We start from the raw sequence: 115,343 nt of genomic DNA on the forward strand, positions 1-115,343 counted from the left end.
GTTGCCCTTAATGTCGGATGGCCAATCAGAGAAACGTTCGCCTCGGTAATCCTGTTCCTCTAATTGATAGCTTTGAATGAGAGAGCCCATGGCACCATCCAGGATCAGAATTCGCTGGCCGATGGCTTCTTTGAGTTGTGCAATGCGCTTGTCACGACTGGTCATATTGGTCTCTCTAAATACGGAATAGGTTTTCAGGGTGCAATGAAAGCCTAAAAGCGCGCGGATTTCAAGCTATATCAAAATATTTTGATATAGTTTTGCGTGCCGTGAAAAAGAATATTAGCAAAATCGAAATGATTGCGGATTCATCCTGAGTGAAGTGTTTTTTTGTTAGCCGCTTTGATCGACTTCGGTTCTTTACATGAATTGCCATTTGGTGACCCTATTTAGTTGCTGATGGTCTCGCGCTAACCTGTTCTTAAGCGCTTTTTACAAGAGCGGACCGCAGCAAAACCTGGTATCAATCACCAGATGAAGGGCTTGATTTTATGGATACGGCACCCCATAAACCTGACTAAATTAGTCAGGTATTTTTAATCGGTGGAAAATCCGTTAGAATCACCGCAAATTTGTGGATCAATCATTCCGGAGTTTCGGATGGACATACAACTGAACATAACAGAATCGGCACAGACCTATCTGGCCGGTTTATTGGAAAAACAGGGCACAGCTGGCATGTCGGTGCGCATGTTCGTGACGCAGCCAGGAACGAAGTATGCTGAGACTTGCTTAGCTTACTGTCGACCGGGTGAAGAAAAAGATAATGATGAATTGGTTGAGTTAAGCCATATTCGGGTCTATCTCGAAAAAAACAGTTTGCCTTACCTGGACGAAGCCGAAGTGGATTACGCCAAAGACCGCATGGGTGGTCAGCTGACCATCAAGGCGCCGAACGCAAAAATGCCAAAGGTGAATAAAGACAGCCCGTTGGAAGAGCAGATCAACTACATTCTGTTTACCGAGATTAACCCTGGTTTGGCCGCCCATGGTGGCGATGTCACGTTGGAAGAACTGACCGATGATCAAGTGGCAGTACTGAAATTTGGTGGCGGTTGTCAGGGGTGTTCTGCTGTCGATATGACGTTGAAAGATGGTGTTGAGAAAACCTTGTTAGAGCGGTTGCCGCAGTTAAAGGGTGTGCGAGATGTTACAGACCATACAGTGACCGATAACGCCTATTTTCAATAGCTAACTCGTTTCACTTTTTTACATGAGACCGGGTATCCCCCGGTTTTTTTGTGCCCACATTTCTTGATGGGCGCACCGGTTGGTTGATTCAGCCTCAGCAGGAGTTTTCGCAGATTGCGGATAGTCTTCATTTGATCGTTAAATGGGTTCAATGCAAGGTTATTCGTGCCAAATATTCACTAGTTGGCTAATAATTCATCGTTTCGATTGCGGGAAAGGGGGTTTTCTTTAGAATCCGCCCACTTCAACTGTGACTGATTTCAAAGTTTGTATGCGAATAATAATTGTTCTGACTCTGATGTTCACCAGTCTTGCCTATGCGCAAACCTATAGGAATGGTGTTTCTGCCTACGACCAGCTCAACAAAGAATATTACATTGGGGCTCTGTATTTGCCAGAGCAGCAACAGGACCGCGCCCAGATTTTAGCTGACACGCGTCCACAGAAAATGGTGTTGAAAGTTACAGCCAGTCGTTGGAGTCCTCGCAAATTCGAACAGCTGTGGCGTCAGGATCTGGCTTTAAACAATAATCTGGGTGCCGATGCAAATCTGACCAATCAGTTAATCGAGTTTACTCGCTTTCCAAAAGAAAACCTGACGACCGGCGATGAACTGGTGTTCAGTTATACATCCAAGTCCGGTACGGAAGTATTGCTCAATAAAGAGGTGATTTTTCAATCGCAAGGTAAAAAACTGTTTAACGCTTTATTGCGAACGTGGATTGGCGATGTTCCGAATTCTCAGATTTTTCAAAGCCAGATTTTAAGTCTGGAAGGGTCTCTTGCCACTGCACCAGACGTTATTCAACGGTTTGAGAGCAGTGCTATACCGGTAGCACGTCAGCAATTGGTCACAAATTGGAAAAGTGTAGAGACCCAAGCCCGTCTCGCTTTGGCGAAGGCTGAGCAGGAACTGAAAATCCAACTTCAGCGTGAAGCGGAAGCTGAGAAAAAGGCGGAAGAAGCGCGCAAGAAAGCGGAAGCTGAGAAGAAGCAGCGTGAAGAAGAACGCAAAAAAGCGTTGGCTTTAGCCGAACAGCGCAAGAAAGAAGCAGAACAGGCGAAGTCCGGCAATACCGATGAACAAGCTGTTGCGGCGGCCCTGGCGGCCCAAAAAGCGGCTGAGGAAAAGGCTGCTGCACTGGCCAAGGCCCAGAAAGAACAAGAAGAAGCTCAACGTCAGGCTGAACTGGCGCGTTTAACCAAACAATACGCGCAGGAACTCTATCAGTGGGGGGTGGTACGCGATGTTTACAAGCGCGTTTCGTATCCGGAATGGGCACGGCAGTTTAATCAGGAAGGTATTGTGACGATTGAATTTATCGTCGGTAACCAAGGGCAGTTGCTGGGAGTGACATCGATCTCTCCGGCCGACAGTGGTTTGCTGGGCCAGGAATTGAAAGACGCGGTCACCCGCGCGGCACCGTTCAATGCGTTTCCGGTGCAGCTTAACGACAAACAATTGCGCGTCGTATTGGATTATGAGTTCACGTTGGAGGAGCGTGTCGCACAGGTACCACCAGAACCAAAAGCACCGGAAGGTGTAGACATTAACGGTGAATTAACGTCGGTTCAGAAAGCGGTGCAATGGGCGAAATACAAAGATCAGGTCATCGCCCAGATCGAATCGAGCATTGAGTATCCGTTTTGGGCCAAAGACTTGAAGCAGGAGGGTACAGTCGCTGCTGAGATTACTGTTTTGGCAGACGGATCAGTTAAGTCGGTGAAAATAACCAAACGTACCCGGCATTCAATATTAAATCAGGAAGTAGAACTTGCAGTTGATCGAATAGGAAGTTTTGGGGCGTTCCCCGATTGGATAGAGGATCAATCCATCACACTGGAAATAGAACATACTTTCAAACTATAACCAAAAAATGTTTTATTGGAGCAACGCATGAAATTATTGCACTGGACTGTGGTGGCTATTTGCGCCGGTCCCTTAGCGGCACACGCATTTGAAACGCGGCTGAATGGGTTCATTTCTGTTGGCGGCGGCATGACCTTGTCCGAAGGGCAGGAATATGTAACGGACCCGGTTAACTTCGGTCAGTACACCAACGAGTTGAGTATTAAGCCAGACACAATGGTTGCGATTCAGACCAGTTCGCAAGTTAATGATCGTTTGTCAGCAACGGCACAGTTAGTTGGTTTTGCTGGTGCAAAGCAATTTGTAAAATTTGCAAATGCAGACATTACCGTCGATCGTGGATTTGATGTTAATTTCGAATGGGCTTATGTGAATTATGAACTGTTGGATTCAGTCGATTTAAAAGTCGGTCGGATTCGCATGCCAGTATTTTACTATTCGAGCTCACTAGATTTGGGTTATTCATATAACTGGATTCGCCCACCAGCCGAAGTATATAACCTATTCACCACTAGCTTGGAAGGAATGAGTGTCGATTACGATATTTCGATTGGAGATTGGTATGGTACGGCGACGGGTTATTACGGCGAAACCAGTGGTGTTGATCCAGAAACCCAATCGATTGTTGAGTTTGAAAGCATTTTGGGCGGCATAATAGCATTGGAGCGGGGGAGTCTGACATTACGTGGTTCCTATTCTGTCGATGACAACGTTTCTATTGTTCGTACATTTTATAATCCTCTCGTGGCAGGGTATGTTACTCAAGAATTCGAACTTCCCCTTACGTTTGCATCCGGTTCTGCCATTTATGATAACGGTACGGTTATGTTAGGGAGTGAGGTTACCTCGACAAAATTCAAAAACAATCTTAACAATGATGAATCTGCCTGGTATGTGACCGGAGGCGTTCGTTTGGGGTCATTTACTCCGCACGTTACCTATTCCTCATTCAAGCAAAAGTCTACTGCTGCGGACACTTCATTGGTTTTTATACCTGGTCAAGCAGGTATTAAAGTATCTGATTACCCGCAGGATATCAGTGCAATAACGGCAGGAGTTCGTTGGGACTTCGACATTGCTGCTGCTATTAAGGTTGAGTACACCAATCGAACCGATAATACCGCAGAGCCGGCGATACTTGAGGGGCTGTGGTCTCCATTTGGTGATGCACAGGTTCTTTCTGTATCTGTTGATGTTGTTTTTTAAGGAGTCGATGACATGAGAAAAAATATGATTATTAAAAGAGTCATCGCGACCACACTTTTTTGTTTGTCCTTGATAGGATTGGCATCCGCCGATTTGTTGGTCATTGTTCACCCAGAGAACACCAATACGATTGACGCGAGATTTGTCAAAAACCTGTATCTGGGCAAGGAAAATCAGTTTGACAATGGTGACGATGCTGAAGCGTTGATGTTGGATGACAACAATGAGTTAACTGAGTTATTTCTGAAAGAAATTGTAAATCAGAAACCAGTTCAATTTAAGCGACTCTGGTCCAAGGCGTTGTTCACTGGAAAAGGAACGCCGCCGCAAGTTCTGGCCAGCAGCGCTGACGTTCTGCGTTTGGTCATGAGTAACCCAACCATGGTCGGGTACATCGACTCTGAAGCGTATACCAATGACGTTCGTGCGGTTCTGCGCATTAAAACGAAGTAAACCTACTCAAGTCGTCGAACGCCAGTTCGACGACTTCTTGATACTAATTTCCTTTCAACAATTGCCAAGCCTCTTGAATGGCGCGAAACCGTTCTTCTTCACCCCCCTTGTCCGGATGATGTTGTTGTACCAATTGACGGTAGCGTTTACGTTGTTCATCTTTTGATTCATGCCCGGTGAGCCCCAGCGTCGCTAAGGCGTCAGGTTGATGTTGGTATGCTGCCATGGCCTGCCAGAATCCGCTGAGCAACTCGTCGACACTGTGTTTGCTTTCTTTATTCAGGTTATTCAGATCCAGGTAGTAATCGCGAACGGTATCATGCAGTGACAGTTGATTGCGGTCGAACGAGTGTGTCGGTCGTTTGCAGATGTTTATGCTGTCTATAACCAGTTGCCACTGGCCGGATTCGCTGTATTGCTGTTGTAAGACATAGAGGCAGTGGCGCAGAAAAAAATGATGTTGGAACAGCAGGAGGGTGTCGGATAAATCCGGTTTCGGGTAAAGGTCTTGATGTCGCGTGTCCAGCTCAACAATCAGATCATACTCGCGAATACCGTCCGGGTATTCGCTGAGCAATGAATCCAACGTCGCAATGAGCCGTTGGTCCGTATTGACCGATCTCAAACCCTTGCCAGCTCCATGACCATTACATGACTTTGCTTGGCTTTAATCAGGCGACTGTCTTCAGACACATTTGCGGTTTCCACACAAAACATTTTTTTGTATTCATCGGCGTGAAAGTGACTGAGTGTTTTGGCTTTTTCGACCCAGGGATTCCAGATAACCAAGGAGCGACTGCCCAGACGGGACAGTTTGATATTGTCTTCGCCCAGACCAGAGAGGCCGAGTGGTCCACCAGCTTCCGCCACCACCCAATCTGTTTCACGGTCAAAACGAAAGTCGCTGGGTACATAATGGTTTGAGTTGGTCAGTTTATCGAGATAACAGGCGCCCGCAATGCCATGTAACCGGACGTCGTTAATATTCTGGCAGCGAAAATAGGTATGCAATGCCTGACTGATCAGAAAGGGAGTTTCGCCCAGGTTCGCCGTCGTTAATGAAACCAGTAAGGTTTCGCCAATACTGGCTAACAGTTCAACACGTGCTACACGAGGGAAGTCAGGGTCGGAGCCATCTGTTTCGAGCCAGAATTTAATTTCTGTCCGATCGTCCGTGTCGGCCACAATGTCATAGGCCCAAACTTTATCGCGCACAAAACCATGCGCCGGGGCTGAAGCGTTGTGAGAATGCGCACCAAACCAAGGCCAGCAAACCGGAATGCCACCGCGTATTGGCTGACCTTCAACAAAGGTTTCAGCGTCAGACACAAAAAGCAAATTTGTGGAATCAACAGGTGTGTATTCAAACAGATGTGCGCCCTGAAGGGCAATGGTTGCACTGGCACTGCGGTTCTGAATGCGCAATACATCGAGTTCGTTCAATGTACTGAGGGTGACTTGGGGGCTGATGTGTTGTTCGGTCATAAGGTAGCTAAATATTGTGTTATGGATTCATGAGCCCTAGTTTGCCATTGTGCGGGCAAAACATACACTGGCATGGGTTCGCCGGGAATGCGAAATTGGGCTGGTAGGTGGTTGTTGCCGTCGGTTTCCGGTTTATTGCGCAACCAGTCAGCTTTTTTCAGTGCTTGCCAGTTCAGGTCGGTGAATGCATCCGGCGCGATTCGCCAGTAAGACAATTCCGCTTCCGGGTTTAACTGCCAGGGCGTGCCTGCAATGACTGACCCGGAAATTTTTTCAGAAGGCTGATGTTCTGCAACGTACAAGCGACCGGGCATCCAGAGTGCGTGTCGATCGGGGTAGGGTAAGCCGGAAGGCCAGCATTCCAGCTCACGGGCTATTTGAGGCAGTTGCAATTGATGGTGGTACAACCGGTTCAATTTCTGATGAAAAAAATCCTTTAAACCAGCCCCGACCCAAGCTAGCTCGGGTGTATTGATCTCAGGTACCTGAAGGTAAAATTTGAGCGCCAATTCAAGGTGGATGATTTCATCGGTACGTGTGTCCTTGACCAGTAAATCCAATTCGCCAAGCGTGGTTTTATCGTCTCGGATGACGTGGTTTTCAGCCAGTATTTGAAAATCCGGGTGGGTCGCAAATAAGATGCCAACCAGTGTTTCAAAATAATGCCCTAATTTGCCCTGATAGGCCTTCGTTAAAGCTGCGATATCTAAGCTAATCGATTGAAAATCAAGCGTTTTTAATCTTTCTGGCGACCATAACAGGGGGTGTTCAGCGAGCAGTGAAGGGGCGTTTACAATCCAGTGCAGGTCTTTGTGGATTGCCTGCTTAAGCAGGTGTTCGTTCATGGGCATTCCTCTGATATGCTTACCCTCATGCCCGCAATTTATAATCAGGCTTAAATATGACCACCACGACGCTCGCCGAGAATTTCAACCAGATTGGCATTATCGGCCGGCTTGAGAGCCGAAGTGTTGAGCAATCTGTGCTGCGTTTACTGCAGTTATTGCAACAGCATAACAAACAATACTGCATTGAACAGTCTCTGGCGGATGCCATGGATGTGCTCGATTGCCCTGCGAGAGATCGTCAGTCACTGGGGCAGTGGGCCGATCTGATCGTTGTCGTCGGTGGTGATGGCACCTTTTTGGGAGCGGCCCGAGATGTCGCTCGCTATGAGGTTCCGATGCTGGGTATTAACCGCGGCCGTTTGGGTTTTCTCACTGACATTATGCCATCGGAAATGGAAACCGGATTGGCAGATGTTTTTCGCGGTGAATTTCAACTGGAAGATCGTTTTTTGCTGCAGGCAAAGATTATTCGCAACGGAGATGTCGTTGCTCAGGATTGCGCGTTGAATGATGTTGTCTTGCATCCCGGTCAATCAATCCGAATGATTGAGTTCGACTTATTTATAGATGATCAGTTTGTCTACAGTCAAAAATCTGATGGTCTGATCGTGTCGACACCTACTGGGTCCACCGCCTATGCACTTAGTGCCGGTGGTCCTCTAATGCACCCAAACATGCATGCGCTGGTTTTAGTGCCTATGTTCCCGCACAGTCTCAATAACCGGCCGATTGTGGTGGGTGCTCAGGCGCAACTCTGCATTCGTATCGGTCATAAAAATACCTTGCCACCACACGTCAGTCTGGATGCCCAGAATCACCTGGAGCTGGCGCACGGCGATGAGCTGCATATCAGTAAGTACCCGCAAACAGTCAAGCTTATCCATTTAAAAGGGCACAACTATTTTGAAACCTGCCGGACCAAGCTCGGCTGGGGAAACCGCATAGAAAATTTGGAACGGGAATCTGACCAATGAATTTTGATGAGTTAGCCAAGAACATGACGCCCGATATTTACAGTCGGCTGCGTGAATCGATTGAATTGGGACGATGGCCGACAGGACAGGCGTTGACGCAAGAACAAAAAAAACTGTGTCTGGAGGCCGTGATTAAATACGAAATAAGCAATGACATTGCCATGGAGCAGCGCACGGGCTACATCGCTGACGGCTGCAAATCGACAACGGAAACCATTCCCTCAGTTACAGTAACTGATGAGGCAAGTTCATGAAAACCATGGATCTGTTTGCATCCGAGCATGACCATAGCAATGAAATTACCGGTGTCGTCCGGAAAATGACCACCCAATGGTTAAGTGGTCAGCCGGTGCAATATCGGTTGCCCATCGGCACTCAGAGCATCGATTTAAATGCCAGATTAGGTCAGCCGATACGGTTACAGCATACCGGTCAAATTTTTTGTTTGCATTGCGGGGAGCTGACCAATAAGAGTTTTGGGCAAGGCTATTGTTACAAGCATTTTATGGCACTGGCGCAAAACGATGCCTGCATCATGTCTCCGGAATTATGCCACTACGATCAGGGCACTTGCCGAGAACCGGCTTGGGGCGAATCGAGCTGTATGCAAACGCATTACGTATACTTGTCTAATGCCAGTTCGTTAAAAGTGGGTATTACCCGGGGTGGCCAAATCCCCACTCGCTGGGTTGATCAGGGGGCGACACAGGCATTAACGATTGCCCGCGTTTCTACCCGGCAACTCGCTGGTTTTGTCGAAGTTGTATTCAAGAAGCATGTTGCGGACAAAACCAATTGGCGCACCATGTTAAAGGGCTCCGCCGACGTATTGCACATGGCGCATGAACGTGACCGTCTGTTTGCGTTAGCCAAGGATGACCTGGATACACTGGTATCTAAGCACGGGCTAGTCGCCATTCAACTGTTAACCCACGGAGATGTCTTTAATCTGGAATTCCCGGTGACCCAGTACCCGGAAAAAGTGGCCAGCTTTAATTTTGATAAAGACCCGACGGTTGAAGGTGTGTTGTTAGGAATGAAAGGACAGTATCTCATTCTGGATACGGGTGTCATCAATGTCCGTCGTTTTGGCGGCTACGAACTCAGTGTTGGTTAGTCAACAGAGCGTCAGCCCATCAATTATTAATAACATTACTCACAATAATAAAAATTACTTTTGGAAAATCTCATGAGAACAGAAACACCGGTAACTATTCGCCTGAAAGACTATAAACAACCCGATTATTGGATTCGACACGCCGAGCTAACAATCCGCATATTTGATCACTTTACCCAAGTCGAGTCACACCTGACCATTGAGCAAAACGGCACTGGGCATTTGCCTCCGTTGGTTCTTGATGGTGTCGAGCAGGATATTAAAGAAATCGAACTCGACGGTGAGTTGGTGGAAAATTTTTCCTACGAAAATGACCGGCTTACGGTTCAACCGGTAAAAAGCCACTTTGTGTTTAAAGCGGTCACGCACATAAACCCGAATGAAAACACATCACTGGAAGGCTTGTATAAGTCTGGCACGATGTACTGTACCCAATGTGAAGCCGAAGGTTTCCGTAAAATTACGTTCTATCTGGACCGCCCGGATGTGATGGCAACCTTTACAACGCGGCTTGAAGCAGACAAAGCGCTTTACCCCGTGTTGTTGTCGAACGGAAACCCTATCGATCAGGGGGATTTAGGTGATAACCGTCATTTTGCCGTTTGGGATGACCCGTTTGTTAAACCTGCCTATCTGTTCGCCGCAGTGGCGGGTGATTTAGCGCGTCAGGACGATACATTCGTGACCCAAAGTGGGCGAGAAGTGTCCTTACGAATCTTTGCAGAACACCACAATGCGCACAAAACACAGTTTGCATTAGAATCGCTGAAGCGATCCATGAAGTGGGATGAAGAGCGTTTCGGTCGCGAATATGATCTGGATATTTTCATGATTGTGGCCAGCGACTTTTTCAACATGGGTGCCATGGAAAACAAAGGGCTGAATATTTTCAACAGTGCCGCAGTGTTGGCCTCTGAAGAAACGTCCAGCGATGATCGGTTTGATCGAATTGAAGCCATTGTGGCGCATGAATACTTTCACAACTGGAGTGGTAACCGTGTCACTTGTCGGGATTGGTTTCAGCTGTCGTTAAAAGAAGGCTTTACGGTGTATCGTGACGCGGAATTCACATCCGACATGCATGATCGTACCGTTAAGCGTATAAAAGATGTTATGTTTCTCAAGAACCATCAGTTTCCGGAAGACGGTGGTCCCAGTGCACATCCAGTGCAACCGCAGGAATACATTGAGATCAATAATTTCTATACAGTCACGGTTTATGAAAAGGGCGCTGAAGTTGTTGGCATGCTGCATACCTTGGTCGGGGATAAACTGTTCCGAAAAGGCAGCGATCTCTATTTTGAACGATTTGACGGGATGGCCGTCACGACCGATGATTTTGTCGCCTGCATGACAGAAGTCAGCGGTCAGGATTTTACGCAATTTAAACGTTGGTATACACAGGCTGGCACACCAACGGTTCGCGTGACCGAGCACTACGATGCGGAAAATCAACAGTACAAACTTGCCTTCCAACAGCATTGCAAGCCAACGCCAGGTCAGACAGAGAAGCTTCCCTTTGTTATTCCCGTACGCATGGCGCTGCTCAATTCTGAGGGGCAAGACATGCCGATAACCTGCGACGGCGAGTTTAATGAGCAAACGCAAGTGCTGACGTTGCGTGAAACAACCACCGAAGTGGTTTTCAGCAACGTATCGGAAAAACCCGTTGCGAGTTTGTTTCGCGACTTTTCCGCCCCGGTTCGTGTTCATTTCGAACAGTCACAGGAAGATCGCTTGCTACTGGCTTTACGAGATGGCAATGCATTCAATCGCTTTGATGCTGTGCAGAATATCTACCTGAAAGAAATGTTGGCACTGTTGAATCAACCGGAACAGGGCGTATCTGAAGTCATAGATCAAATTGTAAAAGCCAGTATAGAAGATGCTGACCTGTCTAATGCGATGAAGTCCGTGATGCTGACCTTGCCTTCGTATCAACTGTTGATGGATAACGTGGACGTAGTCGATCCTCAGCGGTTAATTGCCGCGCGTGAAACTTTGAAAAAACATCTTGCGGTCCAGTTTGCTGAGCAATGGGCGGCGATGACTCAGTCGCTCGCGAGTGCGGATGATTATCAGTTCAATGCCGAAGAAGCAGGGCGCCGTGAGTTGCAGGGCTTGGCTTTGAGTTATTGGGTGAATAGCGGTTCTGACGATGCCTTGTCCTATGCCGAAGCTCTGTACCGGGCGGCCCACAATCAAACTGACCGATTAAACGGTCTCAGGGCAGTCTTAGAGTCGGATGAGACGGAGCGCCAACAGGCATTGTTAGGGCACTTCTATCGGCATTGGCATAATGATACCCAGATGATTGAAACCTGGTTGTCGATGCAGGCAACAGCCGATGGGGTCACTGTAGAGCAGTTGCATAGTCTGATGGAACACGAAGCGTTTGATATCAAAAATCCCAATAAGGTTCGCAGTGTCGTTGGTGGCTTTGCGATGAATTTTAAATCATTTCATGACGAACAGGGGGCAGGGTATCAGTTTGTGGCGGATATGATTGTGAAGTTAAATGCCATTAACCCACAGATCGCCGCTCGCTTTGTCAAAGTGCTGGAGAGCTGGCGTAAATTCACCCCTATGCGCAGCGAACAGATGCAAGCTGCATTGACGTCCATCCTTGCTGCGTCGGATCTATCGCCCGATGTATTGGAGTTGACTCAAAAAGCACTGGCCTGATCCGTCAGACCAAAACCGGTTTCCTGGCCCGCTTCGGTAGGCTAAAAACCGGTTGGCTCGTTGTATTGTTGGAACTATTAGGGTCACGTTGCGGTTTAGGTTTATAAGGCGACTTTGTCTGACCACGCCCAGCCGCATAGTTCGGTCTGGTTGCCGTTGCTTATGTTTGGAGCCTTATTGCTGATAGGCTCCATTTGATTGACTTGATGCACGTCAAGTCACTGGTTTTTGTGACCTTTATCACTGTAGAAGGATGTCGGACTGGTCAATACTGGTCTGAAAATTAAACTAAAAAAATGGAGACAGGTATGTCGAATCCCACCATGAACTCATTTCTAGATATTTTTGCTGCCCCCAATAACGTGTTTGATCGAATTCGCGAAAAAACTCTGTCGGCTTGGTTGCCGTTGGTGATTATCCTTGTGGCGACGATTGCTGTCTTTGGCTGGTATTTTATGACCGTTGATATGTTTCAATTTATGGAAACATCCATGAAAATGTCCGGTCAGGCCCCAACCAATGAAGAGCTTGATACTGTCATGCAGGGAGAGGGCGTTATTCGTATCATCTCCGTTGCGTCGGCCGGTATTGGCTCCTTGGTTGTCTACTTGATTCTGGCGTTATTTTTCTTTCTTGCCGCGACGTTGATTGCTGAAGAGAAATTTTCCTTTGGTCAATTTCTTTCTATAGTTTCCTGGGGAAGCTTACCCGGGTTAATCACCGTATTAAGCGCCGCTATTACTTACGCATTGGCTAGCGATTTTATTTATGTTACCTCACTGGATATGACTTCTTTGGCCAGTTTGTTGGGCATGCAGATGGATGCACCGAATTATGATGTGGCCTCGGGGATGTCGTTGGGCAGTATCTGGAGTTATGTGCTGTATGGCATGGGGTTTATCCGCTTAACCCGCTGTAGCATTACGACGGGGGTCATTGTTGCCATTATCCCTCCCGCTCTGCAATACGGTTTGATCTATTTACTGTAAGGGGGTGCTATGAAAAAACTACTGTTGGTGCTGGTAATCGTGGCTGCGGTTGTTGCGCTGAGTGTTGTTAACCGGCAACAAGGTGAAACTGCCGTTGAAACCGTGCAGGTCTTTGATGTCATTGAGCAACCCATTGAGTCTACTGTGTTGGCAACCGGTAAGTTGACCTATGGCGATGAACGTCGAGTTCGTTCCGAAGTGAATGCGCGAGTCTTGCTGGTGGATGTCGAAGAAGGGGAGCGTGTTTCCAAAGGTCAGGTGTTGGTCACGCTAAATCGTGAAGATTTTGAAACGGAAGTCAATAACCAGAAGACCAACGTGAATTTGCGTCGCATTGATATCGAGCGTGCGAAATTGCAAATTGAAAGTCTCGCTATACAGAAAGACCGGCAATTGAAATTGTTTGAGCAAAAGGCTGCTCAGGCCACAACGCTGGAAGATCTGCAGAATCAGATTGATCTGGCCAATGTGAACCTGAAAATGCAACAGCAGTTGCTGGAGCAAAGTGAATACAATTTGCAGCAGGCGCAAAATCGCTTGGCAAAAACCGTCATTAAGTCTCCAGTCGATGGATTGGTCAGTGCGCTGGATATCAAAGAAGGCGAAATGGCGATCGCCGGTGGTGCCGATGTACCCTTGTTGACATTGGTGGATCCGAGCCAGATTTATTCTGAGGTTGACGTGGATGAGGCTGATATCGGCAATGTCGAGATCGGGCAACCGGTAAGAGTGTTCGCTGTTGCCTATTTGGATACGCCTTTACAAGGAAAGGTCACCAACATCGCGACCAGTGCCCGTCAGGTTCCTGGCAAAAACTCTCTGGTATTTCCCGTGGAAGTGGAAATAGCCGCACAGAACGAGGTAGTGCTGCGGCCGGGAATGAGTACCCGTGCCGAAATACTGAACCGAACTGAAAGTAGTTATCCATTGGTACCTATCGAGGCCATTCAGGATGGTGGTGTCGGCGCCGAAGACACGTATCAGGTGTTTGTTGTGGCCGATGGCGTCGCCAAACTGGTGGAAGTGACCCTTGGGCCGCAGGATGATCGCTTTCAAGCCGTGCTGACCGGTTTAAGCGAGGGTGATCAGGTTATTACGGGTCCTTATCGGATTCTTCGTACTCTCCAGGACGGGGATAGTGTAGCGGTGGAAGCGAGCGATGACGACTCCAGTTCTGATTAGTCTGAAGGGGATCAGCCGAACCTATCGCATGGGTGGTGAAACATTGCATGCATTGGACGGCGTTGATCTTGATATTTTGACAAACGATTATGTGGCCATCATTGGTTCCAGTGGGTCCGGTAAATCGACGATGATGAACATCATGGGCTGTCTGGATACGCCCAGCGCCGGTCAGTATACCTTAGACGGTGAAGCAGTCAGTGAGATGACTGGCAAGCAGTTAGCTTCTGTCAGAAACCGGAAAATCGGCTTCATTTTTCAGAGCTTCAATTTATTGCCACGGGTCGACGCTTTACACAATGTGATGCAGCCATTGGTGTACCAACAGGTGAGTTACCGAAAACGGAAAAAACGCGCTGAAGAAATGTTGGAACGGGTTGGTTTGGCCGGCCGAATGGGACACCAACCCAACGAATTGTCGGGTGGCCAGCGGCAACGGGTGGCTATTGCCAGAGCTCTGGTCACTGCGCCTTCCATTTTATTGGCTGATGAACCAACCGGAAACCTGGACAGCGCAACGACCGTCGATATTCTGAATTTGTTTGATGAGTTACATCGTGAAGGGCAGACCATCATCATGGTTACCCATGAGCCGGATATCGCTGATCGATGTCATCGGCAAGTACGGTTGAAAGACGGTCAGGTGATTGAAGATGTTCGCTCAGGTCAGCCGACCAACAGCAGCTTATAGGTATCGCTATGTTTATTTTTCTGGAAGCCTTTCGCTCCGCAATGCGCGCCATATCCGCCAGCAAAATGCGCAGTTTTTTAACTTCGCTGGGCATTATCATTGGCGTCGCCAGTATTATTGCCGTTGTGTCGTTGGTTCAGGGTCTTGAGGACTCCATTACCAGTCAGTTTGAAGGCTATGGTTCCAATTCGCTGTTCATTCAACAGCGACGTGACAATTACGGTCGACTGATCGGGGATTTAACCGACGACGATCTGATTAAATTGAGGGGCATCGATGGTATCGCAGCCATCTCGCCGCAAACCTTTGTATTTGAATACAATGGCGTTCATTACGAAGGGACTCAGCACTCGGCGGACGTTGTCGGAGTCATGCCGGATTTCTCTGAAATGGATAACTCTTATCCTGAAATTGGCCGTTTTATTAATACAGCCGACGCCAACAGTCGCAAAAAAGTGGCGGTCATCGGCCCAAAAGTTCGTGACGAATTGGGCATGCCGGAAAACCCCATAGGCGAATTTATTCAATACGGTCCACATTGGTTGAAAGTGATCGGCGTGCTTGAGAGCAAAGGCCAGATGATGGGGCAAGATCTGGATAATTACGTTTATATTCCCTATCCAACTGCTGTAGGCATTATGGGCTATCAGGCTCAGCCATTTGTCATTTTTGTGGCCCGGGTAGCTGATGTTGACCGCATTGACGCCATTACCGAACGGGTACGTTCAACATTGCGACGAAATCACGGCTTGCGCGCGGACGACGAAAACGACTTCAACATTCAAAGTTCCGATCAGGTCTTGCAATCGATCGGTCAGATTACGCAGATCATAACCTGGGTCTTTGGTGGCATTGTGGGGATCAGTCTGTTGGTCGGCGGTATCGGAATCATGAATATTATGCTGGTCTCCGTCACTGAACGTACAAGGGAAGTGGGCATTTGTAAGGCATTGGGTGCGACGAGAGCGGACATATTGCTGCAATTTCTACTGGAGGCAGTCATTATCAGTCTGATTGGTGGTGTTGTCGGGTTAGCGCTCGGTTACGGACTTGGCGCAGGCGTTGCCAACTTGATACCTAATTTTCCACCTTCGGAAGTACCCTTTTGGGCCATTATGTTGGCACTTGGTTTTTCGTCCGGCGTGGGCATCGTCTTTGGGATTCTGCCAGCGGCAAAAGCGGCGCGGCTCGACCCGATTGATGCATTACGTTACGAGTAAGGCGACTTCAGTGTCCTGAGTCAGAGGTTCGCTTGAATGTCGCGCCCGAAGGGAGCTCATGGAAAACACGATTACGGCGTTGCTCTTCTTGAAAAGATCTCGATATTCTCTACAAAGAGCGCCTTGTACTATCGCTTACCATGAGCTCTGAAACGCTACGAACTTCCGACTCATGGCACTAGTGTGAGTCGCTTTTCAATACACCCAAAATCAAGCTTGCGAATCCCGGTAAATTCATTATATTAGTTAAATCTAATTTAAAGGGTGCTGGGTTATGCTCAAACCAAAACATGTGCGCTTAATTCAATCAATATTGATGTCTGTTCTGATGGTGACCATCATGACCGCGGTGATTACCGCTGCGAATACGGGGATCGATAGCCAGTTTTTAAGCCGATGGCTTCACGCTTGGATGGTGGCATGGCCCATTGCGTTTGCCGTTATTTTAATCTTTGGTGTGAAAGTACAGAAACTATCGATGACCCTTTGCGGTGCAGTGCCGCCAAAACCGACAGATCGATAGGCGGGTTACCGTTCAGATAACCCTGTTGTTTAGCTGGCTAAACGCTTAATGAGATACTCCGAAATACTGCATTTTTCGGCTTCGGCCTTTTTGATGAGTATTTGTGCGACCCGCTCATCCAGTTGAATCGGAATTTGTCGCGGAGCAACCTTTGGATCTGTTTTGGCTTTTTGTTGGGCTTTGTCTTTTTTGAACTCTGTCAAAGCCCGTTTGATTTCTTCTTTTCTACTTTTTGGTAAAAAATAATCCGTCCAATCGACAAAATCGCGATGATCTTTTATTCGTTTCATGGCGCGAACAGCATCGTCTCGAACGTCACCCCAGTTATGAATACGGGTGTTCATATAGGCCAGTATCCATTGTTCATCGACGGTTAATTGCATGGTCATACCCTTACGTGTTGAATGGCTCTAGTGTCTTGAGTTAGAAGTTCGCATGTATTCAGCGCGCCATTCATGTTCTATAGCTAGGTGTGTCTCGCAGTCAATGGTTGTTCCATTGGCAAGAGACAGAAAGATGCTAGAGAGCTTGAATGTCGTGCCCGAAGGGTGCTCATGGGAAACACTATAACGGCGTTGCTCTTTTTGAAAAGATCTCGATATTCTCTACAAAGAGCGCCTTGTACCTGCGCTTCCCATTAGCTCTGCATCTATTCGAACTTCCGACTCAGGTCACTAGTATCTGCCTGTTTAAGCGGCAAGCAATAGGGCTTAACAGCTGTTTGATCGAAAGTGAGATCTGCTTCCGCGGTTCTTTGTAAAAATGTGATCAAGTCTCTGTTTCCAGTGTGCGTTAGGTTTACTTCATCAAGCCTCTTTCCTTGATAGTTTTTCACTACAGATCGAATAGAATTAATAAATAAGTCATTATGTTTATTTAATCGGGGTTTGGCGTATGCTTTGTATGCATTTCGAAGAAAAGGAGGATGCAGATGAATATTGAACATACCAACATGACGGTTCGGAACATTGACGCAACAACCCGATTTTTGCGCGCGGTTTACCCAGATATAAAGATCAGAGGCAAGGGACCTCGTCAAAACGGGGGCATTTGGCAGCATGTAGGGACGCAAACCCAATACATCGCCCTGCAGCAGGACCAAGAACCTTCCGTGTCAACCCGACGGGATTATTACGATCTGGGTATAAATCACGTCGGCTTTGTTGTTGAAGACCTGGCTGTCATTACTGAGCGCCTGCTGGCCTTGGGATACCGCAAAAATGACATGGGTGTTGAAAATGAGGGTCGACATTCGGAGTACTTTGTCGATGAGTCAGGAATCGAGTGGGAGCTGGTGGAGTATAAATCCGACGACCCATCCGTTCGAAATAATTACACACAATAGGAGGATCGGTAATGACATTACACTTGCGCAGAGATATCGGGTTATCAGGCTACTCAGATAGACAGACCGCGCGTTGTCCACACCGGCGTCAGTCGATTTACGATTGGTTACTGAAGCATTTGCGCGTAATTCATGAGGCTATGGTTTGGCGACGGACACCGACAATGTCTTGTTGATAGCATTGGACAGGGGGCAAGCCCCTGTCCGCCAGGTTACAGTTATCCGGGGTTGACCGGGTGTGCCCACAAATCGTATTCGTCAGCGTCTTCTACTTCTACGGTTAGAATATCACCGGGTTTCAGGTGTGTCTGATTGTCGAGAAAGACCTGGCCGTCGATGTCTGGAGCGTCGGCTTTCGAACGCGCCACAGCGCCTTCTTCGACCACTTCATCGACAATCACTTCAATCTGAGTGCCTACTTTTGCCTGTAACCGGGCCGCGCTGATTCGTTGCTGGACTTCCATGAATCGATCATAGCGCTCTTGCTTCACCGCTTCGTCTACATGGTTTGGTAGTTCAGCGGATTTTGCACCGTCAACATTGGAGTATTTGAATGCGCCCACTCGATCCAATTGAGCTTCTTCCATGAAATCCAGAAGCATCTGGAAATCATCTTCCGTTTCCCCTGGAAAGCCCACGATAAAGGTCGATCTCAGCGTAATATCCGGACAGATTTCACGCCATTTATGAATGCGGTGCAGTACTTTCTCGGCATGGGCTGGACGTTTCATCGCTTTCAAAACCGAAGGGCTGGCGTGTTGGAACGGAATATCCAGATAAGGCAATATTTTGTTTTCTGCCATCAGCGGAATAATCTCGTCCACATGCGGGTAGGGGTAGACGTAATGCATTCGTACCCAGGCGTCCATTTGGCCTAACTCTTCACACATTTCTTTCATGCGGGTTTTAATGGTCCGACCTTTCCACATGTCTTCACGATATTTGGTATCGACACCGTACGCACTGGTGTCCTGTGAAATAATCAGCAATTCTTTGGTGCCATTCTTCACCAGGTTCTCAGCTTCAGTCAGTACTTGGCTGATAGGGCGACTGACCAGATCACCACGAAATGAAGGAATAATGCAGAAAGTGCAGCGGTGATTGCAGCCTTCGGATATTTTTAAGTACGCATAATGTTTTGGCGTCAGCTTAATACCGGTATTGGGCACCAACGAGGTATACGGGTCGTGTCGGGGTGGTACAACGTCGTGAACCTGTTTGACGACAGCCTCATAGGCATGCGGCCCGGTCACCGACAAAACGTTGGGGTGCACTTCTCGGATGTCGTTTTCTTTGGCACCCAGACAACCGGTGACCAAAACTTTGCCATTTTCAGCCAATGCTTCACCAATGGTGTCGAGAGATTCCTGCACCGCAGAGTCAATGAAGCCGCAGGTATTGACGATAACGACATCGGCGTTCTCATAACTGGGGACGATGTTGTAACCCTCTGACCGCAGCTGCGTAATGATACGTTCGGAGTCGACGGTGTTTTTCGGGCAACCGAGGCTGATGAAGCCTACGTTTCCAGGGGCATCGAGCGTATGGCCGTCCGATACGTCAAAGATGTTGATGATGTTATCCTGGCTCATAGGGACCTCGGTTATTTTCAGGGTGCGCTATTGTAGCGATTCAAACCCTAAGCTCAACTTTTATACGCAGCTCTTCAGTTTAGTCACTGGTTCCGTGGGCGTGCTCGCGAAATTGACCCGGTGTCACACCGTACCAGCGTTTAAAAGCCCGTTGGAACGCATTTGGGTTGCTAAAACCCAGTAAATAAGCGACTTCGCCCAGCGTGTATTGGCGGTCTTTCAAATAAATACTGGCCAGAGCCTGTCGTGTCTGGTCGAGTAGGGCAGTGAATCCGGTGTTTTCCTGCTTGAGCTTGCGGCGCAGAGTCCATACCGGTAGGTCCAGGCGATTCGCCACTTCCTCAAGACTCAGGTTATCACTTTGCAGCAATGGTGTTATTTCGTGCATCACGCGCTCTTGCAAGCTCAGCTGTTGGCGTGCGGTTGCCAGTTGCGCGTCACACACCTCTCGGACTTCCAGATAAGCAACCGGGTTGTGCAGAATCGGTCTGCCCAGCAAATCCTGTGTTTTATAAACAAGTGCGTTTCGCGGCTGATTGAATTTAACAGGACATTGAAAAAACGACTCATAGTGATTGGCATAGGCCGGAGGCGGAAACTCGATTTGCACCGCCATCGGCCGCAGTGGTTGTGCACTGAGTTGCTGCACCAATTTGTGTTCAATCGCCAGCGCCATGTCGACAATAAAGTAGTTGAAATCGTTGTAAGGGCTAATTGAGTAAAACTCAGCCACACTGACGTTTTTTTCTTGGTAAAAGGAGGATTGGCCGCGCACATTCTTACTGCTGAGTGACTCGTATGTCACGATATCAGACAGGCCCTGCAACACGGAATTGGCACTGGCAGCACTGAAGCCCGTCATGCCCATCAGTGAAAGACGAGCCTGTTCCGCCATCTGCAGCCCAAGAGTTGGGCATTGCCCCAAATGAATCAAGGTGTGGCCCAACCGCATGAATTTGGGAATACTGATTCGGGCATTCGGTTGGCGAAGCAGTTGGTTGGTCAATCCGAACTGATGTTCAGTCTCAGAAGTGTCCAAACCCTGGTTTTCGGCTGTATCGAGCATCAGGTTGACGTAACGGACGGAGATATCGCCAAGTGTGATTGTCATTTTCGGGTAGTTAATTGTTATTTAAAGGTATTGTTGCATTGTAGCCATACGTCTACTGTTAGCAACAAATAACATAAACAACGAATTGGAAACCTTTATGTCTTCGCAACCGTATCCTCACCTGTTATCGCCACTAGACCTTGGTTTTACCCAATTGCGCAACCGCGTATTGATGGGGTCAATGCACACCGGCTTGGAAGAGCGCCCTCAGGGGTTCGAACGTCAGGCGGCCTATTTTAAAGCACGCGCCGAAGGTGGCGTTGGTTTGATCGTCACCGGGGGTATTGGTCCTAACACGGAAGGTGTTGGTGTGCAGGGTGGTGCCATTCTGGTCAACGAGGAGCAGGTTGCGCAGCACAAGATCGTTACGGATGCCGTACATGAAGTAGACGGTGCAAAGATCTGTATGCAGATATTGCACACGGGGCGTTATGCCTATAACCCAACGTTAGTTGCCCCGTCGGCCATTCAGGCACCAATTAACCCATTCAAACCCAAAGAACTCGACGCTGAAGGCATCGAAAAGCAAATAAACGACTTCGTCACCTGTGCCAGCCTGGCTCAGAAAGCGGGTTATGACGGTGTTGAGATCATGGGGTCAGAAGGTTACTTCCTGAATCAATTCATTTGTAAGCGTACGAATCATCGCACGGATGAATGGGGCGGCAGTTATGAAAACCGGATTCGCTTGCCAATTGAAGTTGTACGTCGTGTCCGCGAAGCCGTCGGTGATCAGTTCATCATAATTTATCGACTGTCGATGCTTGACCTGGTTGAAGAGGGCAGCACCTGGCAGGAAGTCGTGCAATTGGGTAAAGCGATCGAACAGGCGGGTGCGACATTGATCAATACCGGTATTGGTTGGCATGAAGCCCGGGTGCCGACTATTGCGACCTGCGTGCCGCGCGCGACCTTCGTGAAGATAACACAGCGAATGAAACAGGAATTGTCGGTACCGCTGATTACCACGAACCGGATTAATTCACCGGAAGTGGGCGAAGATATCATTGCTTCAGGCACTGCCGATATGGTGTCCATGGCCCGTCCGATGTTGGCAGATGCAGATTTTGTCAAAAAAGCGATGGCCGACAAGGCCGACGAAATCAACACCTGTATTGCCTGTAATCAGGCTTGTCTGGATCACGTATTTTCCGGTGGTGAAGTATCCTGTTTGGTGAACCCTTACGCCTGTAACGAAACCCGATTAATTAAAACGGCGACGGCTGAGCCGAAGCGAGTGGCTGTTGTCGGCGCCGGTCCGGCGGGCTTGGCTTTCGCCACAACCGCAGCGGAAAGAGGCCATCAGGTTGTCTTGTTTGATGCGGCGGATAAGATTGGCGGTCAGTTCAACATTGCCAAACAGATCCCCGGCAAAGAAGAGTTTTATGAAACGCTGCGGTATTTCGAATCACAATTGAAGAAGTTCAACATCGAAGTTTGTTTAAACCAGCGGGTGAGCGCTGATCAGTTGCGCGAACAAGGTTTTGAACATGTCATATTGGCAACCGGTATTGTCCCTCGTGATCTGGACATTCCCGGTGTTGATCACCCGAAAGTATTGAACTATCTGGATGTGCTACGCGATAAAAAATCCGTTGGTAAAAAAGTCGCAATCATTGGCGCCGGAGGCATTGGTTTCGACACCGCCGAATATCTGGTTCACGACAAACCCGATCAAGCTCAAAGCGCGGAAGAATTTCTCGCGGAATGGGGTGTGGATATCAGCGTTTCTTCACCGGGTGGTTTGGCAAAGCCTGCACCTGTCGCTGCACTGCGCGACGTGGTGTTGCTACAGCGTAAAACGTCAAAGGTTGGTGCCGGATTGGGTAAAACCACCGGTTGGATTCACCGTACTGCCTTGAAACATAAAGGCGTCCGTATGGTCAGTGGTGTCAGCTACGACCAGATTTCCGATGCTGGTTTGCACATCACCGTTGGAGGTGAAGCTCAGGTGCTGGACGTGGACAACGTTATTGTCTGCGCGGGACAGGAGCCACAACGGGAACTGTTTGATGCTTTGCAAGCTGCCAATATTAACGTGCAGTTAATTGGTGGTGCAGATGTCGCTGCTGAGTTGGACGCCAAACGCGCCATTAAGCAAGGTACGGAACTGGCTCTGGCGTTTTAATCGATCCCGTCCAAAGTTACCTCTTGATACAACTCTCGGAACTGCGCAGCAGCGTGGTCTGCCGAGAGTTGACATATCCACAACCCAATTCTTTCAAACCCTCCGATAGCCTGGATAACCGGAAAAAATTCAACATACAAGCGGTTGTCGGGACCGGTATGAATAGCCATGTTATACGATACCTCTTTGCCCAACTCCGGCATCAGTAAATGCAGCGTTTTAATCACCTTCTGCATCGCCACGGCAACGTCATGTACTTCTTTATTTGTGAGTTGATGGAGGTGTTGGGCGTTGGTATCAGGCAACACAATGATGTTAAACGGCCTGCGCATAAAGTAAGGCACGATAATTTTGACATTACCTTCCTGAGCGATCGTGAGGTGTTCCGGATTTTCCCGCCAAAGATATTCGTTAAAAGTGATTTTGTGGCGCTCAAAGAAACGACAATTGTTAAAAGTGCGTTGCGGCATGATGTTGGAAAATGCAATTTGTTGATGCCCGTGTGTGAGGCTGGCTCCGGCTGCAGGACCGTAATTTTTAATGATCGAGACATAACCGTGTATGCCATTTTTTTCACAACTTAATGGCATATAGCCGCCGGAATGTCGTAATACTTTTTCTTCAAGAATGGCGAGGCGTTGCAAGGTGATCATCGAATCCGCCAACGGGATGTTGTGCCAATCCCGATCGTGTAGTGACGATGTCCATTGCAGTAAATGGAATCCAAAAGCAATCCTTCCCTGGTGGCCGGGGTCTGGCATCAGTGCGCTTTTTGTCGTGGTCTCCGGTGCCAGGTTTTTTGGATAAAGGACTGGGTACATATTTTGACTGATGAACGTAAACCCATGACTTTGCGCTGCAAAATCCACCACATTGGTTAGTTGATTGGCACAGATAGGGCAAGTGGCCGGTGTGGGTTTCGTGGTTGTATCGGCATGTTCGTCGCGCCGTAGTGAACGGTGTTCTGCATAAATAATCATGGAACCGTCTCTTGGGTCCAACTGGCAAAGGTCTGTTGACGTTCTGCCTTTGACGTGGTGGTCGGCGACCAGAAAATCGAGGAGGCTTTTGAAACTGTGCTGGCTTAGATCGGGTCGAGTCGCTAAGTCGCCAGCGCGTAATTCCATGTCCATATCAGACTCATATAGCACCATATTCAGATAACCAAAGCGTAGTTCAGTTTCGGTCATTCAGCCTTATGTTTATCGGTGTTCGAGTCAGTTGCCGTTTGTTGGGTCACGTTGCAACACAAATACAATGTGGACACTGTTTTGTAACGAGTTGTAACTATGCTTAGGTTTGCTGAGGGACGTGAGATGTCTCAAATGTTATTGAAACAAGCCGCAGGGGAGTAGCCATAGCGTTTTGTGTGCTGACTTTTTTAGAGCCATGTCTAAATTTTTACAATCAGGTTCGAATGCTAAAACCTGAGCCTGCTAAGCTTGGCAGTTAGTTGATGTACGTCAACTGGGATTTTTGTCTCCAGACATTGAGTCGTCTAACCTGATTACCTTCAGGGTTGTTTATCTGCAGTTACTGGAACGCATGGTCTGATGGTATTGCGTAGGCAACTTGTCGTTCAGACCAGCCAATAAAACGTCTAAAAACCGATACATTGCACAATGTTACAACCGAGGATGCTATGAAGGATTTGCTGATAACCCGCTCACATCTGACTGCCAACGGTCGGTATGTTGGCGACATTGATTTGTCGTCCTTTAACGGGAACTTAAAGCTCAGTGATGGGTTAGGGGATGTGTATTTCGCATCCATAAACGTGACAGGGTCTGTTGTCGTTGGGCGGCATTGTACCTTGCGAGTGAAAGAAAACCTGTGTGCCGGAAACTTTATTCACGCCGAAGAAAATATCGTCGTTGAAGGCGACATCAGCGCTGGACTGTTTATTAAAACCGGTGTGCGTTTGAGGGCTGGTGGCGATATACGCGCAGTGCTTGATATTCAGGGGGACTGGGGGATTTATGCCGGAGGCTTACTCAAAGCGGGTTCGGACATCATGTCTCGCGGATTAATTGAAACCGGCGGCGCCATCGAAGCGGGTGCCACTTTAGCGTCGGGCAGCGATGTGATGGCTGGCGACTACATCACCACCGGGTTGTGCATTCGGGTATTCCGTAATGTAAACGCTGGCGGTATCGTCAGGGCGGGAAAAGAGTTGTGTGTCGGTGGACGACTTGATTCTGAACTGAACAGGCAAGCCTCTTTGGTCGGGTGAGGCCGCGCATTGTCATTCCTGATGAGCAAATACAGCCTTCGACTTCGAAGGCCGTATTTTTAGTATCAGGCATATCCTTCTGGTTGACCCAGCATGCCACGGGTCACCAAAACAATCCCCTTTTCTGACACTCTGAATCCATTGGCTTTGTCCTGTTCTAAATCGTAGCCGATAGTCGTGTTGTCCGGCACGTGACAGCCTCGGTCAATAATGGCATTTTTGATTTTACAGTGTCGACCAACGGTGACCTTTGGCAGAATGACAGTGCTGTCAATATGGGTGTAGGAATGTAAGAAGACTTCCGAAAACAGCAGCGAGCGATTGATGTGTGCGCCGGAAATAATACAGCCGCCAGACACCATGGAATCAACCGCCATGCCGCGTCTGTCATCTTCATTGAAGACAAATTTTGCCGGTGGTAATTGTGCCTGATATGTCCATACCGGCCATTCTGGGTCGTATATGTCCAGGGCTGGCGTCGTCGACACCAATTCCATGTTCGCTTCCCAAAATGAATCCAGCGTACCCACATCTCGCCAATAAGCCCGTTCACCGGTATTCAGGTCGCGGAATGGGTAAGCGTGCACATGATGATCGTCCACAATTTTTGGAATGATATCGTTGCCGAAATCATGCGAAGTACCTTCGGTCTGCGCATTTTTCTGCAATTGTTCAAACAGAAATTCTGTGTTGAAAATATAGTTACCCATGGAGGCCAGGGTTAAATCTTCCTGCCCTGGAATGGGTGAGGGATGTTCGGGTTTTTCTTCAAAACCGATAATACGATTGTTTTCATCTACCTTCATAACCCCGAATGCACCAGCGGCTTCTTCAATAGGGACTTCGAGACAAGAAACCGTCATTTGCGCGCCGCTTTCTACATGGGCAACGAGCATTGCACCGTAATCCATTTTGTAAATGTGATCGCCGGAAAGGATCAAAACATACTTGGGTTGTTCGGCGCGGATAATGTCGAGATTTTGATAGATGGCATCGGCCGTGCCTAAATACCAATCTTCGGAATAACGCTGTGAGGCCGGTAGGATTTCAACGTATTCGCCCAATTCTTTTTTGAAGTGACTCCAGCCTGAAACCAGATGCCGTACCAGCGAGTGAGCTTTGTACTGAGTAAGAACGCCGACTCGGCGAATCCCGGAATTGATGCAGTTGGACAGCGGGAAATCAATAATCCTGTATTTACCACCGAAATAGAGCGCAGGCTTGGCTCGCCAATCGGTGAGTTCTTTCAGTCGTGAGCCACGACCGCCTGCCAAAACCAAGGCAAGGGTGTCTTTTGTTAAACGACTGACGTAGCGGGGGTTCTGATCTTTCATGGTGTCGTCCTTTTTTTACAGATAGACTTTTTTATTGTCGACAACGGTACGGTGGTTTGCGAAACGTTGTGCTAGTTGATTGGTATGGTCGACTAAACATTCGTTACCAGGTTCTGTCACAGACGATCAGTCAGGAGCAGGTATCTGTAACAAATACACCGAAAGCCGCCGATTGTATACCGTCCCCTGAGCTTAGTTTATTTTGCTCTGGCGTACCTTGTGTTTTGTTTAAATTAACGTGATTTAACACAATCTTTTTCAGATCAACGCGGTTTGCTGATGACGATTTGACCAATACCGCTGATAAGTATCAGCGCCACACCACCTAATTGCATCCAGGACAGGGCTTCCGAAAACAGAATCCATCCGAAAAGAATGACCGACACCGGTTCGAGATAGGTGATGGTTCCATAGACCGGCGTGGGCAGTTTTTCCAGTGCAGCGATCGCTGCGTAAATGGCAATGAACCCGGGGAGAAAACCAATCAGCAGTACCCAACCCAGTTGTTCGATCGGCACGCTGGCGTTGCCGGGCGTCAGATACAAAAATGGTGAGACGCAAAGCGCACCCACCAGCAGCTGCCAAAAGGTCCGGCTAGAGGAAGGGGTCCCACCGGAAATATAGCGGTTTTGTATGATGAACGCGGCATAGAACAGCATTGCGAGGGCAGCGTATAACAGCCCGCTGTTTAATTCCCGTTGGAGATTGGCGGAGCGGAAGTCCTGCATTAAAACGAATCCGCATAACGCCAGTATCATCGCGACCATTTGCAGCCGGGACACGGTTTCGCCAAAAAATACACGGTTGAACAAAGTGGCAGCGATTGGCGCGAGATAGACAATGAGAATGGCGTTCGCCATCAGGGTTCGGTTCATCGCTTCGATATAACAAATGATAAATCCCGCCAAATACGCACCGGTCAATGCAATGCCTTTGCGGTCAGCTGCGATACTTCGAAATGATCCACCTCGATAGGCGATCCATAGTGCCATAAATCCAGCGCCTAAGAACAAACGGTAAAAGGTCACCACGACGGCGGGCAGTTCGGTTATGCGCGAGAAGACACCAATGGTCGCCATCGATACGGCAGCCACGATGGCAAATAAGATCGCCAATTGTTGAGATGGATTGTTTGCGGGCGCGGAAGACAACTCATGATTTCCTAATGTGAGGCAGCAGCTCCTCAGTCTAAAGATGTCCTGGTTCAGTCTCAATGGCTGTTCACGTCAGAGAGGGGGGCACCGTTGCTCAGGTTTGCCCAGCGTACTGACATTTTCTGAGCACCGTTCTGGAACTTCATAAAACATAGAGCTCTAATTAGATTTTTTCTGGAATGTCTTAATTTCTTATCAAAACTGTTATTTTAAGCCGAATTTATCGCTTCGGAAATGGCAATTTAGGCACTTTTGGGTGGATGTTTGGTCGACATTCCCAGAAAACCCAACATAAGTATTCTTTAGACTTGAAAGTATTTTTTAAGGGCGGTAGGGTAAAAAGGCATATGACGTTTAAAAACTGAATTCAACTGAACGCAGGGAGAGAGTGAGTGACAAACGTAAATGACGATCGGTTTGTAGTATTTGACCGAGTACAAAAAAGTTACGACGGTCGCAACCTTGTTGTGAAAGATTTGAATTTGGAAATCGCGAAAGGCGAATTTCTGACCATGCTTGGACCTTCCGGCTCCGGCAAAACGACCTGTCTGATGATGTTAGCCGGTTTCGAAACCGCGACACATGGCGACATCCTGCTCGATGGTCAACCCATCAATAACATACCGCCATACAAACGTGGGATCGGTATGGTTTTTCAGAATTACGCGTTATTCCCACATATGACCGTTGCTGAAAATCTGGCATTTCCGCTGGAAGTTCGGCGAATGGGTAAGTCTGATCGGGAATCGAAAGTTGCCCGGGCGCTGGATATGGTGCAAATGGACGAATTTGCCAATCGTCGTCCCGCTCAGTTATCGGGTGGTCAGCAACAGCGCATCGCTCTGGCGCGTGCACTGGTTTTTGAGCCTGAGCTGGTGTTGATGGATGAACCGCTGGGTGCGCTCGACAAACAATTGCGTGAACACATGCAATACGAAATCAAACATTTGCACGATCGGTTGGGGGTGACGGTGGTGTATGTCACCCATGATCAATCGGAAGCGTTGACCATGTCAGACCGCGTTGCCGTGTTTGACGATGGTCGGATTCAGCAGTTGGCGTCGCCGGAAGAGCTGTACGAACGACCGGAAAATTCCTTCGTTGCACAGTTTATCGGTGAGAACAATCGGCTCATGGGCACTGTTGATCGTCTCGATGGCGGCAGCAGCCTGGTGACGTTGGACAGCGGCGAACAAAGCAGTGCGTTGGCCGTGAATTGTGGTGAAGCGGGCGCTCGCACCTTGTTGTCCATCCGACCTGAACGGGTCCGTATCGGCGACCAGGCCAGCGAGAACGTCACCAAAGCTAAGGTGTTGGAGTTGATATACCTGGGTGACCATATCCGTTGCCGCATGCAGGTGCACGGCGATGATCAGTTCATTGCCAAAATCCCAAACTCTCCAGAAAGCCAGCGGGTGCATATCGGGCAAGAACTCAATATTGGATGGGCTGCCAAAGATTGCCGTGCGCTCGACGTCGGCTGAGCCGCTTATTCACTCATTTTCAATAAGAAGTCCGCTTTTATTAACCCCAATTGGAGCGGTTATTCATTAATAACGATGGGGCAACAGAAGAGAGGAAACTATGAAACTGTCAAAATCTCTGCTTGTCGGCGGTGTTGTAAGTTTATTTGCAGCAACCGCTGTTTTAGCACAGGACTTAACAATTGTATCTTGGGGGGGCGCTTATTCCGCCTCGCAACAAAAGGCGTATCACGACCCGTACATGGCTAAAAACCCGGATGTGAATATCATCAACGATGAGAGTTCAGCCGAAGCCGTCGCAAAACTGCGCGCCATGAATGAAGCCGGCAATGTCACCTGGGATTTGGTCGACGTTGTGGCGTCGGATGCTTTGCGTCTGTGTGATGAAGGTTTGGCCATGGAGGTCGATCACGACAAAGTCTTGGCAAAAGCACCCGACGGTACCGATGCATCGGATGACTTTGGGGATTTGATCGTCTCCGAATGTTTCATTCCACAAATTGTTTATTCGACGACTGTCGGTTATCGAACCGATGCGGTTGGTGATAATCCACCAACGGATATCTGTGCGCTGTTTGATACCAAAACCTTCCCAGGTAAGCGTGCGTTGGAAAAACGTCCGATCAACAACATGGAGTGGGCGTTATTGTGTGATGGCGTCGCCAAAGATGACGTTTACGACGTGCTGGAAACACCAGCCGGTCAAGAACGTGCGTTGGCCAAGCTGGATACCATTAAGGATGACGTAATCTGGTGGTCTGCTGGTGCCGATACTCCACAGTTACTGGCGGATGGCGAAGTTGTTATGGGCTCAACTTACAACGGCCGATTGTTCTCTCTGATCGAAGAGCAAGATCAACCGGTAGCAATGTTGTGGGATGCGCAGGTGTTTGACCTCGACGGTTGGATTATCCCAGCAGGTCTGCCTGAAGATCGTAAGAAAGCCGTGATGGATTATCTGTACTTCGCCACAGACACTCAGCGTCTTGCGGATCAGGCAAAATACATTTCATACGGTCCGGCACGAGCCAGTTCCGCACCGCTGGTTGGCAAGCATGCCGAATTGGGTATCGAAATGGCGCCACATATGCCTACCGATCCAAAAAATGCGCAAAACACATTCTTATACAACTATGAGTTCTGGGCAGATTACCGTGATGATATCGACGCGAAATTTCAGGCGTGGTTAGTCCGTAACTGAGCGTAGCGATGGTGTGGCGCGCCAAAGGCGCGCCGTTTCTTTTTATAAATAAGTGAAGTGACGCAGATATGAACGAATCTGATGCAAACGCGATTCCACTCGCGGCCGATGGTCGGCCACTGGAACAAAGCCTGCAGCGTGCGTTGCGACGCCAAAAACTCCGAGCCCTGATGCTTATTGCACCGCTATTAGCGTTTGTGATGTTGACCTTTATTGCGCCGATTGCAGACATGCTGTATCGCTCGGTAGATAACCGAATTGTCTCGGAAACCCTGCCCAGAACCGTTGCCGCGCTGAGCAGCTGGGATGAAGCCCAGGCTGAATTGCCGGATCGAGACGTATTTGATGCGCTGTATTTCGATTTGTTCTTTGCGGCAGAATATAAAATTCATACGCGTCTTGGTTCGAGGCTGAATTATCAGCAGACGGGCGTGTCCTCTTTGTTTCGTAAAACGGGTCGGCGTGTTGATCGCTTCGATACCGATGAAATCACTGAGCAATTTATTGCGTTAAATCCGCAATGGGAAAACCCAGAATTCTGGGTGAGTCTGAGTCGGGATAAGCAATTTGCTCAGCAACTGCCGACGACTGCATCCGTATGGCAAGACTGGCTGAAATTGTTGGCACATGACGAAAAATCGGTTGCGGAAGAACAGCCGGAAGACTTACTTTACTATGCGCTATATCTCGATTTGAGTCAGATTGAAGCAGGGCAACAATCCCCTGGCTTTGATTGGTGGGCAGGCACGACAGCGGCCGTGAAAAACTTTACGCCGGTGGACATGGTGGCGCAGTTCGAGAAAACAGATGAAGACTGGTTGTCGATGGATGTTTGGGGTGTTCTGAAACGCTTTTCGCCGACGGTGACCGAAGGTTATTTTCTCAATGCGTTAGATATGCAAAAGACCGCAGAGGGGATTCAATCCCAACCGGAAAGCTTGCAGATTTATAAAATTTTGTTTGTCCGAACCATGGTGATGTCCTTGGTCATTATGGGTTCCTGTATTTTACTGGCGTACCCGGTAGCGTACCTGTTATCCAATCTCCCCATGCGCAAAGCAAATTTGATTTTAATACTGGTATTGTTGCCTTTCTGGACGTCGTTGCTGGTGCGAACTTCGGCCTGGAAGGTTCTGTTGCAGCAGCAGGGTGTAATCAACGATCTGTTGGTTTGGATTGGCCTGGTCGATGACGCCAATCGTCTGGTGATGATGAACAATCAATTTGGCACCATTATCGCGATGACGCACATTTTATTGCCGTTCATGATTTTGCCAATGTATTCCGTTATGCGCACCATTCCGCCAAGTTATGTGCGTGCGGCAAAATCGTTAGGCGCTACCAATTGGACTGCGTTCTGGCGAGTGTATTTTCCGCAGTCTGTTCCAGGTATCGGGGCTGGTTCAATTCTCGTGTTTATTATGTCCATCGGGTATTACATCACTCCGGCCATTGTTGGTGGGACGCAAGGGATCTTTATTTCCAATCGTATTGCATACCATATTTCCAGCTCACTCAATTGGGGCTTGGCATCGGCTTTAGGCGCGATCCTGCTCATTTTGGTGTTGGTTCTGTACTGGCTTTACGACAAATACGTCGGCATCGACAACTTAAAACTGGGGTAATCGATATGATCCATTTACCATCCTATGCATCGACCGGTGAACGCATTTGGTTCTACAGTTTTAAGGTGATCTGCGGGTTGATTTTCTTTTTTCTGATTGCGCCTATTGTGATCATCATTCCGTTGTCATTCAACGCGCAGGATTTCTTTACCTTTACCAAAGAGATGCTGGCATTTGACCCGGCCGGTTACTCGCTGAAACACTACCGGGATTTCTTTACCAACAGTGACTGGACCAGTGCGATATATAATTCCGTCCGGATTGCACCGATGGCGACCATCCTGTCCGTGGGGCTTGGAACACTGGCGGCCATCGGTTTAAGTCAACCACACGTGCCGTTTAAACGGCTGATCACCGCGATACTAATTTCACCCATGATTGTACCGTTGGTGATCTCTGCCGCTGGTATGTACTTCTTTTTCAGTCGTATCGGGTTACAAGGCACCTATTGGGGTGTGGTGTTGGCGCACGCTGTTTTAGGCATCCCATTTGTCATCATTACGGTCACGGCCACGCTAGTAGGTTTCGATAAATCCCTGACCCGTGCAGCGGCCAACCTTGGCGCCAATCCGATCGTCACTTTCTGGCGTGTGCAAATGCCGCTGATTTTGCCAGGCGTAATTTCAGGTGGTCTGTTTGCGTTTATCACCTCGTTTGATGAAGTGGTGGTGGTTCTGTTTGTCGGTTCTTCCGCGCAAAAAACGTTACCTTGGCAGATGTTTACCGGATTGCGAGAACAAATAAGCCCAACCATTCTGGCTGTCGCTACGGTCTTGGTGGCGTTATCTATTTTGCTGTTGACTGTCGTTGAATTGCTGCGGCGACGTACTGAAAGGATACGTGGTGTCAGTCCGGGATAAGTGGCGTGGAAGAAGCTCTGCATCAGCAGAGCTTCTTTGGTTATTAAGGTTGGTATTGCACGCTCAGATCATATATTGAAGCGCTCGAACTGTAGCCGCGCACCATGACATACATAGAGGAATCGGTGCCTCCCGCCGTGATGTCACAGGTTTCTGCACTGCCATTTTTATACGGTCGGCAATCGTAGCTGCTGGTTGTAGGTGCAGAGCCAAACTTAACATACAGATCAGCATCATTCGTTCCCGTCATGGCTGCGACAACCTTACTGCTGGGTTGAATGGCAAACGGACCGTATTGGATCTCTTGATTCCGGGTAACAGAGTCACTGAAATTTTCGGTGACCGGTACATCGGGATCTCCACCATCGTCGGGTTTCGCTGGTGTGTAAGTCGCACTGACCGAGACCGTCGAAACGGCGCTGCTGTAACCTCTGACCATGATATAGACATCACTGTCATTGCCGTTTACGCTCACCGAGCAGGTTTCGTTGCTGCCGTTCTTATAAGGTCGACAGTCGTAGCTTGAAGTTGTTGGTGGCGCACCCACGCGAACATAGAGGTCCGCATCGTTGGTGCCTGTCATGCTGATGCTAACCATTGTGTTTGCTTTAACAGACAACGGACCAAACGATTGCTCCTGATTACGGGATACCGAGCCGTTGAAAATGTCAGTCACTTCGTCGGATGGATCTGGATCGGGTGGGGGCGTGTCACTCATGTTGCCTTTCGCTAACTCCGCCACATACGCTGCAGCTAGTTTGCCAAACTTCAGGGCATGAAAAGCGTTGTTGCCGCTCTTATCGAGAGTGTCATTTACCGAATGTATGTAAGGGTTGGCACCATTAAAGGTGGCTTCGAACGGAAACGAAGCGGGATAGCCCTGGTTCGTCCAGCTGGCGTGATCCGAACAGGCGTAACCACAAGTCGACCGAGCGACGGTAAGTTCAGCTTGATAGGTGGTGACCAGCTGTTCAACAAAGTTGTTCTGAGCGGCATTGGTGTAGTCGTCGATCAGATAAATATCGTTACTGGAACCTTGATAGTTGGTCATGTCCAGTTGCAGAACTCCAACAACATTTTTGCCCGTCGCTTTGTAGTTTTCCGCGATCGCTTTTGAACCGCGCAGTCCCACTTCCTCGGCGGCGTAGCCAATGAGGGTTAGTGTTCTGTTTGGTTTGAAGTCGGTCGTGGTAATGGCATTGATGAGTTCGGTCAAGGTACCAATACCGGAAGCATCGTCGTCGGCACCTGGCGCACGGGTATTTTCGCCCATCCCGCCGCTGATAATGGAGTCGAGGTGTGCACCGATCACCACGACTTCATCGGGCAGTGTGCGACCCTGTATGGTCATGACCACCGACGGCTGTGCCCAGCTATGGTTGAAAAGGGTGACGCTGATATCGTTTCTTCCCGCTGCTTTTTGCTGCCAATTGCTTTTGAGCCAGTTGGCCGCGTCCACGCCATGGGATGTGGTGTAGTACCGATTGGTGAAGTTAGCTAATGAACTGATCGTGCTGCGAATGCCCGATTCTGTCATCGCACCTTGCAGGTCTGACACAACCACCGGGTTATCGATACTGTAACTGACCAGCGTAGCCGGCTCTGCTAACGTGAACGTATTCAACACGCTTGCTTGTGCCGCTTCAAGAGAATCGTGCGCGATGAAGCCGCCACATCGGTTGTGGTTTTCGTGCATCAGGTGTGAGATCGAAGATAAATCTGATTCTCTCACTTTGAGCACGGTGACACCGTTATTCTGAGCCACCAAAGGTTGTTCTATGGTTTTGCCCAGAAGCGTCGGATGGTACTTCTTAATACTTTCATAGCCATCCGTGCCGATCGTGATCCAGACATCATCAGCAAGCGCCATGGGTGTGATGCACGCAGCGGTTAACGCCAGTGCGGGTATGATTGATCTCATGCATTTCTCCATTATTTTTATATCGTTTTGGTAAAACGAGGGTTGGAGTGAAAAGCTCAGTAATGAGCTGGGATTATGATCCTGGAGAGTCAACAACAAACATCTGATTCATCAGGTGGTTAATGATCAACGCGGTTAAAACAGGTTTGCTGTCAACGCTGAACAAAGTGTACCGCCGAAAAGTTGGTCGAACGATTAGAAGGTACTCTGAACACACTAAATGAATTTATCTGCAGAACCAGAGTGGTGGATGCATCTACACCTGTTTCGTTCATTTTTTTAGACGCGCATCTCGATTTTTCGGCTCGTAATACATTATTGCCTGTTCGTTTAATGTGGGATATTCACGACTGCATCGCCACAATCATGTGCGTCGACCCAGTCCGCTTAGTAATGGTTTTTGATGGCTGAACTAGGGTGTTGGCATGGTGTAAAGTTGTTAACGGGTGTCGGTATCAAATAAAGTTTAATCAAAAAAACAAAGTTGCCTAAAAAACAATAGAGTTTGATATTTCCAAGCCTTATGGATTTGGAGACACGAATAAGTGAAAGTATGCCAAGACATAACAACAGGCAGCTTCAACCATATAAGCGGTCATTAGCTCTGTACATTGAAACAGACCGGTAAGATGCATTATCAGAAGTATGGCTTAAGTAGGAATAATTCCCGCTTAAGCCTAGAGCAGACATAAAAAGTGTCTTTATCGTTACAATAAATCCAGCGGGCTCTTCACACCGTTCATGTCAGTCATGATGATATGGGTGTAAATCATTGTTGTATTTAGATCCTTATGTCCCATCAATTGCTGGATGGTTCTGATATCTGTTCCTGACTTTAACAAATGAGTCGCAAATGAGTGTCTCAAGGTATGGCAGGTTACCCGTTTGGTTATTTGAGCTTGTTCTGCCGCTTTCTTCACGGCCTTTTGCAATGTAGACGTTGAGCAGTGCCACCTCATCTTCCGGCCACTTTTCTTCTCGATATTGATCACGCCAGAGCTAAACAAAAACTGCCACTGAATACATTGTGCTGCCTTGGGTGACTTCCGTTCGAAAGTTCATGGTAAATGGACATATCCAGCGCCTTGAAGAGTATCTTAAATGTGCAGTACTTTACGGTGAATCATTACAGATTGAAGTGGACCCAGCAGAGGCTCCGGAATGGGAACTACACGTGCTTTAGGCCCCTTTCCATTGCGGACAGTGATTGATTTCATCGCTAAATCGACATCTTTCATTCGTAAAGTGACACACTCATTAACCCGTAGGCCTGCCCCATATAAGAGGCTGGCCATGACTCGCAGTTTTCCGTGAATATTATTCAGAAGATCAGTGACTTCAACTCGAGAAAACACTGTAGGAATGTTTTTGAAGCGTCGGCTGGATCGTAAGAAATCGATGTCGCCCAGGTCTATTTTCAAAACATGCCGATAGAGATACACAAGGGCATTAAGAGCTTGAGCCTGGGTTGACGGTGAGACTTGTTTTCGAGTCGCCAGATGAGTAAGAAACTGAGTGAGATCATCTACCCCTAGGTATTTTGGATGCTGTTTGTTATGGAAGTAGATGTATTGCTTAGTCCAGTGAAGATAGGTCTGAATGGTATTGGGGCTGTAATGATTGCGAGCGAGAATATCTCTCATTTGAGGTAGTAATCGGGTCTTTCGGTCCACATTTTCCATAATCCGTGACCTCCATGGTCATTTAAGTGATCGTTTTATAGGCAAATCTCCGAGAAAGAAGTTTGGTAGCTCGTGATTTACGGACCGATGGGTCCGCTTTATCAAGAAGATATGATATGAACAGCGGTTGCTAAGCTGTTGATTTTAAGCAATATTAGGTCAAATTATTAAAAAACATAAATAGTGATATACGGACCCGTCTTTTGCAGTTGGGTCCGTATATCACACTGTTAGAGTTCAGCACCATGAAGAAATTGGCCTTAATTATGAGTTTACTTTCTATGTTCAGTTTCGCTAAAGCTGCGGAATATTCTGAGGGCCAAGTCTGGTCTTATAAAACAAGAATTGGTGAAGAGAAATCAACGGTTCAAATTAATAAAATTGAGGCAAATGAAAGGTTAGGAAAAATCTATCACATTAGTCTCAACAAAGTTAAAGTTAAGAACCCTCATATAGCTGGCGGCTTTTCAAGTGAGCTACCTCATTTTCCGGTCTCTGAAGAAACTTTAAAGAAAAGCCTTCTTAAACTCGTCGGTAGCGCTGCTCCAAATCCAGACTATATAGAAGGCTACAATACTTGGAAATCTGCTTTTGACGCAGGAGAGGCTGGTATATTTACTATATCCGTAGCTGAGATCGTTGGGTTTATTGAAGATACAATTAATAATTGAGAACAAACTCTAACAAAGCAATTAAAAATCGCCCACAAAAAGCGTGGGCTGGACTCGCTAACGCTCGCCTTTTATTTCGGCGTTAGGAATCATATTTACATGCGTATTTTGTTTTATGTACTAATTATTTTCGTTATGTCCTCGTGCGCAATGCCGTTTATTGAAGGTACTTGGCGTTACTATGAAGGCGAGAAATATGGTTTCGTAATTGGCGATTCGAAGGAGTCGACATTCAAAAAGATAAAGCTCAATTTTTCGAATAGGGATAGTCTGTTAATTATTCGAGACTATACAGAGACTGGTGAAACCAACAGATTAGAGTCCTTTGAGTTAAGTGAATGTAGAGGGCCCGCGACTCAACGAAGTTGCTATTATCGACTCAAAGTAGATGAGCTTTCTGTATTAGCATCACCTATTTCTGATTTTGACCGATGGGAAATTGAATTTCCTGCGGAGTGGGTAAACAGCATCCACCTCATTTTTGAAAATGGTATGTTAAAAGAAATTATACGGGATCGTTGGCTGTACGAGCGGCCTTGATTCCTAACAATCACAGGCAGTCGACGCGAAAAACCCCGCGCAACTGCTGCAGGCGTTAAATGCCGCAAGGAATCTGAGTGCTTTCTAAGAATTTTCTAAGTGAGAACTATGATAGTCAAGAGTACTCATCAGAGTATGAAGCTGGCTACTATCACGACCAGTCTTACTTGCAGTTAGTTTTACCTTTGTCAGAAATCTACGTTGACTCGGAACATAAACACCTTGTTATAGGAAGTGCTGGGGCTGATGGTATTGAGTTTTGCTTGCGGCAAAAAAGTACTGGAGTGTGGGCATACTATCCAAATGAAGGTGTATTTGAGAAAGTGGCTGAAAATATAAATGAACTTGTTAAGGGATGGGCTAGTGGCTCCATCAAAGTCTAGGCATTTAACAAAGAGTTGTAAGAACAAGCCCGCCTTTTTAACCTGCTATCGCAGGCGGGCTTTGGACTCGCTGAAGCTCGCCCTTAAACAAAAACGTTATGTGTCAAAGCTAACCAACGGGTTTTAAAAGTGGAATGGATTAACTGGAACCAGCTAAAAGAAAATGAAAAATGTTTTTTCATGGATGATGAAATTCCAAGACTGCATAATGAACATAAAAATCGAATATTTACTTGCACAGGGAAAAATGCGAGGGAGTTCCGCGCTGATGCACTCTCAAAAATACCCGAATATTCATATTTAGTTTCTAGCCCTAATAGAAAAGAGGTCTCACTATCAATTATTGATGCTTGGGGAGACCCCGAAAAAGAGCAAGAAGTAAGAAGTTGGCTTTATGGTTTGGGTATTCCATACTCAAAAGAAGTGTATCTACTATATGACAATCAAGTTGTAAGAACTGAGTGGAAAATTTTAGTCAAATACTGGGATTGTTTCGCTAACAATGTCGGAATGGTGATGGTAGTTGTGGATTCAAGCTGGAGCTGGGCCTGTGAATTCCATCATGAAGATGTAATATCCTTCTATGATTACAGTAAAAACACATAACAAAGTTGTCAACGCGGACTCCATTTCCGTTGCTTTTAATATGTGCTTAAATAGCACATATTAAAAGCAACTACAATTCGCCGGTTACAACGGCGTTATGAATCTTTCGTAGGGAACGGATGAACTACTTACTACTATCAATATTGCTTCATCTACCACTTGTCATTGCGATAGTTGTAGGCTCTTACGTTCTATTGAAAAGTAATAGAGTTAAGTCGCGTGGATTTGTTGTGGCGGCCGTTTCTTACTTGATTGCTACTATCTTGGCGATTCCATTATCTGAAGCAGTCACAGTATATTTTGGTCCGAGTATCATGGCCGTGTCAGTACTTACATTGTGTATGAGCTTTATTACTGCTTTGGCATTTGGTTATATGTTCTACAGCTTCCAAAAGGCTAGCAATTCATAACAAGCCAAGGCTACTCAGGCCAAAACATCGCTCCGCGGCTGGCCTTGGACTCAAACACGCTGCGCGCGTTTTCGCCGTAGCTTAGGGGCGTTATAAATACTGAATATGAGCAATTTTACAGTAGTAGATATTTCCGGTTCTGCTGATTTAAGACGGTTTCTAAAGTCTTTAGAGCGAAATTGTACAGCTGATTGTTGTAAAGCTGCTGCGTTTGAGGTTAATGCTGAAAACATTAAGCAATGGCGAGATAATGAAGCTACAAACTGCGATGCTATAATTTATCAAGAGTTATTCGACTTAAAGCAATTAGATCTGGAAAATTATAATTTTGTAAAACTTAATATCCGTAGCTTGGAGTCAGACTGGAGTTCTCATGAATTTTGCGAGTTTGTCGACCTATTGCTTAATAAACTTCATAAAGTAATTTGCAAATAATTTATAACAATCAAAGGCTGCGGATTTGCAACCGCAACTTTAAGCGTTAGCTGTCTGGAGAGACAATGATCATCCAAAAGGATAAGCGTAGAGAAAAGCTGATTGAATATGGCGTAATTCCAGCCTTTCTCGATGCGATCGATAATACCGGCGAATATCAAGATTTGGAATTTATCGTTAAGTACCCTGATGGTGCTTATTGGTACCTTGAAGATATCTACCCTAGTTACAGTATTTTCAAGGGTTATGATGTCACGCCAATCTACGAAGGTGGAAATGGCGATACATTTTATGTGCTTCTATCAAATAATGAAGAGGCGCGGTTCGTTCATTTCGAGCTAGAGAATGACGAAATCTATAACGATTATGGAAGTGATTTTTGGTTAATGTTTGTTGATTTCTTAATTGGATACTATGAATTCGCTGATGAATCCAGTATTGATGCATTAACAGAAAGCGGTCTTAAAATGGGGTTTCCAAAATCTGCTGATCTTTTCAGTTCATTAGAATCTGCAGATAAAAATGGGCTCAGGAATACGTTTGATCTTGATAAGAAATGGCGCGAGGAAAATGTACATAAATTCCTATAAGTCACAGCTAACAAGTAAAGCCAGCAACGCCCCTGCGGGGCTGGACCTCCGTTTCGGCGCTTCGCGCCTACACTGCGGCCGCTGCTTTAGGCGTTAGGTAGCTATGAGATACGTATTCCTTGATCTAGACAACACACTTACTGATAGAAAAGCCACTGTCAGTGCTTACGCCGAATATTTTTTTACGGAATATAACGACTCATTAGATCCAGATGTTTCGAAAGAGTATTTGAAAGAGGCATTTAATGGCCTGGATAGAGGTGGGTACGAAACTCACGAAGTGAGAAGTCAGCTTATTAGTGAATTAGGGATATGGAAATGCACTGTTTCAGCCGATGAATTGTCTAAACACTGGCAGAGTTGGGTTCCAAACAATTCGTTACCTATGATTGGCTTATATCAATGTCTTACCGAATTGATTGAAATGAGTTTTAAACTCTGTCTCGTTAGCAACGGACAAAGCAAGAACCAAAGGGAAAAAATTAAGAAACTTGCTTTAGATGAATATTTCGAAAAAATTGTTATCTCTGAGGAAGTAGGGTTTAAAAAGCCTGATATTCAAATTTTTCAGAAGGCCTTATGCGAAATGGGGTGTAATGCAGATGAAGCTTTCTTTGTTGGTGACCACCCGTTAAATGACTATATGGGAAGTATCGAAGCTGGTTTATTTGGTATCTGGTACGAAGGTGCACACCAATGGCCAGATGACTATCCTAAGCCAGTAAGCATAAAGACTTTAAATGAGTTGTGCCCATTGGTCCGCAACTTAACAATCTAAGGCAAGGGTCGCAAAAAAGCCGCGCCCATGCATTAAGCGTTCTGTGTCACAAAGGAGTCACTACAATCGATTGTTCATTTAGGAAATGGGAGGGCACTACTGATTTAGATTTGGTTTGTACCAAATTACTAGATAACGCCAACATGGATGTTAATTTCACTGACCATCCATTCACTATTGAGCTTGTTTTCTACGTGATTGGTTCTGATATCAAGGTGAGGTTTACCTGTTCAGAAATCGAAGGCCTTAACTTAGAAAAAGATTGGAATGATGGGCCTCTTTATGTGGCATTAGAGGCAAATGTTAAGTCACCAACATTGGTCAGAGATCCGGATCAGCCTGATCACGAGTTCTCGTGCATTGATCATTCAGAGTACTTGTGGGAAATTAGTGTATTACCAGAAGCAAACCTTAATATCAAATGCCTTTCGTTTGATTGGAGCCTAGAGAAAATATCAGATGAAGAGTTATCCTGGCTCAATGCCAGTTAAACACAGAACAATCACAGGCAAGCGACGCTAAAATCCGCGCGCCTGCTGCAAACGTTATGAGTCAAGGTGGTGAATTTGGATTGGCCTACCAACGAAGACTGCTATCAAGCAATGAAAGCATTTGCGATGTATTACATGGAAGGTGAGCAGTTGGATAACTGGCTAAGTGTTATAGAAGATGGTCTTAATACTGGACGCTTTCCTCCAGGTAGGGTTTCTTACATGAGATTGATCAAGTAATTAAATCATCATCAAAGCCGACTATGTCCAATAGAGCAGAGCTGTATCAGTTGATTTGTACCGTATGCATATAGAAACTCATAACGAGCACATCAAAAATCGCCCACAAAAGGCGTGGGCTGGTCTCGCTGACGCTCGCCTTTTACGTGGGCGTTGAAATGTCTGCTTTAAGGTAATCCCCTCACACTCAACCTGAAGTTAAACCGTCTGCTTTGTGATGTTTTCGGTTATTAATCTGGATACCCACTTTAGTCCGCTTACCTGAAAAACTGATTGAGCCAATGATGCACAACATTAAAATATCAAACTATATTTTCGTAGGGTCGTACACTTAAGCGAACTCAGATTTAAAGAAAGATCAAACTTTGTTTTATGTATGTACGATATGTGGCCAATTCAGGCCTTGTTTTCAATCAAACTCTATTTAGAGCCGACAACGGGAGAATTTGTTGGGCTACTTCAAGTCATCGCGGCCCTATAAAATATTTTAGGAAATGCGCAGATCTTCGCTCAGAATTGTAAACTCAAGGACGACATTAACCTGTTCATGGGGTTACGTCATGGGCACCGAGGTATCGGACCGCCATGCCTTATAACCTTAAGTTTGCAGCAGCGACTTAGGGCATGTATGGATGCCCTAAGCCTGATAGAAGACTGCAGTGCCTTAAAATGATTTGTACGGCAGGAATTTTCCGGACAAAGTGACGTTGACCCGGTCGCCTTTGGGGTCTTCCTCTCGCTCAACATCGAACGTGAAATCAATCGCACTCATAATGCCATCGCCAAATTCTTCATGAATGAGTTCTTTGATGGTTGTCCCAAAAACATTCACCACTTCATACCAGCGGTATATTAACGGATCCGTCGGTACTGCGGTTGGCAGTGAGCCTTTGTATGGAGAAATCTGTAGCCAGGCGATTGCCTCATTGGGTAGGGAAAAAATTTCTCCCACCAACTCGGCTTGCACTTTGTTAAACGTCATTTGGCCCAGGCAAGCCGCAGTGGTCCATTCTTTTGACTGGCCAACTTTCTCGGCCACTTCTTTCCAGGTAACACCTTTTTGAACCTTGGCGGATACAATCAATTGTGTAACATCTTCTCGGCTGTGAATCATGGGTAGTCCTTCCTTCTATTGATCTGTGGGTATGTGATTTTTCTGCGTTCGAAACCAGTCGTTTTTTTAGTTATATAATAAATAAACGACAATACAGGACAGCACGAACGAAACGCCTTGCCAGAAGGCAGTCGGGTTTCGCTCTATTAGGGGTCTCTTTGTTTTGTTTATAAAATATTTGTTCGGGTGTCGTAAGTCGTAAATGAACTCGGCACTGTCTTCGTAACGGCTCAGTGGGTTCGTGTGCACGGCCTTTCGAATCGCTTCATCTATCCAGGAAGGGATGGCAAGTTCGTCGTTTAAGACACTTTGGTATGCCAATTTGCGTTGTGCTGATAGTGTGCGTGCGCCGGGGACCTTGGTGCCGTATGGGTATTTACCACTGAGCAAAAAATAGGTGATAACGCCCAGTGAAAAGAGGTCTGATCGAGTGGAGCCGACTTCGCCCAGAAAGTATTCTGGCGCGGCATAGAGCGCAGTACCTAACAATTGATCTTGCTGGCTTAATGGTGTCCGTTCGGCCACACCAGCGACATAGGTTGAGCCAAAGTCGATAATTTTAATGTTGTTGTGACTGTCAATCATGATGTTTTCTGGTTTCAGATCCTGGTGCAGCATGTCCATCCGGTGAAAGCTGCGTAGCCCTTTCGATAATTGCTCAATAATCTGACGAACGGTTTCCAACGAAGGGCGTGGGTTATCTCGATGCCATTGCGCCAATGTCTGGCCTTCAATGTATTCCGAGACGGTGTAAATGTAATTTCGATCACGTTCCACCTTACCAGCGGCCAGCACGTATGGACTTTTAATCCGACGGGCAATCCACTCTTCCATCAGAAAACGTTCCAGATAAGCGGGATCTGCAGATAAATCTACACTGGGCGTTTTCAGTACCACTAATTCGTCGGTGTCGGCATCCTGTGCCAGATAGACATGGCTACGGGCGCTATTATGGAGCGTTCTTAAAATTCGGTAGCCATCGAAAATCTGTCCGGCATCAATCGAAGGTGGCAATGGTAAGGAATCCAATAAGGTTTGAACTTCACTGGGTTCGTCAACGGGTAATGCCTCCACTTGCACAATCTGAATACTCAGATTATCGGTGCTGCCGGCATCGAAGGCCGTCTTGGCAATTGTCTGAGCGGCTGCTTCCAGATTGTTTTTGTGCTCAGCAATAATCTGAAGTATGGTCTCGGGTTGAACGAACTCATAAATACCATCGGTGCATAGAACGAAGGTGTCATCGCAGTTTAACTGTATTTCGAGGCTGTCAACGTCGCAATCTGGTTGGATGCCGAGTGCTCGGCTCAGATAACTCTGCTGTTGCGAGGTCCAATAGCGATGATCGTTAGTGAGTTGCTCTAAAGCCCCATTCGCGATCCGATAGACTCGGGCGTCGCCAATATGGACGATCTCAGCAAGGTGCGCTTTCAAAATCAACGCTGAAAAGGTACACACGTAACCACGGTCTTTGTCATAACGGTAAGGGCTTTGCTGTGTTAGCGTGTAAAGCTGATTATTGATCGACTGCATGGCGGTCAACGCTGAGTGTTTTAACGACCAGGCATCGGACGTGCAATAGTAATCATCGATGAATGACTGCACGGCATTTTCACTGGCAATCTGGCTGACTGAGCTGCTGCTGATGCCGTCGGCAATGGCAAAAACTATGCCTTTCTGACGTCGCAGATTGCCGTTTGGTATCTTATAACCAAGTGCATCCTGGTTGATGTCTTTTCGACCCTTGTCGCTGTAGAAACCTGTGTTAACCGTTAATTGTTGCGTCATGGTTGCTCGGCCTGAGTTGCCCGGCTTGAAGCCGGGCAGGGCTGTTAGGGTTGCAATACACGCTTGGGTGCAGTTTTAATATGTGTGCTGTAAAGTGTTAGGCCAGTGAATGCCAGTCCGCCGATAAGGTTGCCCAGCACCGTTGGAATTTCGTTCCAAATGAAGTAATCCATGACTGAAAAGTCGCCACCAAGAATGATGCCAGACGGAAACAGGAACATGTTAACGACGGAATGCTCAAATCCCATGAAAAAGAACAACATGATTGGCATCCACATCGCGATTACTTTGCCCGGTACGGTCGTGGAAATCATCGCGCCCACGACACCCATGGATACCATCCAGTTACACAGCATGCCCCGGATGAAAATAGTGAGCCAACCGTTAATTCCGTGCGCTGCGTAGCCCAACGTACGTGACTCCCCAACGCCAGCAATCTTCTCGCCGACGGCTCCTGGGTCTGTGGTGAAACCATAGGTGAACACGAATGCCATCATAAACGCGACTGTCAGTGCGCCAGCGAAGTTACCCAGAAAAACCAATCCCCAGTTTCGCAATACGCCGTTGACGGTGACGCCAGGTCGTTTGTCCAGCAGAGCTAGCGGTGCAAGTACAAAGACGCCCGTCAGTAAATCAAACCCCATCAAATAAAGCATGCAGAATCCAACCGGAAACAAAATTGCACCGATGAGGAACACGCCGGTTTGTACAGCGATGGTGACCGCGAAGGCAGCGGCTAATGCCAGAATAGCGCCAGCCATAAAAGCGCGAATTAACGTATCACGGGTAGACATGTAAACTTTCGATTCACCAGCATCTACCATTTTTGTGACGAATTCCGAAGGTAGTATATACGACATAATCGTTCTCTCTTTCCTGAAGGTTCCGTTGTTTCACTTGTTCCTTTTCTCAACGTCGATAAGCGTTAAGAACCACTTTTTGACAGGCAATAAAAAACGGCGACTCGCCAGCCCACTCAGTGAGTTGTCGAGGACGCCGTTGTCCTGGTTTCGCAATTAAAAAGTGGGAACGTTTAAGTGCCCGAGTTGAGATTTGCAAATCATGTGCCATTCGTCACTTTCGGCGCATTAGCATAGTAATTGGCGAATAGAGACGCGATTTGACGTCAGTAGCGGGCGGGTTTTCGCTACTTTGCGGAGCAAAACATGAAACAGTTGCACTCAAATGGTTCGGGATTCTATCCATTGCCCGGAGGACGCTTGTTACCTGCAGAGCTTGTCTCGATATTCTCCAATTTCTGCTACCACCGAGTTTAATTGAGTTTGTTCAGAGAGGCGTCAGAGTAAAATAATGAGAATGATTATCTGCGTAGTGGTGGGTTTTTCGCTATGCTGAGGTTTGGTGGTCATGAACTTGGCCAGAAAAGAACTGAACCCTATACACAACAATAATCGGGGACGATGTGAATTCAATTATTTCTATTCAGAATCTGTCGAAGGTCTATGACAATGGCTATAAGGCATTAAACCAAGTGTCGTTGCAGATAAGAGAAGCTGAGATATTAGCTTTGTTGGGGCCGAACGGGGCCGGTAAAACGACATTGATAAGTACAATTTGCGGGATCGTCAATCCTACCAGTGGCTCTGTATTGGTAGCAGGATATGACATTATTCGCGATTACCGTAAAACGCGCAGTCTTATCGGCCTGGTCCCACAGGAGCTGCATACCGAGGCTTTTGAAACGGTATGGGCGACAGTCAGCTTCAGTCGCGGTTTGTTTGGGTTGCCACCGAACGCGGCTTATATAGAGCGAGTCTTGCGTGATCTCTCTTTATGGGACAAGCGGGATACGAAGATCATGCAGCTGTCTGGTGGTATGAAACGACGTTTGCTGATCGCAAAGGCATTGTCTCATGAGCCCAGGGTGCTGTTCCTTGACGAACCGACCGCGGGGGTCGATGTCGAATTGCGCAAAGATATGTGGCAGGTGGTAGAGCGTTTGCGTCAAAGTGGCGTCACAATCATTTTAACTACGCACTATATAGAAGAAGCCGAAGAAATTGCGGATCGGATCGCTATTATCAATGGCGGTGAAATTAAGTTGGTCGAGAACAAAGATGAGCTTATGCGTAAACTGGGTAAAAAGCAGATGACGTTAGACTTGAAACAACCCATGGCTAAGTTACCTGAATGGTTAAGTGAATTCAGCCTATCGCTACAGAATGACGGTACCCAGCTGGTATATCAGTACGATGCGACGCATTCGCACACGGGTATCGCGAGTTTGATGCAGTTGTTGTCGGACCATGGAGTTCAGTTTAAAGATCTGGCAACGCACCAGAGTTCACTGGAAGATATTTTTGTCGACCTGATCAAGGAGGCATCATGAACATTCATTCGATCAAAGCGATTTACAACTTTGAAATGGCGCGGACCCGACGCACGGTGTTACAAAGCATTGTTTCGCCCGTTATATCGACGTCTCTTTATTTTGTTGTGTTTGGTGCGGCCATTGGTTCACGCATTACTTCGGTAGAAGGGGTTAGTTATGGGGCCTTCATTGTCCCCGGTTTAATGATACTGTCGCTTATGACACAAAGCATTTCTAATGCGTCCTTTGGTATCTATTTCCCCAAGTTCACCGGAACTATTTATGAGTTGTTGTCAGCTCCCGTTTCTTATTTCGAAATAATGCTCGGCTATGTTGGTGCGGCGGCAACTAAGTCACTGATAGTGGGCAGTATTATTTTGATCACCGCGGCTTTTTTTGTTGATCTTCAAATCATGCATCCGTTCTGGATGGTATGGTTCCTGTTAATGACGGCGATCACGTTCAGTCTGTTCGGTTTTATAATTGGTATCTGGGCCGACAACTTTGAGAAACTGCAATTGATCCCTCTGTTGATTGTCACACCTTTGGTGTTTTTGGGCGGAAGCTTTTATTCAATTTCGATGCTGCCTGATCTATGGCAAAAAATCACCCTGCTTAACCCCGTACTCTACTTAATCAGTGGCTTTCGCTGGAGTTTTTATGGCGTATCAGACGTCAGTGTTAGCGTTAGTCTGATCATGATTACCGGATTTTTGGTTGGCTGTTCCGCTATAATTTGGTGGATATTCAAAACCGGTTATCAAATAAAACAATAAAATCACGAGGCGTGCTATGACCATACTTCAGCAATCCGTCGGTTATCCTGTATCCCGAATGTCTGCCAAGCATTATAAGGCGTTGGCGTTAATGAATGCCGAGCTGATTCAGGACGAAGGGCACGCCAATACCATGACTTTAACGGAATTGGAGCAACGCATAATCTCTTGGCTCGATGGTGGGGAATACGGGTGCCACGCAGTATTGCATCGTAACTTGCCAGTTTCTTATTGTATTTGGCGGGAAGAGGAATCGCATTTATATGTACGTCAGATCTTCACTCTTCGCCAATATCGAAAGCGGGGGCTTGCCACCAAGATGATCGAATTCTTACAGCACAACGTCGCCAACGGAAAGCCGATTCGATTGGAAGTGCTCGCAAAGAATAAGCAAGCGGCGAAGTTCTATCAGAAATTGGGCTTTGAATTGTACAGTCATACTTTTCAGCGCTAAAAAAAGGAGCCAGTGGCTCCTTATTCATCGAAGATCGGGTGATCAGTCGATATAGTGCACAGACATGGTGTTTGTCGTGTCAAACAATGCGCCTGCGACAACCAAAATTGCATCGCCAGGTTTCGCCAGGTTGTATTCAACCGCTTTTTCTTTAGCTTTTTCGTAGATGCAGTCGCTGTTTTCAAAAGGTTCAACGATCGAAGTCGTCACACCCTTGGTCAGACACAAGTGCTGCGCTGTCTTGGCATTGCGGGTCAGTGCCAGAATCTGAGCTTTCGGGAAGTATTTACGGACAGACTTCACGGATTTGCCGTTTTGCGTGCCAACCACTATCAATTGTGTATCCAGATCTTGAGCTGTGTGTACCGCTGCTTTACAGATCGACTCGGTGACTCGCAGTGAACCTGTTTCAACCGGTAGAGGGCGATCGATTTGTTTCATGGCATCGTCTGTGCGTTCACAGATTTGGGCCATAATCGCAACGGTCTCTGCTGGGTATTTGCCCTTGGCGGATTCGCCAGACAACATGACCGCATCGGTACCGTCCAGAATTGCGTTGGCAACGTCGCCAGCTTCGGCGCGGGTTGGGCGTGGATTTTTGATCATCGAATCCAGCATTTGGGTCGCAGTGATCACCGGCTTACGTGCCAGAATACACTTTTTGATCATCATTTTTTGTGCAAAAATGACTTCCTCAACCGCAATTTCAACACCCAGGTCGCCACGGGCAACCATGATGCCGTCGGAGGCTTCCAGAATTGCATCGAAGTTATCTACGCCTTCCTGATTTTCGATTTTAGAAATGATTTTGATGTGTTCGCCACCATTTGCTTCCAGCAGTTCACGGATTTCGACCACATCTGATGCTTTGCGGATAAACGACGCCGCAACAAAATCGACGTCCTGGCTTGCACCCCAAACGATGTCGGCGCGGTCTTTTTCAGACAGAGCAGGCAACTTAACGCTAACGCCCGGTAGGTTGACCCCTTTCTTATTGCCCAGTTCACCGGTATTTTCAACTTTACAGATGACATCGTTGCCGCTGATTTCAGTCACGGTCAGTTGAATAAGACCGTCGTCCAGCAACACGGTATTGCCGACGCTGAGGTCTTTGGCAAAGTCTTCGTAGGTAACAGCAACACGAGTGTTGTCACCCACAACGGTTTGATCGGTTGTTAACGTGAAGGATTGGCCGGCTTCCAGCAACACATCGCCATCGGCAAGGTTCATGGTGCGGATTTCAGGACCTTTGGTGTCCAGTAAAATCGCGACTTTCTTGCTCAATTCTTTAGAGACTTCACGAACATTGTTGATTCGCGCACCGTGCTCTTCGTAATCACCGTGAGAAAAGTTTAAACGCATGACATTCATGCCCGCTTGAACGAGCTTGGTCAGCATTTCTTTTGACTCTGAAGCAGGTCCGATCGTACAAACAATTTTGGTCTTTCGCATATTGGGAGGCCCCTCGAAATGTGCTGGTTTATCCATAGTATGGATCATTACTCAATAATCGTGCCGCACACTACCATATTTTTCGGATTTTTCACTATTCCAGATCAATATTTTGGTAAAACTACTACTTTATTCTAAAAGGAGTAGTTGTTGGTATTTTCGCTTAAGTTCTGTTAAGTGGCTGATAAAGTGCTATAAAGTCTGTGAATTGTGCGAAAATCATCTCCGGTGTGCGGGATTTTTCTGGAATCCACTGATTCATTGACAGGGTTCCAATTCCCCTTATTGTAATTTAATTACATTCTTTTACCACAGGATTATGTCAATCAAGAATTCGAGGTTTTTGGGCGTTTACAACCGTCCACCCATAGATCGGACACATCTCAGCCGCAATGCCATACGTCCGATATGGTAACTAGTCTTTAATTGTTTTAAGGTGAATCCTGTTGAGGCCGCCGTCATAATCAAGAGAAAAGCTTTATGAAGATTAACAGTTTTACCAACTATGCGTTTCGGATACTGATCATGTTAGGGGCTAACCCAAATAAGACAGTTTCGCTGACCGAAGTTGCTAAAGCCTACGATATTTCCCTTAATCACCTGAAAAAGGTCTCGTCTCGTTTGGTAGAACACGGCCTAGTGGCAACAGAGCGAGGTCGAACTGGAGGGTTAAAGCTGCAAAAAGCCGCTGAAGATATCCACTTAGGAGAGATTTTCCGAATCTCACAAACCGATACTGCCTTCGTCGAGTGTATGGCGTCGGAAGGTCCTGGGTGTGTTATCTCGCCGGTATGTCGATTGCGAGGGATTTTCAGTAAAGCGCTGGAACAGTTTGTTGTTTATATGGATGAGTACACATTACATGACCTGGTAATGAATAAAGCTGAATTGAATGAACACCTTGGGTTTGAATTGATTGAATCGGTAGAGCTGGCCATATGCGTCGGCAACGAACAAGAATAAAAACCGACCAGGCTTCATGAAGGATGAGTTTGGTTGTGGAATAAAACTAAAATAGCGTGATGCCTGCAGTGCTTCAAAATGACCCTTTGTTGCATGTCATTTAATTTACTTCTGGTGGTGCGCGGTTTGAGTCGTTAATAGAGGAACCTATGAAAAAACTGTTAGTGGTATTGGTGGTTGGTTTTGTTGTCGCGACGGCGGCGAGCTACTTTGGTATGCAATGGAAGGTGCGCAAATCAGTTGATGATTTTTTTGCAGCGTTATTCTTTGTCGATGCCAGTTATGAGAAAGCCCAGATCGATTTGAATGGGCAAATTATACTCAACAATATCGAATTGTTCGTCCCAAGCAGTCAGACCACGGTGGAGATTGGCCGCATCGCTATTGCCACTGGCGGGTTCTTTAACACACTGGGGTTGGAAAAGACTATTAAAGAGGGCAAGTTGCCGGAACAGGTTGAGCTGAAAATCAGCAGCTTTTCCCTAGACATTGATCCTCAGTTTATTAATCAATTGGATGATGTTTATGAGCCCGGTACGTTCGAACAAGTGTTGGCGCTGGGCTGTGGTCGATATCTTGGTTTGGGACCTAAACAGGTTTTTGATATGGGGTTGCGAACGCTGACCTTTGATCTCAACCTGGGCTATACCTTCAATGCGCCGGCTGATGAATTTATCAGTTCGTTTGAACTGTATATGGATGGTATCGGGCATCTGATTCTCGATCAGTCCTATTTGGGCCTTGCCAACGTTATGCAGAATTACAAGTCGGCATTGGGCGGTTTTGACCCGACTTCCGTGGTGCCAACGAATCTGGAATTGCAATACGTTGATCTTGGCTACAACACGAAGGTACATGATTTTTGTGCCAAAGCTGCAGAAATGGATAAGCCTGAGTGGCTGGAGTTGAACCGTTCGATGTTTGCAGCAGTCCTAGACGAGATTGGCTTTGACGCCGATTTCGACGTTATTAAGCTTTATACCGATCTGTTCGATGCGCGGTCACGTTTAAACCTGAAGATGCGTCCATTACCCAATTTCGGTATGGCTGATCTGGAGTTTTACGGCATTGCTGAGTTGGTGGAATTGTTGGACCTGCAAGTGATCGTAAACAACGAGTCTGTGGGTATAGGTCGATTGTCTTGGGATCAGTCTAAGCTGACAAAGCTTGATCTGACTGATATACGTAAGACATTCCGGGTAGGTCCAGAGCCGGTAGAAGTAGAAGAAGCGCTTGTAGAAGCGAAAGAATTGGAGCGGATATTGAAGCCGGTTCCGGTTTCGGATCTGGCGCAATACCTGCACCGGGACGTACTGCTGGAGCGTAAAGATGGAAAAACCTTTGCTGGTGAGCTTTGGTCTGTGTCCAGCACGCGGGTTGTTGTACGTACCCGGTTGCGTTCTGGATATACCGATTTACCGCTGGTGCGCAGTGAGATAGCCACTGCGAAATTGTATCCGGAACCTTAACGGCAAGATATTCCTACCCCAGGGCCGGTTCAGCGTCGTTATTGGCGTTGCCGGCCGGTTCGTATGCTAAGCCTCGACAAAGCCAATGTCAGGCTGAGATGGACCTGAAATTAACGTCGCACCGTATCATCACTTCCTTTCTTCGCTCTATTCATCCGTTTTTGTGGACTGTTCAGTGTCGTCACATGGTCATCATTCATGAAATCTCAATGTATTCGTATCAATTTATTTCTAAGCTTGGAGGCACAAAGGCCGATATACAGCTTTAACAAAGGTTGGAGCGTTGACCCTTGCTTTGGATGCATGGGTTGTTTTTCCGCGTTTATGTCATCGATGGTTTCAAGAGGGATTCTTGGCATTTTGGTGACATATTCCGGCTAGGGTCTATAGTAAAAAATGACAGGTTGTTATGAACGGGAGTGGGCATGCGCAGAAATGAGTCAGCTGAAGTGACAGTGGCTTCAGCCCGGGTGGCCGGAGAGGTCTATCAGGTTGGGATTATTGCCCGCAAGCTGAGCTTGGCTGCTAAGAATGCTATGGCAATGGTTATGCGGGCCGGGTCGACGGCAAGTGGCTTGCGAGTCGTCTCAGATTTCTTTTCAGAACTGGCCAATACGTCCATTACCAGTGCTCATCAGATACATCATAGTGCGGTGTTAATCTCGCATAATTCGGTTGCTCAATGGAGAATGAACAGCTTTGATGATGCCATGGATGCAGCCTGCCGTTTGAATCATCAGTCAAAAGGATTGAGTACGTTACGGGAAACCATGCTTGCTCGTGGCGAGAAGCGCCGTAACGAGTTGCAAACAAGTTTCCGAAAGGAATGGACTCAACTGATTAACTTTCTTGAAGAGATCGACCAGCAGATTAAAGCAAGCAGTGTCATCGCTGTGAATTTCAGGTTAGAGGCGCTGGAAACCGGTCAGCAGACACAATTATTGAACCATATGGCAAAAGACATTGATTTACTGTCTGGTCAGATCAAAGCACATGTACAGCGCTCATTGAAACTCTTGAGGGATTTACGAATCGTATGAAGTCGCAAAAAATTTATGATGAACATCATCAATGGTATTTATTCGGACGTGACTCGGACAAACCTGAGTTAATTATCGACACCAATCAATACATGATTGTAAATGGCGATCAGGCGTTATTGCTCGATCCTGGTGGTGTGGAATTGTTCTCTCCCATGCTGGCGGCAATCATGAAGTACATCGATATTGACCAGCTGACGCACCTGTTTGCGTCACACCAAGACCCGGATATCATTTCGTCACTTGGCATGTGGGACCAGATTTTGCCGAAAGCCTCGCTGCACAGTCCTTGGTTATGGGAAGGTTTTATCCGGCACTTTGGTATGGAAAATATCAAGTACCAACCAATCAAGGACGAAGGTGGTCAGTTAACGCTCGGGAATCTGACCCTGGAGTTTATACCCGCACATTATCTGCACAGTTCCGGTAACTTCAATGTGTACGATCCTAAAGCTAAAATTTTGTTCAGTGGTGATATTGGCGCGGCACTGGAATCGGTCGATGCGCCTCTATATGTGGAAAATTTTGCAGAACACATTCCTAAGATGAAAGGATTCCATCAGCGTTGGATGCCTTCAAACCGGGCAAAACAGCATTGGATTGAAAGAGTTCGAAAATTGGATATTGATCTGATGGTGCCACAGCACGGACGCATTTTTAAAGGGCAGCATGTGCAGGATTTTTTGGATTGGTTTGAAAAGTTGGACGTTGGCAGTGCGGTCGTTTGAGTCATCAGGCACTGGTTAATCCTCATAAGCGCGTTACAATTCAGCCCATCTTTTGATGGGTTTTTATTATGGCTTATGTAAGCTTTGATGGGTTGGTTGATCGTTTTGCAGGTCAGATTTACCAATCCCGAAAGGGACGGTTACGCATGCATCTTGTCGATGCGCTCTATAAAAAATATCTGCCCGAATCGGTTGTTAACCGGGGTTTGGTGCTGGATGCGGCTGGTGGCCTGGGCCAGATGAGTCATTGGTTTCTGAGCAATGGCGCCAGGGTAGATTACTTCGATATTTCGCAGGAAATGGTGAGTAGTGTCAGCCAAAGTATGGCCGCTGCCATTGCCGACAAACGCTTGTCCGTACAACAGGCATCGGTCACTGAATACGTGCCGAAAGCTGACTACGATGTCGTTAATGTTCATGCGGTATTGGAATGGCTAGAGCAACCCATGACGCTTCTACCGGATATTGCGAGTTGGGTCAGGCCCGGAGGCTATCTCGGGCTGATGGTTTATAACCGCCATATGTTGATGTTGCGGCATTTGATGCGTGGCACTTTAAAACGCGCCATGGCCGGAGATATTGGCGGTGATCGCAAAGGACTGACTCCGATTTCACCGCTCGACCCGAGCGAGGTCAGGACGGCGCTGGAAGAGGCAGGGCTGCAGATACGTTGTCAGGCGGGTGTTCGTTCTTTTTCTGACCTAGCCGAAAACTGTGTTATTGACTGGTACTCAGAAGAAGATTTGTTCGACGCAGAGTTAGCGTTGTGCGAAACACGGCCTTATTGCGATATGGCGCGTTATGTTCTGTTTATTGCGCACCGGCCCGCTGACTAAGTATTGGAGGACCTTATCTGTCATTATTGCAGGCTGATGATTCCAAGTAACAGTAATGCTGGTATACAGGATGTGGCCAGGGCAACTGTGGCAAAGAAACCCAATAGTGAAACCCGGCCAATTGCGCCGCTGACAACAGCAATTCCGCCGCCACCACCTACCAAGGTGTTTCCCGGGGCATTGATAAGAAACGCAATACTCAGGTGCGGGTAGTTAGCCAGTGTGGTTCGTATCCATTGGAGGGATGTGGGGCTCTGGGCGTTGTTCTGCAGCTTGTACAATAGGTTTTTCACCCAGGGGAGATGTCTGCCAGCACGACCAAGCGCAAATGCAATGGTCAAGCCAACGACAGTGGCCAGCCAGGCACCGATAATGCCCGGTACTGAAAATAGCGCCATTATCATCAAACCGATCTCCATCCCTGGTGCAAAGGGTATGACCAGTATTAATGCATAGAGTGCACATAGCAGGGTTAACCAGGCCAGCGATGAGTAATCGGATTGGTCAATGAGTAGCTTCAGTGAATCATTGCCTCCTTTCAACAGATACGCAATGACGACCAGCGTCACAATAAAAAAGAGAATCCGGGCGGTTTGGTAAGTTCGGCCAGTGTTTTTCGGCATACAGTCAGACATGTATTGTGTTCGGAAAAAGAGGGTCAAGCATAGCGGAAAGAATGCTCAATAGTATCTCTGCTGCAATTATTTTTTTGAGTACGTTTCTGTTCTAAATACTTTTGTGACCAAACCATGCTCGAAGAATTAGTTTTATCCGGAACTTCGGGTGATACTCAAACGCCATGCGAAAAAAAAGCCTCACAGAATATGAGGCTTTTCTGAAGATGGTGATTGCTTATGCAGAAGCAATGACCGAGTTCGCGGCGTTGACGAAGTCACCCATCTGATCAAAGTTCAGATATCGGTAAACGTCGGCCGCCATGCTGTCGATCTTTTTGGCATATTCCATGTATTCTTCTGGAGTCGGCAATTTGCCAAGCAGTGAAGATACCGCCGCTAATTCTGCTGAAGCCAGGAATACATTGGCGCCATCACCCAGCCGGTTCGGGAAGTTACGAGTGGATGTTGAAACCACGGTGGACTTCGCAGCAACCCGTGCCTGGTTACCCATACACAGAGAACATCCTGGCATCTCGGTTCGTGCACCGGCGCGACCATAGATGTTGTAGTAACCTTCTTCCATCAACTGCGCCTGATCCATCTTCGTTGGTGGTGAAATCCACAAACGGGTGGAAATAGCGCCACCGTGCGCGTCAAGCAATTTACCTGCGGCGCGGAAGTGCCCGATGTTGGTCATACAGGAGCCAATGAACACCTCATCAATCTTGGTATTCATGACATCAGACAAGGTGCGTGCATCGTCCGGATCGTTAGGTGCACACAGGATCGGTTCTTTGATCTCGCTGAGATCAATTTCGATCACGTGAGCGTATTCAGCATCTGCGTCCGCACGCATCAGGCTTGGGTTGTCCAGCCATTCCTGCATCGCCACAGCGCGTCGCTCCAAAGTACGGGCGTCGCCATAACCATTGGCAATCATCCAACGCAACATAACGATGTTGGAACGCAGGTACTCAGCGACAGAATCTTCCGACAGGGTGATGGTACACCCTGCTGCAGAACGTTCAGCAGAAGCATCTGACAATTCAAAAGCCTGTTCAACGGTGAGGTCATCCAGGCCTTCAATTTCCAGTACCCGTCCTGAGAAAATGTTTTTCTTACCTTTTTTCTCAACGGTCAATGAACCGTCTTTAATGGCGTAATACGGAATCGCGTGGACCAGATCTCGTAATGTGATGCCCGGTTGACGTTCACCTTTAAAACGCACCAGAACCGATTCTGGCATATCCAGTGGCATGACGCCCGTTGCTGCGGCAAAAGCCACCAGACCAGAGCCGGCCGGGAAGGAAATGCCCATTGGGAAGCGGGTGTGAGAGTCACCACCGGTACCGACGGTGTCCGGTAACAACATCCGGTTTAACCAGCTGTGAATGATGCCATCACCTGGACGCAGTGAAACACCACCGCGATTCATGATGAAGTCTGGCAGGGTGTGCTGAGTGTCAATATCAACAGGTTTAGGGTATGCCGCTGTGTGACAGAACGATTGCATCACGAGGTCAGTTGAGAAACCAAGGCAAGCTAGGTCTTTCAATTCATCGCGAGTCATTGGGCCAGTCGTGTCCTGAGAGCCGACAGTCGTCATCTTAGGTTCGCAGTATTGACCTGGGCGAACACCTTCGACACCGCACGCTTTACCGACCATTTTCTGAGCCAGAGTAAAGCCTTTGCTGCTGGCCGCGACGTCGCTAGGGCGGGCGAATACATCAGAAGGTGCCAGTCCCATCGCTTCGCGGGCGCGGTCGGTCAAACCTCGGCCGATAATCAGTGGAATACGGCCGCCAGCGCGAACTTCATCCAACAACACGTTGGTTTTCAGTTCGAACTCAGAAATAACCTGACCATTTTTCTCAACTTTGCCTGCGTGTGGGTAAAGATCGATCACATCACCCATGTTCATCTGATCAACGTCCAGTTCAATCGGCAGCGCACCAGCGTCTTCCATGGTGTTGAAGAAAATCGGAGCAATTTTGTTACCTAGACAGAACCCGCCAAATCGTTTGTTCGGTACGTTTGGAATGTCCTGACCGGTGTACCAAAGTACAGAGTTGGTGGCAGACTTACGTGAAGAACCGGTACCCACAACATCACCGACTAAGGCCAGTGGATGACCTTTTTTCTTCAGTTCATCGATTTGTGCGATTGGACCGATCTCACCGGCTTTATCTGGCGTCAGACCATCACGTTCCATTTTATACATCGCCAGTGCGTGCAATGGAATGTCTGGACGAGACCAAGCATCCTGAGCGGGGGATAGGTCGTCTGTATTGGTTTCGCCGGTGACCTTGAATACGGTCAGCGTGATTTTTTCAGGGACGGCTGGCTTGCTTAAATACCACTCGGCATCGGCCCAAGATTGCATAACGCTCTTGGCCGCTTCGTTACCGGCGTCAGCTTTTTCTTTCACGTCATGGAAGGCATCAAAAACCAATAACGTGTGCTTGAGCTCTTCCGCTGCTTGCGCAGCTAACTTGTTGTCATCAAGCAGAGACACCAGTGTTTCAATGTTATAGCCGCCCTGCATGGTGCCGAGCAGCTTTACCGCTTCGACCGTGTCGATTAATGGTGAGCTTGCCTCACCCTTGGCAATAGCAGATAAAAAGCCAGCCTTAACGTAGGCTGCTTCATCTACACCAGGTGGGACTCGATTCACCAGAAGGTCTTTAATAAAAGATTCTTCGCCAGCAGGTGGATTTTTCAGCAATTCGACAAGCTCAGTCACCTGTTCGGCAGACAGTGGTTTTGCCGGAATACCCTGTGCAGCGCGTTCTTGTTCGTGTTTACGATAAGCTTCTAGCACGATTGGATCTCCATTTTTCGTTTATTTTTCGGTCATAGCGTTTTTTGGTTGTGAGCTTATTTCCGTTCAATGGGCGAGCGATTCTATATTCGCCGTTGAAATGAAAAACTCATGTGACGAAGCAAGATTCGAGTGTTGCTTCCCCATTTGCGCATTTCTTGATGTCTAGATGTTCAGTTATCGGTCTGGATCGCGATCAATCAATTCGTCCTCATAGGACTGGCAGACTGGGTTTAATATGGAGGCAAAGTTTAGTTAATCATCATCTAAATGTTAAGAATTCATCCCAGTTTTATGGATGATGTTTGTTATTCATTGCGTGAATGAAGTTTGTGCTAGTCATTCACGAGTGTGAGTATTAATCAATCGATGTTCAAAACCTTGTGAGATTGCAACGTCAACCGCCAATCGGGGTTCTCCAGACAGTATTGAATGCATTTTGCCGTGTTGGCATTATTGCCTGGCACAATTGTATTTTCCTGATGATTGTTCCTGGGGCTTAAATACCGGTAATCCGCGCGTATCCCATTAAACCGTTCAGGCATGGCCTCAGCCTGTGGGTAAACAAGCTTTAATTCGTTGCATTGGTTTATAACCACTTCCGATCGACCTTTCGGGCTGATGCAAACCCAATCCAGATTGCCAGGTAATGGCAGGGTACCATTGGATTCGACCGCACACTCAAAACCAACCTGGTGCATCGCGTCAATGAGTGCTTCGTCGAGTTGTAAAGCCGGTTCGCCACCGGTGAATACGACAAATTTATGACCTTGCTCAGCGGGCCAGAATTGATCAATACGTTGTGCCAGTTGTGCGGGTAGTTTGAATTTGCCCCCATTCTGGCCATTGGTGCCGACAAAATCGGTATCACAAAACTGACATACAGCGGATTGCCGATCTTGCTCGCGCCCACTCCAGAGGTTACAGCCCGTGAATCGGCAAAAAACAGCAGGACGACCGGTTTGAAAGCCCTCGCCCTGCAGGGTGTAAAACATTTCTTTAACACTGTAAGTCATAATTTTAAGCTTGTGTTGGGGATTGAGTCAGCAATTGCTGAAATTCTAAATCCTCTAGGGGGGGGGAGTACAGATAACCCTGGAATACATGACAGCCCATGCCTTTGAGCAGGGCCAGTTGATCTTCGGTTTCAACGCCTTCTGCAACCGTACTTAGCTTCAATTGCGCGGCCATGGCCAGAATAGTGCGGACAATGGCGGTGTCATTGGGATCGTTCTGAATATCTTTGATGAACGATTGATCAACTTTCAGAACATCCAGTGGCAGTCGTTTCAGATAATTGAGGTTAGAGTAGCCGGTGCCGAAATCGTCAATTGAAAAATTTAAACCGAAATCACGCAGTTCATTCATGCTTGCCACGGTGTGATCGATGTTATCGATAATCATCCCTTCAGTGATTTCCAGGTTAATCAGATGCGCGGGAATGGCAGCGTTGGTTATGATGCGATGCACAATCGTAGTGAAATTCTGTTGCCGGAACTGCTGTGGACTGACGTTTATACACATCTTAAAGGTGTCGCCAATAACGCCTTGCTTATACCAGTCGCTTACTTTATTGATGGCTTTTAACAGAACCATTTCGCCGACTTCCGACATCATGTCTCCGTCTTCCAGCAACGGGATAAATTCAACAGGTGATACCAGTCCCCGTTTGGGGTGACGCCAGCGTAATAAAGCTTCTGCGCCGATAATCCGGTTACTGTTGCTGTCCATCTGCGGTTGGAACATCAGGAAGAATTGATCGTTTTCCAGTGCGATCCGGCAATCTGCTTTCAGATCAAACAATCGTTGGTTTGCCTCAGCCATTTCTTTTTCAAACATGATCAGTTTGTTTTTACCGGATTCTTTGGCTTTGTACATGGCCATATCCGCGTGTCGTAACAGTTCTGATGCTGTGAGGCTGTGATCGTGGAAAAAGGCCAGCCCGAGGCTTGCGCTGACCGCCATTTGATCGCCTTGCAGAATCATTGGGCGCTGCATTTCGCTCAGCAGCCGTTCGGCGCGCTCTATGGCAATTTGGCGGGCGGCCGGTTCGGTGGTGCCCAGTTCCGTCATGCAAATAACAAATTCATCTCCGCCCAAGCGGGCGACGGTGTCTTCTTCTCGTACTGTAATGCGTAGACGTTTGGCGACTTCCGTTAAGATAGTGTCACCAACCAGGTGACCACGGGTGTCGTTTATGGTTTTAAAGTTGTCCAAATCAACGAAAATCAAAGCGCCAAAGTGTTTGGAACGTTGCGTTCTTAATAAAGCTTGTTCCAATCGGTCGATAAACAAATGTCTGTTGGGTAGGTCGGTGAGTGCGTCGTGATAGGCCAGATGCTGAATATGGGCCTGATGTTCTTTTCGTTCCGTAATATCTACCCCCACCGTCAGAATGGCATCAACCCCCTTGTATTGAATGGCTAACTTGCGCATTTCTAACGCCAAATAACGACCATTAGGTAACGTCCAGTCGATTTCAGGTAACAATACAGAGCGCTTGGAGGCAAAGGCTTCTTCATCAGCTTCCTTGATGAGTTGTCGGGACGAAGTCGACAGAGGGCTTAGGACGATATCGTCGCTCTGTTGACCGATGAACGCTTCTTCTTTCAGATGAAACGTTTTCAGGAATGCGTTATTGGCTAGCAAAGCTTCACCACTGCGCGCCTTCACGTTGATCAAATGCGGGAGGTTTTCCACCAGGACATGTAAGCTCATATAGGATTGTTCGGCTTCGCTCAGCGCTATTTTGTTTTTTTCAATCAGATCATCGACCATCCCCAATTGCGCATTAACCGCATCCACCAATACACCGAGTTCGTCTTCGCGGTGGCTGTAGAGTTCGCCTAAGCGTTTGCCGTTACTGTTTTCAACGTCAATCGTTTTCAGTTGCGTGGTCAGGTGGCTCAGCGGCAGGGTTAGCAATCGGTTGAATATAAAAATGAGAATGAATGTCAGCGAACCGACTTGCACAAGGTTCAGCAATAAGCGGTTCCAGGTTGCCTGCATTAGATTTCGGTACGGGAGATGGTTATTGTATTTGATCACCAGACGTCCGATCTGTTCCGGTTTTTCATCAGCAAGCTGCAATTGAATATTCTGTATTTTAATTGGTTCGCCGATGATGGAGACCAGATAGGGGATGCGAAATGGTGCCTTATTGCCTTTACTCGCATACCCAATGACATTGTCATTTTCGTCGTAGAGCCAGGCGGAAATGATGAAGTCGTTCAGTAACAGGCTTTGGACAATCTCTTTGCCCAACAGGTAATCATAGCTGAAAATAGCGTTTTTAGCGGGTAGTTTAGTGGCCAGAATGATGCGATCTAAGTCGGCGGCGACAATGGACTGGTGATTTTTTAATTCGCCAACAAGTTGAATTGCAGAGGCAACAATACTCAGTGCGACAGCCGAAAATAACCCGGTCAGGACAAGCCGCACCGATATCTGACGTGCCGTAATTGTGCGTAGTGCGGATAAAAATGCCATCAATTCACTTAAAAATACTGTGTTGTACCACCATTCTGATTCATTTAAGCAAGATTCCCTCATTATCGCTAGTCCAGTTGCCGGCTTTGGCGAAAATTTTCAAGGAATATCAGTATGTTAAGTGTGCGAAAGACAGGTTTTCGGGATACTCATAGATTATCGTGGCTTGATAGTTCTTTCCGGAAGGACTCGGGACATTGGTCAATCCTTCATACCGCAGCAGCTGTTGTGTGTGCCGGTCGTAAGTCAATACGATGGGTTTCACCAGCTGGGCAAAGAGAATATTGTTCAATTTAAGCTCCAGTGTCATGGTTTGCTCATCGATTGTCTTAGGCTCAATGTACATCTCGATAAAGCTTGCTCTGCTTGCATTCAGGAACTCAAATGACACTGGCTGACTGGTCAGTAGTACTTCGAATTGGCTCAATATGGTGTAATGGAAGCCGGCATCCACAGCAAACAGGCCTTCGGGTGTTGGCAGGTTTTTGCTTTTACGAGCTTCAATGCTGAGCTGGTTGGGCAAGACAGCAACCTTCTCTGCTCGTTGGGGTTCAGTGAACTCGACGCTGTAACTCGGTGCCCGCATATTTTCATAGCGCAGTTTTTTTTGCCCTAGAAGATTGCCGTTCGCGGCAATATAGTCGACTTCTTCACGCAGCGGTTTCAAATCATCGTCCAGATAGAGTCGGTGCACTTCGGTGTACAGAAGTTGATTGGTAGAGGGGTCATAGGCATAGCCAAAGAACGTCAATGGTTCGGCAAGCAAGTGACCGCTTAGTAGAGCGACAAGGCAACAAGTCCAGCAACGGAACAGCATTATCGTGCACCAACAGAGCGGTTTATGAGGAGCTTCCGGCGAGGACGATCGATAATCCAGTAGAAAAATGGTAGCCAAAGCCCCCAAGCGCTGGCGACCAATAATAGCCCGAGAGGGGTGGCATTTGCGGCCCCCAATTTAGTGCCGGCCACGTAACTACCTCCACCACCCAAAATACCAAATAGCACCTGTAAGGTAAGTCTGCCTTTTAACCAGGCCAAGCTGTGATTCAGGGTTAACGGAAAAATCATCCATAGGGCGATAATCCAGGTAGGTACGACAAAACCAAGCCCAAGGTATTCTATGAAAGGCGACAAATGCCAAATGAGGTCAATCGACAGGCCAATCAACATTACCGGTAATAATTGCCACGTTTCTTTACGGTGATTGAATGCAAAAGCATGGACGCCAACGAACATCAGCGCCCAAAGCAAAGACCAGGGGCTTTGAAACAGGACTGCAAGAAACCAACCTATCTGAAACAGCGCATAGTTCGCAATTTTATCCATTTACTTTACCCACTCATGCCGGGCCCCGGCTTTGCTGAACACGATTTGCGACGTACCAATAGCACGCTCTCTGAACCCGCCTTCACAATACGCAAAATAGTATCGCCACAAACGATAGAATTGGCGGTCATATTTGGTGTGATCCAATGTGTTATACGCAGCAATAAAACGTTGATGCCAGTCTTTCAGCGTCCGAGCGTAGTGTTGCGTGATATCTTCAAAATGATTCACGGTCATGCTGGTCTGTTGCGCAATGTGATGGTTGATCAGAGATATGCTGGGTAGATGGCCACCCGGAAAAATGTACTTGCGAATGAAGTCAACCGAATTCCGGTATGCCTTGTACCGCTGATCTGGCATGGTAATGCTTTGCAGCAGTGCGATGCCATCGTCGGCGAGCAGTTCGTCAATCTTTTTAAAGTAGCCGGGCAGGAACTTGTGGCCGACGGCTTCAATCATTTCAATGGACACCAGTCGATCGAATTGACCTTCTAGTAATCGATAATCGGATTTCAATAAGGTGACTTTATCTTTCAGTCCTTCTTCGCTAACCCGTTTTTTAGCGTATTCGTATTGTTCGTCAGAAATGGTTGTTGTCGTGACCCGGCAACCAAACTCTTTTGCGGCGAATATTGCCATTGACCCCCAGCCGGTCCCGATTTCCAGTAAGTGGTTGTCTGGACCCAAGTGAAGCTTTTCACAAATGCGTCGCAAGCGGAACTGTTGGGCAGTTTCCAGGCTGGCATCTTGGCTCGGATAGATCGCCGATGAGTACATCATGCTGCTGTCCAGAAAACTGGTGAACAGATCGTTGCCCAAATCATAATGTGCCTGAATGTTTCTTTTTGAGCCCTTCACCGTGTTTTGGTTTAACCAATGCGCAATGTTAAGTCCCCATTTGGTGATCACTGACAGAGGGTTGAACCGATTCTTTTCGTGGTTCAGGTTAGCCGCAAACAATTGCACTACACGGGTTAAGTCAGGTGAATCCCAGAGTCCCTCTGCGTAGCATTCGGCGGCGGCCATTTCACCTCCGGTAATCATCTCCCGAAAAACTTTGCTGTCGTGAACAGTAACTTCGGCATGTGGTCCAGTCGCTTTCGGGTCACCGAATGACTGTGACTGGTCGTTGAAGTGTATGGTCAGACTGCCTTTTTTCAAATGAGACAAAATTGAAGACGCTGCTTTCCAGGCAATATTAACGTGGTTGCTGCGGGTGCTATTGGCAGTCGTCATATGGTTTTTTCCTTATTGCTTTTATTGGGGTGGGCGTAAAACGGTACGCCCTTTAGCCATAGTTTCAGGGCATTGGTGTAAATGCCGGTTGCAACTTTTACGGTCATCCATGGGAAACGGATGAGCGTTTTTCTGACATTCGCCGCCGTCATTGCCATGGGTGTGAGTGCCATCGTTGCGTCAAACACCCGGTTACCCTGTTGCCAGTTTTCAAGATGAATAAGATTGGTGTTTGCACCGGGTTCGGTAAAGCGCCAATCATAATCAGTTGCCATTGGATGGAAGGGGGAAATATGAAATTGCTTCGGTAGTTTGAATCGGATTCGTTTTCCTCGTTGGCTGACAGGATTGGTAGCGCGGCTGTCCTTAGATATGGCCAGTACATACTGGTGTCGTTCACCCCAAGGGGTATTGGTAATTTCGGGCATGATGGCCAACAGATTATTTTCAGCATCAAATGCGTAATAAAATGTGACTGGATTCATGATGAACCCCAGTGTGCGTAAATTGGTCAGCATGGCCACCCGGTAAATTCGTTCGGCTGCAATATCGCTGTGCTCGGAAATATGGCTGATGACCGCCTGTTTCAGTCCGCCATTATCGGGTGCAAAAAAATCTGCTCTGCGGTAACTGAGCCAGTTACGCCTTTCAAAAGAGATGAGTCGGGAACATTGTTCGACACTGGTCAGTTCGTCCAGATCCAGATACATCATAAAAACAGGGTAGCGTAAGGTATGTTCCTTTGGGCTGAAGCGTCGATGCCTGACCCAGCCGATCATTAATCGGCTAAAGGCAGGTGTATTTTTGTCATCAGTTTTATTCTTCATCTCAGGCTACCGGAATTTCCGTGCTCACATGCTGCGTAGGTTTGGCTTTTTGAGATTTGATATCTTCGACAACTCGTAAAGCAGAGTTCACACCATCTTCATGAAAGCCATTAAACCAATAAGCACCGCAAAAGTGCGTACGGTTTTTATTGCCGATTTCGTGATATCGGCTCTGCGCATGGACGCTGCCCTTGTTGAATATTGGGTGGCCGTAATTAAATCGCGCAATAATTTTTTCCGGATTGATCTTTTCTGTCCGGTTTAAGGTTACGCAAAAGGTCACCGGTGCCCCATGAAAACTCTGCAGAATGTTCATGTTGTAAGTTAAGCTGGCGGGCTTTGTTTTGTCATCGCCCAAGTGGTAATTCCAGGCTGCCCAGGCTTTTCGTGATTTCGGTAGCAGGGCCTCATCGGTGTGTAACACCACTTCGTTTTGAGAATAGGGTATGGCTTTGAGTATGTCAGACTCGGTGTCGGTTGCGTCGTCCATCAGTGTGAGTGCCTGGTCACTGTGACACGCGAAGATGACCTGATCGAACTGTTTTTGGGTATGGTCATCGAACGTTAGGGTAACGGAATCGGCAGAGCGGGTGACAGCTAGAATGCGTGCGTTAGCGTGCACCTTATCTTTGAAAGGGGCAATCAGCGGCTCAACATAGCTTCGGGAGCCGCCCTCTAAAACATACCATTGTGGTCGGTCTTTTACTGACAGTAAGCCGTGATTTTTGAAAAAGCGAACGAAGAACAGCGCGGGGAAGTCCAACATATCTGCTTCCCCACTGGACCAGATCGCCGCGCCCATTGGAATGATGTATTTATCTATAAACGTTTGCCCGAGACCTTTTTGTTTAAAATACTCTTTCAACGTCAGAGCTTCGTCCAAGTTGCCATCGGCCAGGTCTTGTAAGCTTTCTTTGTTAAATTTCAAAATATCACGGATCATTTTCAGGAAAGACGGTGACACAATGTTTTTACGCTGGGCAAACAGGGTATCCAGGTTGTGACCATTGTATTCCAGCCCGCTGACTTCATCACTAACTGAAAAACTCATTTCGGTAGGGATGCGGGCAACATCGAGTTCTGACATGAGCTTGTTAAAGTTGTGATAAACCCAATCGTTATACACGATGAACCCTGTGTTCACAGGATAGGTTTTTCCGTCGATCTTAACGTCCAATGTGTGGGTGTGGCCGCCAATATAGTCATTGAATTCGTAAAGCTCGATATCGTGGTCTTGATACAGATAACGGGCGGCTGTCATGCCAGAAATGCCACCACCGATAATCGCGATTTTTTGTTTGCTCATTGTGTGTCCTTAGTTCAGGCGTGCTTTGATGGCATTGATTATGGTTTTCAACACAGGAATATGGCCGAAAAGCATGTGTGTACTGTCAAAGTAATCCTGATGATACGAAATAGTCTGTCCGTTGTGTTTAATGTGACTGGTACCGGGAACCTTGATATCACGGCCACCATTCAGCTTTGGATGACGAAAGGTCATCGTCCACGTTAAAAAAGCTGAGCTGTCGTCACTCATAGTTGTCGTAAAATCAAAATGAATGTGGTCGACATTTTTATACATCGATTCAAAGTATGCTTTCAGGTTAGTCAGGGACTCGATACGATGCAAAGGATCTACGAAAGTAATGTCTTTATTGTAGAGGTTGTCCAGCAAGCCAGAGTTAATCGTGTCCTTGTTCAGCTGAGCATAGGTTTGTTCAATGCGATCAATAATTGTTTTCAAGTGAGTACCTATATTGATTTGAACTTCTGTAGTGTGTCGCTGCGCGCCACGGCATAGTCAACGACCGGAGCTGGGTAGTTAAGCCGATGTCGGTCGGCTGCCTCTGGCGCAATGATGCGCTTACCACAAAGCGACGCGATTTCTGGAACATAGTTACGGACAAATCCACCTTGTGGATCAAAACGCTTCGCTTGTTGGTGAGGGTTGAAGATACGGAAATAGGGCACCGCATCGACGCCTGTGGAGGCAACCCACTGCCAACCGCCGTTGTTCGCTGCAAAATCAAAATCCGCAAGTTGACTGGCAAAGTAGGACTCTCCTAGACGCCAGTCCATCTGCATGATTTTTACCAGATACATTGCAGAAACCATTCTCAATCGGTTGTGCATCCAACCGGTCGAATTCAGTTGGCGCATTGCCGCGTCGACAATAGGTACACCGGTCTTTCCATCTTGCCAGCGTTTCAGCTGATTGTGATTATGCTGCCAGGGAAATTGATCCCATTTGGTATTAAACGGTTTGCCAAGGCAGAGCTCGGGGCGAAAATAGAGCAAGTACTTATAAAATTCCCGCCATAAGATTTCCGAGAAATAAGTCGATTCCGACAACCGTTGACCAGATTGTTGGATTGCCCAGGCAATCTGGTTTGCGCTGATTGAGCCAAGAGAGAGAGCGACCGACAGTTTCGAGGTTCCATCAGTGCTGGGGATGTCCCGTTGCTCGCCATAACGTTTTTCGTTCTCAAGAAACTTCGTTAAGCGGATATGCGCCTCAGATTCGGTTACAGCGAGTTCTAGAGGGTTTTTCCAGTTGTATAGGTCACTGAAATCGAGCGGTTCAGGTTGTACCGCTTGTTTAAATAAGGGCGCCGTTGACGGTGGCGTCAATTGGTTTTGCAGTACCGCTAATGTCGATTTTTTATAGGCCGTGAATACCCGATAGTAATCACCTTTCTTATTGAGATTTTGTTTCGGGTGACAGAAAAACAGGTCGTTGTACCGTTGGAATTTAACTGACTCCGGTAGCTCTAGGGCGACGGATTGGTCCCGTTTGAATTCGTCATAACCCGGCTCATAATGACAGTGAATACCGCTGATCCGATGTTGTTCGCAATAGGTGGAGACAGCATCGGCACATTCCTGCCAGCTGCGAGCTTCAATCAGGTGTAACCGAATGCCGATTTGCGCCAGGCTGGTATTGAGTTCGTCGAGCGCCTTTTGAATAGCCGCCAGCTTGTTATTGCCGACGCCGTGTTGGCGCAGTTGGTCTTCGGCATAAATATACAGGGCATGACAGTGGCCGCCTGACTGAGCTGCCAGCTGGGTAGCCGCGGTTAAGGGTTCATGATCGTGAATTCTCAGATCATTACGAAACCATACTAATTGATTGCTCATACGATATTTTTATATTGGTTAAGATGTTCCGGATAAGGAGCCCAAACGCTTTGCTGCCACATATATCCGTCTTTCTGCTGATGCACGGTGGCATAGTGACGCAACATGGTGAGTGGCACGACATAGGGTAAATCCTGTTGTTGGTAACGTTTAATAACCGCCAGCACAGAATCTTTTTCGGAAGGCTCCAAATAGGTTTTGAGAAACCCAAACAGGTGCAGCAAAGCATTAGTGCGTTGCCCGGTAGTGCTGATTGCCTTCAGTGAGTTCATTATTTCAGTTAAGTATTGTTCTGCGATATTCGGTAAATCCGAGCTATTCGACAGGTCCGCCAACATGCGCCCCGCCCGACGGTAACCCGCGTAATCATGCAGCATGATTAAAAACTTGTGCTTGGAGTGAAAGCGTATCAAGGACGCTGCTGACTGGTACGGTTGTGTGGTTCGCCATTCATGGTAAACATATAGGCGGGTCAGGAAACTCTCGGCAATTGGCGCGTCATTTAAGCGGCCCGCTTCCTCGATAGGCATGTTTGGAAAGGCTTTCTGCAATCGTTCCGCAAAAATGCCGGATGCAATTTTTTCGGGCATTGCACGATCGCCATAAAGTTTGACCCGTTCCATGCCACAACTGGGTGAACCTTGCATTAGGATGTACCCATCCAATTGCCCGATCGTTTTAGTGTGCTGATCAAAGTAGGCTTGCAGCGGCGCGGTGTAGTCTTTGCTTTGGGTATCGGAGTCTACCGCCCGGATTTCTGAATCCTTAGCAATTAAACGAAGGGTAGGGCGAGGCGTCGGTAAGCCGATGCCGACTTCCGGACAATAGGCAGTGAAGTCGGCTACGCTTGCCAGTGTATCGGTCACCCAATTGTCCTTTTTATGGCCTCCATTAAAGCGCACAGGCTGGCCGAGTAAGCAGGCACTGATGCCAATCATTGGTCGTGTCATAGGTTTGTCCTAAAAAGCAGTCGTTACCCACATTTGGGTATAGATTCGTTCTGCCTTGTACGCAAAGTTGAATAGAATAGATGTTGGTGTTGGCAGTAAAGTCATCTCAGGCAGTTGCCATTTGGCTGTAATTATGGATAATGCCGCGCTCTGTTGTGGTGGTCCTGCCGGTCCCCTCGCAACGAGAGGACGTAAACCCCGCCAGGCCCGGAAGGGAGCAACGGTAGCGTCTGTATCGTGTGCCGGGGTGTGGCTGGTGGGACTGCCGCCCAATTTCCTTTCGTTTATTATTTTTCTTTATTTCCATTTTTGTGTTTCCAGAGCAACGCGCGAGTTTTTCTCAAGTAAATATTTATACCGTTATCTACATGCTCTCATCGCTGCCCCAAAGTTTTTATGTAACTTGCTGTTTTTAAACCGTTTTTTATCAATTGCCTGTTTCAGGGCTGGCGACGGTTAGCAATCAAAGTTACGATAGCCTCCTTTTTGACAGAACGAATGTATCTCCTATGTCTTATCAGGTTTTAGCAAGGAAATGGCGACCGTCAACATTTGAAGAGATGGTTGGGCAGGCACACGTTTTACGAGCGCTGGTGAATGCCCTTGACCAGCAGCGTTTGCACCATGCTTATTTGTTTACCGGAACCCGAGGTGTCGGTAAAACAACCATTGCTCGCCTGTTGGCCAAAAGCCTGAATTGTGAACAGGGCGTCAGTTCCAAGCCATGCGGCGTCTGCTCTTCCTGTGCAGAAATTGCTGAAGGACGTTTTGTTGATCTGATAGAAGTCGATGCGGCCAGCCGTACGAAAGTTGAAGATACCCGCGAATTGTTGGAAAACGTGCAATATGCGCCGACACGAGGGCGCTATAAGGTGTACCTGATCGACGAAGTTCACATGCTGTCGACGAGCAGTTTTAATGCCTTGTTGAAAACGTTGGAAGAGCCCCCACCGCACGTTAAATTTCTGTTAGCGACCACTGATCCACAGAAATTGCCGGTAACTGTCCTGTCCCGCTGTTTGCAGTTTAATCTGAAGAACATGAGCCGCGAGCATATTGTGCAGCACCTCAGCCATATTCTGTCTGTCGAACAGGTGCCTTTCGATGAACCGTCATTGTGGGCTATCGCAGAAGGTGCGCAGGGGTCCATGCGTGACGCACTCAGCCTGACAGATCAAGCCATTGCTTTTGGGCAGGGCGCTCTGAAAGAACAAGAAGTGGCTTCCATGCTCGGTACGGTCGATTTGAAAAGAGTACTCAGGCTTGTTCAGGCACTCTTTGAAAAGAAAATTGATGAATTGATGACCCTCGTTGCAGAGATAGATGAACACAGCCCCGATTATCAAGCCTTGATGACGGAAATGATGTCAACGCTGCATCGCATCGCAATCGCGCAAGCGGCCCCGAATGCTATCGATAACAGTAAGGGCGATAAGGCGGCCATAGTTGCGCTTGCTGGCGCCTCCTATGCGGAAGATGTGCATCTCTACTATCAAATAGGCACCAAAGCCAAGCCTGAGATGGCCTATGCGCCCAGTGAACGAGCTGGATTTGAAATGGCTCTGCTGCGCATGTTGGCGTTCAGTCAATTGCCAGCTGCCAATATTGGCGCATTGCCCGAATTGGTTAGCGAGGCGGCTGTTATTCCCGAAACGGTGGCGAGCGCCCCAAAGTCAGTTGAGCCTCCGCGCGCCAATGAGGCCATTGCTGATCAAACCATTATCGCTGCGGAACTGCCGCCGACGATCGCTTCAGAATCGTCAGCTGCAAGCAGTGCGGAAATCGTTACACCAAAGGCAACGCCAGAGCAGGATGAGCTACCACCTTGGCAATTACCGCACGAGCCTGACGCACCGAAAGCTGATTTCGGTGCGTCAGGCACGGAAATAACCCAAGAGGCTGAAGCCGTCGCCGAGACGGCTGAGTGTTCGGCAGCGCCGTTACAGCCCCAAACCTCCAACCTGGCCGAGGAATACCCAGCAACGCCCACAGAGCCAGTGGCATCACCTCCGATGACGGAGCCTGACGATTTTGCGGATGATAAGGCAACTGAGTACAGTAGCGCCCATTCCGAATCTACAACTCATACTGAGTCTGATTATATTCCACCCGCACAGATACCGATGGCGGAGGCTGATGCGGATGAATCCCATAGTTTGTTGGGGGCAGCAGTATGGCCGAATGTGGACGTTAACTCTGATCCTGTCTACTGGTGGCAGGTGACGTTGCACCGTCTTGGACTATCCGGTATGACCAAAACCTTGTTTGCCAACAGTCAATGGCATGGCTTTGATGGTGAAACGCTGTCGTTAGTGATTTCACCGAACTACAGAAAAATCATGAACGACGGTCACCTCCAACATTTGTTAAAAGCCCTGCCAGCCTGGTTGGGTGGGGCTCAACGTGTGCATTATGAATTTGGTGCTGTAGAAAAAACACCGCAGCTGTGGGCAGAACAATTGGTTCAGCGTGCAAATCACCAGGCATTTCAATATTTGAAAGAAGACCCATTTATAGCAACGCTGATGAATGAATTTAATGGTCAACTACAGGTTGAGTCGGCCATTCCGAATACACATCCAATACCTTCAGGAGTCTAATGTATGATGAAAGGTGGCATGGGCAATATTATGAAGCAAGCCCAGAAAATGCAGGAAAAAATGGCTGCTGCGCAAGAAGAAGTGGCCAATCTGGAAGTAACCGGGGAAGCCGGCGCTGGCATGGTGAAAGTCGTGATGACCGGTCGGCATGACGTAAAATCGGTTTCGATAGACGACTCTGTCATGCAGGAAGATAAAGATCTGTTGGAAGACTTGCTGGCTGCTGCGGTCAATGATGCGGTGCGAAAAGTTGAGACCGCAAGTCAGGAGAAAATGTCTTCTGTTACTGCGGGCATGGGTTTGCCGCCTGGAATGAAACTACCTTTCTAAAAAGGTCTACATATGTCGTATACACCGGCTACTGAAGAGTTGATTCGAGCGCTGCAAGCTTTACCGGGCGTAGGTACACGTTCCGCGCAACGCATGGCATTGCAGTTGCTGGAACGGGATGCTGATGCCGCTACCCGGCTGAATGAGGCGCTTGCTAGTGCGTTGCAGAAAGTGCGGAAGTGCCCGACATGCCGTACGTTGACGGAATCTGAACTGTGCGGTGTCTGCGCCGACGAACAACGTGATGCAGCAACGCTGTGCGTTGTCGCCAATGACGCAGACAAAGCCGGTATTGAGATGTCTGGCCGTTATCGAGGGCGATACTTTGTCTTGCACGGTGTGCTGTCTCCAATAGATGGTGTAGGCCCAGAGCAGTTAGGGGTATTTGATCTGCTCGATCAAGTTAAAACGCATGCAGTCACAGAGGTGATCCTGGCGCTTGATGAGCAACTGGAAGCTGAAGCCACGGTGCACTATCTGACGGAACATCTGAAACAGCTGTCGGTTACCATTTCCCGGTTACCATTTACGCACCTGAAAAGTGGTGCACTGGATCAAGCAGACAGTCGGGTCATCGCCAACGCCTTGGCAGCGAAACAGGAGATTGGTTTTGAACTCGACTGACAGCTATGTCTGGATAAAAAATGATGCAGACCTGAATGCGGTATGTCAGCTATGGGCAACAGCCAGTGTCATTGCACTTGATACTGAGTTTGTACGAACAGATACCTTTCACGCAAACCTCGGGTTGCTGCAGATTTGCCATGAACAAACCACCTGGTTGATTGATCCGTTAGAGATCCACGACTGGCGTCCGTTCGCCGCTATTCTTGCTGAGCCGGCAATTGTCAAAGTACTGCACTCGCTATCGGAAGACGCGGAAGTTCTGCTGCACAGTGTTGGCGTGACCATGGACAACGTATTCGACACGCAAATTGCAGCCGGATTTCTCGGCTATCCAGTTCAGATGAGTTACGCCAAGCTGGTAGAAGCCCTGTTTGATGTGGTATTGCCGAAAGAAGCTACCCGGAGTGACTGGCTGAAGCGTCCACTCGAAGATGAGCAGTGCCAGTATGCCGCGGCCGATGTGCATTGGCTGTATCAGATTTACCAGCTTTTTGCGGAACAATTACACCTGCAGTCCCGATATGAGTGGGTGGCAGAAGATAGCCAGCGTATGGTGATGAACAATATGCCCACGGACGCGGAGTGCTATTACCAGAAACTGCGAGGAGCCTGGAAACTTAAGGGTGCCCGGCTACAAGCGTTGAAGGCACTGTGTCAATGGCGAGAAGGTATTGCTCGCAGCTCAAATGTCAATCGTGGCCGTATTCTGAATGATAAGGACCTCATCGTTATCGCCGAACGTATGCCGAAAAATAAGTCAGACTTGCAGAAGTATTTAAAGATTCCCTCGCGTAAAATACGGCTTTATGGCGATCAGATTATTCACATGGTGAAAGACGCTGAAGAGGTTAAACGTGTCGATTGGCCGGAGCGAATCGAAGGTCCATTGCCTGCGGACCAGGCCGATCTACTCAAACAAGTGCGGCAAAAGGTGGAAATCATAGCGGAACAGCTTGGTTTGCCAGCGGAAGTTATGGCGCGTCGAAAGGGGCTTGAAACCTGGCTGCGTAGCGGTAGTCACACTGGACAGTATGCCATTCCGGAAGCACTGACCGGTTGGCGCAAAGATTTTTTATTGGGACCGATCAACGAGTTGTTACAAGCACAATGGGAAGAATTGGATGAAACGTGAAATTGTGCGTATATACCGATCTAGTCTGAACGCGGAAACTTACCTTTATTTAGCCAAAAAATCGGCGTTTGACTCGCTCCCGGAAGCGTTGCGAAAAATTTTTGGCCGCCCCATTTTGGTCATGGATATGCTGTTAACGGAAGACAAGAAGCTGGCCAGAGCGGACGCGGTCAAGGTGTTGGCCGGTATTGAAGAACAGGGATTTTATTTGCAGATGCCACCGCCGAAAGAAGACTATATGCTCGATATCTTTCGTGAAAAAGGCCGCTCCGACCATGGCTGATCAGGTATTCTGGAAACGCAAGACGTTACAGGAAATGAGCCAGACAGAATGGGAATCCTTATGTGATGGTTGCGGCAAATGTTGCCTGCAAAAATTAGAGGATGAAGATGATGGCATGGTGTATTACACCCGCGTCGTGTGCCGGTATATGACTGACGATTGCCGCTGTTCTGAATACCAAAATCGACATGAACTGGTACCAAACTGTGTTTGGCTGAGGCCGGAAGACGTGGAAAACTTTTTCTGGCTGCCTTCTACCTGCGCCTACCGAATCCTCGCCGAGGGCCGGGATCTGCCACTTTGGCATCCTTTGGTCAGTGGAGATCCACATTTGATTCATGCGGTAAACATTTCCGTGTCTCACATGGATTTGGTCGCCGATGATCAGGTACCGGAAGACGATTGGCAAAATTACGTAATTGACAATGTATAAAGTGAAAGTTGAGCGATGATTTATCAAGATTTGTACATGAATGCCGCCTTGTTTTATTTAGCTGGGGTGTTGGGATTTTGGTTGGTGGTTTGGAAAGTGTCGACCAAATTGGCATGGCGACCATTGCGTTGGTGGCTGACCTGGCTTTATTTGTGCGTGGTGCTCACGCCTTGGCAGGGAAGTGAGCCGGAAGCATACTACGCTCCCGCCATTATTGTCGGCGCATTCGACTTTCTGGATGTTGGTTTAACGCAAACATTGAACGTACTGCAGCCAATGATTAATGCGTTAATTGTTGGTACAGCAGGAATCGTTTTGCTGGCGGTGGTCCTGAAAATCCGTGATTTGAAAAATGCTAAAGTGACATCGGAGCCTACCGAAGACTCAGTATGATGACTTAGGTCAGCAGATAAATCTGATCCTGCAAGTCTCCAAGTGGCTGGTCTGAAGCCAGGTGGCCACTATCGATAAACCCTTCAGCGGTCTTCGTAACATTTTGTTACCGAACTTAAGGCTTTACTATACATTTGCCAACTAACTGGCTAGTCTTTTACTTTTGATTACAATGGTTCGGCCCCTGTTCGTCAGGGGCCGAACAGTCTCAGACGGCGAAAATTCAAAAGCGAGAAAAAGATGGCCAATCATTTATTTACACTCGTGACCATAATCCTGATGGCGGGAGTGTTTGGCGGTTTGCTGAACTATTACATGCAAGCCCAGGTCGACCCAGAAAACACGAACATGCCCGGTTCAATATTGGGTGGGCTAGGGGGGGCCGCATTGGTTCCTCTTATTTTGTTTTTGGTGTCCAATGATTTGATGACAGAAAGCCAGGGTGATCCAAGTAAAGCCCTCATTTTTGCGGGTATCTGTCTTATCGCTGCCTGGGCGAGCCGGTTTTTTCTCAATACGGTGACCAAGCGGATTGTGCAGGAAACCCATACCGCAAGGCTGCGTACGGACGAGCTGATGATTGAGCTACGTATGCTGCAACGCGAATTAGAGCCGATGTTGGAAATGGAAACCGAAGGTGAAGAGGAGAGTGAAATTCTGCCGCTACCGCCAGAAGAAGAGCTGGACGTGACAACAGCTAATGTCTTAACGGCCCTGGGAAATGGCCGATACATATTCCGCAGTCAGGCCGGGCTAGCTCGTGAAACCAATTTGGACGAACACACCCTGTCGAAGACTCTTGGTATCATCGTTGCCCGAGACCTGGGCGGCAAAATCCTGAGTAAAAAGGGCACTCGCTGGTTCATTTCTCAGAAAGGTCGCAACTATCTCGCAGCTTCGTCTTGATAGCCCACTGTTCTCTGTCTTAAAGCCCCTTCAATGGGGCTTTTCTTTAATGAAAAAACGAAAAACCAGCTACAGTTGAAGGAATATCGGCCGATCACTAGTAAGCCATCATCAATTTAATGTGTCCTTATGGTGGGTGGATCGGAAGAATGGGTTGGCTATCGTTGACGGAACCGGAGAGCAGTCTTAAGTAATGAACAGTAAAGCGTATATTCACAAAGCGCAATTTAAGCCGTTGAAACCTATCTTGGCTTTTTTTGTGATGCTGTTTACGTCTGTTTTAGCTCTCGCAGACGTGAGAGTAGTCATGGATGTTTCCAAAAGCATGGCTGAAAACGATCCAGGTAATTTCCGCACCGAAGCCATTCAGCTGTTGTTGGATTCATTGCCCTCAGGTGAAAAAGCTGGCGTGTGGACCTTTGGGCAGTATGTGAACTTGTTGGTTCCACATAACACCGTCAATGAACAATGGCGGCAGGCTGCTATGACATCGATCCGAAACCAGAATGCGCCGGCTACCCGAACGAACATTGGGCGTGCATTAGAGGATGTGTCTTATGACTTCCTGTTTTCCAGCTATCGCGGACCGAGCCATATCGTCCTGATAACCGACGGGCGAGTTGATATTGCCCCGAATGAGGATGTGAATCGCGTGGAGCGTGAGCGTATTCTGTCTCAGTTGGTGCCCAGGTTTGTCGCTGCCAATGCCCGGATTCACACGATCGCGATTTCAGAACAAGCCGACAAAGCACTATTAAGGCAGATGTCCGAACAAACTGGTGGCCAGTTTCAGTCAGTTGATGACACCCGTAATTTGTCTCGGGTTATGGCTGCGCTGGCCGCAGAGGTGTCTCCGGCCAGTCAACTCACTCTTAATAAAAAATCGTTTAATGTGGACGCCAGTATCCGAGAAATTACCATTCTGATGTATCACTCCTCTGGCGCCGTAGCACTTCAGTCCCCCGATGGCGCATTGTCATCAGCAGTGAATCCGGGTAGTCAACGCTGGCGTGTCGGTAATGGTTTTACGCAAGTGTCTGTATCTTCACCTCAGCTGGGTCGGTGGCAAGTAAACGGCCAATTAGAAGGACAGTCGAGCATACGCGTATTGTCTGACATTAACCTGAGATGGACCGAGCCAGAAATGTCCGCTGCGGCCAAGACCAATCTTATTTCCATTGCAGCGGAACTCGTAGACGGAGATGGTAAAAGCATTGCCGAGGACCTGGCCAGCGTAATCACCGCGACGTTGCGCGTTAACGGAGCTGTGATGCCGGTACAGATTCAACAGGATTCAATCGTCGCGCGGTTGCCAGTTACGGATCAGATGGACGCCATGAATCTGGAATTGAATATAGACGGCGGCACCTTTAATCGATTAATTACCCGGCAAGTCCGCTTTGTGGAACCCTATATTTCCGAAGTGCTGATGACGTCGCGGGGCTATGAATGGCGATTGTATCCGAACCGTTTGCTGTCGAATGTCGAGTCAATCAATGCCATGGTCGAGTTTGACGTTATGGGGCAAAAACGCACGGAACCTTTCTCCCAAACGGAAGCCGGCTATTGGCTGTGGGTGCTTCCGTACGATTTGGAGCCAGGACAATACACTATTCAATTATCGGGTAACGTCATGCAAGACAGCGCCCGTCAAAATCTGCCGACGGAAAGTGTTACGCTCAGTATTCCGCCAGCGGCATCCGGTACCTTGCCTATGACCCCCGATCTTATGGCCATGCCGCCGATGCCTGTAAATGATGTCAATGATGCCAGCGATGCGTTTGAGAAGGATCCGATGCCGGTGTTTGACGAGCTGCAGGCGGAACTCGTCGTCGCCGAAGATCCTAATGCGATACCTTGGGAAGATGTCATTGACGATCCCACAATGGAGCAAGCCGGTGACTCAAATGTCATGACCTATGTACTGCTGAGCGTGCCAGGCATTCTGGTTCTGGTCATTGCTTACCTTTTTTACCGCCGGCTGGAGTCCAAAACCAAAGGCAGCACGTCCGAAGATGAGTTGATCATGGGCGGAGATGATTTTTCCGATCTGGATGATATGTCGGCACTGCAACCGGATGCCGACCTTGATATTTCATCTTTGGAAGATGATACAGATGACTATTCATTGGCAGAAGCCCCTACCATAGATGACATCATCGATGAAGATTTGCCGACACCTGAAAAGACCGAAGCGCCGTCTGCCGCATTAGAGGATATGCTGGATGCTGATGCCATTGCTGCCTTAACCGAAGTTGACAGCGATGTTACTGAGGCGGAAGGCGATGAAGAGCTGTTTGATATCAGCAGTATTGACGATGACCTGGCAGACCTGGATCTGGCATTGGATGGCGATGACCCCTTCGCAGACGACGAACCGGAAGAGACAAAACCTTAAACGTAAATGACACCCCACTGGCTGAAAATTTAGCAGCTTTGTTGCAGATCGTATAAACTCAGGCACGACAGTAGTAGCTACGACAGGGTGTTGTCTATGTGTGAGTTAATGGCAATGAGTGCAAAATTGCCAACCGATATTTCCTTCAGTTTTACCGGCTTTGTTGAGCGCGGTGGTAATACTGGCCCGCATAAAGACGGTTTTGGAATCTGTTTTTATGATGGCAAAGGGGTTCGCGAATTTAAAGATCATAACCCGAGCTGCCGTTCACCCATTGCGCAGTTTCTGCAGAATTACCCTATTAAATCGACCAACGTCATCAGCCACATCCGGCAAGCTAACGTCGGTGATATATCACTGGAAAACACTCACCCATTTCATCGCGAAATGTGTGGACGAATATGGACCTTTGCACATAACGGTCAAATGGCAATAACAGACATCCCTGAACCACGGCACTATAAGCCTGTTGGCGAAACTGACAGCGAGAAGTTGTTTTGCTGGCTGCTGGGTGAATTGCGCAGTCGGTGTCAGAACAACGCCCCGATGAAGTTGCAGGCCGAATTATTGGAAAAGCAGTGTAATTACATTAATCAATTTGGCGTTAGTAACATTTTGATGAGCGACGGTGAAAGTCTGTTCGTCTTTTGTTCAACTAAGCTAAGCTGGATTACCCGGCGGGCGCCCTTTGGCAAAGCGCATTTAACCGACGCTGACATCACAATCGACTTTTCAGCCGTGACCACGGAAGACGACATTGTCACCGTGATTGCGACGCAACCTCTGACGGATAACGAAATCTGGCAGGCGATGGTGCCCGGTGAAAGCCGGATTTTCGAACTGGGTGAATGCGTGCGCGAGTCCTATGGCCCTAAAATCGAGCATAAAAAGGCCGAGAAATAGCAATTTTTCTCGGAATGAGTATTGATTGCACAAATTGTGAGCATTATTCACGAAACTGTTGAAGTAAATGATTCTAAAGGCGACAATTGGCCCAATTAAATCAAACGACCGTTTTAATACGGAATGCCGATGGTCCATTCGCAAATCGGCCATTGCGCCTAATAAACAATAACAAGATGAAAGGGAGGCCGTATGACTGAAGCGTATCGCCATCAGAAGTACCCCGAAAATATGCAAGCCACTATTGACCCTGATGCATTCGAAACAGTGCTCGATCTGTTCGACGAAAAAGTAAAGCAGTTTGCAAATCAGCCTGCATTTACCTGTATGGGTAAAACCCTCACTTATAAAGACCTGGATAGACTCTCTGCTAATTTTGCTGCCTACCTACAAAATGAAACAGACTTGAAACCGGGTGATCGAATCGCGCTTCAATTACCCAACATTCTGCAATTTCCGGTAGCCGCCTGGGGTGCGTTGCGTGCTGGTTTGGTCGTGGTAAATACCAATCCGTTGTACACCGAGCGCGAACTTGAGCACCAAATGAACGATTCCGGTGCCAAAGCTATGGTGGTGTACGCCGGAATGGCCGCCCAGGCATTGAAAGTGCAACCCAAAACCCCGGTAGAAAAAATTATTGTCACCGAAATTGCGGATCTACACCCACCGCTAAAACGCGCGCTAGTGAATACCGTTGTGAAGCGGGTGAAAAAAATGGTGCCGGATTACGACGCCAGTAAAACGTTTTCGTTCCGTGAAGCATTGCGACTGGGTGAAAATTTCAGTTACCGTCCTGTCAAGTCTGGCCACAATGATCCGATTGTTCTGCAATACACCGGTGGCACGACAGGCGTCGCCAAGGGTGCCATGCTGACCAACCGCAACCTGATTGCCAACATGTTGCAGTGTTATGAATACTTCAAATTAGCGTTGCGCGATGGGCAGGAAACTTTGATTACGCCATTACCGCTGTACCATATTTACGCGTTTACCGTGCATTGCATGGTGTTGATGTATACCGGTAATCAGAGTGTTCTGATTCCAAACCCTCGCGATATTAAAGGCTTTGTCAAAGAACTCGGGAAGCACAAGTTTACTGGATTTGTCGGTTTGAATACGCTCTTTGTGGCATTATGCAATAACGAAGAATTCAAAAAGCTGGATTTCAGCGCGTTGAAATTAACTATTTCCGGCGGGATGGCGTTAACCCATGCGGCCGCTGATAATTGGAAAGCCGTCACTGGCTGCCTGATTAACGAAGGGTATGGTATGACCGAATCCTCGCCGGTGATCAGTTTTAACCCGCCTGGGTATGCTCAACTGGGTACCATTGGCTTGCCTGCCGCCAGTACTGAGATCAAAATCATGTCCGAAGATGGCAAAAGTTTGCCAATGGGCGAGGCTGGTGAACTCTGTGTCCGCGGTCCTCAGGTGATGAAAGGCTATTGGAACCGACCCCAGGACACAGCGAAAACCATCGATGAAGACGGTTGGCTGAAAACCGGTGATATTGCGGTGATGCAGGAAGACGGCTATCTGAAGATTGTTGATCGTAAGAAAGACATGATTGTTGTCTCTGGCTTCAATGTTTATCCGAATGAAATTGAAGACGTTTTGGTCAGCCACCCGAAAGTAGTGGAATGCGCTGTTGTGGGTGTGCCGAGTGAGAAAACCGGTGAGGCTGCTAAAGCGTTTATTGTCACCAACGCGGAAGTAACCGATGAAGAGCTGGTGGCATTTTGTCGCGAGCATCTGACCGCTTACAAGGTGCCACGGTTGTTCGAGCGACGCGATGAATTACCCAAGACGAATGTCGGTAAGGTGCTGAGACGCGAATTACGCACTGAAACTGCCTGATGAAGTAGCCGGTTTGGTTGACGATAGTCAGAACACTGTCGTCTTCACCCCGTTTTTCAGTCGAGTCGTAAGCGATTGAGTTAAAACCCTCCTCTGGAGGGTTTTTTCGTTGCCACCTCCGTTTTTTTGGAACTTGGTATAGGGTTTTCTTATTGATCCCGGACTGCCTATAATCCCCGCACTTATTAAATTAGTAGAGTCACATGTCAACACCGTTTCAATCTGAAGATATTCTGGCGTCATTAGATCAGTGCCTAGTCAAAGACCGGCATTTTTTACGCAGTCGCTGTCAGAAGCTTCAATCGCTGGGCAAAGCCGGCAAACCTCAAGAATCCCTGGCCACATTGATTCAAAAAACCTTTGAGGAGTCGACCGCAACGGTGGCTCAGCGCCGAGCGCGCCTGCCGGTGATAAAACTTGCTGAAGATTTGCCGGTGTCCGAACACGCCGAAGTTATCCGCGAGGCCATTGCCGGTCATCAAGTCGTGGTGATAGCAGGTGAAACAGGTTCCGGTAAAACGACTCAGATTCCTAAATTGTGCTTGCTTGAAGGGCGCGGCGTAACGGGCTTAATTGGTCATACACAGCCGCGACGTTTGGCAGCCCGCTCCGTTGCAGACCGTATTGCCAGTGAGCTGAATTCGCCGCTGGGCGAGCTGGTTGGCTATCAAGTGCGCTTCACCGATAAGTCATCGGACAACACTGCCATTAAATTGATGACCGACGGTATATTGTTGAATGAAATTCAACACGACCCATATCTGAATCGCTACGATACGATCATTATCGATGAAGCGCACGAACGTAGTCTGAACATTGATTTTCTGTTGGGCTATTTAAAGCGATTGCTACCCAAACGACCCGATTTAAAGTTGATCATTACTTCGGCAACCATTGATGTGGATCGTTTTTCAGCCCACTTTGATGGCGCGCCTGTTATTGAAGTCAGTGGTCGGTCTTATCCGGTCGATATTCTCTACCGACCGATGTCGACAGAAGAGGAAGATTATGCGGCCGATTTGCCCGGTGCGATTTTAAATGCTGTTGAGGAAATCGAACAACTGGAGAGAGCGGGGCATACGCACAGTAAAGGTGGTGATGTGCTGGTGTTTTTGCCTGGCGAGCGCGAGATTCGAGAAGCCTTTAATTTTCTGAAGCGGGCAAACTTGCGGAATACGGAATTGCTACCACTCTACGCTCGGTTGAGCAGCAGTGAGCAGCAACGGATATTTTCTTCGCACACGGGCCGGCGTATTGTTTTGTCAACGAACGTAGCAGAAACCTCATTAACGGTACCTGGAATTCATTACGTGATTGACAGCGGTGTAGCCCGCATCAGCCGTTACAGTTATCGTTCCAAAATTCAGCGTTTACCGATTGAACCGGTGGCTCAGGCTTCGGCCAATCAACGGTCGGGTCGCTGTGGACGTATTGCACCGGGTTTGTGTATCCGGTTGTATTCGGAAGAAGATTACAGTGCGCGTCCCGAGTTTACGGACCCGGAGATTCTGCGTACAAATTTGGCGAGCGTCATTCTGCAGATGTTGCACATGCGCTTGGGCAAGGTAGAAGACTTTCCCTTTGTGGAAGCACCTGACCACCGCATGATTAAGGACGGCTATACGCTGTTGAATGAGCTGGCTGCGGTGAATGATCTGGGCAAATTGACGCCGATCGGAAAAGAGTTGGCCAGGCTGCCGGTCGACCCCCGCATTGGCCGCATGGTCATTGCTGCCCATCGACATAAGGCTCTGAATGAAGTGTTGATTATTGCCAGCGCATTGTCGGTCCCGGATCCTCGTGAACGCCCCCAAGATAAGCAGCAAGCTGCGGCAGAAAAACACGCACAAGATAAGGACGTCGACTCGGACTTTCTGGCATTCTTCAACCTTTGGAATCGCTACGAAGAACAGCGCCAGGCTTTGTCGCAGAACCATCTGCGTAAATTCTGTAAAACACAATTTTTGAATTACCTGCGAATGCGTGAGTGGCGGGATATTCACCGACAGTTGGCGCTCATGTGTAAACAATTGGGCTTTAAACTCAATGCAAATCCAGCCAGTTATGAGTCGGTTCATAAATCGTTGATGTCTGGTTTGTTGAGTCATATCGCGACACACAAAGAAGATCGTACTTACAGTGCGGCCCGTGGTAAAACCTGTGTTATTCATCCGTCATCGGTGCACAGCCGGCGTGGACCTAAGTGGTTTGTCGCGGCCGAATTGGTCGAAACGACCGCTGTTTTTGCCCGCGTGGTTGCCAAGATAGAGTCGGCGTGGGTCGAGCCATTGGCCATGCATCTGGTCAAGCGCAATTACACCGAACCGCATTATGAGAAAAAGCGCGGACAGGTAGTCGCCAAAGAAACCCTGTTGCTTTATGGGTTGCCGGTGGTCGCTAACCGGACAGTGAACTTCGGTCGTATCGACGAACCGTTATCGCGCGAAATCTTTATTCGCTCTGCGTTGGTTGAAGGAGAGTTGGTCACTAAAGCGCCATTTTTTAAACACAATCGCCGCCTGCTCGATGATGTATTGGAACTGGAAGATAAAGCGCGCCGTAAGGATATTCTCGTTGACGAAGAAACCTTGTTTGCATTTTATGATCAGCGCTTACCCGACAATATTGTCAACAGCACCGGTTTCCACGCTTGGTTAAAACAACAGCCGAAAGACATTCTGAACTTCAAAGCCGAGGATCTGGTCTCTGAAAAGGCCGGTTTGGTTGGCAAGCACGCGTTCCCAGATACATTTGAATTCAGCGGTATGATTTTACCGTTGGAGTACCGCTTTGAACCTGGGCATGAAGCGGATGGCGTCACGTTGAAAGTGCCCGCGGCAGCGCTTTCCCAATTGCCGGAAGGGCGATTGCAGTGGTTGGTGCCAGGGTTGTTGAAAGACAAAGTTACCGCGCTATTGAAAGGTTTGCCGAAATCTTACCGGCGTAATTTTGTTCCTGTGCCAAATTATGTTGAAGCGTTGCTGCAGTCATTAGAGCCCAGTGACCAGGCATTGCATAAGGCGATCGCCGAAAAGTTATTTCGCATGACGGGCGTTCGTGTGCCAGAAGACCAATGGCCTGTTGAGACGATTGATGATCATTTGCGCTTCCGGTTTGAAGTCGTCGATGATCAGGGCAAACGCATTGCGCAGGGGCGGGATATTGCACACTTGTTGCAGCCGGCGAATGAAACCGCACAAAAACAGGCAAAGAAAAGTGCGGCAAAAGCCGAAAAAACCTTATCCGCAACGACGTGGGCTTTTTCCGATCTGCCGGAATTTGAGCACCGGATTCAGGCTGGGATTAAAGTCAAAATGTATCCTGCGCTGGTAGATAAGGTGAATTCGGTTACCCTTGAAAGTTTTACCGGTGAGGCTTGGGCGGCTCAGCAACATAAGCTAGGGCTCTGGCGCTTGGCGAGTTTTTATTGGCACGATTCTGTGTCGTTTCTGGCGAAACGACTGCCCAAGTTCAAGGAATCTGCCTTGCTTTTTGCGCCTTATGGTAAAGCTGAATCACTGAAACAAGACATGTTGATGGCGAGTATTCGACAGGCATTACCTCTTGACGATGTTCTGCCCAGGTCTGAAACGGACTTTCTGGCTTGGTTAGAGCAGGGACGTGGCGACTTTGTCACCGCTGGTGAAGCTTTGGCTGTGCAGGCGCATGATATTCTGTTGGCACATCATCGGGTCCGTAAACAATTGAAAGGGAAGGTATCCTTTGCGACGGCCTTTATCTATGCCGATGTCGCAGCTCAGCTCGACAAACTGGTGTATCCCGGTTTTTTAACCAATACACCGCCTAATTGGCGCAGTGAATTGGTTCGTTATCTTAATGCCGCGGATAAGCGCCTGAACCGAAGTTCCGGTATACCAGCCGCAGAGAACATGCAAGTGGACGAGTTGGCGAATTTCTGGCAACGTTTCAGTCAGCGGGAAAAAATGTTAAATGATACGCAGCAATATTCAGCAGACCTTATAGAGTACCGGTGGATGTTAGAGGAATTGCGAGTATCGTTGTTTGCTCAAACTTTAGGCACCCGTTTCCCGATTTCGGCGAAACGACTGGAAAAACAATGGCAAAAGGTTATCGCTGAATGAACCCGACGATTCGAGAAGAACGTTTAAAGGTGGCCACCGTCCACGGCGGTCAGATTTTCCTGCGCCGCTTGGAGCAACAGCAAACCCATGCCGCGGTGTTAATGCTGCATGGTCTTGGTGCCAATGGAGATGCTTTCATTAAAGAAGGACATGGTCTGGCGAACTACCTGAGTGAAATGGGTTTTTCCTGTTTCGTACCGGATTTGGTGGGGCATGGTCACAGTTGGCCACACATGAGCCGACATCTTGAGCATTCGGTTCACGATGTCATCAATAAAGACATTCCCAAAATCATCGAAGAAATTGAAAGGGATTTAAACGGCAAACCATTGTTTCTGGTCGGACAGGGGTTCGGCTCGGTCATGTTGATGTCTGCTTACGCCAAATCGGAGCGATTGCGAGCGTTGACCGATGGTTTTATTCACTTCAATGCTCGTCGCAGTGTGACAATCAGTGGTGTTTCTCATTCATTGGGATCGAGGCTGTTGTGGCGCAAGTTGTTACCATTCATTGCGTCGATCCGAGGTGATGTGCCAGTGCATTGGACCGGGCATGGTAATCAACCTGAGTTGTTGACCTGGTACAACACCAGTCTGAGCTGGAGCGAAGGTGATTGGGTCGATCCACAAGATGCTTTCAACTATGGTGCCGCTCTGCGGGATTTGAGCTTGCCACCAAGTCTGTATTTTGCCAATCGCAGTCAAGATTACCTGACCCATACAGCCGATGTACGCGAGTTCATGCGTGAGCTCGGCACGCACAATGGGCGGTTAATGATTCTTGCCAAGGGCGATGGCAATCTGCGCAATTATAATTCGATGACAATGTTGCAGCACGATGATGCTTGGGTCGATCATTTTCCGGTCGTGTTGGATTGGCTCAACGAGCGCGTCCGTCAAAGTAATCCCTAATATGGAACTGTCTATTTTACAAGTCAGTATGGCGTTAGTTCCCATTCTGATCGCCATTGTCATTTACGGCACTATGGTGAGCGATTGGACATCGGTCATCTGGGCAACCATTCGCATGGTTGTGCAATTGATTGCGATTGGCTACGCCCTGAACATCATATTTGGTTTGAATCATCCACTGTGGGTGATTCTGGTGATCCTGTTGATGTCGCTTGGGGCAGGCTGGATTGCCATGCGACCGATCAAACAGTTCAACCGTCCTAAACTTCCTGTGATGGTTTCGGTCATCGTGTCTGGGGCCATCAACTTAATCTGGATATTGGCGTTTGTCCTGCAACCAGACCCTTGGTTTGAACCCTCTGTCCTGATCCCGATTACTGGTATGGTCATGGCGAACTCGATGAATGCGGTCAGTTTGTGTGCTGAACGTTTCTGGTCGGAGCGCAAACAGGGCAACAGTGTCGATGAATCCTCATTGGCGGCCCTGACCGCAGCTATGATTCCGCAAATCAATGCACTGCTGGCCGTTGGGCTGGTATCTTTGCCTGGGATGATGACAGGGCAGATTCTATCGGGTGTTTCGCCGTTGATTGCGGTGCGCTATCAGATCGTCATTATGTCAATGGTCTTGTCGACCGCTGCCTTTGGTTCCTTCATCTACTTGCGCTGGTATCGCAATGAAACCGATCAGAAAAACTAGCTTACGGTTTACCGTAATCTTGACCTTTTGCCTTTTTAGTGCGAGTTCATTTGCTGAGCCAGAGCATTGTCATTACTCGACCTATCAATGGAATGTGAATGAAAAACGCGCGGTGGGTTATCGCGAAGTGGTAAAGCCTTATTCTGAGATTATTGCTTTAGAGCGCGATGAGCTGACCGGTTGTACTGTCTGCGAAGAAGACCAGCAATGGGTTCAAGTGGGGGATCTACCGGCCGTGCGATTGTGTAAACGATACGCGCGCGATGTCGAAGCTACGTTGAATCAATTACTCGGTGAGGGCTTTCCAATTTGGAAATTGGTGGGCTACCGGGTTGGTATGACGCGAGGTGACTTGGACGCCGATGGCAACCGAACCGCATTCAGCAATCACTCTTTTGGCATCGCGCTCGATATCAACGACGAACAAAACGGGCTATACGATCAATGCATTACAGTTAGTGACCAGTGCAGGCTTCGCAAAGGTGGTGCTTGGTCAGCGGAGCAAGAAGGCAGCCTGACGGCGGACAGTGAAATTGTTTTGAGAATGAAAGATCTGGGATTCCGGTGGGGAGGTGAAATCGCCGGTCGTCAGAAAGATTTCATGCATTTTTCGCCGACGGGTTATTAGGTAAGGGACCCTGTCAGCGGTTTGTTTACCATCAGGCTTTGTCTATTTCCGGTGGATGAATAACAGCGTCACCTTTTTTCGCGTGCAATCGCTCGCGGTACAGAATATATAGCCCGGTGAGCGCCACAACGATGGCACCCAGCATCATGCCGAGTGTTGGAATTTCCCGCCAGAATAAAAATCCAAAACTAATTCCCCAGATTAACGCGGTATATTCGTACGGTGCCAAGAGCGACGCTGGAGATTGTCGATACGCCTCAGTCATAACATATTGCGCTGCTGCACCGTTCAAGCCCAAACCGATAATTAACCAAGCATCCGACCACTGCAAAGGGTGCCAGTTTGCAATCGAGCACAGTCCAGCGCCAACGGCGACCGCCAGGGTGAAATAAAAGGATTGCACAACGGTTGATTCGTGTTTGTGCAACACCTTCATGATAATGACTAAAACGGCATACAGGATGGTCGACAGCAATGCCGCCATGGCAGGCCAGGAAAACCCGTTGATGTCGGGTCGCATCATGATCAAAACCGTTGTCATACCGATCGCGATGGCGAGCCATCGGTGTTTGCCGACGGACTCTTTTAAGATGATCACCGACAGTGCCGTTACTAGTAAAGGTGCCGCGTAGTAAATGGCGTACACATCCGCAAACTTCATCTCAGAAAATGCGTAAATAAAGGAAATCAACATGATGACGCCTAACACACCACGTGTTAAATGCAGGCGCCAATAAGGTGTTTTTAAATCTGGGATCGCGCCTTTCCATATCACCATTAAGGAAATGAACGGTAGTGCAGCGATACCCCGGAAAAAAGTGACCTGAATGGGGCTGTAGGAATAGGACAATTGCTTCAGAAATGCGTCCATTAACGCAAATAACATGAGTGCAATTATTTTCAGAATAATACCGCGGAGATGTTGATGCATGGTTTAAGCTCATTTATTCAGCTCGCCAGAATGATGATTGCGGAGAACAGAGTCAATGGTCATGACGTAACTCTGTAAAGGAAGAGGCTGATAATAAGGATGGCTTCTTCGTTGCCCAATAATAGTGTGCTTTATTCTGCGCTAATGTCGTTCATCTGACATTGGTTCTAACCGTGACTAAATGCGGGAGCTTTTTACAGGGCTGTCAGCTCAGTCTATGATCAATCTAACTATCTGTTCCCGTTTTTTACTGTGCCGTCCGTATATAATGGTGGGTAGATTTTCTTGAAAGGGACCTGCATGCAGCATCTTTTGTTTTTAGGTGATTCCGTTACCGATTGTCAGCGCAAACGTTCCGCGCGTCATGCGAATACAAGTGCCGCATTGGGTAAGGGTTGGGTTTATTATGTCCATCATAAATTGGTGGCAAAATCCGATCAGTTAACCGTCTGGAATCGGGGCTTCGCTGGCAGTTTAACTCATGAAATGAACCAACAGAACCACTGGTGGCCTCTGTCAGATGAGGCCTCGATGACTGTCGATATTGCAACCGTCATGATTGGTATTAACGATATTTGGCACCCGATCTGGAAATCCCGTCCGCATGACATTTCAACAGCGCTGAACAGTTTTCGCTCGCTGCTGCAAGCGGTTACTACTCGTAGTGAACACACAGTCGTATGCGAACCGATCGCGTTGCCTTGTGGAGAAGTGACGCCGACTTGGTGGGAACCTCTGCGCCGATTGACCGATGGTCAGCGCGACATCTGTCGTGAACTTGGTTGTCACTGGCTTGAGCTTCAGGAGCCGTTGTTAAAAGATTCTCATGGACGTTTTCAGGACTACCTGCATGATGGCGTTCACCCGACGGATCTGGGGCATCGTTGGTTATCGTTAAAGTGGCTTAATTTTATTCGTGATCAACAGCTTTTACCGACTCTGTTTTAAATTTCAAAGGCAAAAAAAACCGCCCGATGGGCGGTGTGTACCATACTCAGTATTAGCCGACGCAGGCTTCATCAACCTTATGTTTGATGTGTCGGGCAGCTTCAACACGAGCCACCACCCACTTGGTGCCAAAGGTACCGATGACGTAGGCCGCGACGACATAAACGATGTCGGCATTAATAAAGCTTAAGGACGTGAGCATCGGACCTGGGCAATAACCCGCAAGGCCCCAACCAATACCAAACAGAACACCCCCGATGATGATTTTGCGATCGATTTCGGTTTTAGCCGGTACTTTAAATAATTCCGCCAGAATGGGTCTTTCACGATGCAAAATTAACGGTGTTGCAATGGCATTGACGAGCAGACCGCCACCCATGACAAACGCCAGGGAGGGGTCCCATTGACCGAAGAAGTTCAGAAAGTTAACTACTTTCGCCGGGTCGATCATCTGGGCAACAGAAAGCCCCAAGCCAAAAAGCGTACCCGCGATCAGCGCAAACAGCAGACGTTGAAATTGAATCATCGTTCAGGCTCCTATCAACTGGCGAACAATAAATACGGTTAGCGCACCGGAGGCCATAAAACTTAATGTGGCTGCCAACGAACGGGGGCTACGACGTGCTAATCCGCAGATACCGTGTCCTGAGGTACAACCGGTGCCGATGGTGGTACCTACACCAACCAATAAACCGGCAATGATCAGCACCGGCGTTGTGCTGACCGATTGAATGTGATCTATTCCCATGAAAAGGCCGTCCGTGCTGTCTCCGCTCAGCCATTGGTAAGCAAACCCGCCTAAGACCAGACCCAAAACGAACATAGTTCGCCACGCTATGTCGCCTAGTTCTGGGTAAATAATACCCCCGGCAATACCCGATACCCCGGCAATACGACCTTTAACCAGTAACAACAGGGCAGCAGACAGGCCGATCAGGGCACCACCCACGGTGGCCGCGATCGGCGTAAAGTTAACAATTTCCATTAGTTCCTCATTTAGGATTTTCTAATATAAGACTTTCCTAATATTATTGATTTGTATCAGTTTTGCAAGAGGACGGAGGCAACTAATTTCGCGAAACTTAGAATATTATTGAATGATCTTAGACTTGCTTTTTATTGTGGATGATTCATTTGCCTGCTAACGGTGTACCAAAGTTTGGCCTTTATTGTTGCGATAGCTGTTTGACAATGCCTTGCAAAACATCTTGATGTCATTGGCAAAAACTCGCCGGAAACACTTCAGCCCCTGTCGATGTTCAGGCTCACGCAAGCACATCGACTTTTGGTGATTGTTTTGGTTCAGAAAAGTTCAAACAATTCGTCCGTCGTTTGTTCATTTTCAATTTTTTCCGGCAGAGGACTGGACATGATTCGCTGTATTTCGAGTTGCTTTTCCAGTAGTTCCAGCAAGACCCGGTTAGTGGACTCCAGGGTCAGCTGGTGTTCGGCACTGCGTTCACCCATCTGCTCGGCTTGCTGAATGAGAGACTCAACACTGGAAATGAAGAAGTCTTCCTGATCATCTTCCAAACCCAGGGTCGGCAAGGCGATGATGATCTTCTGCAAGAAATTCGATAGCCCATCCCGGTGTTGTTTGTTGTCTGTTTTCATGGATTGACAGACGTGTTCAATAGAAGGTTGCAGAGACTGAATGGCTTCGGTCATCAGCGTTGTCTGTTCCTGAACTCGTTTTTCTTCGTATAAAGAGTGAATACGGATGTTGGAAGAACTGAGTAGTGTTGGTAACAAGTCTTTAATGCGTCCGTATTTATCGGGTTCACGCAACGGCATATTTTTTATTAAAACTGCGATATTCGGCCAGTTCATTTGGGTTCGAATACCAAAGTCGACAAATCGGTCTTGTTGATGAATCGATTGCATCAAGTCTCGCTCAAGTTCTGCGACCGTTCCCGTAGATGAAAAGAAATGCCACTGTGCCTCTTCGTGAATCCCAACAACGACTTTCAACTTGAACAGCGCGCAGAACTTTATGACTTCTGTGGCAATAACGTCACGACTTTCGAAGCGGTGACAGCGTTCGATGAAGTTAATAGCATTGCCAAGTTCACTCGACGTAGTTAACGCTTCTGCGACCAGGTTGCTCGCCTGAGCTTTTTCTTCTTCCAGCTGTAACCGAAGTCGGTTGCCTTCAAGTTCATGATTGATCAACGCGACAATGTAGTCGATATCAAATTCTGATATGTATTCATCGGCGCCAACCTGGAACGTTTGCACGCGTTCTTTTTTGCTGTGTTTATCAGCAAGTATAAAAATGGGGATCATTTGTTGATTTTGCAGAAGGCGCATGCGAGTACAGAAATCAAAAGCGTTTCCATCTTCCAGATGATTTTGAGCAATGATAATTTCAGGTTGTTCTTCATTGCACCGCTGGGCCGCATCAAAGTACGATGTCACCAGAGTCACATGCACACAGTCTGAAAGCTTGTCCGCCAACATATTCATTTGGTCTGTCAGCATTTCGGAATGCACGATTAGCATTGTCATAGCACTATTTTCCTAGATACACCTGTCATTTGTTCATGATAGAAGATAACTGATCATTTTGCCTAACTGCTCTGGAGTAATTATGAGAGGCTTGTTGTACGCCGTCGGTGCCTACGCCATATGGGGTTGTTTTCCTTTATTTTTCAATATGTTAGGCGGCGTTCCAGCTATGACTGTACTGGCCTACCGGATACTGTTTGCCTGTATTTTTGCGCTGCTCTTGATCGTGATCAGTCGGAACCTGAGACCTTTGCGACAGTTGATTCGGCAGAAAAAAATTCTGCTGTGGAGCTTGCTTGCCTCGGTTTTAATCAGTTTGAACTGGTTCGTTTTTATCTGGGCTGTAGGGCAACATCGGGTCCTGGAAACCAGTTTGGGGTATTTTATTACGCCGCTGGTCAGTCTGCTGTTGGGGCGGATTATGTTAAAAGAATCGATAAACCTGAATCAGGCCACTGCCGGAGTCATTGCGACGATAGCCATTCTCTTTGAACTGTTTGCTTTGGGTGGTGTGCCCTGGATTTCGATCGTGCTCGCCGGCAGCTTTGGATTATACGGATTGGTACGCAAAATCCAGCCGATGGAAAGCTTGCTGGGACTCACACTGGAGACACTTTGGGTGGTGCCGGTTGCCTTGGTATTCGTCCTAAATGAAGCATTCATTGCAAATATTCATTATTCGTTGAGTGATTACTCCTTGTTGATTTTTTCGGGCGTACTAACAGCAATCCCTTTACTGCTTTTCGCAGTTTCGGTTCGGCAGCTGAATCTGGTCGTTGCTGGTTTTATCATGTACCTGAATCCGATGATGCAGTTCATGACCGCGGTTTGGATTCTGGGTGAGGCGGTACCAGTACAGCGCTATGTCACCTTTGTCCTTGTCTGGATTGCGATGGTCTTTTTTATCTGGGGACTGGTCCAAAAACACAGAGCTACGTTGGCGTTTGTCGTGAAATAAAACAATTCTTCAAAGCGCGTCGTCTTCCGCAGACAAGGTGAGTCGGATAGTTTTGGTACTCCAGGGCAGGCGGACCCCTAAATTATGGGCTAGCGCTTTCAGAGACGGTGAAGCCCCAGTGATTTCAATGCGGATATCCCGAAAGCTGCAGTGTTCTGCGATCGTCAGCAGGGCTTGTACGGCTGCGACTCGACAATGATGAGCATGACTGAGATCCAGAGTCACCATCTCGGTTTCCGGCCGCAAATGTGGGTCCAACCGATCCGGCAATTGCCGCGCGGCGGCAAAATACAGGCTGCCGGAAACCTGAATTAATTGATGGGAAGCAGGCGCATCCTCAAGCATTGGACGAAGTTGACCATCGGGGTGTACGTCGTAAACCTCAATGTTGGTTTGTGAGGCCTGAAATAGAAATAAAACAATGCCCAACGCGGTACCCAACAATATGGCCTCGTGAAAATTCAGGATCAGGGTACTGCCCAGTGTAATCAAAAACAGAGTTCTCGTTTGACTGTTGCCCGAGATCATTTGTCGAATTCCCTTGGGTTTTAGCATTGAAATAGCGGTTGCGATCAATAACCCCGAAATCACCGGTTGCGGAATTGCACGAATAGCGTGAGCACCAAACAAGACGATGGGTACTACAATTAAGGCTGCTAAAAACGGCGCCCAACGCGAGTTTGCGCCACCAATATCCAACAACACTGAGCGGGTAAGGGACGTGCTCGCTGGGAAGCAGCCCATTAAACTTCCGGCAATATTCGCCAAACCCTGACTGCGCAATTCAGAGCGTAAAAAATGAGGTTCATTACGGTTGCGCAATGTGACGATCAGCTCCAGAGAACCGATAAAAGCAACTGCAAACCCGGGTACAATAAGCGCCTGGAACATCGACCAGGTGGGCAGCATTTTGTTGATCGAAGGCCAACCATCTTCAATGAACGTACTGTCCCCAAGGGTGACCCAGTGTTGGCTGAAAGGGGTGAGCTGAAACCAGACCAGCATGATACTGATCAGCAAAATCACGAGTGGGATAGGCAGTTTGGGATAGAAACGGTTTCCGACCACAACGGAGATCAGTGCGAATAAACCAAGCCCTAAGCTGGAAAAACTCAATGCCTCCCAAGGGTAAAAAGCCAACTGGCGCAGTTCATCGATGACATTGTCGACGTGGCGAAATGGCGCGCCTAGCAGCTCGTCGATCTGCATTAATGCAATAATGATCGCGGCCCCGGTTGCGAAACCGACCATGACCGCTTCAGGGACGAAATCGAAAATTCGCTCGCCGCGCATCAAGACGATGATCAGCCTGGCGACTCCTGCTAAAAAGGCCAGCGTTGCCATGGCTGTTAATAGTAGTTCCGGTTGTCCGGCCCAAGGTGATAGAGAAGTTAGGATGATCAGCCCGGTCGTATTGGTTGGGCCAACGGTGACGCCAGCACTTCGACCGAACAGGGCGGCAATCATGCCAGGAATAGCAGCCGTCACCAGGCCATACATGGGGGGTAAGCCAGAAAGCATGGCGTAAGCGAGACATTGCGGAATTCCGACGAGCGCCACTAAAAAGCCAGCGTTAATATCGCTGGCTTTCGGTAGCAAGTTAGACCGCTGCATGGACGATCAGGCAGTGGCAGCGTTATACAAGATTGAGCTGCGGTTGCCGGAACGGCAATAAGCCAAGACTTTCTTTCCGTCTGCATTGAGTTGTTTCACGGTGCTTACGTAGTCTTCGGTAAAATTTGGTCCGTTCATGGGCAGGTAAACGAATTCCAGGCCTTTTTCCTGTGCAGCACTGGCAATGGTGTCACTGGGAATTTGATCGAAGGACTCCCCATCCGGTCGGTTACAAACGATGACTTGGAAACCCTGTTCAGAAGCCTGGGCAACCTGAGTTTCATCGATCTGAGGGCTAACCCAGTAGTTTTCGGCGATTTGTGTCCAACTCATAAATATTTCTCCGCTGATATTGGGCGATTTGAACTGCATCATAAGAAATCACTGTTCAATTGAACAGTTTAGCTTACGCAAATCCTTACGGTTGAATTCGTATATTAGGATATTCGAATAAAGACTTGCTTATCGCGAAATCGAATTATATTATAACTAAATCTAATTTAGTAATTTCTAATATAAGGTATTTGAGTGGAGAGATTTCATGAAACCAATAGCCACAGTGAAAACGTTTTTCGACCCTGCAACCTTCACCTACACCCATGTGATGCATGATGCCGACAGTCGTAAAGCACTGATCGTCGACTCGGTTCTGGATTATGATCCGAAATCCGGTCGTACTGCCACAGCTTCAGCCGACGAAGTCATTGCCTATGTGGGAGAGCAAGATTTGACGGTGGAATGGATCGTTGAAACCCATGTGCACGCCGACCATTTATCTGCGGCACCATACCTGAAAGCAAAATTAGGGGGTAAAACTGCCATTGGCAGTCATATCAATGCGGTACAGAAGACATTTAAGACTATTTTCAATGTCGAAGATGAGTTCAGAACCGATGGTTCACAATTTGATCGCTTATTTAGTGACAACGATACTTTTCAGGTCGGTGCGTTAACCGTGACCGTGATGCACACACCAGGACACACACCAGCCTGTTCGACTTATGTCGTGGACAACGAACATGCCTTCGTCGGCGACACGATATTTATGCCTGATCAGGGTACGGCGAGATGCGACTTCCCAGGCGGTGACGCAACAGTTTTGTTTAATTCTGTAAAGCGGATACTAAGTCTGCCAGATTCGACTAAACTCTATATGTGTCATGATTATGGTCCCAATGGTCGAGAGTACCAATATCTGACCACGGTGAAGGAAGAACGCGAGCGCAACATTCATGTTAACGAGAAAGTAAGCGTTGATGAATTTGTAAAAATGCGCAGCGAACGTGATGCAACGTTGGATATGCCTACGCTCATTTTGCCTTCTGTGCAGATTAATATGCGAGCTGGTGAAATGCCGCCAGCAGAGCGAAATGGAACCGCCTATATTAAAGTTCCATTGAATGCGCTGTAACGATTTTGAGGCAAAACCTCAAGACGGGCGATTAAAAGCCCAGCAATACCCCTGGACGTAAGCAGGATGAATAAAGCCCGGATATGTTCCGGGCTTTTTGCTGCTGGTAATATAAAAAAGGCCGACAGAAGATGCCGGCTTAGTGCGTAGCAGTTTTTGTTATTGTTTTTGTTATTTTTAAAAACCCAGTTCCGACCAAGTGCGGTAGCGACTGTAGCTGTTGCTGTCCGTACGGGTGACGCCTTGACTGTCGAACTCCAGCGTGACGTCATAGTCGAATTGTTTGAATCTGATCTTTCCGGCGTGTGGATGATCCATGCCGAGATAAATATGGACGTCGTTGCGAGTGGTCATGGTGACCTGTTGAATGTCGACACCATCGTCCAACACCACGGTGCTTGAACCGTCGTAAGTAAAGTCGCTGGCGGATAACGTACTGGCTTCGAAATTCATGCCGCTGTGGCTGATGAATTTCCCGTTGTAATCAATCTGCACGCTTCCGGTTAACTCGGCTTCGATAGAGCTGACTTCGTGTTCCCAGTCATCATACCAACCGGTGACGTCGTAATTGACATTGCTGTTGACCAGATGAAAGCTGCCTTGACTGACAACTTCGCAGTCATTTGCTTTCGCATTCATGGTTAGTTCTACAAAGGTGTAACCATCGTCGTAGCTGGTTGTGTTGGCTTCAGCTTCGGTTTGGGTGTAGCCGCCGTAGTCACAGTCCCAGTTGTCAAATAGGTAGGCATAGGTTGTTTCGGTAATCAACGCACGGCTCAGGTTGCGAGTACGAGGTGTGGTGTAACTGTCTGGGTTAATGACCATATAGGGACTTTCTGCTGTCAGTACGAAAGGAATTAGTGCTGCATCGACTAGGAATTTGGTCGAGTAATCAGTAATGTTATTCGCGTAAGTAACTTCCGTGTCGACATAGGCCTCATGCTCGTGACTTACTTCCACATAACAACCTGTGAGGGTGAGTGCAGCAATGCTCATGGCGCTGATTTGTTTCAATAGCATTGCTAAATTTGATTTGGTTTTTACGTTGCACATAGTGGCTCTCCTTTTGAGAGTACTATGCAATAGTCAGACTGAATGAAGTCTGAATAGCCGGGAAGGTTGATAAAAATGAATACGAGAGTAGGGATGTTTCGTTCAGCTTGCGTTCAGTTAAATCGAATCAGGCTAGCGCGCTAAAGCGGAAATCGGCTCTACGGCAGCGATCATATCAGGGCTGTGCAGCCATTGGTCAAAGGCGTCGGTTAACGCTTTATTTCGGTCCACTACTTGTAGCCAATATTTGATGCGAGTGTCGTTATCCAATCGCTCGAAGTCTTTACGGTCAGGAATTTTCTGATACGGCAGCGACTCTACAAACGCTCGGCTGGGGCTGATAACAACGGTGTGTGAATAGTTTTGTGCTTGAACTTTGCGCCAGGCCAGTGCTTTGTCAAACCAGCCTGGCTTCAGCATTGGCGCGAAGTGAGGGTAGAGTACGAGTCCGTCTTTGGGTTTAATGGGCAAGTCGAAATGATAATCGACCATGCCGCCATCTCGATACATGCCCGAAGGGGCTCCGCTGGGGTTTTTTACTCCTTCAATAACCACCGGTATCGCACCGCTGGACAGCAGAGCGTCGCGATAATTATGCCGCGTTAACTCGACGTGGCGAGTATGAAACTGATCCCATTGCTGTACTGGCAGAGACGCCTCACGGGAATGGAAAATAACCCGATCAAACCAAAACGGCAGGGAACGTCTTGAAATCGCGTTGCCGAAGGCTACGCCCGCTAAAGCCACGCCTTGTATCCATTTGGGTTCAAACCGGGACAAGCCTTTAGCACGTGCTGAAACAATATTAAGTTTTTTACGATGATGGTGATTCAGGTCATCGAGTGACATGAATGTGTCAAGCAGATCATGGACCGACTTCGATACTTCCTCAATGGATGGCTTACCGCTGTAGCGCTGATGCAGATACTCGTGTTCAAGCAGATCAATGGCCGACAGCGGGCTGGCCCCAGCGTAGGCGGACATACGCCAAGCGCCGATGGAGCTGCCAATCAGCTCAACGCTGTCCGGCATGGACGGTAACCAATGGTTAACTAAGTAGCGATCCAGATTACTCAGAACAAACCATTTCGGACCGCCAGAGGCGCCCATAATGACCCGAATATGCTCTGGTTTGAGACCTCGTTCGGCAATATGCTCATAAGCGTGTTGACCGGCGAAAATCTGGATCGGTTGAGACATGACTCGTTTACCGGCCGAGTGGCATTAACTGTTTGAAGAGTTTTGGTGCGGCCGCCAGTAACTCGCCACGGTCCTGCTTAACGGGTTTGCCATTTACATCACCGGTTAACGCACCAGATTCCTGAGCGATGAGCAAAGCAGAAGACAGATCGGCGGGGCTCATTTTGTCGGCGAGGGCAATATTGACACGTCCGGCAGCCAGATCGACAAAGCTTTGCAGCGCGCAACCGGTCATGCGTAAACCAGCACTGACTTCCTGCCATTTGCTGAGTAACTCGACTGAACTGGTTTCAATGGCGCAAACGGCATTGCTGAGAGGTGCATACTCGGCGCGGACCCGACGGTCGCCAAATTGAACGCCCCGTCCTTTTGATGCCGTCATAGCTTCTTCGGTCATCGGATTGACGATGGCCACACAATCGATTTTGTCTTTGGTGTACAGCGCGATATTAACCAGAAAAGATGGGTAGCCATTGCGCAGGTTAACTTCACCCGCGGCAACGTCGATTAACCAACGGGACTGACCATCCCACTCACGGCTTTCTTCCATGCCAATTTGCACGGAATCGATGTGATGGCGGGTGTGAGCGGTACGAATGACCTTACGGGCACGCCAGGCAGCGTCCTCAATCGCTTTGTCAAACACGTCCTTACGGGTTGCACCTTCCGCGGTCAGCTGTGAAATGTTATTCACGGTGTAGTTCAATTTGTCGGCAGCGCTTTGCGCAGCTCGTAATGCGATGGTCACGATCGGTTGCATTTTTTTTTCTCTCACACAGACAAAGTCATTCACTGCGCACAGGACGCAATGGATTTGGGAAATTCTGGTCCGTAAGGACTTGTTAAAAAGCACTTCAGTGAGGCGACTGTTGGCGTCACTTGCATGAATCTAACCACGGATTCAAACGGGGCGCGGATAATACACGAAAATGTCTATGAAAATAAAGGTTAAAGATTAAACAATTTTCCTTTGTCACTGTCCATTTGAGGTTCAATTAAGGTGTCATCTGTTCTTCACTGTGTTCAGTTGATTTGGCGCTTCTCGGCCTTTGCACGTATCATTGGAAGTACCTTGAACATTGGAAACGTATTTGTGGAACAGCAATCGAACTCTCTGGAACCTACTGTATTAGCCAACATTCGTATCGTCATGGTCGACACCTCGCATTCGGGTAATATTGGTGCAGCAGCTCGGGCTATGAAGACGATGGGATTGAATCGCTTGGTGTTGGTGACGCCTAAGCAGTTTCCGTCAGATGAAGCCATCGCGATGTCTTCCGGAGCAACCGATGTGCTCGAACATGCTCAGGTGGTCGATTCGCTGGAGCAGGCTGTGTCTGATTGTGGGTTTGTGGTGGGGGCGTCGGCGCGGTCTCGTAACTTACCTTGGCCTTTGGTAAACCCAAGAGAGATGGCACAACAGGTTCTGGCTTTGCCTACCAATACGAATGTGGCCGTGGTGCTGGGTCGAGAACGCAGTGGTTTAACCAACGAAGAGTTGGCCCGCTGCCATTGTCATGTGAATATTCCCGCCAACCCTGATTACAGTTCTCTGAATGTTGCTGCTGCTGTCCAGGTGCTATGCTATGAGTTGCGTATGTCAGCACAGCTGGCCACCGGTGAAGAGAAACCATTGTGGGGTGTCGAATGGGACCAGCCATTGGCGTCGTCGGCGCAACTGGAAGGACTTTTCGAACATTGGCAAAAATTGTTGGTTGATATTGATTTTCTTGACCCCACTAACCCGAGAACATTAATGAGCAAAGTTCGACGCTTATTTCTACGCGCCCAGCCGGACGAAGTCGAAGCAAATATTCTGCGTGGCATGCTCAGTCACATCGATAAACAGTTAAGGAAACCCTAATATGTTTTCCGGACTAAAAGAAGATATTCGCAGTGTCTTCGACAGAGACCCCGCCGCGCGCAGCTGGTTTGAGGTTCTACTCAACTATCCAGGTTTGCACGCAGTCTTGTTTCATCGGGTTACGCACCGGTTATGGTTATGGAACCTTAAAACACTTGCACGCTGGCTATCGCAGATTTCCCGTTGGATTACCGGAATTGAGATTCATCCCGGTGCCACAATTGGCCGTCGATTCTTCATTGATCATGGTATGGGCATCGTGATTGGTGAAACGGCCGAAATTGGCGATGATGTTACCGTCTATCAAGGCGTGACGTTAGGCGGAACCAGTTGGAAGAAAGGCAAGCGACACCCAACACTTGAAGATGGGGTAATTGTTGGTGCTGGAGCAAAGGTGCTGGGACCTTTTACCGTTGGCAAAAATGCCCGGATCGGTTCCAACGCGGTGGTGACCAAAGAAGTGCCGGAAGGTGCTACTGTCGTGGGCATACCAGGGCGTGTTGTTCGTCAGCACGGTGAACGGGTGTTGCCGTTCAGTGATGAACAGCAGGAGTTGGCCAAGCGGATGGGGTTCGATGCCTATGGTGTCGCTGAAATGCCCGATGTCACGGCGCACGCGATCAAAGCCTTGTTGGATCATGTTCACGCCCAAGATGAACGGATGGAACGGATGTGCAGTACGCTGCAAAAGCTGGATAAGAATTTTAAAGCGATGGAATTACCCGAATTACGCGAAGAAGATTTCGCTTCGATAGAAGACTCAGATAAACAGAATTCGGCTTAAAATCTACCGACTTTAGAAGTAAAAAAAGCTCACCAAGGTGAGCTTTTTTTTCGGTTAGTGAAAATTAGGCAACGTTAAAAATTCGAAACTGCTCGACCCGTGCGGATATCGATGGCCTGGGTTTTATGCGGTCGCGTTAACTGTTTGATTGGGTGGCTGGCGTAGAAAGACACGACGGAGTGACAGCTGATATCGTAGAGCCGTTCTGCAAACCCCCATTTGTTATGCAGCAAATTCAGCTGAGGAGGAATCAATGCATAGTGTTTGGATTGACCAATAGGGCAGGCCACAATAATGTCCAAAAACGGTGCTAACAGGTTGCCGTATTCTTCGACATCAATATCGACGTAATCCGGCTGCACTTCCATGAGTTGCTTTTGCAGATAGGCTTCTTTGATTTCTAGAACGTTCAACGGTTTGCCACTTTGTAACAAGCGAATTCCGTATCGACCGTCCAACCACACCCATTTGAAATGTTCTTGATCAAAATATTCGATACCCAGATAGCTACTGGCAAGGGGACGCCATGCGCAGTCTCTAGTCCGTAGTCTCACCACGCGAGTCGGTATTCCTACGGCCATCATGGCATGAGCCAGTACAATGGAATAGTCGCTGCGCGCAAAGCGTTCGCCTTTCTGAGCCCGGCTGATGATGGTAATCGGATTGTCGCTTTTAGCGTGACGTCCCGATTGTGGGTGCCATAATTGGTGAGTCCACTCTGTCAGTGCTGCAATGCGCTCGGCGTCGCTCAGGGCACCAGCGATAATATCCTGAAGCTGATGCTTCGCGGCCAGAGTGTTGTGAAGCATGGTTTTACGGGCTTCGGGAATATGCACATCGGGCGCTTGGTTGTAACGAAAAGGTCTTGCCGCAGGGTACAGTCGAGTTGACCAAAACCCAATCAGGCAGATTAACAGAGCAGTGCTGAGAATGACAAGCAGTAGAAGCATAACATGCGGTTCCTTGCGATTACCCCCGCTATTGTGCGTTTACATCGGGTAATTACCAAGTGCAGTTGCCCAGGTTGTGATGCACTAGACAATTTGCATTGGAGGCCTTCACTGTTTGCCTGAGACACAGGTCCATTTGGTGACTCTGGTTTCTGCATGGGACCCGGAAAATGGATTTTTAACCCTGCCAATGATCGGTCCATCGAAACCTGTGTTTCAGGCGGTCGCGAGACGCGCTGAAACGGGGTCGTGCGACGCATTGACGCTTAATAGTTCTAAGTAGCCTTCTTGGGTTTCCACGAGAGCGGAACAAGTTTCTACCCAATCACCATCGTTTCCATAAATCATTCCATCGATATAGGTAAGTTTACTCTGGTGAATGTGTCCGCAGATCACGCCGTCGGTGCCCTGGCTCCGGGCGTAGTTGACCGCTAGATTTTCGAACCGCTCAATATAATGGCGTGCTTTTTTACTGTTCATTTTTAGTGCAACGGACAGTGACCAATAGGGTTTGTCCAGTTTGTGCCTGACGACATTCAGCCAGCGATTTGCACTGACAATTCCTTCGTATAGCCACTCTCCGATAACGTGCCAGGCATCGCCCATATAGAGTTCGTCGTCGAAACGATCACCATGGATAAGTAACAGCGTTTGCTCAGTCGCTAACGAATGGATGTATTCTTCATGTACTTCCACGGGGCCGAGATGCGAGCCGACGAAATGTCTAAAGAAGGGATCATGATTGCCGGGTATATAAATAATCCGCGTGCCAGATCTTGCAAACTCCATTATCTGTTTTAGAACCAGTTCATGTTCTTTGTACCAACGACCTTTGTGGCTGCTGAGCTTCCACAGATCGACAATATCACCCAGTAAAAAAAGATAGTCGGCTTCGATGTTATTGAGAAAATCATATAGTTTTTTCGCCTGGCTGTTTGGATTTGCCAGGTGAACATCGGAGATAAAAAGCGATCGGACTTTTTGTTTTGAGGACATGGCGCACCTGTCTGGTCACATAACATGACGACTTAGACTAGAGTGGGCAAATGAATGAATGATGTCTATCGGGTGAAATTTCAATGACAGTTCGCCTGACCGGGAAGTCAGGCGAACTGTAATGGTTAGCGCGATCTTAACGGAACGATTCGGTCACACTATCGGTTGCGCCATCACTGTCAGTCACGGTCAACGTAACCTCGCGGATATGATTGCGATGGACAAATGGACGAGGTACCGCGAACCAGTCACTGTTTATCTGGTAGTTGCCGAGATGCCACGTCTGCGAATCCAATACACCATCAGGATCAAAGCTGTCGCTGACAAAAATATACCAAAACAGAAATCGGTAAACAGACAGCTCTGCTACAGGGGCCTGATTGAATGCAAAGTCAACGATGACTGGATCATGATCCGATGAACGGAATGGCGTTGGAGCGTAAAGCGATTGTATCTGTGTCTCAGATTTGTACTCCGTATTGTAGTCCAGAGCAAGAGGCTCATCGGTGTTGATATGCCAATCTTGAACGTTTACTACATCAGACAACAACGCAGCGGTGGCCAGTGCGTGATCCAAACTGCCGGTCTCGCCACTGAAGACATACGAATAACTGCCGTTTGCTTTAATTAAGTTAAAGCCATTGCCCAGTAAGGCAGAAATCGGATCTTCTTTGCTGTAAGAGTTTAAATCACCCATCAACAGGATCTTGTCGTTGACCTGTCCCGTTGGATTGCCGTCCAGCCATTGACCCAAGGCGAGCGCTGCTTTGGTTCGGGTCAGGTTATAAGCACCCTGGCCGACGTCACAGTCGCTATAGTCTGCGCAATTGCGATTGCCTTTTGACTTAAGGTGATTCACCACGACCGTGAGTTGCTCACCACTGTCTTTGTGCATCACGCTTTGGGCTAATGCCGGCCGGTTAAGAGCATCGATAAACAGTGGGTTGCCTTCATCGTCTACCGGAGAGTTGGCAGACGTTAAGATCGCCGCATTACCGGTTAAGGAAACCGTCGTAGGTCGATAAATCATACCCACAGTAATCGCATCGTCGCCGATTTGATCAACACCTGGAACAACATAGGCGTACTGATCGGCTTCTGGCAATTCTGTATTCAAGGCTGAAGTTAAGCTGGCAATGGCGCTTTCTGATCCGAATCCGTCATTTTCCAATTCCATCAAGCCCACGACATCGGCGTCTATCGCCGTAATCGCAGCCACCAGTTTGGCGGTTTGACGTTGCAATTCTAACGCAGTATCTGCACCACGGTCAGTCGGGAAGCCGCCGCCAAGTCCATCGCCATTGAAGAAATTCAGCACGTTGAAACTGGCGATCCGCAAATCACTGTCCGCCACGGTATCTGGGGCGTCTTTGCGCGGATTATCGTTGTTGAAGTTCGGCGCACTGGTGGGGATCAGTTTGTAAGCACCATAGGCGAAGTTCATAACCCCGGTCAGGTTGTTGACGGTATTCCCCACACGGAGTGTATTCATAGCGTCTAGCCCAGGCGCTGGAAAAATTACTGGATCTGGGTTTTGCGTGCGCACACCATCTTCAACAAGCAGAGTGTTGAGTTGATTAGCTGCCGCGACAGCTTCTGCTTCTGGTCCAGGTGCTGCGATATCCGTTGGGATAAAGCGTCGACCATTGCTGACCAAAAATTCCCCGTATCGGCCCAGGTTGTAGACTTCATTTACCGTGAGGGTATCCGTGAATGATACCAGCATGCCCTCAATCGCTTCGAATGCGTCGGTTGTTGCATTTGGTAATGTGCCAGCTGCGGCCGCAGGAAGCGAATTACCTGTGCTGCAGACCACCAGGTTCTGAACCTGATTGATTTGAGTGAGGCCATAATATTCGTCAACGGTGGCTTCAATGCGGACTTTGTCCCCAATATTGACGTCGTCATTGCGGTGGTAAACGAACAAGCCTTCAGACGTGAAGGCATCTGCATCAACGTCAGTGTCTTCTTCCTGAATGAAGAATCCGCTCATTTCATCGCTGGCTTGCAGGTCTGCAACGACAATAGCTTCGACAACAACCTTATTACCGTCCATTGGTGACGAGGCACCGCTGCCTTGGATGGCTGATATTAGCGTGGCCGGGTTGGCACAGGTCAGGTCTGCAGGTGGTTCGACCGGACCTCCGTCATCGTTGCCATTGCCTAGGTAGGTGAAGGTGTCCTGTGGGTAACTGGTCCAGCCTTGCGCAGGATCAAAAGGCTGGTCATATTGTGGGTCGCCACTGGTAATTGAATCATTACGAACCAGGGTTACATTGGCGCCGAAGCTGTCGGAATTTCCGAGCTGGCCAATCCGGTCGACAACCGCACCATTGTATTTCAGCAGCAGTACATCATTTCCGTTGAAGTAGGTGACTGTTGAGGTTATGTCTGCAACATCGAGAATGGCCGCTGTTGCGGAGCTGTTTGCAATAACGTAAACCTTGCCAGCTTCCAGCGAGCCGCTTAAAGAGACCTGGTTTTGTACGGTAAGATTCCCATTGCTATAGAGTTCAATGCTGTAACCATCCAATGTCACGGAAGAATCACCAGTATTAAGTAATTCCAGTGCTTTGTTGTTGCTTGAGCCTTCTATGTATTCCGAAAATATGACGTCTGCGGAGGCAAAACTGCCAACAAGGCAGACCCCGACCATCAAAAGTGGAGCTTTAATCATGAGAGTATCCCTCTGTTTATAATTTTTTTTCATTCCGTTGGACTGGCAGAGCCGACTACACCAAGAATAACGGGTTGTTTACGCTGGCAAATGCCTGCGATTTAATCAGCCGTTATAGCATCCTACTATGACAATTGGCTGACCGTGCAGTCAATTCTCAATCCACTTTTTTTCACCGACGACAGGTGATCGATTTGTCCTAACTAAGACAGGTGTATTCCTCTGGAACAACGGATCGTTTTTTCTGTTCAAAATGAGGTGTTAAGGCCGTGGGGTTTGAAGATCTTTAGCTATCGGCGAGCGTCAAATAGAACTGGGAGCGCGCCGATTGAAGGTCATCGAATAATAGTTTTCGCTGGTTGCAAGCAAGTTTCAGTTCAATTTGCACGCTAGGCTCCAGGTACTTCTTCAGGCCACGAATGCTCTTGGTCAGCGGTGAAGGGCCTTTTAATCCATTTCTCATGGCAGTGTTTTCGGTGTTCTTTGCTTTTAAATGTCACGGGAAGTACGTTCCGGGCTAGGCTGTTCATTGAATTGTGCGGTCGCAGTGTGTATTCTCGCGCGCTTTTTGAGCAATCATCAGCTGGCGAGGTCGTCTCGTCAGAGGCAAGGGGTACTAAATGTTATTGGCACAGAAAAAAACCGAATGGTTTGGCAATATTCGCGGCGACATATTGGCCGGGCTCGTGGTCGCACTGGCGTTGATTCCAGAAGCGATTGCGTTCTCTATTATTGCAGGTGTAGACCCGAAAGTCGGTTTGTATGCATCGTTCTGTATTGCCGTCATTATCGCCTTTGTTGGTGGTCGACCTGGAATGATTTCCGCTGCAACCGGTGCCATGGCATTGCTTATGGTTACGTTGGTCAAAAATCATGGTCTGGAATACCTGTTGGCGGCAACCCTGTTAACGGGCGTGCTGCAAATTATTGCCGGATATCTGCGCCTGGGTGAACTGATGCGTTTTGTGTCGCGTTCGGTGGTGACCGGGTTTGTCAATGCACTAGCTATCTTGATTTTCTTGGCTCAGCTACCGGAATTAACCCATGTCAGTTGGGTCGTCTACGCCATGACGGCAGCGGGCCTTGGCATCATCTATCTGTTCCCGTTAATCAATAAAACCATTCCGTCGCCCTTGGTCTGCATTCTGTTATTAACGGCAGTTTCCATTACCCTGGGTCTGGATATCCGCACGGTTGGTGATATGGGCGAGTTACCCGATACGCTGCCTATTTTTTTGTGGCCGGATGTGCCGTTTACGCTTGAAACACTGAAAATCATTTTGCCTTACTCCGCGCCGCTTGCGGTTGTTGGGTTGCTTGAATCGCTGATGACCGCGACCATTGTCGACGATCTGACAGACACCACCAGTGACAAAAACCGTGAATGTAAGGGGCAGGGCATCGCTAATATCGGGGCAGGTCTGTTGGGTGGCATGGCTGGTTGTGCAATGATCGGGCAGTCGGTGATCAACGTGAAGTCCGGTGGTCGTGGGCGGCTTTCGACATTCATCGCAGGTACTGTTTTGCTGATACTGGTGGTTTTTATTAGCGATTGGGTCGCTAAAATACCTATGGCTGCGCTGGTTGCGGTCATGATCATGGTGTCGATTGGTACTTTTAACTGGGCCAGCATCCGAAACCTAAAAACCTACCCATTGTCTACCAATTTGGTGATGATCGTAACTGTGGTCGTCGTGGTCTGGACGCATAACCTGGCTTATGGTGTGTTCGCCGGTGTGTTGCTGGCATCACTGTTTTTTGCCAACAAAATCAGCCATTTTATGTATATTGACTCATCGCTGGATGAACAAAGTGATACACGCACCTATAGTGTACATGGACAGGTGTTTTTTAATTCGGCCGATAAATTTATTGCAGCCTTTGATTTTAAAGAGGCTATCAGTAAAGTGGCTATTGATCTGTCACGGGCGCATTTTTGGGATATCACTGCTGTGGAAGCCCTGGATAAAGTCGTAATTAAGTTTCGACGCGAAGGCACCGAGGTCGAAGTCTTTGGCAAAAATGAAGCCAGTGAAACCACTATTGACCGGTTTGGTAAGCATGATAAACCGGAAGAAATCGATAAAGTACTTGGAGGCCACTGATGGCAGATACCCCTAAGAAAGAAAGAATCTGGACCATTGCCTGTATTGATGGCTCTCAGTTTTCCTCCGCGGTGTGTGATTATGCCGTTTGGTTGAGTAAGCAGCTGGCTTCACCGTTTAAAGCGATACACGCCATTGAGCAGAACACCGTTGCGGCCGTGGCAGACCTGACCGGCGCTATTGGTCTTGGTGCTCAGGAGCACCTGTTAACGGAATTGACTGAGCTGGAGCAGCAGCGCAACAAGCTGGAAATTCAGAAAGGTCGTCAGATGCTTGAAGCTGTTAAGTCTCGTGCAGATAAAGCGGGGCTTGAAAATCCTTACACGGTGCAGCGCCATGGAACGCTGATTGAATCGTTGATCGATATCGAAGAAGAAATCCGCGTTGTGGTTCTGGGGATTCGCGGTGAAGCACATGAAGACAGCGACGCGCATTTGGGCGCCCATCTTGAATCGCTGGTGCGATCGGTGCATCGGCCGATATTTGTTGTAAACCGCGAATTTATTGAGCCAAAGGCCGTTATGCTCGCCTATGATGGCAGTGCTTGCTGTCTGAAAGCGCTGGATATGGTTAAGACCAGTCCTCTTTTCAAATCATTGCCTGTTCACGTTGTGCATGTCGCCAAAGATGAGTCAGAAGGTGAAGCATTATTAAGTGGTGTGAAAACTGAACTGGAAAACGCAGGTCGTCAGGTGTTCACCAAAGTGCTGTTGGGTGAGCCGAGTGAAGCCTTGTGTCAGTATCAGCAAAGCAATGGTATTGATCTGACGGTGATGGGTGCGTTTAGTCACAATCGTTTACGTGAGCTGGTGTTCGGCAGTTTTACCATGAAAATGTTGTTGAATACCGATAAGCCTCTGCTGTTACTGCGTTAATCCATGCTGTTCTTAGCACAAGGTTGGTCGCCCTGAGAGGGCGGCTTGGCCAGTTTGTCCGCTATTCGGGACGAAAAACCCCACAACTTAGTCAGGTATATAGTTGACTGTTTTAGTCAGGTATTTATAATTCGCACCACTTCCAAAATACCCTGGATGATCGGTATGAAATTGACAACCAAAGGCCGTTACGCCGTGACCGCGATGCTTGATCTGGCATTGAATGAACAAAAAGGCCCGATAAACCTGGCAGATATCTCAGAACGCCAGGGTATTTCATTGTCCTATCTGGAGCAGTTGTTCTCTAAGTTGCGCAAACAAGGGTTGGTCTCTTCCGTGCGCGGCCCAGGTGGTGGTTATCGTTTAGGTAGCAGTACCGGCGAAATCAGCGTGGCGTCTGTGGTCGATGCTGTTTCAGAGTCGATGGATGCCACCAAATGCCAAGGTAAATCCGGGTGTCAGAATGGCGAGATTTGCCTTACACACCATCTTTGGCAAGACCTCAGTCAACAAATACATGCATTTCTTGACGATATTACCTTGCAAGATTTGGTTGAGCGTAATGAAATACGCGCCGTTAATGAACGGCAGAATCGCAAGTTGAGCCAGTCTTCAATGCATCGTGAAGAAACCATCCAAACCACTCAGGTTGAGTAATGCGCCCTATATACTTTGATTATGCGGCAACCACCCCTGTAGATAAGCGGGTCGCCGAGAAAATGATGAATTACCTCACGCTGGATGGCGAATTTGGTAACCCTGCGTCACGTTCCCACATGCTGGGTTGGATGGCTGAAGAAGCCGTTGAAGATGCCCGTAACGAAGTGGCTGATTTGCTCCATGCCGATAGCCGAGAAATTGTTTGGACCAGTGGTGCGACCGAATCCAATAACCTGGCCATAAAAGGCGTTGCTGAGAACTTCGCTGCGGATGATTGTCATATCATCACCTCAGCCACAGAACACAAAGCCGTGCTCGATCCCGTTAAACATTTACAAACGTTAGGCTACAGCGTGACTGTGGTTTCACCTGGCGCGGACGGTGTTGTTAGCGTTGACGCTATTGCGGCCGCGATGACAGATAAGACTCGGCTGGTCAGTTTGATGGCCGTGAATAACGAAACCGGTGTCATCAACCCAATTGTTGAAGTCGGTCAGCTTTGTCAGCAACTTGGGGTGTATTTTCACGTCGATGCGGCTCAGGCGGTTGGTAAAATCCCTGTCGATGTTGAGTCCTGGCAGGTGACACTATTGTCCATGTCAGCGCATAAATTTTATGGACCCAAAGGTGTTGGTGCGCTCTACGTTCGGCGCCGCAGCCCACTGCAGTTGAAGTCTCAGATCCACGGCGGCGGTCACGAGCGCGGAATGCGTTCAGGGACGTTGCCGACACACCAGTTGGTCGGCATTGGTGAAGCCGCAAAATTGCTCAATGCGGGTTTTACTGAAGAAGCCGAACGCATTGGTTTGTTGCGGGATCGGCTCTGGCAAGGGTTGTCTGCGTTAGGCGATGTCACCATCAATGGGCATCCGACGCTCCGCACACCTGGCCACTTAAACGTTTGCTTTCACGGGGTTGATGGTGAAGCGCTGATGATGGCCGTGCGTAATTTGGCGATTTCATCCGGCTCGGCTTGCACATCAGCCACCGTTGAGCCTTCTTTTGTCTTAAAAGCAATGGGGTTGAGCGATTCACAGGCACACAGCTCATTGCGCATCAGTTTAGGTCGTTATTCCACTGAAGAGGATATCGACATGGCCATTTCCAGTTTCAGAGACGCTGTCAGCGGGTTGCGAGCTAACCCGGAACAGCAACAAGGTTAAGTTATGAGTGAAGAAGTTAAGCAGTATATAAAGTCAGAATACAAAGCAGGGTTTGTCACGGACGTAGAATCATCGACAATCCCTGTTGGCTTGAGCGAAGACGTCATCCGACTCATCTCCAGTAAGAAAAATGAGCCAGAATGGTTGTTGGAGTGGCGCTTGAAAGCCTATCGCGCGTGGCAGGAAATGACTGAGCCGGACTGGGCGCACGTGACCTATCCAAAGCCCGACTTTCAAGCATTGTCCTACTATTCTTCGCCAAAAAGCATGGAAGAAAACCGGCCCAAATCTCTTGATGAGGTCGACCCAGAACTGTTGGCGACTTATGAAAAGCTCGGTATTCCGGTGCACGAGCAAGAAGTCCTGGCTGGTGTCGCCGTGGATATGGTTTTTGACTCCGTCTCGGTGGGAACCACATTTCGCGCGAAGCTTGCCGATGCTGGGGTGATTTTCTGCCCAATTTCTGAAGCGGTACACGAGTATCCAGATTTGGTGAAAAAGTATCTGGGTTCGGTCGTTCCGCAACGAGACAATTATTACGCTGCGCTGAATTCTGCTGTGTTCTCTGACGGTTCGTTTGTTTACATCCCGAAAGGTGTTCGTTGTCCAATGGAGCTGTCGACATACTTTCGGATCAACGAAGCGAAAACTGGACAGTTTGAACGAACCTTGATCATTGCCGACGAAGGCAGTCATGTCAGTTATCTGGAAGGTTGTACTGCGCCAATGCGGGACGAAAACCAACTGCACGCCGCGGTCGTTGAACTGGTGTGCATGGACGACGCTGAAATTAAATACTCAACGGTTCAGAACTGGTATCCCGGTGATGCTGAAGGCAAAGGCGGTATTTATAATTTTGTAACCAAGCGTGGCATCGCACATCACCGGGCGAAGATCAGCTGGACTCAGGTGGAAACGGGTTCCGCCGTAACCTGGAAATACCCATCCTGTATTCTGAAAGGTGATGACAGTATTGGTGAGTTCTACTCCGTCGCATTAACCAGCAATCATCAGCAAGCTGACACGGGCACGAAAATGATTCATATCGGGAAAAATACCCGGTCGACCATTATTTCCAAAGGCATCAGCGCCATGACCAGCCAAAACAGTTATCGGGGGTTGGTCAAAATGAACCCGGGTGCATCAGGAGCGCGCAACTTTACCCAATGTGATTCTCTGTTGATTGGTGATCGCTGCGGCGCGCATACCTTTCCTTATATCGAGAGCAAAAACCCTTCGGCGATCGTTGAACACGAGGCAACAACGTCGAAAGTCAGCGATGACCAGATGTTTTTGTGTCAACAACGCGGCATCGACCCGGAAAAAGCCGTGTCGATGATTGTGAACGGTTTCTGTAAGGAAGTGTTTAAAGAATTACCCATGGAGTTTGCCGTTGAAGCCGGAAAACTTCTGGAAGTCTCGCTGGAAGGCGCGGTCGGATAAGGCCAACGCCGACCCCGAATGCCCGGTGTCCGAATTAATAGAATTGCTCAAAGGCTCAGCTAACTATGTTAACCATTAAAAATTTGAAAGCCAAAGTTGAAGATAAAGATATTCTTAAAGGTCTGAATATCGATGTTAAACCCGGTGAGGTCCACGCCATCATGGGACCAAATGGTGCTGGTAAAAGTACATTGGGTTATGTATTGGCCGGTCGTGATGGCTACGAGGTCACCGATGGCAGCGCCGAACTTCATGGTGAAAACCTACTGGACATGGACGCTGAAGAACGTGCGCGTAAAGGTTTGTTCCTGGCATTTCAGTACCCGGTCGAAATTCCCGGTGTTTCCAATATGGAATTTCTCAAAGCATCTGTGGATGCTGTACGGGAAGCGCGAGGTTTGGAGCCTTACAGTTCCGTTGAATTTATTAAGCTGGCCCGCGAGAAAAGCAAAGCCGTGAATCTGCCCGCCGACTTCTTAAAGCGAGGCGTAAACGAGGGCTTTTCAGGGGGGGAGAAAAAGCGAAACGAGCTTATGCAGATGATGTTGTTGGAGCCGTCACTGTGTATTCTCGACGAAACCGATTCAGGTCTGGATATCGATGCGTTACAAGTAGTTGCCGAAGGGGTTAATGCATTGCGAAGCCCTGATCGCTCTTTCATCGTGGTAACACATTACCAACGCTTGCTGGATTACATTGTTCCAGATTATGTCCACGTATTAGCGGACGGAAAAATCGTTAAATCTGGTGGCAAAGAGCTCGCATTGGAACTGGAGAAAGAAGGTTACCGTTGGATTGAAGGGGAGACAGTTTAAGTGCGCACTGAGCTTAATATCGATAAAGCATTGGCCGCGCTCGCTGATCAGCCCAAGCCGGATTGGTTGGTTCACTGGCAGCAGCAAGGTCAGCAAGTGTTGAGTCAAACCGCTTGGCCAACACGCAAAACCGAAAATTGGAAATATACATCGTTAAAGTCTCTGCAGGGTATTTCCTGGCAGGCAGAGACTCCTGACGCCGTCGCCGACGGAATCCGGTTTGTGGATTGGCAAGAAATTTCCATTGATTTCGTTAATGGTCGGTTGGTGAATACGCCAAAATTGCCTGACGGTGTCACTCTGCATCGCTTAAGTGACTGCTCCGAAGCTGAGGGGTTGACGTTTTTGCAGAAGGTTGATTCTGAGCGAGCTGGTTTTGAGTTTGACGCGTTGAACCAAAGCTTGCTGACTGAAGGTTACTGGCTGAAGGTGGCCAAAGACATTCAGGTTGCACAGCCGATTCACTTGAATTTTATCAGTAGCGGTGCTGACGTGGTGACCAGTACTCAAGTGTTGGTCGAACTGGAAAGTGGTGCCCGGGCGACAATTGCTGAAACTTTTTCGGCCACGGCCGAAGCACGTGTTTTGGTGAATGCCAATACGGCGTTGTATGTCGGAGATAATGCGCAATTAACGCATTATCACTTGCTCTTGGAGGAAGGTGAGGTGCGGCATATTGGTCGGGTGACTGGGAGCCTGTCCCGTTTCGCATCGTTGTCTTCTTTTCATATGGCTGTTGGCGGTATTTTGAAACGCAAGGACATCACCATTCGGCATCGAGGCGAAGGAGCAGAGTTAAGCCTGAACGGAGTATACCTGCCAAAAGGCCATGAAGTGATCGATTATCATACGACTTTGGAGCACGAAGTACCCAACTGCACATCTTCAGAGATTTTTCGTGGCATTATGGCAGACCACGGCAAAGCCGTCTTTAACGGTCGAATTCACATTCATAAAGATGCTCAGAAATCGGTCGCGGAAATGAATAACCGTAACCTGTTGCTCAGCGATCACGCGGAAATCGACACCAAGCCAGAATTGGAAATCTATGCGGACGATGTACGCTGTGCGCACGGTGCGACCATTGCGCAGTTGGACAAAAGCCTGCTGTTTTATTTTCAGGCGAGGGGCATCAGTAAAAAAGAAGCCGAAGTCATGTTGAGCTTCGGTTTTATCAATGAGCTATTGGATGCTTTGAATGACCAGCCTGTACAGACGTTGCTGCGTCCTTTGTTGGCAACGTTATTTGCCCAGAAGCAAGCCGATTTAGCGAGACATATTTTATGAGTTTTGATGTTGAAAAGGTTCGGGCTGATTTCCCGATCTTACATCAGGAAATTAACGGTAAGCCTTTGGTCTACCTCGATAATGGCGCGACCACGCAAAAGCCGGAAGCGGTTATCGAAGCCATCAGCCATTATTACCGTTACGATAACAGTAATGTGCATCGAGGAGCTCACACCTTGAGCGATCGCTCGACCGCCGCATTTGAATCGGCTCGTGAGACGGTTCGCCAGTTTCTCAATGCCCAATTCAGCGAAGAAGTAATTTGGACTAAGGGCACTACCGAAGGTATTAATTTGGTTGCTTTCAGCTGGGGGCTTTCTAACCTGAAGCCGGGTGATCAGGTTCTGGTCTCGGAGATGGAGCATCACGCCAACATTGTGCCCTGGCAAATGGTGTGTGAAAAAACAGGTGCTCAATTGCAGGCTATTCCGGTAACGGAAGATGGTGATGTCGATCTGGAAAAGTACCGTGCGATGCTCAGTGATGCGGTTAAGTTTGTATCGATTGGGCATGTATCCAACGCACTTGGAACCGTTAATCCGGTACGGGAAATTATTTCCGCGGCGCATGAAATCGGAGCGTTAACGTTAGTCGACGGTGCCCAAGCGGTGGCTCACTGGGCGGTGGATGTGCAAGAACTGGATTGTGATTTTTATGCCTTTTCCGGCCATAAACTGTACGGTCCGACCGGTATCGGTGTACTGTATGGAAAGCGGGCATTGTTAAACGACATGACACCGTTCATGGGCGGTGGTGAAATGATTGAAACCGTTTCATTTGCCAAGACCACCTACAATAAATTGCCGTACAAATTTGAACCCGGCACGCCAAATATTGCAGGTGCCATCGGTTTGGCGACTGCCATGAATTATCTGAACACCTTTGACCGAGATGACGTCGTAGCACATGAGAACGATGTATTGGGTTACGCATTGAAACGGGCCAGTGAGTATGAAGGCCTGCGCTTGGTTGGCCGGGCAAAGCATCGGGCCGGTGTGTTGAGTTTTTTAATCGATGGCACACACCCTCATGATGTGGGGACTTTACTCGATCAGCAAGGTGTTGCTGTACGAACCGGGAACCATTGTGCCATGCCCATCATGGAGCATTATGGGGTGCCTGGTACGGTGCGCGCGAGTTTCGCCATGTATAACAGTCGAGCGGATGTGGATGCTTTGTTTGCGGCGCTGGATAAAGTGAAAATGTTTCTTTTATAACCACCTTAAGGGTAATGACAATGTCAGTACAATCATTTGACCCGAACGGGTTAGACACGAATTTAGACATTAGGATGACAGACTCCGCGATCGCTCATTTTAACCGTCAGCTGATCAAAGCGGGTGAGAAGGCTGTACGATTGTTTATCGAAGAAAGCGGCTGTTCTGGCTATATGTATCGCATTGCACTGGTGACTGAACCGGTCACGGGCGATATCAAGGTCGCGATTAACGATAACTTGGTGCTGTATGTACAAAACGAAGCCAGAGCTATCGTGCAGGGCACTGAAATTGATTTTAAAAAAGACGGGCTTAACGAAGTGATCAAATTCAATAATCCAAATGTCACAGGAGAGTGTGGCTGTGGTGAGAGCTTCGTGGTGGAGAGCGACTGATGGAACGACGCATGGTTGTGACGACACGTGACGTTGACGCAAGATTGGTCCCCGTCGGGACGCCCATCACCATCCCCAAAGATTCATTTATTACGCTGACTCAGAGCCTGGGTGGCAACTATACCGTGGTTCATCAAGGTAATATGGCCCGTATTGACGGGACCGATGCCGATGCCATCGGTTTTGAACCAGAAGTCCTTGAGTTTGCGGATGTGGATGGGCCTGAGATAGTGTTGGATCAAGTATGGCAGGCACTGGATACCATTTTTGACCCGGAAATACCGGTCAGCATTGTAGCGCTGGGTTTGGTGTATGACGTGACAGCCAGTGATCATCAGGTCAATATCAAGATGACTTTGACGGCGCCAGGCTGTGGAATGGGTCCCGTACTGGTTGATGACGTCAAGTATCGTGTGGCCAAGGTACCCAATGTCGAGCGGGTCGACGTTGAACTCATTTTTGACCCTCCGTGGAGTCGTGATCGCATGTCAGAAGAAGCCCAGCTTGAAACGGGGCTGTTTTTTTAACCCATTTTAAAGGTAGATTATGAGCCAGGTATTCGGCGTGGACGTTACCACCGAAGACATTATTGAGACTTTGTCTTTTTTTGACTCCTGGGAGGAGCGATATAAATACATCATTGATCTGGGCAAGGAATTACCGGCAATTGATGAGTCTCTC

At 48.0% G+C, this 115,343-nt stretch carries 107 protein-coding genes and 1 other RNA gene (2 of these 108 only partly in view); 67 read left to right on the plus strand and 41 right to left on the minus strand.

What is annotated here, in order from left to right; genetic code table 11:
- Positions 1–165: the beginning of a methionine synthase gene (gene metH, locus IYN85_RS04245; protein WP_196157585.1), read on the minus strand. Its footprint begins 3,519 nt before the window's first position; only the first 165 of its 3,684 coding nucleotides appear in the window; it begins with the start codon at positions 163–165; the stop codon falls past the left edge of the window.
- Between the two features lie 435 nt (positions 166–600).
- Between metH and nfuA the strand changes: the two genes are divergently transcribed.
- The 4 genes from nfuA (at position 601) to IYN85_RS04265 (ending at position 4,720) form a co-directional block, all read left to right on the plus strand.
- Entirely contained in the window at positions 601–1,191 is a 591-nt protein-coding gene (gene nfuA / locus IYN85_RS04250; RefSeq protein ID WP_196157586.1) for a Fe-S biogenesis protein NfuA, read from the plus strand.
- Between the two features lie 271 nt (positions 1,192–1,462).
- Entirely contained in the window at positions 1,463–3,061 is a 1,599-nt protein-coding gene (locus tag IYN85_RS04255) for a TonB family protein (protein ID WP_196157587.1), read from the plus strand.
- A gap of 27 nt (positions 3,062–3,088) precedes the next feature.
- Positions 3,089–4,267, plus strand: a complete 1,179-nt coding sequence (locus tag IYN85_RS04260) for a hypothetical protein (protein WP_196157588.1) — start codon at positions 3,089–3,091, stop codon at positions 4,265–4,267.
- Between the two features lie 12 nt (positions 4,268–4,279).
- Positions 4,280–4,720, plus strand: a complete 441-nt coding sequence (locus IYN85_RS04265) for a phosphate ABC transporter substrate-binding protein (RefSeq protein ID WP_196157589.1) — start codon at positions 4,280–4,282, stop codon at positions 4,718–4,720.
- A 43-nt stretch (positions 4,721–4,763) separates the two neighbouring features.
- Here the strand turns inward: IYN85_RS04265 and IYN85_RS04270 are convergent, their stop codons facing one another.
- The 3 genes from IYN85_RS04270 to IYN85_RS04280 are packed head-to-tail and all read right to left on the minus strand — an operon-like array spanning position 4,764 to position 7,050.
- On the minus strand, positions 4,764–5,345 hold the full coding sequence (locus IYN85_RS04270; protein ID WP_196157590.1) for a DNA-J related domain-containing protein: 582 nt from the start codon (positions 5,343–5,345) through the stop codon (positions 4,764–4,766).
- A complete protein-coding gene (locus IYN85_RS04275) occupies positions 5,342–6,205 on the minus strand; it encodes a D-hexose-6-phosphate mutarotase (protein ID WP_196157591.1) in 864 nt (287 codons plus the stop codon). Before IYN85_RS04275 ends, IYN85_RS04270 begins: the two co-directional genes overlap by 4 nt.
- Positions 6,202–7,050, minus strand: coding sequence for a DUF1853 family protein (locus IYN85_RS04280; RefSeq protein WP_196157592.1), 849 nt, complete (start codon positions 7,048–7,050; stop codon positions 6,202–6,204). The genes IYN85_RS04275 and IYN85_RS04280 overlap by 4 nt, the downstream gene beginning before the upstream one ends.
- Positions 7,051–7,106: 56 nt before the next feature.
- Here IYN85_RS04280 and IYN85_RS04285 point away from each other — a divergent pair, with 56 nt between their 5' ends.
- The 9 genes from IYN85_RS04285 (at position 7,107) to IYN85_RS04325 (ending at position 16,434) form a co-directional block, all read left to right on the plus strand.
- On the plus strand, positions 7,107–8,027 hold the full coding sequence (locus IYN85_RS04285; RefSeq protein WP_196157593.1) for an NAD(+) kinase: 921 nt from the start codon (positions 7,107–7,109) through the stop codon (positions 8,025–8,027).
- Positions 8,024–8,281 (plus strand): YeaC family protein, encoded by a 258-nt coding sequence (locus IYN85_RS04290; protein ID WP_196157594.1) that lies wholly within the window; start codon positions 8,024–8,026, stop codon positions 8,279–8,281. The genes IYN85_RS04285 and IYN85_RS04290 overlap by 4 nt, the downstream gene beginning before the upstream one ends.
- Positions 8,278–9,144, plus strand: a complete 867-nt coding sequence (locus tag IYN85_RS04295; RefSeq protein ID WP_230390464.1) for a DUF2797 domain-containing protein — start codon at positions 8,278–8,280, stop codon at positions 9,142–9,144. The genes IYN85_RS04290 and IYN85_RS04295 overlap by 4 nt, the downstream gene beginning before the upstream one ends.
- Positions 9,145–9,216: 72 nt before the next feature.
- On the plus strand, positions 9,217–11,829 hold the full coding sequence (pepN, locus tag IYN85_RS04300) for an aminopeptidase N (RefSeq protein WP_196157595.1): 2,613 nt from the start codon (positions 9,217–9,219) through the stop codon (positions 11,827–11,829).
- A gap of 308 nt (positions 11,830–12,137) precedes the next feature.
- Positions 12,138–12,818: a YIP1 family protein gene (locus IYN85_RS04305; protein ID WP_196157596.1), complete on the plus strand. Its 681-nt coding sequence runs from the start codon at positions 12,138–12,140 to the stop codon at positions 12,816–12,818.
- 9 nt (positions 12,819–12,827) lie between these two features.
- Positions 12,828–14,000, plus strand: a complete 1,173-nt coding sequence (locus tag IYN85_RS04310) for an efflux RND transporter periplasmic adaptor subunit (RefSeq protein WP_196157597.1) — start codon at positions 12,828–12,830, stop codon at positions 13,998–14,000.
- Entirely contained in the window at positions 13,978–14,691 is a 714-nt protein-coding gene (locus tag IYN85_RS04315) for an ABC transporter ATP-binding protein (RefSeq protein ID WP_230390466.1), read from the plus strand. Before IYN85_RS04310 ends, IYN85_RS04315 begins: the two co-directional genes overlap by 23 nt.
- A gap of 8 nt (positions 14,692–14,699) precedes the next feature.
- Positions 14,700–15,911 (plus strand): ABC transporter permease, encoded by a 1,212-nt coding sequence (locus IYN85_RS04320; protein ID WP_196157598.1) that lies wholly within the window; start codon positions 14,700–14,702, stop codon positions 15,909–15,911.
- Between the two features lie 274 nt (positions 15,912–16,185).
- Complete coding sequence (locus IYN85_RS04325; RefSeq protein ID WP_196157599.1) at positions 16,186–16,434, plus strand: DUF2798 domain-containing protein; 249 nt, start codon at positions 16,186–16,188, stop codon at positions 16,432–16,434.
- A 29-nt stretch (positions 16,435–16,463) separates the two neighbouring features.
- On the opposite strand, the gene IYN85_RS04330 is transcribed toward IYN85_RS04325, so the two are convergent.
- Positions 16,464–16,817, minus strand: coding sequence for a hypothetical protein (locus IYN85_RS04330; RefSeq protein ID WP_196157600.1), 354 nt, complete (start codon positions 16,815–16,817; stop codon positions 16,464–16,466).
- 548 nt (positions 16,818–17,365) lie between these two features.
- On the opposite strand from IYN85_RS04330, the gene IYN85_RS04335 reads away from it, so the two are divergent.
- Positions 17,366–17,779 carry a VOC family protein gene (locus IYN85_RS04335; RefSeq protein WP_196157601.1) on the plus strand — a complete coding sequence of 138 codons (414 nt, stop codon included), beginning with the start codon at positions 17,366–17,368 and terminating at the stop codon, positions 17,777–17,779.
- A 218-nt stretch (positions 17,780–17,997) separates the two neighbouring features.
- On the opposite strand, the gene rimO is transcribed toward IYN85_RS04335, so the two are convergent.
- Positions 17,998–19,371 carry a 30S ribosomal protein S12 methylthiotransferase RimO gene (gene rimO, locus IYN85_RS04340; RefSeq protein ID WP_196157602.1) on the minus strand — a complete coding sequence of 458 codons (1,374 nt, stop codon included), beginning with the start codon at positions 19,369–19,371 and terminating at the stop codon, positions 17,998–18,000.
- A gap of 79 nt (positions 19,372–19,450) precedes the next feature.
- Positions 19,451–20,482, minus strand: a complete 1,032-nt coding sequence (locus IYN85_RS04345; RefSeq protein WP_196157603.1) for an AraC family transcriptional regulator — start codon at positions 20,480–20,482, stop codon at positions 19,451–19,453.
- 97 nt (positions 20,483–20,579) lie between these two features.
- Between IYN85_RS04345 and IYN85_RS04350 the strand changes: the two genes are divergently transcribed.
- Entirely contained in the window at positions 20,580–22,610 is a 2,031-nt protein-coding gene (locus IYN85_RS04350) for an NADPH-dependent 2,4-dienoyl-CoA reductase (RefSeq protein WP_196157604.1), read from the plus strand.
- Here the strand turns inward: IYN85_RS04350 and IYN85_RS04355 are convergent.
- Positions 22,607–23,800, minus strand: coding sequence for a hypothetical protein (locus IYN85_RS04355; protein WP_196157605.1), 1,194 nt, complete (start codon positions 23,798–23,800; stop codon positions 22,607–22,609). The two genes, IYN85_RS04350 and IYN85_RS04355, sit on opposite strands and share 4 nt — an antisense overlap.
- 452 nt (positions 23,801–24,252) lie before the next feature.
- Between IYN85_RS04355 and IYN85_RS04360 the strand changes: the two genes are divergently transcribed.
- Positions 24,253–24,843, plus strand: coding sequence for a hypothetical protein (locus IYN85_RS04360; RefSeq protein WP_196157606.1), 591 nt, complete (start codon positions 24,253–24,255; stop codon positions 24,841–24,843).
- A gap of 65 nt (positions 24,844–24,908) precedes the next feature.
- Here the strand turns inward: IYN85_RS04360 and glgC are convergent, their stop codons facing one another.
- The gene (gene glgC, locus IYN85_RS04365) at positions 24,909–26,177 is read right to left on the minus strand and encodes a glucose-1-phosphate adenylyltransferase (protein ID WP_196157607.1); all 1,269 of its coding nucleotides are present in this window, start codon (positions 26,175–26,177) and stop codon (positions 24,909–24,911) included.
- Positions 26,178–26,440: 263 nt separating this feature from the next.
- Positions 26,441–27,328 carry a DMT family transporter gene (locus IYN85_RS04370; RefSeq protein WP_196157608.1) on the minus strand — a complete coding sequence of 296 codons (888 nt, stop codon included), beginning with the start codon at positions 27,326–27,328 and terminating at the stop codon, positions 26,441–26,443.
- Positions 27,329–27,723: 395 nt separating this feature from the next.
- Here IYN85_RS04370 and IYN85_RS04375 point away from each other — a divergent pair, with 395 nt between their 5' ends.
- From IYN85_RS04375 to IYN85_RS04390, 4 genes are all read left to right on the plus strand, one after another.
- The gene (locus tag IYN85_RS04375; RefSeq protein ID WP_196157609.1) at positions 27,724–28,815 is read left to right on the plus strand and encodes an ABC transporter ATP-binding protein; all 1,092 of its coding nucleotides are present in this window, start codon (positions 27,724–27,726) and stop codon (positions 28,813–28,815) included.
- A gap of 100 nt (positions 28,816–28,915) precedes the next feature.
- On the plus strand, positions 28,916–30,016 hold the full coding sequence (locus IYN85_RS04380) for an extracellular solute-binding protein (RefSeq protein WP_196157610.1): 1,101 nt from the start codon (positions 28,916–28,918) through the stop codon (positions 30,014–30,016).
- A gap of 68 nt (positions 30,017–30,084) precedes the next feature.
- The gene (locus IYN85_RS04385) at positions 30,085–31,641 is read left to right on the plus strand and encodes an ABC transporter permease (protein ID WP_196157611.1); all 1,557 of its coding nucleotides are present in this window, start codon (positions 30,085–30,087) and stop codon (positions 31,639–31,641) included.
- A 5-nt stretch (positions 31,642–31,646) separates the two neighbouring features.
- The gene (locus IYN85_RS04390) at positions 31,647–32,501 is read left to right on the plus strand and encodes an ABC transporter permease (protein WP_196157612.1); all 855 of its coding nucleotides are present in this window, start codon (positions 31,647–31,649) and stop codon (positions 32,499–32,501) included.
- Positions 32,502–32,544: 43 nt separating this feature from the next.
- Here the strand turns inward: IYN85_RS04390 and IYN85_RS04395 are convergent, their stop codons facing one another.
- The 3 genes from IYN85_RS04395 to IYN85_RS04405 form a co-directional block, all read right to left on the minus strand.
- Positions 32,545–34,422, minus strand: a complete 1,878-nt coding sequence (locus IYN85_RS04395) for a M20/M25/M40 family metallo-hydrolase (protein WP_230390468.1) — start codon at positions 34,420–34,422, stop codon at positions 32,545–32,547.
- A gap of 707 nt (positions 34,423–35,129) precedes the next feature.
- Positions 35,130–35,381 (minus strand): tyrosine-type recombinase/integrase, encoded by a 252-nt coding sequence (locus IYN85_RS26330; protein WP_370592178.1) that lies wholly within the window; start codon positions 35,379–35,381, stop codon positions 35,130–35,132.
- Between the two features lie 138 nt (positions 35,382–35,519).
- Positions 35,520–36,104, minus strand: a complete 585-nt coding sequence (locus tag IYN85_RS04405) for a phage integrase N-terminal SAM-like domain-containing protein (protein ID WP_196157615.1) — start codon at positions 36,102–36,104, stop codon at positions 35,520–35,522.
- Positions 36,105–36,349: 245 nt separating this feature from the next.
- On the opposite strand from IYN85_RS04405, the gene IYN85_RS04410 reads away from it, so the two are divergent.
- From IYN85_RS04410 to IYN85_RS04440, 7 genes are all read left to right on the plus strand, one after another.
- Positions 36,350–36,775, plus strand: a complete 426-nt coding sequence (locus IYN85_RS04410; protein WP_196157616.1) for a hypothetical protein — start codon at positions 36,350–36,352, stop codon at positions 36,773–36,775.
- A 617-nt stretch (positions 36,776–37,392) separates the two neighbouring features.
- A complete protein-coding gene (locus IYN85_RS04415; RefSeq protein ID WP_196157617.1) occupies positions 37,393–37,698 on the plus strand; it encodes a hypothetical protein in 306 nt (101 codons plus the stop codon).
- 129 nt (positions 37,699–37,827) lie between these two features.
- Positions 37,828–38,304, plus strand: coding sequence for a hypothetical protein (locus IYN85_RS04420; protein WP_196157618.1), 477 nt, complete (start codon positions 37,828–37,830; stop codon positions 38,302–38,304).
- Positions 38,305–38,819: 515 nt separating this feature from the next.
- Positions 38,820–39,149 carry a DUF6331 family protein gene (locus IYN85_RS04425; RefSeq protein ID WP_196157619.1) on the plus strand — a complete coding sequence of 110 codons (330 nt, stop codon included), beginning with the start codon at positions 38,820–38,822 and terminating at the stop codon, positions 39,147–39,149.
- 65 nt (positions 39,150–39,214) lie between these two features.
- Positions 39,215–39,739 carry a hypothetical protein gene (locus tag IYN85_RS04430; RefSeq protein ID WP_196157620.1) on the plus strand — a complete coding sequence of 175 codons (525 nt, stop codon included), beginning with the start codon at positions 39,215–39,217 and terminating at the stop codon, positions 39,737–39,739.
- 103 nt (positions 39,740–39,842) lie between these two features.
- Entirely contained in the window at positions 39,843–40,517 is a 675-nt protein-coding gene (locus IYN85_RS04435) for an HAD family hydrolase (RefSeq protein WP_196157621.1), read from the plus strand.
- Positions 40,518–40,660: 143 nt separating this feature from the next.
- Entirely contained in the window at positions 40,661–41,008 is a 348-nt protein-coding gene (locus tag IYN85_RS04440; RefSeq protein WP_196157622.1) for a hypothetical protein, read from the plus strand.
- 904 nt (positions 41,009–41,912) lie between these two features.
- Here the strand turns inward: IYN85_RS04440 and cynS are convergent.
- The 3 genes from cynS to IYN85_RS04455 all read right to left on the minus strand — a co-directional run bounded on the left by cynS (position 41,913) and on the right by IYN85_RS04455 (position 45,010).
- On the minus strand, positions 41,913–42,362 hold the full coding sequence (gene cynS / locus IYN85_RS04445; protein WP_196157623.1) for a cyanase: 450 nt from the start codon (positions 42,360–42,362) through the stop codon (positions 41,913–41,915).
- A gap of 66 nt (positions 42,363–42,428) precedes the next feature.
- Complete coding sequence (locus IYN85_RS04450; RefSeq protein WP_196157624.1) at positions 42,429–44,150, minus strand: bifunctional protein-serine/threonine kinase/phosphatase; 1,722 nt, start codon at positions 44,148–44,150, stop codon at positions 42,429–42,431.
- A 44-nt stretch (positions 44,151–44,194) separates the two neighbouring features.
- Positions 44,195–45,010 carry a formate/nitrite transporter family protein gene (locus IYN85_RS04455; RefSeq protein ID WP_196157625.1) on the minus strand — a complete coding sequence of 272 codons (816 nt, stop codon included), beginning with the start codon at positions 45,008–45,010 and terminating at the stop codon, positions 44,195–44,197.
- Positions 45,011–45,573: 563 nt separating this feature from the next.
- On the opposite strand from IYN85_RS04455, the gene IYN85_RS04460 reads away from it, so the two are divergent.
- From IYN85_RS04460 to IYN85_RS04470, 3 genes are read left to right on the plus strand one after another with little or no spacing between them, the layout of a single operon-like run.
- Positions 45,574–46,500 (plus strand): ABC transporter ATP-binding protein, encoded by a 927-nt coding sequence (locus IYN85_RS04460; protein WP_196157626.1) that lies wholly within the window; start codon positions 45,574–45,576, stop codon positions 46,498–46,500.
- Positions 46,497–47,258, plus strand: coding sequence for an ABC transporter permease (locus tag IYN85_RS04465; protein WP_196157627.1), 762 nt, complete (start codon positions 46,497–46,499; stop codon positions 47,256–47,258). The genes IYN85_RS04460 and IYN85_RS04465 overlap by 4 nt, the downstream gene beginning before the upstream one ends.
- Positions 47,259–47,274: 16 nt before the next feature.
- On the plus strand, positions 47,275–47,712 hold the full coding sequence (locus IYN85_RS04470; RefSeq protein WP_196157628.1) for a GNAT family N-acetyltransferase: 438 nt from the start codon (positions 47,275–47,277) through the stop codon (positions 47,710–47,712).
- Between the two features lie 42 nt (positions 47,713–47,754).
- Here the strand turns inward: IYN85_RS04470 and pykF are convergent, their stop codons facing one another.
- A complete protein-coding gene (gene pykF, locus IYN85_RS04475; protein WP_196157629.1) occupies positions 47,755–49,164 on the minus strand; it encodes a pyruvate kinase PykF in 1,410 nt (469 codons plus the stop codon).
- Between the two features lie 480 nt (positions 49,165–49,644).
- Between pykF and IYN85_RS04480 the strand changes: the two genes are divergently transcribed.
- The 5 genes from IYN85_RS04480 (at position 49,645) to IYN85_RS04500 (ending at position 54,200) form a co-directional block, all read left to right on the plus strand.
- Complete coding sequence (locus IYN85_RS04480; RefSeq protein WP_196157630.1) at positions 49,645–50,127, plus strand: Rrf2 family transcriptional regulator; 483 nt, start codon at positions 49,645–49,647, stop codon at positions 50,125–50,127.
- A gap of 149 nt (positions 50,128–50,276) precedes the next feature.
- Entirely contained in the window at positions 50,277–51,596 is a 1,320-nt protein-coding gene (locus tag IYN85_RS04485; protein WP_196157631.1) for a hypothetical protein, read from the plus strand.
- Positions 51,597–52,021: 425 nt separating this feature from the next.
- Complete coding sequence (locus tag IYN85_RS04490) at positions 52,022–52,636, plus strand: hypothetical protein (protein WP_196157632.1); 615 nt, start codon at positions 52,022–52,024, stop codon at positions 52,634–52,636.
- A complete protein-coding gene (locus IYN85_RS04495) occupies positions 52,633–53,364 on the plus strand; it encodes an MBL fold metallo-hydrolase (RefSeq protein ID WP_196157633.1) in 732 nt (243 codons plus the stop codon). The genes IYN85_RS04490 and IYN85_RS04495 overlap by 4 nt, the downstream gene beginning before the upstream one ends.
- A gap of 68 nt (positions 53,365–53,432) precedes the next feature.
- The gene (locus IYN85_RS04500; protein WP_196157634.1) at positions 53,433–54,200 is read left to right on the plus strand and encodes a methyltransferase domain-containing protein; all 768 of its coding nucleotides are present in this window, start codon (positions 53,433–53,435) and stop codon (positions 54,198–54,200) included.
- 23 nt (positions 54,201–54,223) lie between these two features.
- Here the strand turns inward: IYN85_RS04500 and IYN85_RS04505 are convergent, their stop codons facing one another.
- From IYN85_RS04505 to IYN85_RS04560, 12 genes are all read right to left on the minus strand, one after another.
- Positions 54,224–54,835 carry a hypothetical protein gene (locus IYN85_RS04505; protein WP_196157635.1) on the minus strand — a complete coding sequence of 204 codons (612 nt, stop codon included), beginning with the start codon at positions 54,833–54,835 and terminating at the stop codon, positions 54,224–54,226.
- Positions 54,836–55,052: 217 nt separating this feature from the next.
- Entirely contained in the window at positions 55,053–57,638 is a 2,586-nt protein-coding gene (gene acnB, locus IYN85_RS04510; protein WP_196157636.1) for a bifunctional aconitate hydratase 2/2-methylisocitrate dehydratase, read from the minus strand.
- Between the two features lie 362 nt (positions 57,639–58,000).
- Complete coding sequence (gene queE, locus IYN85_RS04515) at positions 58,001–58,654, minus strand: 7-carboxy-7-deazaguanine synthase (protein ID WP_196157637.1); 654 nt, start codon at positions 58,652–58,654, stop codon at positions 58,001–58,003.
- Positions 58,655–58,658: 4 nt separating this feature from the next.
- Positions 58,659–61,127 carry an EAL domain-containing protein gene (locus tag IYN85_RS04520; RefSeq protein ID WP_196157638.1) on the minus strand — a complete coding sequence of 823 codons (2,469 nt, stop codon included), beginning with the start codon at positions 61,125–61,127 and terminating at the stop codon, positions 58,659–58,661.
- A gap of 109 nt (positions 61,128–61,236) precedes the next feature.
- On the minus strand, positions 61,237–61,893 hold the full coding sequence (locus IYN85_RS04525; RefSeq protein ID WP_196157639.1) for a hypothetical protein: 657 nt from the start codon (positions 61,891–61,893) through the stop codon (positions 61,237–61,239).
- A 50-nt stretch (positions 61,894–61,943) separates the two neighbouring features.
- Entirely contained in the window at positions 61,944–62,453 is a 510-nt protein-coding gene (locus IYN85_RS04530; protein WP_196157640.1) for a DUF2878 domain-containing protein, read from the minus strand.
- A complete protein-coding gene (locus IYN85_RS04535; protein WP_196157641.1) occupies positions 62,454–63,689 on the minus strand; it encodes a cyclopropane-fatty-acyl-phospholipid synthase family protein in 1,236 nt (411 codons plus the stop codon).
- Positions 63,686–64,516: a DUF1365 domain-containing protein gene (locus IYN85_RS04540; RefSeq protein ID WP_196157642.1), complete on the minus strand. Its 831-nt coding sequence runs from the start codon at positions 64,514–64,516 to the stop codon at positions 63,686–63,688. The genes IYN85_RS04535 and IYN85_RS04540 overlap by 4 nt, the downstream gene beginning before the upstream one ends.
- Before the next feature lies 1 nt (position 64,517).
- Positions 64,518–65,822 carry an NAD(P)/FAD-dependent oxidoreductase gene (locus IYN85_RS04545; protein WP_196157643.1) on the minus strand — a complete coding sequence of 435 codons (1,305 nt, stop codon included), beginning with the start codon at positions 65,820–65,822 and terminating at the stop codon, positions 64,518–64,520.
- Between the two features lie 9 nt (positions 65,823–65,831).
- On the minus strand, positions 65,832–66,260 hold the full coding sequence (locus IYN85_RS04550) for a nuclear transport factor 2 family protein (protein WP_230390470.1): 429 nt from the start codon (positions 66,258–66,260) through the stop codon (positions 65,832–65,834).
- 8 nt (positions 66,261–66,268) lie between these two features.
- On the minus strand, positions 66,269–67,654 hold the full coding sequence (locus tag IYN85_RS04555; protein WP_196157644.1) for a deoxyribodipyrimidine photo-lyase: 1,386 nt from the start codon (positions 67,652–67,654) through the stop codon (positions 66,269–66,271).
- On the minus strand, positions 67,651–68,604 hold the full coding sequence (locus IYN85_RS04560; RefSeq protein WP_196157645.1) for a DUF1722 domain-containing protein: 954 nt from the start codon (positions 68,602–68,604) through the stop codon (positions 67,651–67,653). Before IYN85_RS04560 ends, IYN85_RS04555 begins: the two co-directional genes overlap by 4 nt.
- Before the next feature lie 165 nt (positions 68,605–68,769).
- On the opposite strand from IYN85_RS04560, the gene ffs reads away from it, so the two are divergent.
- The 16 genes from ffs to IYN85_RS04640 all read left to right on the plus strand — a co-directional run bounded on the left by ffs (position 68,770) and on the right by IYN85_RS04640 (position 86,808).
- Positions 68,770–68,866: signal recognition particle sRNA small type (gene ffs, locus IYN85_RS04565), an RNA gene on the plus strand.
- A 247-nt stretch (positions 68,867–69,113) separates the two neighbouring features.
- On the plus strand, positions 69,114–71,204 hold the full coding sequence (dnaX, locus tag IYN85_RS04570) for a DNA polymerase III subunit gamma/tau (RefSeq protein ID WP_196157646.1): 2,091 nt from the start codon (positions 69,114–69,116) through the stop codon (positions 71,202–71,204).
- 3 nt (positions 71,205–71,207) lie between these two features.
- Positions 71,208–71,534, plus strand: coding sequence for a YbaB/EbfC family nucleoid-associated protein (locus IYN85_RS04575; protein WP_196157647.1), 327 nt, complete (start codon positions 71,208–71,210; stop codon positions 71,532–71,534).
- A 12-nt stretch (positions 71,535–71,546) separates the two neighbouring features.
- Positions 71,547–72,158 carry a recombination mediator RecR gene (recR, locus tag IYN85_RS04580; RefSeq protein ID WP_196157648.1) on the plus strand — a complete coding sequence of 204 codons (612 nt, stop codon included), beginning with the start codon at positions 71,547–71,549 and terminating at the stop codon, positions 72,156–72,158.
- Entirely contained in the window at positions 72,145–73,293 is a 1,149-nt protein-coding gene (gene rnd / locus IYN85_RS04585; RefSeq protein ID WP_196157649.1) for a ribonuclease D, read from the plus strand. The genes recR and rnd overlap by 14 nt, the downstream gene beginning before the upstream one ends.
- On the plus strand, positions 73,283–73,576 hold the full coding sequence (locus tag IYN85_RS04590) for a YcgL domain-containing protein (protein WP_196157650.1): 294 nt from the start codon (positions 73,283–73,285) through the stop codon (positions 73,574–73,576). The genes rnd and IYN85_RS04590 overlap by 11 nt, the downstream gene beginning before the upstream one ends.
- Complete coding sequence (locus IYN85_RS04595; RefSeq protein ID WP_196157651.1) at positions 73,569–74,009, plus strand: YcgN family cysteine cluster protein; 441 nt, start codon at positions 73,569–73,571, stop codon at positions 74,007–74,009. Before IYN85_RS04590 ends, IYN85_RS04595 begins: the two co-directional genes overlap by 8 nt.
- A 15-nt stretch (positions 74,010–74,024) precedes the next feature.
- Positions 74,025–74,402: a hypothetical protein gene (locus IYN85_RS04600; protein WP_196157652.1), complete on the plus strand. Its 378-nt coding sequence runs from the start codon at positions 74,025–74,027 to the stop codon at positions 74,400–74,402.
- Positions 74,403–74,642: 240 nt separating this feature from the next.
- Positions 74,643–75,308, plus strand: a complete 666-nt coding sequence (locus IYN85_RS04605; RefSeq protein ID WP_196157653.1) for a YEATS-associated helix-containing protein — start codon at positions 74,643–74,645, stop codon at positions 75,306–75,308.
- 262 nt (positions 75,309–75,570) lie between these two features.
- Positions 75,571–77,706, plus strand: a complete 2,136-nt coding sequence (locus IYN85_RS04610; RefSeq protein ID WP_255533686.1) for a VWA domain-containing protein — start codon at positions 75,571–75,573, stop codon at positions 77,704–77,706.
- A 96-nt stretch (positions 77,707–77,802) separates the two neighbouring features.
- Entirely contained in the window at positions 77,803–78,609 is an 807-nt protein-coding gene (locus IYN85_RS04615; protein WP_196157655.1) for a class II glutamine amidotransferase, read from the plus strand.
- Positions 78,610–78,801: 192 nt separating this feature from the next.
- Positions 78,802–80,466: an AMP-binding protein gene (locus tag IYN85_RS04620; protein ID WP_196157656.1), complete on the plus strand. Its 1,665-nt coding sequence runs from the start codon at positions 78,802–78,804 to the stop codon at positions 80,464–80,466.
- A 203-nt stretch (positions 80,467–80,669) separates the two neighbouring features.
- Positions 80,670–84,569 (plus strand): ATP-dependent RNA helicase HrpA, encoded by a 3,900-nt coding sequence (hrpA, locus tag IYN85_RS04625; protein ID WP_196157657.1) that lies wholly within the window; start codon positions 80,670–80,672, stop codon positions 84,567–84,569.
- Complete coding sequence (locus IYN85_RS04630; protein ID WP_196157658.1) at positions 84,566–85,480, plus strand: alpha/beta fold hydrolase; 915 nt, start codon at positions 84,566–84,568, stop codon at positions 85,478–85,480. Before hrpA ends, IYN85_RS04630 begins: the two co-directional genes overlap by 4 nt.
- A gap of 1 nt (position 85,481) precedes the next feature.
- Positions 85,482–86,180 carry an ABC transporter permease gene (locus IYN85_RS04635; protein WP_196157659.1) on the plus strand — a complete coding sequence of 233 codons (699 nt, stop codon included), beginning with the start codon at positions 85,482–85,484 and terminating at the stop codon, positions 86,178–86,180.
- Positions 86,158–86,808 carry a M15 family metallopeptidase gene (locus IYN85_RS04640; protein ID WP_196157660.1) on the plus strand — a complete coding sequence of 217 codons (651 nt, stop codon included), beginning with the start codon at positions 86,158–86,160 and terminating at the stop codon, positions 86,806–86,808. The genes IYN85_RS04635 and IYN85_RS04640 overlap by 23 nt, the downstream gene beginning before the upstream one ends.
- 31 nt (positions 86,809–86,839) lie before the next feature.
- Here the strand turns inward: IYN85_RS04640 and IYN85_RS04645 are convergent, their stop codons facing one another.
- Positions 86,840–87,739, minus strand: coding sequence for a DMT family transporter (locus IYN85_RS04645; RefSeq protein ID WP_196157661.1), 900 nt, complete (start codon positions 87,737–87,739; stop codon positions 86,840–86,842).
- Positions 87,740–88,039: 300 nt separating this feature from the next.
- Between IYN85_RS04645 and IYN85_RS04650 the strand changes: the two genes are divergently transcribed.
- Entirely contained in the window at positions 88,040–88,687 is a 648-nt protein-coding gene (locus tag IYN85_RS04650; RefSeq protein WP_196157662.1) for a GDSL-type esterase/lipase family protein, read from the plus strand.
- Positions 88,688–88,739: 52 nt separating this feature from the next.
- Here IYN85_RS04650 and IYN85_RS04655 read toward each other — a convergent pair whose 3' ends face one another.
- The 3 genes from IYN85_RS04655 to IYN85_RS04665 form a co-directional block, all read right to left on the minus strand.
- Positions 88,740–89,213, minus strand: coding sequence for a YeeE/YedE family protein (locus tag IYN85_RS04655; RefSeq protein WP_196157663.1), 474 nt, complete (start codon positions 89,211–89,213; stop codon positions 88,740–88,742).
- A 3-nt stretch (positions 89,214–89,216) separates the two neighbouring features.
- The gene (locus tag IYN85_RS04660) at positions 89,217–89,672 is read right to left on the minus strand and encodes a YeeE/YedE family protein (protein ID WP_196157664.1); all 456 of its coding nucleotides are present in this window, start codon (positions 89,670–89,672) and stop codon (positions 89,217–89,219) included.
- Between the two features lie 317 nt (positions 89,673–89,989).
- The gene (locus IYN85_RS04665; RefSeq protein ID WP_196157665.1) at positions 89,990–91,195 is read right to left on the minus strand and encodes a two-component system response regulator; all 1,206 of its coding nucleotides are present in this window, start codon (positions 91,193–91,195) and stop codon (positions 89,990–89,992) included.
- A gap of 82 nt (positions 91,196–91,277) precedes the next feature.
- On the opposite strand from IYN85_RS04665, the gene rarD reads away from it, so the two are divergent.
- Positions 91,278–92,153: an EamA family transporter RarD gene (gene rarD, locus IYN85_RS04670; protein ID WP_196157666.1), complete on the plus strand. Its 876-nt coding sequence runs from the start codon at positions 91,278–91,280 to the stop codon at positions 92,151–92,153.
- 9 nt (positions 92,154–92,162) lie between these two features.
- Here rarD and IYN85_RS04675 read toward each other — a convergent pair whose 3' ends face one another.
- Both IYN85_RS04675 and IYN85_RS04680 read right to left on the minus strand, forming a co-directional pair.
- Positions 92,163–93,767 (minus strand): SulP family inorganic anion transporter, encoded by a 1,605-nt coding sequence (locus IYN85_RS04675; protein ID WP_196157667.1) that lies wholly within the window; start codon positions 93,765–93,767, stop codon positions 92,163–92,165.
- Between the two features lie 6 nt (positions 93,768–93,773).
- A complete protein-coding gene (locus IYN85_RS04680; protein ID WP_196157668.1) occupies positions 93,774–94,100 on the minus strand; it encodes a TIGR01244 family sulfur transferase in 327 nt (108 codons plus the stop codon).
- Between the two features lie 208 nt (positions 94,101–94,308).
- Here IYN85_RS04680 and IYN85_RS04685 point away from each other — a divergent pair, with 208 nt between their 5' ends.
- The gene (locus tag IYN85_RS04685) at positions 94,309–95,178 is read left to right on the plus strand and encodes an MBL fold metallo-hydrolase (RefSeq protein ID WP_196157669.1); all 870 of its coding nucleotides are present in this window, start codon (positions 94,309–94,311) and stop codon (positions 95,176–95,178) included.
- A 177-nt stretch (positions 95,179–95,355) separates the two neighbouring features.
- On the opposite strand, the gene IYN85_RS04690 is transcribed toward IYN85_RS04685, so the two are convergent.
- From IYN85_RS04690 to IYN85_RS04700, 3 genes are all read right to left on the minus strand, one after another.
- Positions 95,356–96,231 (minus strand): hypothetical protein, encoded by an 876-nt coding sequence (locus tag IYN85_RS04690; RefSeq protein ID WP_196157670.1) that lies wholly within the window; start codon positions 96,229–96,231, stop codon positions 95,356–95,358.
- 132 nt (positions 96,232–96,363) lie between these two features.
- A complete protein-coding gene (locus IYN85_RS04695) occupies positions 96,364–97,431 on the minus strand; it encodes a hypothetical protein (protein ID WP_196157671.1) in 1,068 nt (355 codons plus the stop codon).
- Positions 97,432–97,438: 7 nt separating this feature from the next.
- The gene (locus IYN85_RS04700) at positions 97,439–98,191 is read right to left on the minus strand and encodes an inositol monophosphatase family protein (RefSeq protein ID WP_196157672.1); all 753 of its coding nucleotides are present in this window, start codon (positions 98,189–98,191) and stop codon (positions 97,439–97,441) included.
- A 312-nt stretch (positions 98,192–98,503) separates the two neighbouring features.
- Here IYN85_RS04700 and trmJ point away from each other — a divergent pair, with 312 nt between their 5' ends.
- A complete protein-coding gene (trmJ, locus tag IYN85_RS04705; protein WP_255533623.1) occupies positions 98,504–99,295 on the plus strand; it encodes a tRNA (cytosine(32)/uridine(32)-2'-O)-methyltransferase TrmJ in 792 nt (263 codons plus the stop codon).
- 1 nt (position 99,296) lies between these two features.
- Positions 99,297–100,079: a serine O-acetyltransferase gene (gene cysE / locus IYN85_RS04710; protein WP_196157673.1), complete on the plus strand. Its 783-nt coding sequence runs from the start codon at positions 99,297–99,299 to the stop codon at positions 100,077–100,079.
- Between the two features lie 74 nt (positions 100,080–100,153).
- Here the strand turns inward: cysE and IYN85_RS04715 are convergent, their stop codons facing one another.
- From IYN85_RS04715 to IYN85_RS04725, 3 genes are all read right to left on the minus strand, one after another.
- The gene (locus IYN85_RS04715) at positions 100,154–101,029 is read right to left on the minus strand and encodes a hypothetical protein (protein WP_196157674.1); all 876 of its coding nucleotides are present in this window, start codon (positions 101,027–101,029) and stop codon (positions 100,154–100,156) included.
- 216 nt (positions 101,030–101,245) lie between these two features.
- Complete coding sequence (locus IYN85_RS04720; RefSeq protein ID WP_196157675.1) at positions 101,246–102,025, minus strand: UDP-2,3-diacylglucosamine diphosphatase; 780 nt, start codon at positions 102,023–102,025, stop codon at positions 101,246–101,248.
- 136 nt (positions 102,026–102,161) lie between these two features.
- Positions 102,162–104,702 (minus strand): ExeM/NucH family extracellular endonuclease, encoded by a 2,541-nt coding sequence (locus IYN85_RS04725; RefSeq protein ID WP_196157676.1) that lies wholly within the window; start codon positions 104,700–104,702, stop codon positions 102,162–102,164.
- 620 nt (positions 104,703–105,322) lie between these two features.
- On the opposite strand from IYN85_RS04725, the gene IYN85_RS04730 reads away from it, so the two are divergent.
- The 11 genes from IYN85_RS04730 to IYN85_RS04780 all read left to right on the plus strand — a co-directional run.
- Complete coding sequence (locus IYN85_RS04730; protein ID WP_196157677.1) at positions 105,323–106,807, plus strand: SulP family inorganic anion transporter; 1,485 nt, start codon at positions 105,323–105,325, stop codon at positions 106,805–106,807.
- Positions 106,807–107,682 carry a universal stress protein gene (locus IYN85_RS04735; protein ID WP_196157678.1) on the plus strand — a complete coding sequence of 292 codons (876 nt, stop codon included), beginning with the start codon at positions 106,807–106,809 and terminating at the stop codon, positions 107,680–107,682. Before IYN85_RS04730 ends, IYN85_RS04735 begins: the two co-directional genes overlap by 1 nt.
- Before the next feature lie 165 nt (positions 107,683–107,847).
- A complete protein-coding gene (iscR, locus tag IYN85_RS04740; protein ID WP_196157679.1) occupies positions 107,848–108,339 on the plus strand; it encodes a Fe-S cluster assembly transcriptional regulator IscR in 492 nt (163 codons plus the stop codon).
- Positions 108,339–109,505 (plus strand): IscS subfamily cysteine desulfurase, encoded by a 1,167-nt coding sequence (locus tag IYN85_RS04745; protein ID WP_196157680.1) that lies wholly within the window; start codon positions 108,339–108,341, stop codon positions 109,503–109,505. Before iscR ends, IYN85_RS04745 begins: the two co-directional genes overlap by 1 nt.
- A 3-nt stretch (positions 109,506–109,508) precedes the next feature.
- A complete protein-coding gene (gene sufB / locus IYN85_RS04750; RefSeq protein WP_196157681.1) occupies positions 109,509–110,948 on the plus strand; it encodes a Fe-S cluster assembly protein SufB in 1,440 nt (479 codons plus the stop codon).
- Between the two features lie 65 nt (positions 110,949–111,013).
- Positions 111,014–111,763: a Fe-S cluster assembly ATPase SufC gene (gene sufC, locus IYN85_RS04755; protein ID WP_196157682.1), complete on the plus strand. Its 750-nt coding sequence runs from the start codon at positions 111,014–111,016 to the stop codon at positions 111,761–111,763.
- Entirely contained in the window at positions 111,764–113,050 is a 1,287-nt protein-coding gene (sufD, locus tag IYN85_RS04760) for a Fe-S cluster assembly protein SufD (protein WP_196157683.1), read from the plus strand. It abuts the gene before it with no gap.
- Entirely contained in the window at positions 113,047–114,267 is a 1,221-nt protein-coding gene (locus IYN85_RS04765) for an aminotransferase class V-fold PLP-dependent enzyme (protein ID WP_196157684.1), read from the plus strand. Before sufD ends, IYN85_RS04765 begins: the two co-directional genes overlap by 4 nt.
- Before the next feature lie 20 nt (positions 114,268–114,287).
- Complete coding sequence (locus IYN85_RS04770) at positions 114,288–114,662, plus strand: iron-sulfur cluster assembly accessory protein (RefSeq protein WP_196157685.1); 375 nt, start codon at positions 114,288–114,290, stop codon at positions 114,660–114,662.
- On the plus strand, positions 114,662–115,189 hold the full coding sequence (gene sufT / locus IYN85_RS04775; protein ID WP_196157686.1) for a putative Fe-S cluster assembly protein SufT: 528 nt from the start codon (positions 114,662–114,664) through the stop codon (positions 115,187–115,189). Before IYN85_RS04770 ends, sufT begins: the two co-directional genes overlap by 1 nt.
- Before the next feature lie 19 nt (positions 115,190–115,208).
- Positions 115,209–115,343 carry the beginning of a SufE family protein gene (locus IYN85_RS04780; protein WP_196157687.1) on the plus strand. The gene runs 291 nt beyond the window's last position, so 135 of the gene's 426 nt are visible here — the first part of the coding sequence; its start codon is at positions 115,209–115,211; the stop codon falls past the right edge of the window.

Origin of the sequence: Reinekea sp. G2M2-21 (assembly GCF_015687175.1) — a bacterium.
Lineage (GTDB): Bacteria > Pseudomonadota > Gammaproteobacteria > Pseudomonadales > Natronospirillaceae > Reinekea.

Excerpts from the sequence above, each read along its gene's own strand:
- nfuA (WP_196157586.1), top strand. The coding sequence starts at position 601 with ATGGACATACAACTGAACATAACAGAATCGGCACAGACCTATCTGGCC.
- IYN85_RS04255 (WP_196157587.1), top strand. The coding sequence starts at position 1,463 with ATGCGAATAATAATTGTTCTGACTCTGATGTTCACCAGTCTTGCCTAT.
- IYN85_RS04260 (WP_196157588.1), top strand. The coding sequence starts at position 3,089 with ATGAAATTATTGCACTGGACTGTGGTGGCTATTTGCGCCGGTCCCTTA.
- IYN85_RS04265 (WP_196157589.1), top strand. The coding sequence starts at position 4,280 with ATGAGAAAAAATATGATTATTAAAAGAGTCATCGCGACCACACTTTTT.
- IYN85_RS04275 (WP_196157591.1), bottom strand. The coding sequence starts at position 6,205 with ATGACCGAACAACACATCAGCCCCCAAGTCACCCTCAGTACATTGAAC.
- IYN85_RS04280 (WP_196157592.1), bottom strand. The coding sequence starts at position 7,050 with ATGAACGAACACCTGCTTAAGCAGGCAATCCACAAAGACCTGCACTGG.
- IYN85_RS04285 (WP_196157593.1), top strand. The coding sequence starts at position 7,107 with ATGACCACCACGACGCTCGCCGAGAATTTCAACCAGATTGGCATTATC.
- IYN85_RS04290 (WP_196157594.1), top strand. The coding sequence starts at position 8,024 with ATGAATTTTGATGAGTTAGCCAAGAACATGACGCCCGATATTTACAGT.
- IYN85_RS04295 (WP_230390464.1), top strand. The coding sequence starts at position 8,278 with ATGAAAACCATGGATCTGTTTGCATCCGAGCATGACCATAGCAATGAA.
- pepN (WP_196157595.1), top strand. The coding sequence starts at position 9,217 with ATGAGAACAGAAACACCGGTAACTATTCGCCTGAAAGACTATAAACAA.
- IYN85_RS04305 (WP_196157596.1), top strand. The coding sequence starts at position 12,138 with ATGTCGAATCCCACCATGAACTCATTTCTAGATATTTTTGCTGCCCCC.
- IYN85_RS04310 (WP_196157597.1), top strand. The coding sequence starts at position 12,828 with ATGAAAAAACTACTGTTGGTGCTGGTAATCGTGGCTGCGGTTGTTGCG.
- IYN85_RS04315 (WP_230390466.1), top strand. The coding sequence starts at position 13,978 with ATGACGACTCCAGTTCTGATTAGTCTGAAGGGGATCAGCCGAACCTAT.
- IYN85_RS04320 (WP_196157598.1), top strand. The coding sequence starts at position 14,700 with ATGTTTATTTTTCTGGAAGCCTTTCGCTCCGCAATGCGCGCCATATCC.
- IYN85_RS04325 (WP_196157599.1), top strand. The coding sequence starts at position 16,186 with ATGCTCAAACCAAAACATGTGCGCTTAATTCAATCAATATTGATGTCT.
- IYN85_RS04330 (WP_196157600.1), bottom strand. The coding sequence starts at position 16,817 with ATGCAATTAACCGTCGATGAACAATGGATACTGGCCTATATGAACACC.
- IYN85_RS04335 (WP_196157601.1), top strand. The coding sequence starts at position 17,366 with ATGAATATTGAACATACCAACATGACGGTTCGGAACATTGACGCAACA.
- rimO (WP_196157602.1), bottom strand. The coding sequence starts at position 19,371 with ATGAGCCAGGATAACATCATCAACATCTTTGACGTATCGGACGGCCAT.
- IYN85_RS04345 (WP_196157603.1), bottom strand. The coding sequence starts at position 20,482 with ATGACAATCACACTTGGCGATATCTCCGTCCGTTACGTCAACCTGATG.
- IYN85_RS04350 (WP_196157604.1), top strand. The coding sequence starts at position 20,580 with ATGTCTTCGCAACCGTATCCTCACCTGTTATCGCCACTAGACCTTGGT.
- IYN85_RS04355 (WP_196157605.1), bottom strand. The coding sequence starts at position 23,800 with ATGACCGAAACTGAACTACGCTTTGGTTATCTGAATATGGTGCTATAT.
- IYN85_RS04360 (WP_196157606.1), top strand. The coding sequence starts at position 24,253 with ATGAAGGATTTGCTGATAACCCGCTCACATCTGACTGCCAACGGTCGG.
- glgC (WP_196157607.1), bottom strand. The coding sequence starts at position 26,177 with ATGAAAGATCAGAACCCCCGCTACGTCAGTCGTTTAACAAAAGACACC.
- IYN85_RS04380 (WP_196157610.1), top strand. The coding sequence starts at position 28,916 with ATGAAACTGTCAAAATCTCTGCTTGTCGGCGGTGTTGTAAGTTTATTT.
- IYN85_RS04385 (WP_196157611.1), top strand. The coding sequence starts at position 30,085 with ATGAACGAATCTGATGCAAACGCGATTCCACTCGCGGCCGATGGTCGG.
- IYN85_RS04390 (WP_196157612.1), top strand. The coding sequence starts at position 31,647 with ATGATCCATTTACCATCCTATGCATCGACCGGTGAACGCATTTGGTTC.
- IYN85_RS04395 (WP_230390468.1), bottom strand. The coding sequence starts at position 34,422 with ATGAGATCAATCATACCCGCACTGGCGTTAACCGCTGCGTGCATCACA.
- IYN85_RS26330 (WP_370592178.1), bottom strand. The coding sequence starts at position 35,381 with ATGAGGTGGCACTGCTCAACGTCTACATTGCAAAAGGCCGTGAAGAAA.
- IYN85_RS04405 (WP_196157615.1), bottom strand. The coding sequence starts at position 36,104 with ATGGAAAATGTGGACCGAAAGACCCGATTACTACCTCAAATGAGAGAT.
- IYN85_RS04410 (WP_196157616.1), top strand. The coding sequence starts at position 36,350 with ATGAAGAAATTGGCCTTAATTATGAGTTTACTTTCTATGTTCAGTTTC.
- IYN85_RS04425 (WP_196157619.1), top strand. The coding sequence starts at position 38,820 with ATGAGCAATTTTACAGTAGTAGATATTTCCGGTTCTGCTGATTTAAGA.
- IYN85_RS04430 (WP_196157620.1), top strand. The coding sequence starts at position 39,215 with ATGATCATCCAAAAGGATAAGCGTAGAGAAAAGCTGATTGAATATGGC.
- IYN85_RS04435 (WP_196157621.1), top strand. The coding sequence starts at position 39,843 with ATGAGATACGTATTCCTTGATCTAGACAACACACTTACTGATAGAAAA.
- IYN85_RS04440 (WP_196157622.1), top strand. The coding sequence starts at position 40,661 with ATGGATGTTAATTTCACTGACCATCCATTCACTATTGAGCTTGTTTTC.
- cynS (WP_196157623.1), bottom strand. The coding sequence starts at position 42,362 with ATGATTCACAGCCGAGAAGATGTTACACAATTGATTGTATCCGCCAAG.
- IYN85_RS04450 (WP_196157624.1), bottom strand. The coding sequence starts at position 44,150 with ATGACGCAACAATTAACGGTTAACACAGGTTTCTACAGCGACAAGGGT.
- IYN85_RS04455 (WP_196157625.1), bottom strand. The coding sequence starts at position 45,010 with ATGTCGTATATACTACCTTCGGAATTCGTCACAAAAATGGTAGATGCT.
- IYN85_RS04465 (WP_196157627.1), top strand. The coding sequence starts at position 46,497 with ATGAACATTCATTCGATCAAAGCGATTTACAACTTTGAAATGGCGCGG.
- IYN85_RS04470 (WP_196157628.1), top strand. The coding sequence starts at position 47,275 with ATGACCATACTTCAGCAATCCGTCGGTTATCCTGTATCCCGAATGTCT.
- pykF (WP_196157629.1), bottom strand. The coding sequence starts at position 49,164 with ATGCGAAAGACCAAAATTGTTTGTACGATCGGACCTGCTTCAGAGTCA.
- IYN85_RS04480 (WP_196157630.1), top strand. The coding sequence starts at position 49,645 with ATGAAGATTAACAGTTTTACCAACTATGCGTTTCGGATACTGATCATG.
- IYN85_RS04485 (WP_196157631.1), top strand. The coding sequence starts at position 50,277 with ATGAAAAAACTGTTAGTGGTATTGGTGGTTGGTTTTGTTGTCGCGACG.
- IYN85_RS04490 (WP_196157632.1), top strand. The coding sequence starts at position 52,022 with ATGCGCAGAAATGAGTCAGCTGAAGTGACAGTGGCTTCAGCCCGGGTG.
- IYN85_RS04495 (WP_196157633.1), top strand. The coding sequence starts at position 52,633 with ATGAAGTCGCAAAAAATTTATGATGAACATCATCAATGGTATTTATTC.
- IYN85_RS04500 (WP_196157634.1), top strand. The coding sequence starts at position 53,433 with ATGGCTTATGTAAGCTTTGATGGGTTGGTTGATCGTTTTGCAGGTCAG.
- IYN85_RS04505 (WP_196157635.1), bottom strand. The coding sequence starts at position 54,835 with ATGTCTGACTGTATGCCGAAAAACACTGGCCGAACTTACCAAACCGCC.
- queE (WP_196157637.1), bottom strand. The coding sequence starts at position 58,654 with ATGACTTACAGTGTTAAAGAAATGTTTTACACCCTGCAGGGCGAGGGC.
- IYN85_RS04520 (WP_196157638.1), bottom strand. The coding sequence starts at position 61,127 with ATGGCATTTTTATCCGCACTACGCACAATTACGGCACGTCAGATATCG.
- IYN85_RS04530 (WP_196157640.1), bottom strand. The coding sequence starts at position 62,453 with ATGGATAAAATTGCGAACTATGCGCTGTTTCAGATAGGTTGGTTTCTT.
- IYN85_RS04535 (WP_196157641.1), bottom strand. The coding sequence starts at position 63,689 with ATGACGACTGCCAATAGCACCCGCAGCAACCACGTTAATATTGCCTGG.
- IYN85_RS04540 (WP_196157642.1), bottom strand. The coding sequence starts at position 64,516 with ATGAAGAATAAAACTGATGACAAAAATACACCTGCCTTTAGCCGATTA.
- IYN85_RS04545 (WP_196157643.1), bottom strand. The coding sequence starts at position 65,822 with ATGAGCAAACAAAAAATCGCGATTATCGGTGGTGGCATTTCTGGCATG.
- IYN85_RS04555 (WP_196157644.1), bottom strand. The coding sequence starts at position 67,654 with ATGAGCAATCAATTAGTATGGTTTCGTAATGATCTGAGAATTCACGAT.
- IYN85_RS04560 (WP_196157645.1), bottom strand. The coding sequence starts at position 68,604 with ATGACACGACCAATGATTGGCATCAGTGCCTGCTTACTCGGCCAGCCT.
- dnaX (WP_196157646.1), top strand. The coding sequence starts at position 69,114 with ATGTCTTATCAGGTTTTAGCAAGGAAATGGCGACCGTCAACATTTGAA.
- IYN85_RS04575 (WP_196157647.1), top strand. The coding sequence starts at position 71,208 with ATGATGAAAGGTGGCATGGGCAATATTATGAAGCAAGCCCAGAAAATG.
- recR (WP_196157648.1), top strand. The coding sequence starts at position 71,547 with ATGTCGTATACACCGGCTACTGAAGAGTTGATTCGAGCGCTGCAAGCT.
- IYN85_RS04590 (WP_196157650.1), top strand. The coding sequence starts at position 73,283 with ATGAAACGTGAAATTGTGCGTATATACCGATCTAGTCTGAACGCGGAA.
- IYN85_RS04595 (WP_196157651.1), top strand. The coding sequence starts at position 73,569 with ATGGCTGATCAGGTATTCTGGAAACGCAAGACGTTACAGGAAATGAGC.
- IYN85_RS04600 (WP_196157652.1), top strand. The coding sequence starts at position 74,025 with ATGATTTATCAAGATTTGTACATGAATGCCGCCTTGTTTTATTTAGCT.
- IYN85_RS04605 (WP_196157653.1), top strand. The coding sequence starts at position 74,643 with ATGGCCAATCATTTATTTACACTCGTGACCATAATCCTGATGGCGGGA.
- IYN85_RS04610 (WP_255533686.1), top strand. The coding sequence starts at position 75,571 with ATGCTGTTTACGTCTGTTTTAGCTCTCGCAGACGTGAGAGTAGTCATG.
- IYN85_RS04615 (WP_196157655.1), top strand. The coding sequence starts at position 77,803 with ATGTGTGAGTTAATGGCAATGAGTGCAAAATTGCCAACCGATATTTCC.
- IYN85_RS04620 (WP_196157656.1), top strand. The coding sequence starts at position 78,802 with ATGACTGAAGCGTATCGCCATCAGAAGTACCCCGAAAATATGCAAGCC.
- hrpA (WP_196157657.1), top strand. The coding sequence starts at position 80,670 with ATGTCAACACCGTTTCAATCTGAAGATATTCTGGCGTCATTAGATCAG.
- IYN85_RS04630 (WP_196157658.1), top strand. The coding sequence starts at position 84,566 with ATGAACCCGACGATTCGAGAAGAACGTTTAAAGGTGGCCACCGTCCAC.
- IYN85_RS04635 (WP_196157659.1), top strand. The coding sequence starts at position 85,482 with ATGGAACTGTCTATTTTACAAGTCAGTATGGCGTTAGTTCCCATTCTG.
- IYN85_RS04640 (WP_196157660.1), top strand. The coding sequence starts at position 86,158 with ATGAAACCGATCAGAAAAACTAGCTTACGGTTTACCGTAATCTTGACC.
- IYN85_RS04645 (WP_196157661.1), bottom strand. The coding sequence starts at position 87,739 with ATGCATCAACATCTCCGCGGTATTATTCTGAAAATAATTGCACTCATG.
- IYN85_RS04650 (WP_196157662.1), top strand. The coding sequence starts at position 88,040 with ATGCAGCATCTTTTGTTTTTAGGTGATTCCGTTACCGATTGTCAGCGC.
- IYN85_RS04655 (WP_196157663.1), bottom strand. The coding sequence starts at position 89,213 with ATGATTCAATTTCAACGTCTGCTGTTTGCGCTGATCGCGGGTACGCTT.
- IYN85_RS04660 (WP_196157664.1), bottom strand. The coding sequence starts at position 89,672 with ATGGAAATTGTTAACTTTACGCCGATCGCGGCCACCGTGGGTGGTGCC.
- IYN85_RS04665 (WP_196157665.1), bottom strand. The coding sequence starts at position 91,195 with ATGACAATGCTAATCGTGCATTCCGAAATGCTGACAGACCAAATGAAT.
- rarD (WP_196157666.1), top strand. The coding sequence starts at position 91,278 with ATGAGAGGCTTGTTGTACGCCGTCGGTGCCTACGCCATATGGGGTTGT.
- IYN85_RS04675 (WP_196157667.1), bottom strand. The coding sequence starts at position 93,767 with ATGCAGCGGTCTAACTTGCTACCGAAAGCCAGCGATATTAACGCTGGC.
- IYN85_RS04680 (WP_196157668.1), bottom strand. The coding sequence starts at position 94,100 with ATGAGTTGGACACAAATCGCCGAAAACTACTGGGTTAGCCCTCAGATC.
- IYN85_RS04685 (WP_196157669.1), top strand. The coding sequence starts at position 94,309 with ATGAAACCAATAGCCACAGTGAAAACGTTTTTCGACCCTGCAACCTTC.
- IYN85_RS04690 (WP_196157670.1), bottom strand. The coding sequence starts at position 96,231 with ATGTGCAACGTAAAAACCAAATCAAATTTAGCAATGCTATTGAAACAA.
- IYN85_RS04695 (WP_196157671.1), bottom strand. The coding sequence starts at position 97,431 with ATGTCTCAACCGATCCAGATTTTCGCCGGTCAACACGCTTATGAGCAT.
- IYN85_RS04700 (WP_196157672.1), bottom strand. The coding sequence starts at position 98,191 with ATGCAACCGATCGTGACCATCGCATTACGAGCTGCGCAAAGCGCTGCC.
- cysE (WP_196157673.1), top strand. The coding sequence starts at position 99,297 with ATGTTTTCCGGACTAAAAGAAGATATTCGCAGTGTCTTCGACAGAGAC.
- IYN85_RS04715 (WP_196157674.1), bottom strand. The coding sequence starts at position 101,029 with ATGCTTCTACTGCTTGTCATTCTCAGCACTGCTCTGTTAATCTGCCTG.
- IYN85_RS04720 (WP_196157675.1), bottom strand. The coding sequence starts at position 102,025 with ATGTCCTCAAAACAAAAAGTCCGATCGCTTTTTATCTCCGATGTTCAC.
- IYN85_RS04725 (WP_196157676.1), bottom strand. The coding sequence starts at position 104,702 with ATGATTAAAGCTCCACTTTTGATGGTCGGGGTCTGCCTTGTTGGCAGT.
- IYN85_RS04730 (WP_196157677.1), top strand. The coding sequence starts at position 105,323 with ATGTTATTGGCACAGAAAAAAACCGAATGGTTTGGCAATATTCGCGGC.
- IYN85_RS04735 (WP_196157678.1), top strand. The coding sequence starts at position 106,807 with ATGGCAGATACCCCTAAGAAAGAAAGAATCTGGACCATTGCCTGTATT.
- iscR (WP_196157679.1), top strand. The coding sequence starts at position 107,848 with ATGAAATTGACAACCAAAGGCCGTTACGCCGTGACCGCGATGCTTGAT.
- IYN85_RS04745 (WP_196157680.1), top strand. The coding sequence starts at position 108,339 with ATGCGCCCTATATACTTTGATTATGCGGCAACCACCCCTGTAGATAAG.
- sufB (WP_196157681.1), top strand. The coding sequence starts at position 109,509 with ATGAGTGAAGAAGTTAAGCAGTATATAAAGTCAGAATACAAAGCAGGG.
- sufC (WP_196157682.1), top strand. The coding sequence starts at position 111,014 with ATGTTAACCATTAAAAATTTGAAAGCCAAAGTTGAAGATAAAGATATT.
- IYN85_RS04765 (WP_196157684.1), top strand. The coding sequence starts at position 113,047 with ATGAGTTTTGATGTTGAAAAGGTTCGGGCTGATTTCCCGATCTTACAT.
- IYN85_RS04770 (WP_196157685.1), top strand. The coding sequence starts at position 114,288 with ATGTCAGTACAATCATTTGACCCGAACGGGTTAGACACGAATTTAGAC.
- sufT (WP_196157686.1), top strand. The coding sequence starts at position 114,662 with ATGGAACGACGCATGGTTGTGACGACACGTGACGTTGACGCAAGATTG.